Raw genomic sequence first — 111,446 nt, 5'->3', positions numbered from 1 at the left:
ACCGTGCCCCGCACCGGACCGGCGTCGGTCCGCACCACCCCGGCGTCCTGACCTTGGGCAGTGGCGGTGTCCACCACGCCCCCGGTGCCCAGTACTGCGGCCGCCGCGATCACCAGTGCCGCGATGCGCTTGCCCATGTCGACCTCCGCCTGCTCGTCCTTGCTGACGAGCAGAGCGTCACACCGACAAGAAAATTTGTCAAGGATGATTCAGTTGTCCGAGTGTGACGGGCGCACCAGCGGCGTCGCGTACTTCTCCCCCCAGGTGCGCAGGTGACCCAGGATCGGCAGCAGCCCCTCACCGGCCTCGGTCAGCACGTACTCGTCGCGCGGCGGGTGCTCGCGGTAGCGGCGGCGCTCGATCAGGCCACTGCGCTCCAGGTCGCGCAGCCGCGTGGTCAGGCTCGCCTTCGGCGCGCCGGTGCGCGCCCGGATCTCACCGAAGCGGTTGACGCCGAAGCCGAGCTCACGCAGGGCGAGCAGCGCCCACCGGTCCCCCACCAGCTCCAGCGCGTCGGCGATCCCGCACACCCGGACCCCAGTTGGTTCGATTTCTGAACTCACTGTGCTAGCGTAGCGCACGGGAGTGAGTTCAACTTTTGAACCTAGGAGATGAGTCATGGCATCCGTGCTGATCACCGGAGCGTCGAAGGGCATCGGCCGGGCGATCGCGAGCGAGTTCGCGCGCCGCGGGCACCGCGTGGTCGCCACCGCCCGCAAGCCGGAGACGCTCGCCGACCTGGACGCCGACCAGCGGCTCGCGCTCGACGTCACGGATCCCGCGAGCATCGAAGCCGCGGTGGAGCAGGCCGGGGAGATCGACGTCCTGGTCTCGAACGCCGGCGAGATCTTCTACGCCGCCGTCGAAGCGACTCCGCCCGCCGAGCTCATGCGGCTGTTCGACCTCAACACGGTCGGCGCGCTGCGCGTCGCGCAGGCGGTGCTGCCGGGAATGCGGGCGCGCGGCCGCGGGCGGCTGCTGTTCGTCTCCAGCGTCGTCGGGCGGATCGTGAACCCGCCGGGCGCCGGGTACGACGCCACGAAGTGGGCACTGGAGGCGCTGGTCGAGTCCCTGGCGATCGAGATCGCCCCGCTCGGCCTCGAAACGGCGCTGCTGGAGCCCGGCGCGGTCAGCTCGGGCGCGCTCGACGACGTCACGACGTACCGGCTGCCGGACGACCCCTACGCCGCCTTGCTCGGCGGCGATCCCGCACAGCGGCAGTGGATCACGCCGGAAGAGGTCGCCGCGGGTGTGGCCGACGCCGCCGAGATTTCGGCGCTGCCACTGCGGATCCCGATCGGCGCGCCGGCCGCCGCGGTCCTCGCGGCCCGTCACGCCGCTCCCGACGACCGCCCGTTCGTCCCTGGGGCATGAGGAAACGGCGGCGGCTTGGCGCCGCCGCCGTTCCCCATCGGGTCAGCCGATGTGCGAGCTGATGTCCGCGTAGTCGTTGCCCACGTTGGTGTACACGCCCGGGAAGTCCTTGCGCGCACAGCCCTGGCCCCACGACACGATGCCGGCGAGCTTGCCGTCGACGTAGGCCGGGCCGCCTGAGTCGCCCTGGCAGGAGTCCTTGCCGCCCTCGGGCACGCCCGCGCAGAACATGGACGCCTTGTCGTAGCTGTTGCCGCCCGTGCTGTAGGCCGTGGCGCAGGAGTCGTTGTCCACCACCGGAACGTTCACCTTCAGCAGGGTGTCGGAGACGTCGCCCCCTTCGGACGTCGTGCCCCAGCCGACGACGGTGACGTCGGCGCCCGCCTGGTAGGCCGCGTCGTCCGCCGACTGCACCAGCGTCGCCGGCGTGTAGGGCAGCTCCTTGTCCAGCGTCAGCACGGAGTTGTCGTGCTGCATGCCGGACATGTCGAAGCCCGGGTTCTGCCAGACGTCGCTCACGCCGGCCTTCTCCCCGGAGGTGTCGCTGAACTTGGTCTGGCCGCCGATGATCTCCATCTGCGACGCCTCGACGCCGTCGGTGCAGTGCGCGGCGGTCAGCACCTTGTCCGGCGCGACCAGGGTGCCCGCGCAGTGCTGCGCACCGTTGACGTTGAAGATGACGGTGGCCGGGAACTCGTCGATGGTGGTCGGCGACCCGCCGACGATCCGCGGATCGGCACCGGAAGCACCCTGGGCGGCGGCGACGGCGAAAGCCCCGGCCGCAACGAGGGCCACCGCGGCCCGCCGGACCGTCGAACGTCCGTCTACCTGCATGAACATCTCCTTCGGGGACCGGGAAGGTGGTGATCACGAGCAGACCAGACCGGCTCGGGTCTCGGTTAGCTACGAAAGTAGCAATCTGAAAGTTTGCGAATATAGTTGGTTTTTGTCCGACGACAGTTCCCTCTTGGCCAGGGCTTCCGGACCGGGAAAGTTCAGGATCGATTCAGTAACTTCTGCTAGTCTCCCGATGTTTCGCGGCTCACCGTGGCGCCGCGCCCGCAACCGTTGCGCCGTAACCGGTGTCGCGGCACCAGAACTCATCGAGGAGCGAAATGACAGCCATCGTCCGGGTCCACGGCCGCCAGGTGCTCGACAGCCGGGGCAACCCGACCGTCGAGGTCGACGTCGAGCTGGCGGACGGCTCGCTCGGCCGGGCCGCCGTGCCTTCGGGCGCCTCCACCGGCACGAAGGAAGCGGTGGAGCTGCGCGACGGCGACAAGGCGCGGTTCCACGGCAAGGGCGTGCGCAAGGCCGTCGACGCGGTCAACTCCGAGATCGCCGAGGCGATCATCGGGCTCGACGCCGAGGCGCAGGCCGAGGTCGACCGCACGCTGATCACCCTCGACGGCACCCCGAACAAGGCCCGGCTCGGCGCGAACGCCACGCTCGGCGTCTCGCTCGCGGTGGTCAAGGCCGCCGCGGCCGCCAGCAGGCTGCCGCTCTACCGCTACGTCGGCGGCGTGTTCGCGCATCTGCTGCCGATGCCGATGATGAACATCATCAACGGCGGCGCGCACGCGGACAACCCGATCGACTTCCAGGAGTTCATGATCGGCCCGATCGGCGCGGAGACCTTCGCCGACGCCGTCCGGATGGGCTCCGAGGTCTTCCACACGCTGCGCAAGTCGCTCCACGAAGCCGGGCACGGCACCAACGTCGGCGACGAAGGCGGCTTCGCGCCGAACCTCAGCTCCGCCGACGAAGCGCTCGAGTTCGTCCTCCGCGCCATCGAGCAGTCCGGCTACCAGCCCGGCGAGGACATCGCGCTGCTGCTCGACCCGGCCGCGTCCGAGTTCTACACCGGCGAGGTCTACGACTACACCGGCGAAGGCCGCAAGCGCAGCGTCGAGGAGCACGTCGCCTACCTCGCGGACCTGACTGCCCGCTACCCGATCGTCTCGATCGAGGACGGCCTGGCCCAGGACGACTTCGCCGGCTGGAAGCAGCTGACCGACCAGATCGGCGAGCGCGTCCAGCTCGTCGGCGACGACCTGTTCTGCACCAACGTGAACCTGCTCAACGACGGCATCGAGCGCGGCATCGGCAACTCGATCCTGATCAAGGTCAACCAGATCGGCACGCTCACCGAGACGCTCGACGCCGTCGAGACCGCGCACAAGGCGGGCTACTCGGCCGTCATGTCGCACCGCTCCGGCGAAACCGAGGACACCACGATCGCCGACCTCGCCGTGGCCACCAACTGCGGCCAGATCAAGACCGGCTCGCTGTCGCGGTCGGACCGCACCGCCAAGTACAACCAGCTCATCCGCATCGAAGAGGAGCTCGGCGCCGAGGCCCGCTACGCCGGCGCGTCCACCATCAGCGGCCGCCGCTGACGCGCTCCGGTCCGGGATCGCCACCGCGCTCCCGGACCGGTTCGTCGCCGACGGTCAGCAGCTCACCGTTGTCCCTGCGGCAGCACCGAACTCCGGGCCCAGCAACGACACCCGGCCCCGAGCAATCAACCCCCCACGATCACTCCGGACGACTGCTCATCGCCGACCGTCAGCAACCGCAACCAGGCTAAACCGAGGACTTACCGGCTCGCCCGCTGATCACTCGGCATCGGCCAGCAGTTCGCCGTTGTACCCGCGACAGCACCGAACTCCGGGCCCAGCAACAACACCCGGCCCCGAGCAATCAACTCCCCGCGATCACTCCAGACGACTGCTCGTCGCCGACCGTCAGCAACCGCAGCCGCGCCAGGCCGCGCACGTACCGGCTTGCCCGCTGGTCGCTCGGCATCACCAGCGTCGGGCGGGCCAGCAACTCGCCGTTGTAGCGGGTCGCCAGCAATGCCGCGCAGGCGCCGAACTCCGGGTCCAGCTCGGCCAGCGACAGCGCGACCTGGAAGCCGTCCTCGGCCACCGCCAGTACGACCACCGTCAGGCTCGCCATCTTGTGCCGGGTGTCCACCGGCAGCGGGCCCTCCCGGAGCACGTCGTAGAGGTGCACGCCGTGCACCTCGTGCCGCTCGTGCCTGCGGCGTGTCACGTACTCCACGTCGAGCCGGATCCGCGAGCGCTCCCGCAGCTCGCCGATCCCGATCACCCGCGACGCGCACCCGGTCCCGGTGACCAGGAGCCCGCCTACCGACGGTTCCATCCCTCCACGCTAAGTCACCGCCGCCGCGGCGTACAGGCACGGTACGGCCGCAAATACGGAACTTTCCGCCTCGGCAAGCCGCGTCAGCGGATACGCGGGCCCGCGGCCGTGGTGAACCGGAACTCGACGGCCACCGGCACGTCGTCGAGGTCCAGCGCCTGGCGCAGCCGCGGCAGGCCCTCGGTCTCCAGTCGCTCGCGGATCTCCGTGGGGTCACCGTCCTGCTCCACCGAGACGACCAGCGCCAGCGTCGGGTCCTCGCGCGTCCCCGCCAGGGTCGCCCGCGCCTGGTGCACCCCCGGGTACGTCCGGAGCTCCTCGGTGAAGGGTGCGACCGCGGCGTCGGCCGCCAGCTCGGTCCGGCCGCGGTCCGGGTCGGCCTCGAACCGCCACGTCTGCGTCCGCGGCCGCCGCGCCAGCTGGGCCAGCAGCCAGCGCAGCGCCAGCAGCCCGAGCACCACGGCCGCCGCCGCGGCGACGTACAGCACCCACGTCGGCGGGGTGGTCGTGCCCGGGACCAGCGGAGATCCCGGATCGACGACCGTCAGGCGACGGAAGTGGGTGGCGACCGCGAAGCCGCCCGCGGCCAGCAGCACCAGGCCCAAGAGCCCGAGCAGGACGCGGTTGAGGCGGGCCGGGCGGTTCAGGTTCGTCATGACTTCCTCCGGGGAGCGCGGACCCGCACCGACACGGCCGGGCGGGTGGCCGGGCCGACCTGGTCGAGCCGGTGGCCGACCGCCTCGCGGACGGCGTCGGCGAGGCCGTCCGGCCGGGTCCGGGCCGTCTCGACCCGGACCTTCACCCGCCGCGCGCCGAGCTTGACCGCGGCGCCGGACACGCCGTCGACGTCCGCGGCCGCCGCGCGCAGCGTCGAGCGGTACCCGCCGCGGGCGGCTCCCGCGTCGAAGGAACCGCCCAGCGGCAGCACGGTCGTGGCCCCCGGCAGGATCGCCGCGAGCACCAGGACCAGGCCGAGCAGCGCGACGACACCCCCGGCGACGGCCGGCACGACGTCCGTCCACCGCAGGTCGTGCAGGGCGGACGCCACCGAGTCGAAGCTGATCCACGGGCGTTCGCCGAGGATCATCTGGATCGCCACCACGGCGACGAGCACGCACGCGGCCAGCACCACCACCGCGGTCAGGACGGCCGGGACGCTCCGGCGAGGACGGCGTTTCATTCGACCCTCCGTACTTGGCCCGCGGTGGTGTGCAGCGCGGTGACGGTGAGGTCGACGCGGGTCACCGTCAACCCGGTCAGCGCCTCCACCCGCTCCACCAGGTGCTCGCGGGCCTTCTCGGTGGTGCGCGCGACCGACGCCGGGTAGACGATCGAGATCCGCACGTCGAGCGTCACGGTCTCGTCGCCGACGCGGGCACTCACCTTCGCGGAGTGCTCGAGGTCCTCACCGCTCAGGCTGACGCCGAGGACGCGGCCGGCCGCGCCGCCGACGTCGTCGACCTCCAGCACGGCGCAGGCGGCCAGGCGTTCGACCGCCTGCTCCGAGATGGTCAGAACCCCGCGCTCGGCGACCGGCGCGGGCAGGGTGGCGGTCACGGCTCAGCCCCGATCGCGGCCGGTGAGCTGCGACAGGTCGAGCTTGCCGTCGAGGTAGCGGCCGACCAGGAGGCCGATCGCCCCCAGCACGGCGACCGCGGCGAACGCGCCGAAGCCGCCGATCGCGACGGCCAGCCCCAGGACGAGGCCGGTGATCAGGCCGAGCTGCGTGGCTTTCACGAGACCCTCTCCTTCACTTGGTGCGCTTCGGTGGCCGGCTCGGCCAGGTCCGCGATCACGACGTGCACCGGCCGCCCGGCGACCGCGGCGGCGGTGCGCACGGCGGCGGCGACGTCCGCGGCCACCAGCGGGTAGCCCGTGGTGACCGCGATCGTGACGTCCTCGTCGCGGACGCGGACACCCGCGATCCGCCGCGGCGGGTCGAGCGTGGCGATCTCGCCGAACCGCCCGCCGTACAGCCCGGTCACGCCGGGCGCGATCCGGACCGCGGCGGCGATCCGGGCCGCGTCGGGCTCGGGATTCACTGCACCCGGCCGGTTTCGGTGGTCTCGCCCTCGTCCTCGTCCTCGGACGGCAGGTGCAGGTCGCCGACGTTGATGTTGACCTCGACCACCTCGAGCCCGGTCATCTGCTCGACGGCGGTGATCACGTTGCGGCGCACCGAGCGCGACAGGTCCGCGATGGACACGCCGTACTCGACGACGATCTGCAGGTCGACGGCCGCCTGCTTCTCGCCGACCTCGACCGAGACACCCTGCCCGGCCGAAGCGGTCGCGCCCGGGATGCGCTCGCGGATCGCGGAGAACGCCCGCGCCGCGCCGCCGCCGAGGGCGTGCACGCCGGGGATCTCCCGGGTGGCCAGGCCGGCGATCTTCTGGACGACGACGTCGGCGATCGACGTGGCGCCCTCGGTCGTCACCAGCGCGCCGTCGCCGCCCTTCTTGGCGGGGTCGGCGGGCGCCTGCTGGGCGGGCACCTTGGTGGCGGTGGCGTTCGTCATGACGTCTCCTTCGCACATCGGAATGCGTTGTCTTGTCGGTGGAAGCCCCTTGATTGTTCTTCCACACTGGACAGACAACGCGGTGGGAAGATCGTCACGACCCGATCGTGTGAACCACGTCTCGCCTCGCCGCGGCGCTCAAAGCGGCGATCACGGCCGCCCCGGCGACCGACAATCCGATCCCCACCAGCACGGCGACGTTCCAGCCGTCGACCAGGCTCGCCGCCGGGGTGGCCGAAGGGTGCACGGCGAGCACCGTCACGACCGTGACGCCCAGCGCGGCCCCGACGTAGCGGCTCGTGTTGTTGATCCCGCTGCCCATCCCGGCCCGGTTCGGCGGCACGCTCGCCACCGCCTCGCGGCCCAGCGACGCGTTCACCACCCCGGTGCCGATCCCGGCCAGCAGCAGGCCGCCGACCAGCGGGCCCGCGCCGGAGCCCGGGGTCACGAACGCGAGCGGCACCAGCCCGGCGGCCACCACCAGCAGGCCCGCGCTCATCCGCGCGCCGCCGGAGAACGCGGCGGGCAGGCGCCGGGTCAGCAGGGCCGAGGCCACGCTGGCCGCCGACCAGGCCAGCACCACCAGGGACGCCGTGACCGGGGTGAACGCCAGGCCGTTCTCGAGCATGGTGCAGAGGAACGACATCAGCGCCGTGACCCCGGCGCCGGCCGTGAACGCGCCGGTCGTCGCCGCGACCAGCGCCGGACGGCGGAACAGCGTCAGGTCGAGCATCCCGCCCTCGGTCCGCCCCTGGTGCGCGAAGAACGCGGCGAGCAGGACGGCCGCGGCGGCGATCAGGCCCAGCTCCAGCGGGCTCGTCCAGCTCTGGCGGCCTTCGGTGAGCGCGGCGAGCAGCGCCGCGAGCCCGCCGCCGAGCAGCAGCGAGCCGGTGACGTCGACCTTCCGCGCCCGGCCCGAGACGGACTCCTCGAGCAGCACCCGGCCGAGCACGGCGACGCCGAGGGACAGCACGGTGGCGACGACGTAGAGCGTGCGCCAGCCGGCGGCGGTGTCGAGGACGGCGCCCGCCACCGGGCCGATGGCGATGCCGGCACCGAGGCAGGCGCCCCACACGCCGGTGGCGCGGGCGCGGCCGGCGGGGTCGGGGAAGGCGTGCCCGAGCACGCCGAGCCCGCAGGCGATCAGCGCGGCCGCCCCGAGCCCTTCGACGACCCGGCCGGCGATGAAGGTCAGCGGGCCTGGCGCGACCGCGCCCAGCAGCGATCCGGCGGCGAGCACTCCCCCGCCGGCGGCGAACACGCGCCGCCGTCCGAAGTCGTCGCCGATCGCGCCGGCCGGCAGCAGTGCGACCGCCAGGCCGAGGCTCATCGAGCTGAGGATCCACGACGTCGCGATCGCGCCGGCGCCGAGCCCGCGCGCCACCGACGGGACGATCGACAGCGGCGCGGTGAACACGAACATGGCGAGCAGCGTGCCGCCGCCCGAAGCGACGAGCACAGCGGCCGGGCGGCGGTCCATGCGGACTCCAGGTGATTCGGTGACCGAACTCTTCGCCGGAGGCTAGCACGGTTTGTTCGTTCACCGAACTCTTCTGTGACACACTGGGCCCATGGCACTCCCCCGCGAGTACACCGGCCAGGCCTGCTCGATCGTCCGCGCCCTGGAGATCGTCGGCGAGCGCTGGACGCTGCTGATCGTGCGCGACGCGGTCTTCGGCGTCCGGCGGTTCAGCGACTTCCTGGACCACCTCGGCATCCCCCGCGCGGTGCTGACCGAACGGCTGGAGTTCCTGGTCGGCGAGGACGTGCTGGCCCGGGTTCCCGGGCCGGGCAAGCGAAGCGAGTACGAGCTGACGGCGAAAGGCCTCGCGCTGTGGCCGGTCGTCCGCTCGCTGTCGGCGTGGGGCGACGAGTACTACGCACCCGAAGGCCGCCGCCGCGTCTTCGTGCACGACTCCTGCGGCGGCGAGGTGTCGCCGGCCGGCGAGTGCGCCGGCTGCGGCGAGCGCGTGCCGGTCGCCGACACGGTGATGACACCAGGCCCGGGCCTGCCCCCGCCGTCACCGCGGGACAGCGCGATCACGACGGCGCTGGCCCGGGCCCGGCCGCTACTGCAGCCGCTGCACTGAGGGCTCGGCGGCGAAGTGCCGCGCCACCGCGTCGGCGGCGGTCTTGACCGGGCCGGGCTGGTCGTAGAAGTCGTACTGCGCCACATCGTCCAGCCAGATCTGCTCGACCGGTCCGGGCACCAGGGCGACGAACTCGCGGACGCTCTCCGGGCTCGCCGCCGCGTCGCTGTGGACCACGAGCAGCGGCGCGGTCAGCCGGGAAGCCGAAGCCTGCGCGTCGAAGTCGAGCCACTGGTCCCACGACGCGGGGTTGAACGTGTTGTCCCACTGGGGAATCGCGCCGCGCGCGGGGTCGGCGAAGTACTCGTCCGTGCTCGGCACGGCCGGTTCGAGCCTCTCCTCGCCCGTCCGCTCATACCACTCCCTCGCCTCCCGGCCCGCGTCGCGGAGGGCCGCGACCCCTTGCGGGCCACCGAGGGTGGCCACCACCGTGTCGCGGCTGGGCAGCGCGGGAGCGACGAGCGCGACCGACGAGAAGAGCGACGTCCTGGTCGCCGCCGTCGCGAGGTACGCGCCGCTCGCGCAGATGCCCAGGCCCGCGACGCGGTCGACGTCCGGCCGCGAGGACAGGTACTCCGCGGCCGCGACGAGGTCGTCGGCCTTGGCGAGCGGGTCCTCCATGGACCGCGGGCGGCCACCACTCGCTCCCCAGGAGCGGAAGTCGAACGCCAGCGCGGAAAACCCGCGGGCGGCCAGCTCCCGGGCGTAGGCCGCGGGCATCTGTTCTTTGACCGTGCGCCACGCGCCGGCCACGACCACGGCGGTCCGCGGACCGTCCACATCGGAGGCCGGGCGGTAGAGGTCGCCGGCCAGGTCCACGCCGGCCGACGCGAACACCACGCGTTCGACCGTGATTTGACTGTTCATGACTTGAACCGTACCAGCGCTCAACCGTTGAGTTCAAGCGCTGTACCGTGCCAGCGTTGTATGATCCACGCCATGCGGCTCCCCCACCGGTCACCCCTCGAAGCCCTGTACGAGATCGTCACGACGACGACCCGGGGCGCGGAGCCGGCACTGGAGGAGCTGGGCCTGACGATGCCGACGGTCTACGTCCTGTGGGCCATCGACCCGGACGAGCCGCCGCCGACCATGAAGGCGATCTCGGAGCGGATCGACAGCACGAAGTCCAACCTCACGTTCACCACCGAACGCCTGGTGGAGCTGGGTTACCTGACGCGCACGGAAGACCCGTCGAACCGCCGGTTCCGGGTGCTCGCCCTCACCTCGGAGGGCCGCAAGGCGCGCGAAGCGGCCCTCGCGGCGCTGGACGCCGCGTGCCCGCTGCGCAAGCTCGGCCGCAAGCAACTCGACCAGCTCTTCGCCCTGCTCGACCACACCCTCGACGACTGAGGGGTCACCCCTCGATGTGGCGCCGCCGGACCAGCACGAGCACCGCGAGCGCGATCAGCGCGACCACACTCGCGATCGGGCCGGCGTACGCCCGCCCGGGGACGACCGCGGACGAGATGAGCGAGAAGTCCCAGAGCCCGTGCAGCAGGCCGGGCACGAGCAACCCGCCGGTGCGGCGCCGGACGAGGTAGAAGAAGTAACCCGCCACCGCGACCACCAGCACCTGGATCAGCGCCTTCGGGCCGGTGGAGAACAGGTTCGCGGCGTGCGCGACCCCGAAGACGATCGACGACCACAGCGCGACCTTGCCCTCGGAGAAGCCGCGGTTGCGGAAGACCGTCACGCCGATCCCGCGGAAGAGCGCCTCCTCGGCGTAACCGACGAACAGCGCACTCAGCAGGAGCAGCAGCGTGAAGCCGAGGCCGCGGTCGGCGAGACCGGCGTAGTCGGTGGCCAGCAGGATCGCCACCACCATGATCACCGGGACGGCGATCACCCACCGCCGGACCGGCCGGTCGTCGGTCAGCACCGGGCGCCACCACCGCAGCGCGGAGATCGTCACGGCGACCAGCACCAGGCCGATGCCGACCGGGAGCGTGAGACTGCGCCAGACCTCGTCGAGCGAAGTCGGGCTGGCGTAGGCGACGTCGATCCCGATGGTCGCCGCCCAGCCGATCAGGCCGGTCACCACCACGTACCCGACGACCAGCACGAGGAACGCCCACACGGGCAGCACACGGCTCCCGGTTCCGGTCTGCTGCGACGACATGCGGCTCCGCTCGGCCCGGGAGCCCGTGACGGTTCACGGCCTCGGATCCCGATCATCACCGCGCGCCGCGGACCCCGCAATCGGACATCCGACACCCCCGGGGCGGCGAGGTGAACTCTTGACAAGCAACCCCGTCACCCTGTCTGCTTACTAGTGCGCGAATGAACGCAGTATCGAGCAGTTTCTCGCACTTCTGGAGGCTCGGGTGCAGTTACGGACTTCCCGGACGGCGGCCTGCGCGGCCGTCGGGCTGGTACTCACCGGCGTCCTCGCGGCGCCCGCGGCGGCGGACCCGCTCTCGGCGGCGGCCTTCTCGGTCCCGCGCAGTGGTGCCGCCCCGGGTTACCAGGTGCGCGTCGACACGGCCCGCCTCGGCGTCACCGTGTCGCGGGGTGGCGAAACCCTGCTGCGCACCGCGCCGGACGCGTTCACCTTCGGCACTTCGGTGGCGACCCGCGTGCGGTCCGTCTCGAAGCAGGGTGACACCGTGGTCGCCGAGGCCGACAGCAGCTCAGGCAAGGGCGTGACCCTGCGGCTGACCCCGCACGCGGACCGCTTCGACCTGCGCTGGTCGGTGGCCGGCGAACCGGCCGGCGACCGGGCGACGCACTTCGACCTGGCCACGTCCGGGCACTGGTACGGCGGCGGTGAGACGAGCGAGGGGAAGCCCCAGCCCTACCCGCTGTCGGCGGGCGTGGTGGACGAACCGGAGTTCTCCCCCGCCAGCTACATGATGCAGGAGCCGTACTTCACGACGTCGAAGTCGGTCGGGGTGTACGTCCGCACCGCGCAGCCGATGAAGGTCGCGCTGGCGAACGGCCGCGCCGACCTCACGGTCACCGGGGCGGCCGAGTACTCCGGCACGGTGTTCGTCGAGTCGAGCCGCCGCGCGGTGTACGACGACTACATCGGCGAGGTCGGCAAGCCGGAGAAGAGCGACGCGACCGACGCCGAGTACGCCAGTCCACTGTGGAACTCGTGGGCGCAGTACTACCGGAACATCGACCAGGACAAGGTCGTCGCCTGGGCGCGCGACCTCAAGGCCGCGAACGTCGCCGGGCACACCGTGCAGCTCGACGACAAGTGGGAGTCGAACTACGGCAACCTGACCTTCGACGCGAAGACGTTCCCGGACCCGAAGAAGCTGGTCGCCGACATCCACGGCATGGGCCAGAAGTTCGGGCTGTGGACGACGTTCTGGATCAACCTCGACTCGGCGAACTACGGTTACGCCCGCGACCACGGTTACCTGCTGCACGCGAAGGCGGACCCCGCGCAGCCGTGCACGGTGACGTGGTGGAACGGCACGGCGGGGATCATCGACCTCGGCAACCCGCAGGCGCGCGACTGGTACACCGGGAACCTGCGCAAGCTGATGGCCGACTACGGCGTCGACGGTTTCAAGTTCGACACCCGGTTCTTCGACGACAGCTGCGCCACGTCGAACGGCCTGACCCCGCAGGACTACCAGAAGCTCGGCGCGGACATGACCGACCAGTTCGACCAGCAGGGCGCCGGCATCCGCACGCACTGGGGCAACCAGCGCTACGGCTTCGTGATCCGCGCGGTAGACGCGGACACCACGTGGGACGGCCTGCGCACGTCCCTGCGCCGGGCGTCGGCGATCTCCACCGACGGCTACCCGTTCGTCGAGACCGACATGATCGGCGGCTCCGAGAGCATGCCGCCGCCGTCGCGTGAGATCCTCGTGCGCTGGGCGCAGGCGGCGTCGCTGATGCCGCTGATGTACGCCTCGACGTCGCCGGTGTCGACGATCGACACCACCACGGGCCAGCCGGTGACCTACCCGGCCGACACCGCGCGGCTCTACGCCGACGCCGTGCGCACGCACTCGAAGCTGGCGGGGTACATCCAGACCCAGGTGAAGCAGGCGGTCGCGGACGGTTCGCCGATCATGCGGCCGGTGTTCTTCGACTTCCCCGCCGACCACCGCTTCGACACGATCGACGACGAGTGGCTGCTCGGCCCGGCCCTCCTGGCCGCACCGGTGATCACTTCCGGCACCTCACGAGACGTGGTTCTACCGGCAGGGTTGTGGTTCGACCCGCACACGCGCCGCGTCGAGGTCGGCGGCCGGACCCTGCACGGCTATGCGGCACCGCTCGACACCACGCCGATGTTCGTCCGCCTCGGGGCGCCGGGGTCCGCTGGGCTGATCGCCGCTCTGAGCCACTGAGCCGAGCCGCGCTCACGCGGGGATCACCCGCGGGAGCGCGTCGGGCGACATCTCGCCAGGTGAAACAATGGGTCAGCGTCAGGCCGGGTCGGCGAAACCGCAGTGGACGCCGCCCCGAGCGGCGAACACGACTGGCGCACCACTGACCGAGCCCGGCAACGCTCATGCGAGAGCACCCGCGTAGGCGCATCAGCCGGCAACGTCTCGCCAGGCGTCCGCCACGCCAGGGGCAGGCCCGGACCGGCGAAGTGGATGCCGCCGCTCCGAGCCGAGGACCGGGCCGCGCTCACGCGGGGATCACCCGCGTGAGCGCTGTCGGGCGGCGATGTCTCGCCAGGCGAACAATGGTCAGCGTCAGGCCGAGTCGGAGAATCCACAGTGGACGCCGCCGCGCACACGGTCGGCGCCCCGCAGCCGCCGAGTGCCACGCGAGCACCAGGCCCGGAGCCACGAATCCACGGTGGATGCCGCGGGCCGCGGACCCGGACCGCGCTCACGCAGGATCACCCGCGTGAGCGCGTCAGCGGCTCTCGAGCAGCCGGGTCAGGAGCGGGCGGAAGTGGTCGAACCCGGGCGTCCTGGCCTCGGGGTCCTTGGCTTCGTCGTCCCAGCGGCGCAGCGCCACCGCCTCCGCGTGGTGCGGGTTCCCCTCGAACTCGCGGGCCTCGGGCTCCGTCATCGGTCCACCTTGGACACCCAAGGTGTGGACCGACGCTGGGGACAGGCGGGCGTGGTAACCAGGATCGACCGCGCACAGGTAGCGCTTCGCGGCGACGTGCAGGCGGACGGGCTCGGTGACCGCCGGGCCGAACCACTGGCCGAGCCAGGCGGAACCGCTGTCGCCGTGGCGGTTGTCGTTACCCGCCATGAGGTCGTGGCCGCTCAGGGCGCCGTGGAAGTGGCCGACGTCGTGCAGCAGCGCGGCGGCGACGAGCTCGTCGGGCGCGCCGGCGGCCTCGGCGAGGGCGCCGGCCTGGCGCATGTGCTCGGCCTGGGTGACGGCTTCGCCGAGGTAGTCCTCGGTGCCGGGGCCGTCGAAGAGCGCGGCCAGCTGGTCGATCGGGTTCACGCGGACTCCTCCAGGATGCGCAGGGTGCTCGTCAGGGCGTCGAGGTCGGCGTAACAACCCTGCAGGTGGCGGGCACCGGACTCGGCGAACGCGGTGCGGGCGTGCAGCAGCCGGGTGTTGTCGAACACGACGCAGTCGCCGGGGTCGAGGCGGAAGGTCAGCAGCAGCTCGGGCCGGGCGATGATCTCCGCGAAGCGCCGGTAGGCGGTGTAGAACGCCGTGGTGGCGTCCGGCGGCAGCCGCAGGGCCTGCATCGACCGGTTGTTGAACCGGACCTCGCGGACGTGGCCTTCGGCGTCGACGTCGATCAGCGGACGGTCGGCCCGCAGGCTGGTGGTCGCGTCGGACCAGGCGAACGGCACCAGGGTCGTGGTGAGGATCCGGAACGCCGCTTCGTCCTCCTCGCGCAGCAGGGCCGCGGCGGCGAACCCGTCGAGCAGGCCCGAATCGCCGCCCTCGGCCGCGTTGGTCAGGCAGTGCAGCAGCTGCAGCGTCGGCACCGGATCGCGGTAGGGGTTGTCGGTGTGCGGCGCGATGCGCATCCCGGTGAAGGCGAGGTTGCTGGGGTTCGGCTCGACCCGGACGTCGAAGAGCGTGCCGTAGTTCGTCTCGCGCGGGAACCCGAAGGTCCGGGCGATGGCCAGCACGGTCTCCTCTTCGGTCGGCGTGCCGTGCAGGACGGCGAACCCGAGGTCGCGCACGGCCCGCAGGACACGGGAGCGCTCACCGTCGTCGGCCAGGTAGGCGTCCCACTCGGCGACGGGCAGCCCGCCGTCGAAGTCGGCGGCCCGCCACAGCTGCTTGGCCGTTTCGGTCCGGCCGTCCCCGGCCGAGCGGGACGTCTGCGCGTCCAGCCAGGCGCGAGAGAAGACGCCCTGGTGACCGTCCGGGCCGAAGGTGACGGTGACCGCGTCGGCCACGGTGCTCGTGTCGCGGACGGTGAGATCCGCCGGGAGATCGGTGATGCCGAAGAGTTTCTGGCCGTTGCGCGGGTCGCGGCACCGCTCGCAGGGGCAGTTGTCCCGGAGCCAGACCGGCGGGAACGCGGTCGCGGTAGTCACGTCATGTGTCCTTCCAAGTGGCAACTTGGCTGTACATGTTGAGACTAGCGCGGGCAGCACGAAGCTGTCTCCCCCGTGTGACGAGGTCGCCTTAGGGCGCGGAGTGCCAGCGTGACAACGTGTTGCGGTCGGCCGAGTTGCGCACGGTGAACGCCACCTGGTCACCCAGGTAGCGGTCTTCGGACCACTCGAGCGGGACACCGGACGGATCGGTGGCCCGGCGGCGCTCCCGCAGCAGCGGCACCCCGGCCCGGACGCCGAGCAGCCGGGCGTCGTCGGCCGTGGCGCGCACGGCGTCGATGGTGTGCTCCGCGTCGGCGAAGGCCGTGCCGAGTTCCGCGAGCCGCTCGGTGACCGACTCGCGGTCGAGGTCCATCCCGGCGACCAGCGCACCGATCCGGTCCGGGTAGGCGGTGCGTTCGATCATGACGGGGACGTCGTCGAGCAGCCGGACCCGGGTCAGGTGGTAGACGCCGGCCCCGTCGGGCAGGTCCAGGTGCGCGCGCTCGGCGTCGGTGGCCTCACGGCGGTCCAGCCGGACCACGCGGCCGCTCGGTTCCTCGCCGATCGCGCGTCCCCAGCGGGAGAAGCTCAGCAACGTGGCGAAGTCCTGCAACCGCGGCCCGCCCTGGACGAGGCGGCGCGCACCGCGCCGCGAGGAGATGATCCCGTCGGTCCGCAACGCGGCGAACGCCTGCCGGATCGTGCCGCGCGACGCGTCGTAGCGCTGCGCGAGCTCGCTTTCCGAGGGCAGCGGGTCCCCCGCCGAGTAGGTCCCCTCGCCGATCGCCGTCTTGAGGTCGTCGGCGATCCGCCGGTACAACGACGGCGGCCCCTGGTCGTCCTTGATGGCCATACGGCCAGGCTATAGCCGGGGCTCGACGCTCAGAGGCAGGGCGGCTGGTACCCGTCCACACGCAGGCCGCGGAAGTCGAGCCGGTTCGGGGTCTTGCCGACGAACACCAGGCCGCGCGCCTCGGTCAGCGCCGAGGCGAAGGAGTACGTCGGCGTGCCCAGCTCGGGCAGCGACGTCCAGGCGCGGGGCGCGAAGCTGAACCAGCGCGTCACGAGCTTCCCGTGCGTCGAGGGCACGAGCGTCAGCCACTTGTCGCCGCCGCTCCAGTGCGAGGCCGGGCGCAACTGGACGTAGAGGTCGTCGGTCGCGCTGTAGGTCAGCCGGAAGCCCGCCGACTTCGAGAGGTCGGCCTGCGCCTCGAACTGGTTGCCGAGCCAGAGGACGGCCACGTGCCACTCGGCGTTGAGGAACGTCACCTTGGCCGCGTACTGCCGGCCTTCGCGCACGAGCAGGCTGCCGGTCGCCGGCACCGTCGTGCCCTCGCCGCTGGCGAGCCACTGCTGGTAGCGGTCGATCGACGGGGTCGCGCACTCGCAGGAAGGGGCCGGGGACGCACTCGCCGTTCCCGCGCCGACCAGCGACATCACCAGCACCAGGACAAGAGCGGCGAACGGGACCCGGGTACGCATTCCGGGGAAGTTAGCAAAGACCGGTGACCGCCGCGATCACGTGTTTCGCTGAGCGGGACCGTGTGGCGCGCGTCACGGAATGCCTGTCGATCTTCGGCGCTGAACAGGAGGAGAGAGCATTCCGATCCGAGGGAGAGACATGTCCGCCACCACCACGCCGCAGGAGGCGTCCACCGCGCCGGTCGTGCCCGTGCTCGACGACTTCGACTTCCCGCTGACCGACGGTGCGGCCTGCCGCATCGACGACCCGGACTGCGAAGCCTGCCAGTGAGCAGCTGGTGCGCGGGCCGCCCACTCCGGTGAGCGGCCCGCGCACCCGGTCAGGCCGCAGGACGTTCGACGACCACCGTGGCCATCAGGGAGTGACCGACCCCCAGGCCCTGCTGGGACTGCTGTTCACACGCGAACAGCGCCTGCGCGAGCCGTTTCGCCTGCTCCGGTGAGCGCGGCTCCCCCGCCGACGCGAGGACGCCGTTCCAGCGTTCGGCGAACGTTGCGAAGAACGCCTCGACCCGCGCCGGCGCCTCGGCTGTGGGCGGCTCGAACCGCAGCTGCGCCGCGCTGACGCCGGTGTCCCCGCGCGCGAGGTCGTTGAGCAGCGTGCGGTACGGCGGGATCCCCTGGTTGAACGCGCGGGTGGCGGTGTGGCGCCCGACGAGCACCGAGCGGTCGGTGAACGTCACCCCGCTCAGGCGGGCGCCGGCGGCCGTCGCGGCCTCGACGAGGGTGTCGTCGAGCGAGCGTCGGTCGTAGAAGCTCATCCGGTCCTCGACGGTCTCGCTCGCCCCCTCGAAGAAGCTCATGTTGTACGCCCAGCGCGTCTCCCCCCAGCGTGGTGTCCACTCGACCGAATAACGCCCGAGCACGTCGACGACCAGGACCGCGCGGTCGCGGGTCTCGACGATCCGCCGCATCAGGCCGGTGAGCACCTCGGCCGTGTCGTCGTGCGGCAGGTGGGAGTACGGCACCCCGCAGGAGAGGTAGAGGTCGAAGTCACCCGGCGGGAGCCCGTCGCGCATGTCGGCGACCTCGAACCGCGCGGACCGCCCCGCGTGCAGCGAGCGCGCGGTGTCGACCATGCCGGGGTCGAGGTCGACGCCGAGGTAGTCGAGGCGGCCGTCGTCGACCACCGGGGCGAGGTCGCCGTGCCGCTCGGTGAGGAGCGCGAGCCCGTCCCCCGTCCCGGCGCCGACGTCGAGCACGCGCAGGGGCCGGTCCGGGATCCGGTCGACGGCGTCGCGCAGGACGCGGTGGGAGACCACCTCTTCGAGCATGGTCTTGACCGGGTCCCGGCGCTTGGGCGAGGTGTAGTGGGCTTTCGCGTCGCGGTAGGGCGTGGCGGCCGTCGTGTTCACGCCGCCTCCCGGACGCGGGCACCGTCGATCAGTACGTATGACGCGTTGCTGGTCGTGGTCTGCATAACCGGATTCTGGCAAGGATCGACGGCACCGGCGGGTGACTTTCTCCGATCATGCCGACTAGTCGCGGCCGGGAGCGCGTTTCTGTCGGTGGCCACCGGTAACGTCTTCGCCGTGAACGCTCGGGAACGCATCCAGGAACTCGCCGATCGGATCGTCGTGCTGCGCGACGCCTACTACCGGGGCTCGCCCACGGTGGCGGACGCGGAGTACGACGCGGTCGAGGACGAGCTGCGCGGCCTGGTCGAGGCGAACCCGGAGCTGGCGCCGGACCCGAACCCGCTGGAGCAGGTGGGCGCGCCCGCGGTGCTCCACGCGCCGATCCGCCACTCGCGCCCGATGCTGTCGCTGGAGAAGGCCACCAAGCCCGAGCAGGTCGCGGCCTTCTTCGAGCGGTTCCCCGGCCAGCCGGTGGTCGTCATGCCGAAGCTGGACGGCCTGTCGCTGGCCGTGGTCTACGAGAACGGGCGGCTGGCCCGGGCCGTCACCCGCGGCGACGGGACGACGGGTGACGACGTCACGAAGCTCGTGCGGGCGCTGACCGACGGGATCCCGGGCCGTGTCGAGGCGCCGGGGCGCGTCGAGGTCCGTGGCGAGGCCGTGATGCTGCGGTCGACCTTCGCCGCGTACAACACCGCGCACCCGGACAAGCCGCTGATCAACCCGCGCAACGCCGCCGCGGGCACGCTGCGGGCCAAGGACCCGGCCACCGTCGCCGGGCGGAACCTGCGGTTCTTCGCCTTCGACCTCTACACCGAACCGGACAGCGCGGAAACCGACCTCGGCAGCGCGTTGCAGACGCTCGGGTTCACCGCCGCCGACATGCGGCGCTGCACGGACGCCGAGGCCGCGCAGGCCGTGATCACCACGATCGAGCAGCAGCGCAACGAACTGGACTACGACCTCGACGGCGCGGTGCTGCGGCTGGCCGACCGTGACGCGTACGCCGCCGCCGGCACCCGGTCGAGCTCCCCGCGCGGCGCGCTGGCGTTCAAGTTCGCCGCCGAGGAAAAGACCACCGTGCTGGCCGATGTGGTCTGGGACGTCGGCAAGACGGGCAAGATCGCCCCGGTCGCCTGGCTGGAGCCGGTGTTCGTGGGCGGGACCACGGTCACCCGCGCGACGCTGGCCAACCAGGAGGTGATCCGCGCCCGCGGCATCAAGATCGGCGACACCGTGCTGGTGCGCCGCGCCGGGGACGTCATCCCGTTCGTCGCCGGGGTGCTGGACGCCTCGAAGCGCACCGGCGCGGAGCAGGAGATCGTGCCGCCCACGGTGTGCCCGTCGTGCGGGCACCCGCTGACCGAGCAGGGCAACAGCCGGGAACTGTTCTGCACCAACGTCTCCTGCCCGGCCCAGACCGTGCGGCGGCTGATCCACTGGGCTTCCCGCGCGGCGGCGGACATCGACGCCATCGGCGGCGTCTGGATCGAACGGCTGGCCGAAACGGGGATCCTGGAGCACCCGTCGGACTTCTACGGGCTGACCAAGGAAACCCTGCTGGAGTACGACCGCATCGGCGAGGTCTCGGCCGCGCGCATGATCGAGTCGATCGACGCGAGCCGCCAGGTCGGCCTGCGCCGCGCGCTGATCGGCCTCGCGATCCCGATGGCGTCGGAAGGCACCGCCGCGCGGCTCTGCCGAGCGGGCTTCGGATCGCTGGAGGACGTCGTGGACGCGGGCGTCGACGGACTCGTCGCCGTGGAGGACATCGGCCCGAAGGTCGCCACTTCGCTGATCGAGCACCTGACCCGGCTGCGCCCGGAACTCGAGCGGCTGCGCGAAGCCGGTGTCTCGCTGGACGTGCGCGAGGAGGACCTCCCCCCGGTCGTCGCGGCGGGCGCGCCCCTGGCGGGCAAGACGGTGGTGATCACGGGTTCGATCAGCGACCCGCGCTCCGGCGAGAAGGTCCCCCGCCCCACGTTCCAGCGCCTGTGCGAGAAGGCCGGCGCGGCGATCGCGTCATCGGTCTCGGCGTCGACGGACATGCTCATCACGGGCGCCGACGTCGGAGCCGCCAAGCTCACGAAGGCGGAGAAGTTCGAAGTCGAGGTAGTCGACCAGGGCGAAATCTGGCCCCAGCTGATCGCGGCCGGCATCGTCTAGCGCTCGGCGGCCTTCGGCGGGCAGTCGGACTGGCCTGCAGTGAGGGGCACCTTCAGGGACACAAAGACCATGAGGGTGCCCCTCACGACTTCGACCTGCACAGCCAGCCACCCCGTGCAATGGCAAGCTTTGCCGCTCCGGCCTGCAAGTCGGCCGGCCCCAGCAGCGTGTTGCCCGCTCCCGGCAACCTGTTGGCCGCCCCCAGCAGGCATGTTGGCCGCCCCCAGCAGGCATGTTCGCCGCCCAGGCCGCGGGGCTGTCCCGACCTTCCGGCTATTGAGGTCTGCCGCGGCTGGTCGTGAGTGTTCAGAAGTGTTCTGACCCTTCTGAACACTCACGACCGCAAGCCGGAAGGTCACTCCTCCCGCAGGGCCTTGAGTTCCTCGTCGATCAGCAGGCCCGGGTCGAACTTCATGCCGGCGAAGTGGCCCGCCAGCTCGAGTGACAGCACGCCGTGCAGGCGGGTCCAGAAGGACAGCGCCCGGTGCAGCGTCGCCGCGTCGGCCGGGTGGTCGAACGCCCACTCGCGGTGGTCCTCCAGGTGCTCGTCGAACGGGGTCGGGCCAACGGCCGGTCGCGCTCCGGCCGCGTCGAGCAGCACCGTCATCACCTCGAACGAGATCGCCGTGATGTCGTCCGGTGCGTGGTAGCCCGGGACCGGGGTGCCGTAGATGAGGAAGTACCGCTGCGGGTCACTGCGACCCCAGTCCCGCACCACGTGGGCCAGTTCCGCCATCCCGGCGCCCGACGAGCGAGCCGCGCGGACCGTGTCGGCGAGGCTTCGGTAGGCGTCGCGGATCAACGCCGTGATCAGGTCGTCGCGGCTGGCGAAGTACCGGTACAGCGCCGGGCCGCTCATGCCGACCTGCTTCGCGATCGCGTTGAGCGACAGCGCGGGCACCCCCGCCTCGGCGATCTGCTCCCACGCGTGCTGCTTGATCTCCGCGCGCACCTGCGCCCGGTAGCGCTCGCGGGGGCTCTGACCAGCTGACTCCGTCATGAGTTAGAGGCTATCACCTTTCCTATTGACACTCACGCGAGTGAAGTTATAGCTTCTAACCAACGCAACGACCACTAACAAGGAGCATTCGATGAGCTTCCGTTCCGCCCTGATCGCGATCCCGCTGGCCGCCGCCGGTGTCTTCGGCGTCACCGCCGCCACCCCGGCCGAAGCCGCGACGAGCCTGACCTGCCACGGCGTGGGCATCGACCCCGCCGCCCAGCTCCACTACCGGACCGAAACCCTGATCAAGGCCCCGCTGAGCACCGTCTGGCGGCTGCACACCGCCGTCGAGGGCTGGCCGTCCTGGCAGAGCGCGGTCGCCACGATGAAGCGGCTCGACCCCGGTCCGCTGCGGCCCGGCTCGCGGTTCCGGTGGACCACGCCGGTGCCGCCGACGCCGACGACCCCCGCGACCACCCTGGTCATCACCTCGACCGTCCAGCAGGTCACGCCGGGCCGGTGCATCCGCTGGACCGGGCCGGCGATCGGCGACGGCCTGCGCATCGACCGCGGCGTCCACGTCTGGAACTTCACCCCGGTCCGCGGCGGCGTGCTCGTCAGCACCGAGGAGAGCTGGACCGGCGAGCAGATCGAGACCGACCCGGCCACCGCGATCAAGTACCTCGCCCCGGGCCTCGACGCCTGGCTGGCCGCGCTCAAGGCCACCGCCGAAAACTGCTGAAACCCTGCCACCGCAAGGAGAAACCGATGACCACCACCGCCACCGCCCGCAAGACCTCGCTGGCCGTCCTGATCGCGGCCTGGGCCGTCCCGGTCTTCGTCGCCGGACAGTTCGCCCTGCTCTCGGGGATCCCCGTCATCGTCGTGCTGGTCGGCACGCTGCGCGAACCCCGCCTGCGCGCTGTCCGCTGGTGGACCGCCGCGATCACCGCGGTCTACGCCGGGTCGCTCGCGTTCTGGCTGCTCGGCCCAAGTGACGCGCCCAGCCTGTCGAAGTTTCTCAGCCCGGTCGCCACGGGCGTCTTCACCGCGGTCGGCGTCGCGGCCGCCGTCGCCCACCACATCGCCCGCCGCCGCTCGGCCAAGTGACAGAAGCCGGGCTCAGGCCGTGAACCGCGGAAGGGCCTTGAGCCCGGCTTCGACGAGTCCCGCCGCGCGGCCGACGTCGGCCGCGACCGCCTCTTCGACCGCCTCCGGCGTGCGGGTGACGTCCAGGTGCTTGGCCATCGAGCGGAACTGGATCTGCCAGAGCGCGACGAGCGCGGTCGCCAGCACCCGCGGTTCCGGGTCGTCCGGCGTGGTTCCGGACCGCTCGGCCAGGGCTTCGGCCGCGACGACGACGAGCTGTTCGGTCATCTCCAGCCGGTGCGCGCGCAGCGCCGGCGTGGTCGCGATCAGCAGGCCGAACCGCCGGGACTTCGTGATCGCGTCGGCCGGGTCGTCCTGCTCGGCGAGCCAGGACAGGACGGCGGCGCGCTCCTCCGCGAGGATCCGCAGCACCGCCTCGACCGGGGACACCCCGGGCTCGGCCAGGTCGGCCCGCAGCGCGGCCAGCGCCGTGTCCGGGTGGTCGAGGATCAACGACTCCTTCGTCGGGAAGTAGTTGAAGACGGTCTTCTCCGACACCCCGCACGCCTCGGCGATCTCCGCCACCCGCACGGCGTCGAAGCCCCGCTCGACGAACATCTCCGTCGCGGTGTCCGACAGCTGCTGGCGCATCAGCCGTTTCTTGCGCTCGCGCAGCCCTTCGACCTCGCCGGGCTCGCCGTCGCGCCGGGCGCGCAAGGCCCCCCAGTTCACCGTTCGCGGACTCATGCCCCCAGCTTAGTGCACCGGCCTGATATTTTCTGCTACAGTAATTTTTCAGTGACCGAAGGCTGGTTGCTTCCTCCCGAAGTCCCCCCGGAGAAACGAGTCTTGTGATGGACCCTGTCCGCAACCCGATCAGCCGCGGCGCACTCGTGCTGCTCCGGGCAGGCGCCGTCGTGGCGGCCGCCCTCGCCTGCCTGCAGCCGGTGCTGGCCGGCGCCTTCCTGCAGGGGCACTACTCGATGCTGGCCGCGCACCGGATGTCCGGCATGCTCTTCGCGCTGGCCCTGCTGCCGACGCTGCTGGCGGCCCTGGTCCTGTGGCGCGGAGGCCGTGGCCCCGGACGGCCCGCGCTGTTCGCCGCACTCGCGCTCGTGCTCTGCGCCGCGCAGATCGTCCTGGGCTTCACCCGCGACCTGGCCGTCCACGTGCCGCTCGGTGCCGTGCTGCTCTACCTCGTGGTCCGGATCGTCATGCTCTCCTGGGCGAAGCAGCCGGTGGCGCGCTACGCCGGGGTCCCGGCGTGAGCCCCGCGATGAGCCGCCGCCGGTTCCTCGGTGTCGGCACCGTGGCCCTGGCCGGCGCCGGTGCGCTCGCCGTCGCCGGGACGCCGTTCCTGCGTGAGCTGTTCGCCGACGGCCAGCCCGGTCTGCTGCTGACCAGCCGCGCACCGGTGCCGGCGGCGTTCCGCGCCGAGCTCCCGATCCCGCCGGTGCTCGCGCCCGTGCGCAGCGACGCGACGACGGACTTCTACGAGATCGTCCAGCGGCCGGCGAAGCTGGGCATCCTGCCCGGGCTGACCACCGAGGCGTGGACCTACCACGGCAGTTTTCCCGGGCCCACCCTGAAAACGCCCGCCGGGCGCAAGGCCGTCGTGAAGCACACCAACCAGCTGCCGCACCCGACCGTGGTGCACCTGCACGGCGGGCACACCCCCGCCGAGAGCGACGGCTACCCCACCGACCTGATCCATCCCGTCGGCGGTGAGCAGCAGCAGAGTTCTTTGACGGGCATGGCGGCGATGTCCGGGATGGCCGGCATGGCGAAGCTCGACTCCGGCGGCGGGCAGACCAGCCGGTCCTACACCTATCCCCTGGACCAGCGCGCCGCGACGCTCTGGTACCACGACCACCGGATGGGTTTCACCGCCGCCAACGTCTGGCAGGGCCTGGCCGGGTTCCACCTCGTGACGGACGACGAAGAGGCGGCTTTGCCGCTACCGCAAGGAAAACGGGACATCCCGCTGATGATCTGCGACCGGTCGTTCGGCGCGGACGGCTCGTTCACCTACCCCGCGCTCGCCGGCGGCCAGCAGCTGCCCGGCGTCTCGGCGGCCTACATGGACGGCGTGCTCGGTGACGTCATCCTCGTCAACGGCGCGCCGTGGCCGGTGCTGCGCGCCGACCGCGCCCGCTACCGCTTCCGGATCCTCAACGGCTCCAACGCCCGGCAGTACTCACTCGCGCTCGACCCGCAGCCGCCGGGCGGGGGCGCCCTCGTCCAGATCGGCAGCGACGGCGGACTGCTGGCGAGCCCGCTGACCCACGACAGCATCGACGTCTCCCCCGCCGAGCGCTTCGACGTCGTCATCGATTTCGCCCGTTACGCGCCGGGCACGCGCGTCCGCCTCGTCAACAAGCTCGGTACGGGCGGGACGGCGGAAGTGATGTGCTTCGACGTCGGCACCGACGGCCGCGTCGCGGACGACAGCCACGTCCCGGCGAAGCTGTCGGAGATCGCGCCCCTGACCCGGTCGAGCGCGACGACGACGCGGGACTTCCTGTTCCAGAAGTCGTCCGGCGCCTGGACGATCAACGGCGCGCCCTACACCCCGGGCCAGGATCTGGCCCGCGCCCGCCTGGGCACGACGGAGGTGTGGCGCTTCACCAGCGACGTCCACCACCCGGTGCACCTGCACCTGAACCACTTCCAGGTGCTCAGCCGCAACGGCCACGCGCCGGGCCCGTACGACGCGGGCTGGAAGGACACCGTGGACGTCCGCCCGTCGGAAGCGGTGGAGGTCGCGGTGAAGTTCACCGACTACGCGGGCCGATACATGCTGCACTGCCACAACCTGGAGCACGAGGACATGGCGATGATGGCGGACTTCTCGACGGAGTAACGCACACGACAGCGCACATGACGACGGCCCACCCGGGGTTTCCGGGTGGGCCGTTCCGTCATTCCGGCGAGCCGGAATGTCCGTTGTGGACGGTCAGCCGCCGAGGATGGCGATGATCTGGTTCAGCAGGTTGACCAGCGCCTGCAGGTTGCTCAAGGGGCCCGGGTCGAGCAGGCCCGCGATCGCGCACAGGAGGTTGCCCAGCAGGTTGCCGGGACCGGCGTCGGCCGTGATGTTCAGGTGGACCTGGTTCAGGTGCACCACGAGGCCGAGCAGGTCGAGATCGAGCGGCCCGAGCACCAGGTCGAGGATCTGGCACGACGCGGCGGCGACGCCGACCGGAACGGTGACGGCCTGGGAGACGGTGCCGACCTGCTGGCCGGCGGAGTCGACCATGGTCAGGTCCGCGACACCGTTGGCGAAGGTGCTGGTGCCGTCAGTGGTGAAGTCGCTCGGGGTGAAAGTCCCGGTGGCCGTACCGGTTCCGCCCGACGCGTCGGTGAACGTGCCGGCGACCGGCGCGGTCAACGCGGGAACGGCGGGAGCGGCCGGCGCCGCGGAAGCCGTGCCGGCACCGGCGAAGAAAGCTACGAGACCGGTGACGAGCAGGGCGACGACCGCGGAGCGGCCGAGCTTTCCGATTCTCACTGTGTGCTCCTTTCGGAAGGGTTTGTTCGACCTCCGAGGAATGCACCGAAAGCGGCTGGGGAAAACGGCCGATCGAGAACTATCCGCAGTGAGCAATCTCAACTGATCGACACCGCCGCGGACCGTAACCAATCCGGCGGCCGGTCGTCTACACCAGTTTTTTCCCTTGCCCGGCGGGTTTGCGGAGGCAGAGCGCCTGCCCACCGTCCCCAAAGGACACTGTAACACGAGCCGCGCCCGGTGCCCCCGGAAATCGCGCTCGACCGAACGGGCTTTTCCACTCGACCGGATGCCGCACCCGTCCTTCTGGGACATTCCGGGGCGCCGTGTATCACTGTAACGTCCGAAGTGGACATGTCACCGCGGATGGGGGTCCAGGGGCACGTCGACGAGGCGGTACGGCCGCAGCGCCACCGGGCCCAGCAGACCCGACGCGAGCACGTCACCACGCACATTGGCGCCGGTGTTGGTGACGCGCACCCGCACCCGGTTCCGCCCTGGTCGCAGGGCCGCGGTCACGTCAACCCGGTACGGCGCCCACAGCCGCGACCCGATCCGGCGGCCGTTGACCTCGACCTCGGCCGCCTCGTGGACCTCGCCGAGGTCGAGGGTCCACCGGCGACCGGACGCCGCCGGCACGTCGAAATCCGTTTCGTACCAGGCAGATCCCGAGAAGGCCGGTTCCAGGCCGGTCCACGAGCCGAGCGGACGTGTGCTCACCGGCGCGTCCGGACGATCGAAGTGAAACGCCCAGTCCGCACCGGACGGAATGGCCGTCAAGGGATCGGAAACCGTTGTCGCACCGGAAAGTGTCCGGCCACCGGAATTCACAGTAACGCTGACCGGGCCCGGCGCGATCACGCGCAAGGTCGCGGCCCGGCCGTCGACGCGTTCCACCGGCGCCGACGCCGCCACGGCATGCGCGGGTTCCCGTCCGGCGCCGAACACCACCAGCAGCGTCGCCTTCGGATCGAGCCGCAGCACCACCGCCGTGGTGCCGGACGACGCGCGCCGCCACACACCCGCCGGTGTCGCGGTGCCGGTGTCGGGGTCCCACACCTCGGGCACGCCGGTCGCCGGGAACGTCGCGGTGAGGTCGACGGCCTCGGCGCGTTCGTTCACCACCACGAACGCGGGACGGCCGTCGGGTTCCAGGCGCAGCACGCGGACGTCGTCGTGCCTTGGTTCCAGCGACGCCGCCGCGCCGCCGGCGGTCACCGCGGCGGCCGCGGCCGCCACCGGGTCGACCGCCCGGACCGCCGAGCGCGCGGTGAACAACTCGTTCAGCGCGGCCCGCAGGCTCGCGTCGTCTCCCCCGGCTTCGCGGGCCGGCGGTTCGCCGACGACGACCACCGTGCCCCCGCCGCGGACGAACCGGATGAGCGTCCGCACCGACCCGACCGCGAGCACCGGCGTCCGGGGCACCACGACGATGCCGTACGCCTGCTGCCCCACGACCAGCTTCTGCCCGGTCGGCCGAGCGTGCGCCACCAGCGCGGGGTCGGCGTCGAGCGCGCCTTCGTCGAGGAAGTCGAAGTCGACCTGGACGTCCTCCAGCGCGTGGGCGGTGGTGAGGAACGCCGTGTCGAGCTCGGCCATCGCCGGAGTGTCCTGTGTGGACTCGGCCGCGCGTTGCGGCTGGAGCAGCGCGGTGCGGGCGCGGGCGGGCGCGCGGCACGCCTCCATCAGCCGGCCGATCCAGTCGTTCAGCGGCGCGGACACCGCCCACCACGGGTTGGCCGGCTGGAACGGCGGCGGGTAGACGATTTGGTTCTCGTCGCTGAACCGCGCGTGCAGCAGCGTGTGGTTCACCCCGCGCACGGCGAACGCCCCCACCACCTCGCGGACGAACGACGGCGTGACCTGCCAGCCGGTGCCGCCCATCGCCTCCAGGTAGACGCGCTCCAGCCCGAGCTGGTGCGCGGTGCTGGCCGGCCAGCGCGACAGCGTGCGGTGGTAACCGCGCTGGTAGTGGTCGAAGATCAGGTCGGTGCCCGGCACCTGCGCCCACTGGTTGTTCGTGTTCAGGTTGCCGGAGCTGCGCAGCTGCTCGCCCGGGCCGTACTCGTCCCACAGCGGGTTGGAGATCAGCTTCAGGCCGCGCGCGGCCAGCCACTTGCCCTGGGTCTTGTAGTACGCGGCGGCGAACCGGTTGCTCACCGCGCGCCAGAACACCCCGCGCAGGCGCAGGCCGGCGTTGCCGAGGCCGTCGTCGTGCACCGCCGTCAGCGCGATGCCCGGCGACGTCCCGAGCGTGTGCAGCTCCGCGTCCAGGGTGGGCGACCACGGGACCGTGTTGAACGGCCCGTCGGCCGAGGCGAGGTACGGCTCGTCGTCGGCGAACCCGCGCAGGACCGCGCCCGGCGCCCACGGGAACCGGCGCACGTACTCCCCCGGCACGGCGTCGACGAACAGCCGCACCGCCTCGTCGTCGAGCAGGTCCAGGTAGGCACGGCCGGTGCCGGTGGGCGTGCTCAGGTCGCGGACGGTGAACAGGTCCAGCCGCCAGCTGCCGGCCGGCGGGGTCCACGTGCCGCCCGCGCGGGCCTGCGCGGTCAGGTCCACCAGCGTGGCCGGGTCCGCCGAGGAGGCCGGCCGCGCGGCCGCGGCGACCAGTGGCACCCCGGTCGCGGGCAGGTCGAAGCCGTCGAGCGCGGCGACGCCGTCGAACGTCTCCGCGTACAGCACGGCACCGGCCGGATCCGTCACGGTCAGGCTGTCCCACGACGAGCGCTGGCTCGCCACCGCACGCACCCCGACCCGCCCGGTCGCGTACTTCAGGCCGTCGACCACGGGCTGCGTGACGCCGTCCAGCGTCACGGTCAGGCTCGTCCCGCGGACCCGCACCGCCAGCTCGTGGTCCGCGGCCGGGTCGAACCCCGGGACCGGCGTACCGGCGCGGGTCTGGGTGAACGCGCCGCCGGTCTGCTGCCAAATGTCGACGGCGCCGTCACTGCGCAGGTCGGCCAGGACGCCGTCGCCCTCGTCGGCGCTGCGCACCATGAGCCCGGCGGTGGCACTCTCGACCCGGACCTTCGCCACGACGTCGTAGTCCTGCCACCCGGCGCCGTCGCGCAGCAACGTGACGCCGTCGCGGGCCGCGGCGTCGACCAGGAGCCGGCCGCCCGACACGGACAGGCCCCGGCTGAGCAGCGGCACCGGCACCCCACCGGGAACGGTCAGGACCTGGTGGCCCACGCCCTTGAGCCGCAGGTCGGGCCGCGGCTGGTAGACGCGGTTGCCGACCTTGCCGCCGTCGACGACCAGGCCGCCGGCGCGGCCGCTCGGGAAGTAGTCGTCGTTGAACAGCCACAGGTGCATCCCGTGCCGCTGCGCCTCGCGCAGGGTGAACTCGATGATCGCGAACCAGTCTTCGGTGAAGAACGCCGGTTTCAGCGCGGCCGTGTCGAACGGGAACACGAGGACTTCGTGGACGCCCTTGTCCCGCAGGTCGGCCAGCCCGTCGGCGACCAGCGCCGTGGTGACGGTGCCGTTCCAGAACCACAGCACCGTGGGCCGCGAATCCGGGCGTGGGTCGGCGAACCGGCCCGCCGCGGCACTGGTTTCCGGACCGGCGTAGGCGAACTCCCATCCACCGGCCGTCCCGGCGACGGCGGCCGCCGAAGCGAGCGCGAGCATCCGCCGCCGGGAAAGCCTGAAGTCACCGCTGATCGCTGCAGTGGGTACCGGGTCGTTCTCGATCACCGTTGATCCCCCGACCGTGGATTGAAACGATTCAAGACACGGCGGAAGTTACGTGACGCCGGTCATACCCGTCAAGGCATGACCGGCATCCTGTCCGACGGGACAGCCCTATCGGCTCACTTGGTGAGGATCGCCGGGTCGCTGGTGCTGGGGCGGCCGTTCTCGACGTGCCCGGCCAGGCGGCGCAGGAACTTCGGGTCCTTGTCCGACGTCACGGAGACGTCGTACCAGTTGTTGCTCCGCCCGGTGTCGACCTTCTCGACGGTCCGCGCGCCCGGCCGCAGCTGCCGGGACGCCGACCGCCGCCCGTAGGCGTCGGTGACCGTCAGCCGCACGGTGGCGGACCCGGTGTTGGTCAGGGTCAGCTCGACGCACCCGCCGTCCTCGCGCAGGCTCACCTCGGGCCCGGCGGTGGTGCCCCGGAACTGCCGCAGGAAGCTGTTCGGCCCGTGGGCGGTGAGGTCGTACCCGCCGGCCGCGGGCACCGCGCCGGACAGCGAACGGCCCGCGCCGACGGTGTAGGTCCGCGGGTCGGCCGACGGCGACGTCACGACGAACGCCGCGCCCGCCCGGCCGTGGTTGGCGAAGGTCAGCGTCAGCTGGTCACCGTGCAGACGCGCGTCGGCGGCCAGGTCGTACGGCAGGGCCCGCGCCGGGCGCAGCCCGTGTTCCTGCTTCGGCAGCACGCCCTTCGCGGGCACCGCGGGCACGTAGTCCGGGTGCCGCTCGCGGTCCGGCGGCTGGTAGGCGGCCGTGTCCGGCAGCCGCGGCACGTGGGCGTCGGTGCGCGAGAAGTCGAACGCCGAGGTCAGGTCACCGCAGACCGACCGCCGCCACGGCGTGATGTTCGGTTCCTTGACCCCGAAGCGCCGTTCGATGAACCGGATGATCGACGTGTGGTCGAACGTCTCCGAGCACACCCAGCCGCCCTTGCTCCACGGCGACACCACCGTCATCGGCACGCGCTGGCCGAGGCCGTACGGGCCGGCCGGGTTCGACGCCGAGCCCGCGAAGATCTCCCCCGTCGTGTCCACAGTGGACTGCCCGGCCGTCGCGTACGGCGGGAGCACGTGGTCGAAGAAGCCGTCGTTCTCGTCGTAGGTGACGAACAGGGCGGTCTTGCTCCAGACCTCCGGGTTCGCGGTCAGCGCGTCGAGCACCTGCGCGAGGTACCAGGCGCCGTAGTTCACCGGCCAGTTCGGGTGTTCGCAGAACGCTTCCGGGGCCGTGATCCACGAGACCTGCGGCAGCTTCCCGGCCTTGACGTCGGCGCGCAGCAGGTCGAAGTAACCGTCGCCGGCCTTGGCGTTCGTGCCGGTGCGGGCCTTGTCGTACAGCGGGTCGCCGGGCTTCGCGTTGCGGTAGGAGTTGAAGTACAGCAACGAGTTGTCACCGTAGTTGCCGCGGTAGGCGTCGTCGATCCAGCCCCAGCCGCCGGCGGCGTCGAGGCCGTCCCCGACGTCCTGGTAGATCTTCCACGACACCCCGGCCTTCTCCAGCCGCTCGGGGTAGGTCGTCCAGGAGTAGCCCTTTTCGTCGTTGCCCAGGACGGGCCCGCCGCCGGTGCCGTCGTTGCCGGTGAAGCCCGTCCACATGTAGTAGCGGTTCGGGTCGGTGGATCCCATGAACGAGCAGTGGTAGCTGTCGCAGATGGTGAACGCGTCGGCCAGCGCGTAGTGGAACGGGATGTCGTCACGCGTCAGGTACGCCATGGTGGTCGAGCCCTTGGCGGGCACCCACTTGTCGTACTTGCCCTGGTTCCACGCGCTGTGCGTGTCGTTCCAGCTGTGCGGGAGGTCCTGGATGAACTGCAGGCCCAGGTTGTCCGCATCCGGGTGGAAGGGCAGGATGTCGCGGGTCCCGTCCGGCTGCGCCCAGACGGGCTTGCCGGATTGCAGCGTCGCCGGCCTAGGGTCACCGAAGCCGCGGACACCGCGCATCGTGCCGAAGTAGTGGTCGAACGACCGGTTCTCCTGCATCAGGACCACGATGTGCTCGACGTCGCGCAGGCTGCTGGTGCGGTGGTTCGCGGGGATCTCCGCCGCGCGGGCGATGCTGCCCGAAAGGACCGAAAGGGCAGCGGTGCCCCCGGTCAGCTGCAAGAACCGCCTGCGGTTGACGTCCGTCATGTGAGCTCCGGTGGTGTGGTGGTCGGCAACCGCGCCAGTATCGCCCGCCCGCCGGGGCAATCACTACCGCCGCGGGAGAACTCCGGGTGAAGCCCAGGTCAACGGCTCGTCAGACGAGCGTCTGCGTGCCGAGCACGATCGCGAGGCCGAGGCGCTCGGCGTCGTCGGTGCCCGGTTCGGCGGTATAGACCATGATGCGCAGATCGTCGGCGGCCACGATGAGCGTGTCGCAGTCGAGGGTGATGCGGCCGACCAGCGGGTGGTCGACGATCTTGTGCCTCGACGTCTCCTGCGCCGGCTCCGGTGCGCCGGCCTCCCAGAGCTCCACGAACCGCGGGGTCCGCGACAGCTGCTCGACGAGCCGGGTGACACTCCGGTCGGCGGGGTACCGGGTCACGTTCAGCCGCAGGTCGGCGACCAGTTGCGCGACGAAGTCGGCGTGCTCCTCCGGGGTGTGGACGGCGCGTGTGCCGGGGCCGGCGAGGTGGCGCCAGACGGCGTTGCGCTCGATCCCGTGCCAGGTCGTCGTGTCCCCCATCAGCGCGTCGTAGGGCGCGTTGGCGACGATGAGCGTCCAGGTGGCGTCGTAGACCGCGACCGGCGTGTTGGCCAGCCGGTCGAGCAGGCGCTGGACGCTCGGGCTGATCCGCGACGGGACGAGGTCGAGCCCGGGTGCGGCGTGCCCGGCCAGGCGGAACAGCAGGTCACGCTCCCCGTCGGCCAGGCGCAGGGCGCGGGCCAGCGCCTCCACGACCTGCACGGACGGCGAGGTCGCCCGCCCCTGCTCGAGCCGGGTCAGGTAGTCGGCGGAGATCCCCGCGAGGCCGGCCAGCTCTTCGCGGCGCAGGCCGGTCGCGCGGCGGCGACGGCCCACCGGCACCCCGGCCGTCCCGGGCGCGACGCGGTCGCGGCACCGCCGCACCATCCGGCCGAACTCCCAGGTCTCCACGTCTCCAGTGTGCGCGCCCGCTGGTCCGTTGTCCTGGCCCTGGCGGTCCTACGAAAACGGCACGACTGCCTATCCCTCGGGTGGCGGCGGACGCTCGGGGCATGACCACGACACTGATCACCGGGGCCAACCGAGGCCTCGGCAAGGAAGCCGCCCGCCAGCTCGTCGCCGCCGGGCACACCGTCTACCTCGGCGCCCGTGACGCCGACCGCGGTCGCGCGGCCGCGGACGAGGTCGGCGCCCGGTTCGTCCAGCTGGACGTCACCGACGACGCGTCCGTCGCCGCGGCCTTCGACCAGCTCGAAGGTGGGCTCGACGTGCTCGTCAACAACGCGGGCATCGCCCTGCTCGCCCTCAACGGCCCGGAGGCGCTGGCGGTGTTCGACACGAACGCGGTCGGGATCGTCCGCGTCACCGAGGCGGCGCTGCCGCTGCTGCGGAAGTCCGCCAACCCGGTCGTCGTCAACATCTCCAGCGCGCTCGGCTCGTTCGCGGCCAACCACGACCCCTCGCGGCCCGCGTCCCAGGTCTCGGCGATCGTCTACGGCGCGAGCAAGGCGGCCGTCTCGATGCTGACCGTCCAGTACGCGCGGGCGGTGCCCGAGGTGAAGTTCAACGCCGTCGAGCCGGGTTACACCGCGACCCTGCTCGGCGGCATCGAGAACAGCCACGGCCGCCCGGTCGAGGTCAGCGCCCGGACCATCGTCCGGATGGCCGTCATCGGCGAGGACGGCCCGACGGGCACCTTCCAGGAGGACGACACCGAGCTGGGCTGGTGACTCAGGTGATCGCGAGGTGCTGGGTGAGCGTGTTCCCCGCGTAACCGTTCACCCCGAACCGCCCCGACGGGTAGGTGCTGTCCGTGGCGTCGATGATCGGCGCGGCGCCGTGGTCGAGCCAGACCTGGATGCGAGTGCCCGTCGTCCGGACGGTCAGGTGGTAGGTGCGGCCCTCGACGATCGGTGTCGCGTACGTCGCGATGTCGCGACCCGGCCGCCAGAGCTTGACCAGCCCGTTGCTGTCGACGTTCGCGGTGTAGCCGGTGCCGTCGGCGGCCACGCGGAAGGTCAGGCCGGCCGCCGTGCCGTTGGTGACCGAGACGTCGCCGTCGTAGGTGAAGTCCGTGCCGGTGCGGTCGCTGAGGTAGAAGCCGTTGTCGGGTGAGCGGCCGCGCAGGCCGTCCGGGGTGGTGGTCCACGTGCCGCCCCGGGCGGTCCAGGCGCCGGAGGTGAACGCGTCCCAGCCGCCGGGGCCGGTGTTCAGGTACTGCACGGTCGCGGTCCCGTGGTAGGCGTTCGCGCCGAACCGGCCGGACGGGTAGACGTCGTCGGTCGCGTCGATGACCGGCGTGGTGCCGTGGTCGAGCAGGACCTGGATGCGCGAGCCGGTCGTGCGCACCTCCAGGTGGTGGGTGCTGCCGGCGGCGATCGGCGTGGCGTAGGTCGCGATGTCGCGGCCGGGGCGCCACAGCTTGACCACCCCGCTGGTGTCGATGTTCGCGGTGTAACCGGCACCGTCGTCGGTCGCCCGGAAGGTCAGCCCGGCCGCCTGCGCGGTGTCCAGCCGGACGTCGCCCTGGTAGACGGCGTCACCCGCGGTGCTCGCGCCGAGGTAGAAGGCGTCGCCGGTCGATTGGGCCTGCTTGCCGCCGCTGGTGTCGGTCCACGAGCCGCCGGCCGCGTGCCACGGGCCGGCGAGGTTGCTCTCCAGCGTCGACTGCGCCGTGCCCCAGCTCGTGCTGAGCCGGGTGAACTTCGCGTTCTTCAGCCGCACCTGGCCGCCGGTCGCGAAGAGCCGGATGCCCTGGCTGACCGCCGCGGAGTCGAAGTTCACGTTGTCGGCGACGGAGAACCGCCCGTCGCCGCCGAAGACCTCGAGCTGGCCGCGGTCGACCAGCAGGCGCAGGGTGATCTCGCCGTTCGTTGGCGCCAGCGGCTTCCCGTAGAGCGTGCCCGCCGCGCGGTCGTAGACGACGGTCCGGTCGGCGCTGCCGTCGGAACGGCTGTGCAGCGCGAAACCGAACTGCGTGGCGGTCGCGCTCGCGACGTCGAACGTCGCGGTGATTTCGTAGGTGTCGGCGAGGATCCCGCCGAAGAGGTTGCTCCCGGGGCTCACCGTCTGGTTCTGCCAGCTCCGGCTGTCGGCGCGCAGCGAGTCCAGCTCGGCGACCGGCGTCCGCGTGATCTGGGGCCCGTCGGGCGAGTCGGCGAGCCGCAGCTCCGCCGGGAAGGTGGCGTTGCCGGTCCAGCTGCTGCCGCGATTGCCGCCCTGCCAGGCCATCTGCACCACGCGGCCGCTGGGCGCGTTCGAGAACGTCTCGGCGGCGTAGAACGTCCCGCCGGCGAAAGTGGTGCCCTGGTTCATCTTCTTCGGCTGCGGCCGGTCGGTGCGGAACGTCTTGCCGTCGAACGAACCGACGACGTACTCGCTCGTCGCCGACGTCAGCACCCACTGCTGCGTGCCGTTCAGCGTCATCGGGAACAGGTCGGGACATTCGAAGAGCCAGTCCGCCGCGTACCGGCTGGCGAACGTCCAGTGCAGCACGTCGGGCGAGGTGTAGAGGTCGACGCCCCGGCCGCCGCGATCGGACCACACGACCATGACCCACTGGTGCCGCGCGGCGTCCCAGACGACCTTCGGGTCCCGGCTCTCCTCCGGGATCTCGATCTGCTTGCGCCCCTTGTCGTAGGGCTGGAAGCTGCGGCCGTTGTCGTTGCTGTAGTAGATGCTCACGCCGTCGGTGTTGGTGAACACGATGATCGGGTCGAGCGGGCCGGTCTTCAGGCCCGACGTGTTGTCCCGGTCGACGACCCCGCCCCCGGAGAACAGGGTGCCGGGGTGCACGTCCGGCTCCAGCGCGATCGGTTTCTGCGTCCAGTGCACCAGGTCCGGGCTGGTGGCGTGGCCCCAGTGCATCGTGTCCCACTCGAGCCCGTGCGGGTTGTGCTGGTAGAAGAAGTGGTAGAGGCCGTTGGCGTAGACGAGCCCGTTCGGATCGTTCATCCACCCGGCCTGCGAGCTGAAGTGGAACTGCCCCCGGAACGGCTCCTGGTAGGTGGTCGCCGGGTAGGGGAACTCCGGGTAGCCCGAGACGGTGCCCGCGGTCGCGGGCGACACCGGCACGAAGACGGCCAAGGCGGCGAGGAGAACGACGAGCGACACGCGGGCGATGCGGACCACGGCTCGGTCCCCTTCCCGGAGACAACGTTGTCAGCCTCGACCGTGGCACAGGCGCCGTGCTGCCCACAACGGCGGATCGGAGGGTCTACGGCCGGCCGGGAACGTATTCACCCAGCTGCCGGGCCAGCACCTGACGGGTGACGCCGGACGGCGGCGGGCTCTTCGGCTCCGCGTGCCTGCCGGACGCGGCGTCGTCGACGAACCGCGTCACCTCCCGAGGTGGGGGCACGAGCTCGTCGCCCGCCCACCGCGCGATGACGACCGGGTCCTCGTCGGGCGCGGTCTCCACCGCGACCGTCCAGCCGCGCTTCTCACTCCACAACAGCATCACGTCGTGGCGTGGCCGGCCCGGCCACGGGCGTGACAGGGCGAGGTAGGCCGTGGCCGTGTCGCTGATCTCGACCGTCGTGCCTTCCGCGGGAACTCCGACGGCGGTGGCGACGGCCCGCACGTATGCACCGAGCCCACGCTCCAAGGCCCGGGTCGGGTCCTGCTCCGAGGACTCCATGAGCGTCACGGTAGCCGCCCGCTCCCGATCACGCCGTCCGGTGGCGCGTGGAACGGCCGGGGCCGGGGTATCCGGCGAGCCTGCGCAACGAACGGAGCACACCATGGCCGAGGTCAGCCGAGTGGTCGACGCGTCACCGGAGGCCGTCTTCGCGGTCCTCGCCGACGGCTGGTCCTACGGCGGGTGGGTGGTGGGCAGTTCGCACATCCGCGCCGTCGACGAGGGCTGGCCCGCGCCCGGGTGCCGGATCCACCACAGCGTCGGCTCCTGGCCGCTGCAGCTCGAGGACGAGACCAAGGTGACCGCGGTGGAACCCCGCCGGTCGCTGTCGCTGGAGGCGAAGGCGTGGCCGACCGGCGTCGCCGCGGTCGGGCTCACCCTCGACCCGCGCGACGGCGGCGCGCGGACGCTGGTCACGATGACCGAGCACGTCGTCCGGGGCCCGGGCCGGCTGCTGCCGGAGGCCGTGCAAAGCTTGCTGCTGGTTCCCCGCAACAAGGAGTCGCTGGCCCGGCTGGCCGACATGGCGACCGGCAAGCAGCAGTGACCTTTGCCGTCCACAGTGGACTCTTACCGCGCGCATCGGTTGTGCATCGATTTCTTGCGCTTCTGCCCGGCCTGACCCGGCAGCTGTAACGGTCGCGCAGCGAATCGCGTCTTACCTTCAGACGGAGGCCCCAGGCGCGGTCGTCGTCGACCACCGGTGCCGGTGTCCGCGGCCCGGGACGGCTTCCCCCCGACCGTCCCGAGCAGTGCGGGCGCCGGCACCGGTTCCACGTCGGGCGAGCGACCGTTCACCGGTTTGCCAGGTTTCGCCCCCTGCCCGCGGCGGGAATGCCTGAACCACGGCCCGCCCGGCACTCCCCCCTCGCGGACGGGCCGGATCCCCGGTTCCGCCGCGCTCCCCTCCCTCGGTGCGGCGGAGCCGGGACCCCCTCTCCCGAAGCCGGCTGGGCATCCGCACTGTGGCGCAGCGCACTCCACTGAGTCCTATTTCAGGACTTAGCATGTCGAAGTCATCTTTCGACGGACGGAGCACGATGAGCGGAACGATCCTCGTCACCGGTGCGGGCGGGCGGCACGGGAGCACCGGGACCCATCTGGCCCAGCGGCTGCTGGAGGACGGCGTCCCCGTGCGGATCCTCGTCCGCCGCGAATCGGACGCCAGCCGCGCGCTGCAGACGCTCGGTGCCGAGGTCGCCGTCGGGGATCTGCACGATCGGCGGACCCTCGAGCCGGCCCTGGAGGGCGTCGAGCAGGCCTACTTCGCCTATCCGGTCGCCGGCGGGGTCGTCTCGGCCGCGGCGAACTGGGCCGAGGCGGTCCGGCGGGCCGGCCGCCCGATCCGGACCGTCGTGCTGTCCATGGCGCCCGCGCACCCCGAGCACCCGAGCGCCCTCGGCCGCGAGCAGTGGCTGGCCGAGGAAGTCCTGCGCTGGGCCGGGATCGACGTGTTCGTGCTGCGCGTCATGGCGCTGTTCCACGAAAACCTCCCCCTCCTGCACGGCCGGTCCCTCGCCGACGACGACGTCATCCGCAACGCGTTCGGCGCTTCGACGCTGTCCTGGATCAACGGCAAGGACGCCGCGGAGCTGGCCGTCCGCGCCCTGACCCGGCCCGAGCTGTTCGACGGTCCCCTCGCCGAGATCCCCGGCACCGAACTGCTGACCCACCAGGAAGTCGCCGACGTGCTGACCGGCGTCCTCGGCAAGCCCGTGCGGTTCGAGCCGATCGGCGTGGACGAGTGGAAGGCCGAACTGGCCGGCGTCGTGAACGCGGACATGGCGTCGCACATCCCCAACGTGGCGGCCGCGGTACTCCGGCGCGGGACCAGCATGGCACCGGACTCGAGCCGCTACACCCAGCTGACCGGACGCCAGCCGGTCGCGCTGTCGAGCTACCTCGGCTCGATCAAGGACACCCTCGTCGACGGCCGGGCCTGACCCCGCGCACGACCGCGACGAGCGGGGCCCGTCACGTTCCGGGCGCCGGGCGGGCTACCGCCCGGTAGCATGCGGCCGGTGACGGACAGCCACGACGGACAGCCGGACCGGACGCGGAAAGCGTCCCGGTTCGTCGACCTGCTGCGGGCGGCCGACCGGCGGCCGGGCCTGATCCGGTCCGCCCGCGCGGTGCGGCGGCTGGTGCCCGGCGACCGCGACCTCGGCGACGCGCTGTCGACCACCGCGGGCCACCCGTCCGACCGGGTGGCGCGGCTGCTGGCCGAGGCGAAAGCCGAACAGCCCAGCGCGATGCGCGAGCTGGGCCTGGCCGCGGTGCAGGTGTGGCAGGCCGTCGCCCAGGGCCGCGAAAGCGACACCGGCGAGACGACGATCGTGTTCACCGACCTGGTCGGCTTCTCGAGCTGGGCCCTCGACGTCGGCGACGCGCGGGCCCTCGAACTCCTGCGCGCGGTGTCGACCGCGAGCGAGGCGACGATCGCCCGGCACCGCGGCCGGGTCGTGAAGGGACTGGGCGACGGCTTGATGGCCGCCTTCGCCGATCCCGCGGCCGCGGTCGAAGCGGCGTACGAGACGTGCGGCGCGGTCAGCGCGATCGATCTCGGCGGCTATCGCCCCCAGCTGCGGGCGGGCCTGCACACCGGCCGCCCGCGCCGGGTCGGCCGCGACTACTTCGGCGTCGACGTCAACATCGCGGCCCGGATCATGGACGCCGCCGGCGGCGGCGAGGTCCTCATCACCGGGGACGTGCTGGCGAACCTCGACCGCGACCGGTTCACCGTCCGGCGGCGGCGCAAGTTCCGCGCGAAGGGCGCGCCGAGCGACCTCGAAGTGTTCTCGGTGGTCCCCACTTACGCGTGAAGCCGGGGCGGCTCTCACCCGCCCCGGCACCAGCGTTACCTCGTCTCGCGGCGGCCCGAAGAAACCACCGCCGGGATCGGCGCCCCGTTGATCACGAACTGCGAACCCGGCTCGACGACCACGTTGCCGGTCGACGAGTTCGTGATCGACACGTTCGTCAGGGTCGCGCTGCCGCGGGCGCCGCTCATCGCGAGGATGCCCGCGCCGTTGTTCGACTTGTCGATCTTGACGTTCGTGACCGCCGCGGTCACCACGCCGCCGCCCGTCTTGAACTGGATGCCGTCGTAGGTCGAGTCGTGGATCTCGGTGTCCCGCAACGTCACCCCCGGGATGTCCTTGCTCTGCGCGAAGAACGTGATCGCGCCGAACTTCTGCTGCTCGCCCCAGAACACGCCGCCGCAGCGGTACAGGGCGTTGTTGGCGATCAGCGTCTGCCCGGAGAAGGGCAGCGGGTCGTGGTCGGTCGCCAGCATGATGCCCGGGTAGTTCATCGTGTCGTAGACGAGGTTGTTCTCGATCTTGTTCCCGTACCCGCCGTAGATCGCGATCCCGTTGGCGCGCCACGGAAGCTGGATCGTGTTGTTGGTGAACGCGTTGTCGTGCCCGATGTCCACCGACGTGTCCTTCACGTACTGGCTCGCCCACACCGCGAGCGAGTCGTCACCGGTGGTGCGGAACGACGAGTTGAACACCCGCGAGTTCCTGGTGCCGTTGGTGAAGTTGATGCCGTCGGCGTAGGTGTCGCGGATCCGCATGCCGCTGAACTCCAGGCCGTCACCCGGACCCCACAGCGCCGGGATGTTGGTGTAGTCCCGGCCGACCCACACGGCCACGTTCGCGTGCTCGATCCAGACGTTCGAGATCTTCGTGCCGGTGCCGAACCGGCCGTTGAGGCCCACGCCGCCTTCCGCGTTGCCGTCGCCGCCGCGGATCCGGCCGGAGCCGAAGATGGCGATGTCGGAGATCTGGACGTTCTTGTCGATGTCGAACCCGAAGTTGCCCTCGTGCGGGTGGTTGATCGTGCCCGCGTCCTGCGGCTGGATCAGCGAGTACAGCTGCGAGCGCCACATGCCGGCGCCCTTGACCGTCACGTTGGAGATGCCGATCTGGTTGTACTGGCCGCCGCCGTTGGGCACGTTCGGGTCGTCGGTCAGGATCTTCTTCTCCTGCCGCCACTGGCCTTCGGGGATCCAGACGCAGGCGATGACGCCGTTCTGGTCGTCGGTGACCGCGCGCTGGATCGCCGTCGAGTCGTCGACGCCGTCGTTCGGTACCGCGCCGTACTCGGTGATCGACGTGCACTCGGCCGGCTTGGCCGTCGCCGGCGCGACCTGCTCCAGGTCGACCAGGTCGATGACGTAGAACGACGCGTTGTCGCCACTGTCCCGCTGCAGCTTGAACTTCGTGCCCGGCGGGTACGACTGCGCCAGCAGCGCGTGCGACTCGTCGAACAGCCGCCGCGCGTCTCCCCCGGGCCGGTTGGTGAGGCCTTCGGGGTCGTCGGTGGTGCCGTAGAGCCAGCTGTGCGTCGAGGACAGCGTCAGCTTCTGGGCGAACGCGCCGTTGACGTACAGGCTGAGCGTGTAGTCCTGCCCACCGCCGGCCGCGGCGTCGGGCACCGAGTTGCGCACCACGATCGAGTTCGACTGGTTCGTGGACGTGACCTCCACGTACTGGCCCTGGCTCGCCAGCCGCACGGACTGTCGGCCCGACGACTCGGTCGCGAAGTTCGTGTGCCCGAACGTGCGCAGCGGGTCGGCCGTGAGCAGCTGGCCCTGGTATTGCGCGGCTTCCGCCTCGTACTCGGTGTACGGCACCGCCGCGCCGCGGCCGACGACGATCGCCCGTGAGAGCCCGTTGTTGGACTCGTTGGTCTCCGCGACGGTGTTCGTCGCGTCGGCCGTCGCGGTGAGCGTCGCGCCGCCGTTGGTCGCGGTCCACGTGCCCGGCACCGCGACGTTCGCCGTCGCGCCGGCCGCGATCGCGCCGGTGGTGGCGTCCAGCGTGGTGCCGCCGACGGTCAGCCGGGTGACGGAGCTGCCCGAGCTGCTCGTGCCGCGGTTGTGCACCGCGACGGTGAACGACACCGCCGCGCCGACCGCCGGGTTCGGCGGGTTCGACGTGATCCCGGTGACCTCGAGGTCGGGCCCCGGCGCCTGCGCGATGACGAGCTGCGTCGGGGACGTGAAGGTGTTGTTGCTGTCGTTCTGTTCCACGACGGTGTTGGCCGGGTCGACGGTCGCGGACACGCTGTAGGTGCCCTGCGGCCGGGTGCCGGCGTTCACCGTGACCGTGGCGGACGCGCCCGCGGCGAGCGCGGCGACGGCCCCGTTGCCGACGACGGTGCCGCCGAGGCTGACGTTGACCGTCGTGGCGCTCGCGTTCGCGGTACCCGCGTTCTTCACGGTCGCCGAGACCGCGAGCTGGCTGGTCTCGGTCGGGTTCGCCGGGGTCCAGGTCGTGCCGGTGACGACCAGGTCCGGGTTCGGCGCCGGGGCGCCGAGCACCTGGAACTCGGCGACCTGGCCGCCGGGGGCGCCGGAGTTGGCGGAGAACTGCAGCCGCACGTCCGCGACCCGCCCGCTGACCGGGATCGTCACCGAGTTCTGGTTGGCCGCCGGGTCGAAGCGGTAGTCGGCACGGGCCTTCAGCGAGGTGAACGCGGTCGAGCCCTGGTCACGGCCGAGGACCTCGAAGTTCTGCGTCCGCGCGCCCCAGGCCGCGTCCGGGTTGAGCTTCACGACGACCGAGTCGAGGTCGGCGTTGGCGCCGAGCTTGACCGTCAGCGTGTTCGGGTAGCCCGAGGCGGACTCCCAGTAGGTGGTGGTGTTGCCGTCGTTGGCGTTGGCGGCGACGAAGTCGTTGACCGTCGAGGACGCCTCGATCGGCTTGCCCGCGGCCAGGTTCTGGCCGACCTGGGTGCCTTGGCGCACCACGTGGTTGCTGTCGGCGGACTCGTTGCCGGCGGCGTCCTTGGCCCGCACGAAGTACTCGACGCGGGTGCCCGCGGGCCGCGTCTCGGTGAACGTGGTGCCGGTGATCGTCGTGACGAGCGCGTTGTCGCGGTAGACGGTGTAGCCGGTGACGCCGACGTTGTCCGTCGAAGCCGACCAGCCCAGCCGGATCTGGCCGGAGCCGGGCTCGGTCAGCGCGAGGTTCGCGGGCGCGGACGGCGCCTGCGTGTCCCCGGTGTCCGCGCCGTAGAGCTCGAACTCCGACAGCTGCGCGGCCGGCCACTGGGTGTTGGCGGTGACGTTCAGCCGCACGTACCGGGTCGAAGCCGTCACCGGGATCGTCACGGTGTTGCCGCCGGGGGCGAACGCGTACCCGCTCGATGCGATGAGGTCGGTGAACGAGGTGCCGTCGGTGCTGCCGCGCACGGCGAGGGTCTGGGTGCGGGATTCCCAGGCCGCGGGCAGTTTCAGCACGATCCGCGAGAGTGTCTTCGCCGAGCCGAGGTCGGCCTGGATCCACTGCGGGAACGCGTTGTTCGCGGACTCCCAGTAGGTGTCCTGGTTCCCGTCGACGGCGTTGGCGACGGGGAAGCCAGGCAGCGAGCTGCTGGCCGAGACGGTGCGGGTCAGGGGCACGTCCGCGAGCGCGGCGGGCCGGGACTGGGCGGTTTCCGGTGGTGACAGTGGCAACGATGGTGACGGCGGTGCCGCACCGGCCGCGGAGGCGAGCCCGGTGAGGGTGAGCCCCGCAGCGAGGAGACCTGCGACGAGCCGGGACAGGCGCATACGTGTCATGGCGTCTTCTCTTCTTCGAGAACAGCAGGAGGGGAGCCAGAGTCGTACGAGCATGCAACAACCGGGAGACGATCTGCAAGAACTTGACATGGATGAGTAAATTTACGACTAAGCGGCGTTGCTCCGTCAGGAGGACGCCACTTGGTCGCGCGATCGGACGGCGTCAGCCGCCCGCGAAGTCCTGGGTCAGCCACACCGTTCCGCGGGCGTCGCGGGTGACGGAGATGCCGACCCGGGTGAACGACGTGCTGAGGATGTTGCGGCGGTGGCCGTCGTCCGGCGGCTTCTCGTCGTGCATGCTCTGGGTCAGCCCGAGAGCCATCCGCGCGATCGGATCGGCCGCGTCGGCGACCGGGCCACCGGTCCCGACGTTCTCACCGGCCGAGGTCCACTGCGCACCGGCGGCGTGCTCCCGGTCGCCGAACGGCGCCTCGCCGGGGCACTGGTGCGACAGCCCGCACCCGCCGGCCATCGCCCGGTTGTGTCCGGCGGCGCTGGTGACCAGCGCGGGATCCATCCGCAGGGCAGGAAGTCCGGCCGCGGCACGCTGGCCGTTGATCATCGCGAGGACGCGTTCCGCGGGCGTGGCGACGTGCGGCGTCGTGCTGGTCTGTGGGGGTTTCGGTTGTGGCGCAGTGGATTGCGGTGTGGTGGATGTTGCCGCTTCGGTACTCGCCACCGGCGGAGCTGTCGGGGCGGTGTCCGGCTCGGTGACCGGCTTCGGTGCAGGCTGGGAGGTACCCCCGGCCAGCGCGGCGGGCGGCTGGATCGGTTGGTCGGGTTGGGAAAGGCCCACGATCCCGGCCACGCCGAGGGCGCAGACGATCGCCGCGCCGGCGGCCGCGAGGAAGGGCTTGGCGGTGAGGAGCCGGGCGAGGAAACCGGTCGCTACGGCACCACCGGCGGCAAGGGCACCCGCACCCGCGATGGCGGCTGGACTTGCTGTGGCGGCTGCACTCGCGGCCGCACCGCTTCCAGCGCCAGCAGCCATGCTTCCTCCTGCGGCGGCAGCACTTCCGGCGCCACCCGCACCAGCAGCCATACCTGCTCCAGCGGCCGCACCGCTCCCGGCGGCGGCGGTCCCAGCGGCACCAAAGGCGCCACTCGCCGCCGGGCCGGAAAGCATGTCGCTCAGATTGGTCAGCAGCTGCGGCAGGTACCCGAACGGAATAACCAGCAACGCCGCACCAGTGAGAATCCGCTCCACCGGCACCGCGTCATCGGCTTCGAGGCGGCAGCGCGCGCACTCCTCCACGTGCCGGAGGAACCGCTTGCGCCACAACGGACCCGGGCGGCCCGACCATCCCGCCGAGGCCTGCTCCAGCGCGACACAACCCGGCTCCGCGGCCAGCGCCCGCACCAACGGCCGGACCGCTTCCAGGCGGGTCTTCAGCCTGCTCACCCGGACCGTCACCAGGTGGGCGTCCAGGCGCAGGGCCTCGGCCACCTCCGTGCGCGTGAGGTGACCCGCGCGCTCGAGGGTCCACAGGGCCAGCAGCTCGCGGTCCGCCGGGTCGAGCCAGCGGGCGGCCTCGTCGACCTCTCGGCGCTGCTCGGCGATGTGCAGCCTCGCCAGGGCGATGTCGGTGAACTCGGCGTCGGGGTCCGGGCGCTCGTCGTACTCCGCCAGCGGGGCCGGGGCCGCGCTCCGGCGGCGGTGGTGCTCGCGGATCTGGTTGATCGTCACCGCGACCAGCCACGACCGGAACCGGGCGGGCTCGCGCAGGGTCTCGATGCCCCGGAGGACGCGCAGCATGGTCTCCTGCACCACGTCGTCGACGTCGGCGTCCGAGGTGAGCGCGCGGCCGGCGATGCTGTAGACCAGCGGCAGGTAGGCCGCGACCAGGGCGTCGAGCGCCGTGCGATCGCCGGCCCGCGCGGCGGTCACCTGCGCCACGTCTGCCTGCGCCAGCCGCTTCTGACCGATCACGTCCCCACCCTCACTCCGCCGACGACTTTCCCGTACGTCCAGGAGACCGGGCCCGCCCATCCTGGATCACAGAAACTGCGCCTGCGAGTGACCCGGGTCACAACGGATCCGTGTTACAGTCATGACTGTAATGACTGAAGACACGAACATGACCGACGAGGAAGCCTGGATAGAGCAGGTTTCGGCCTTCTTCGCGCGCCAAGAAGGGCTGCCGCCGATCACCGGGCGCATCCTGGGCTGGCTGATGATCTGCGAGCCCCCGGAGCAGTCCGCGGCCGACATCGCCGCCGGGATCAAGGCGAGCCGCGCGTCGATGACGGCGAACATCCGCTCCCTCACCGCCACCGGGCTGGTCCGCCGCTACACCCGGGCCGGCGACCGCACCGCCTACTACCGCCTCGACGACCAGGGCTGGGAAACCGCCGTCCGCCGGCGCATCGAAGGCATGAGCGCGTTCGAGGGCGTCCTCGAACGCGGCCTCGACCTCGTCGGCCCCGACGCCGAACGCGCGTCCCGGCTGCGCGCCGCCCGGTCCGTCTACCACTGGGTCGGCTCGCTCCTGCGACCGGAGAACGGAGACCCCCGATGACCGAACAGGTCCGCCTGAGCCAGGAGAAGGAAACCTTGCTGATGGCGCTGTACCTGCGCGCCCTCGACAACCGCCGCCGGACGCCGATCCTGGGCGACCGGTTCGCGCAGGACGTCGTCGACCGGATCGACTACGACTTCGGCCGCCTCGGCAACCTCAAGGGCAACGCGCCGCTGATCGCGACCCGCGCCCGGCAGTTCGACGCCTGGACCCGCGACTTCCTCACCGGCCACCCCGACGGCCTCGTGCTGCACCTGGCCTGCGGCCTCGACAGCCGCCCGCTGCGCATCACCCGCCCGGCGACGGCCCAGTGGATCGACGTCGACTACCCCGACGTCATCGAACTCCGCGAACGCCTCTACGGGTCGATCGAGGGCGTCCGCACGGTGGGCTCGTCGGTCACCGAGGCCGCGTGGTGGGACGAGATCCCGGCCGACCGGCCCGCGCTGGTGCTGGCCGAGGGCCTGCTGATGTACCTCGCCCCGGACGACGTGGACCACCTGGTCGACCGGGCGCTTCAGCACTTCCCCACCGGCCGTCTCGTTTTCGACGGCGTGGCGCCGTGGGTCAAGACGGTCGCCGGGATGCAGCCGTCGATGCGCCGGGCCGACACCGGCTTCCGCTGGGCGATGCCCGCGCCGGAAGCCTTCGCGGCCCAGCACCCGCCGCTGCGGCTGCTCGACGAACGGTCCGCCGTCGACCTCATCGGCGGGCACCAGACCGGCGCCGCGGCCCGGGCGGCGACGCGGGCCTTCGCCCACGTGCCCCCGTTCCGCGACGCCATGCGGTTCCTGCGCTACGGCTTCACGCGGTGAACGCCGTCGCGAAGACGTGCAGCTGCTTGTTCGCCGGCAGAGTCAGGTACGCGACCTGTTTCGACGCCGTCAGCGGCACGGAAGCCGCGTAGAGACTCACCTTCTGGTCGTGCGGGTACGTACTCCCCGCGGGCCGGTTCCAGTACGGCGTCGTCGCCACGAGCACACAACCCGGGACGGCCTGGTTGGCGTACCAGTCCGCGACGGTGAGCGTCGAGGTCGACGTCGTGCCGTCGGTGTACGTCACGGTGACCGGGCCGCTCTGGGTGCCGTTCGTGCCGGTGGTCAGCAGGTTCAGCGCCGTCCCCGAGCCGGCCAGCGTGACGCTCTGGCCGGCCGTGGTCACCGTGTCCGGCTGCCCGGCCGGGACGTCCGGCCAGGTGAACGTCGCCGCGCCGCTCGTCACCGAGCCGCCGGGGTGGACACCCACCGAGTCCAGGGCCTGGGCGGAGAAGCTGAAGCCCGCGCCGTCGAGGTTGCCCGGCGCCGGGTTCGCGTCGTCGGTGACGCCGACGTCCGTGTACGCCGCGGCCAGGTTCGGGTAGGCGACCTGCGTGCTCACCGTTCCCCGGACCGAGCCACCCGCGTACCGGGTGACGGCGGACAACGACACCGGGCCGGGCGCCGCCGACGCGCCGACCGTCACCGACCAGGTGGTCGCCACCGACTCCCCCGGCCGGACCGTCCGGGCGACGGCCGGGGTCCGCGGGGTCACCTTCCAGCCCGCCGGGACGGCCAGGCTGGTCGAAGCGTCGTGCACGGCTTCGGTGGCGCCGTTGGTGAAGGTGGTCGTCACCGACAGGGTCTTGCCGGGCGCCGCGATCGCGGGCGCGGCCACCTTGGTGAACCGCGGGCCGGTGGTGTGGTCGACGCGGAAACCGCCCGACAGCGGGAGGTTACGGGACGAGTCGCCGACCCGGACGGTGTACTTGCCGACGCCGAGTTCCCACGCGTGCGCGTCGGTGCTCCAGTACGACGCGTCCTGCGCGGTCAGCTCGAACCGGACCCGCTGCGTCTGGCGCGGCTGGAGATCAACCTTCTGGAAGCCCTTGAGCTGGTTGACCGGCTCCCCGGTGGACGCGGGATCGCTCAGGTACAGCTGGGCGACCTCGGCGCCGCGCCGCGAACCCGTGTTCGTGACGTCGGCGCTGACCGAGATCCGGCCGTTCTCACGCAGGGTGTCACCGTCCACCTTCAGGTTCGAGAACCGGAAGTTCGTGTACGAGAGCCCGAACCCGAAGGGGTACAACGGAGTCAGGTTCTTCCGGTCGTACCAGCGGTAGCCGACGTCGAGGCCCTCGGAGTACTGGACCTTGCCGTCGACACCGGGCCACTGCTCCGGAGTGGACGCCGGAACCTGGTCCAGCGACGTCGGGAACGTCACCGGCAGCTTGCCCGACGGCGCGACGTCGCCGAAGAGCAGCGACGCGATCGCGTTGCCCGCCTCCTGGCCCGGGTACCAGGCCTCGAAGACGCCCTTGACCTTCGCCAGCCACGGCATCGTCACGGCGGAGCCGGTGTTGAGCACGACGACGGTGTTCGGGTTGGCCGCCGCGACCGCGTCGATCAGCTTGTTCTGGTCCGCGGGCAGATCGATGTTGTCGAGGTCGCCACCCTCGGACTCGTAGTCGTTGGCGTAGACGACCGCGACGTCGGACTTCGCGGCGAGCGCGGCCGCCTGCCCGACGAGGTCCTCCCCCGGCGGCAGCCAGCCGAGGCTGACCGAGGCGTCGCCGCCACCCTGGTAGTAGTCGACCTCGACCTGGACCGCCTGGCTCGCGGTCAGCGGGACCTGCGCGGTCTTGGTCTGCGCGCCGTGGTCACCCCAGTTGTCGATCACCTGCTGCCCGTTGACGAGCAGCCGGCTGCCGTCGTCGCTGGTCAGGCCGAGGGTGTAGGTGCCGGTCGCGGGGGCGGTGAGCGTGCCGGTCCACTTGGCCGAGAAGTTCGTCGCGGGCACGCCGGGCGCGGGCGCCCCGCTGAAGGTGAACGCGACCTGCGGATCGGTGCGGGTCACCACCGGCGTCCCGGACGAGTCGGTGTTCGCGTAGTAGTCGCCCTGCAGCCCGCTGCCGGTGCCCGACGGCGGCTTGAGCGCACTGCTCTCGATCGGGGGCAGCGCGCTGCCGGTGCCGAGGTTGCCCTGCGCGTACTCGACGTTGATGCCGGAGCCCGCGCGCGCCTTGATGCCGTCGAACGGCGTGACCGTGCCGGTGCCGGCGATGTGCGCGCTGCCGCCGCCGGAGCTGAGCGTGTTCTTGCCCGCGCCGTCCCCGATCACCGCGACCGAGTGCAGCTTGTGCGCGTCCAGCGGCAGCAAGCCGTTGTTCTTCAACAGGACGGTGCCGTCCTCGGCGGCCTTCTTCGCCACGGCCAGGTGCCCCGCGGTGGACGCGGCGGCGTCCGGGGTGTCGGCCGACGGGTGGTCGAACAGCCCGAAGCGGAACTCCTCACGCAGGATGCGGGTGACCATGTCGTCCACCCGGGACTGCGGCACCTGTCCACTTTGGACGGCTGCCTTCAGCGTGGCGCCGAAGAAGTCCTGGCCGGGCATCTCCATGTCCATCCCGGCGTTCGCCGACGGCGCCGCGCTGTGCGTGGCACCCCAGTCCGACGTGATGAAGCCGTCGAACCCGAAGTCCTGCTTCAGGATGTCGTTGAGGTACGGGTTCTCGCAGGCGTAGGTGCCGTTGATCGAGGAGTACGAGCACATCGCCGACGACGGCTTGGCCTTCGCGACGACGTTCCCGAACGCGCTGGTGTAGATCTCGTGCACGGTCCGGTCGTCGATCACCGCGTTGTCGGCGGTGGTGTTGCGGTTTTCCTCCTGGTTGTAGACGGCCCAGTGCTTCACCTGCGCCATCACGCCCTGGGACTGGACGCCGTTGATGTCGGCCGCGCCCATCTGCCCGGCCAGGTACGGGTCCTCGCTGTAGGACTCGAACGCCCGGCCCCAGCGCGGGTCACGCACGATGTTGATCGTCGGGCCGAGGTCGACGTCGACACCCTTCGTCTTGTCCTCGGCGCCGATCACCGACCCGTAGGTCTTGGCGAGCGATGAGTCGAACGACGCGGCGACGGCGGACGCGGCGGGCAGCTGGGTGGTGTTGCCCAGGTTCACCCCCAGCGGGCCGTCCTCCATCTTCAGCGACGGGATGCACAGCCGGTCGTCGCCCGCGACGCGGCCGGTGTAGCCGCCGGCGGCGGTGCCGTGCACCATCGTGATCTTCTCGTCGAGCGTCATCTGCCCGAGGACCTGCGCGACCCGCTTGTCCACGGGTGCGTGGGACCCCACCCACGGGCACGCGGCGTTCGGTGGTGCGGGTGCGGCCTCCGCGGCCGCGGGGACGGTCGTGCCGGTGATCAGCACGGCCGCGATCAGGGCTGCTCCACGCCGTATCACGGCGTCACCTCCGCGATCCTCGAGAAACTGTTCTGTGCGGCCGCGACGGCGATCCGCACCTGGGTCGTGGTCACCGGCGCCGGGAACGGGATCCACCGGTAGACGGCGGTGTTGCCGGTGACGTGGACCTGGTCGGCCCACTGGGCGCCGTCCCAGGTCTGCACGGTGAAGTCGGTCGGGACACCGTCCGGGTTGGACGCGAAGCCGACGCCGGTCAGCGCGGTCGCGGCGGGCGCCGTGACGGTCAGGGTGTCCGGGTACTGGCTGTCGGTGTCGTCGTTCCAGAACGTCGCGAGGTCGTGGTCGATCGCGTTCGACGCGAGGTATGTGCGAGTGGCGCCGTTGACGACGTTCGGCGCGTGCTCGCTCGACGCCGACGCCGTGGTGCCGCTCGCCCAGCTGCCGAACACGGGCACGTTCACGGTCGTCTTCGCCTCTCCCCCGCGAGGTGCCTTCACGGTCACCGTCACCGGGTACACACCGCTCTTGGCCCCGGCGGGCACGGTGATCCGCACGCTGGCGGGCGTCTCGGAGGTGGCCGGGGTCAACGGGATCCCGGCCGGGGTCGCCGTCACGGTCCAGCCCGACGGCACCTGCGCGCCGAGCGTCGCCTGACCGGACACAGTGGACCGTCCTTCGACGACCACCGGGATGTCACCGCTGCCGCCCGCGGTGATGGCGGCGGGGGTGCCCGTGGTGAGCGCGAGCCGGGTGAACGGCGTGCGCGGCGGCGTCACGGTGAACGTGTAGTCGCCCGAACCGGCGGTCAGGGTGAGCGTCTCGTCGTCGGCCCGGCCGACGCTCAGCCCGGGGTCGGACTGGGCGGCGTGGCTGTCGACGAAGATCGTCCGCCCGTTCTCCCGCACCGACGACTGCTTGCCGCCGAGCAGCGGCAGCCGGATCGTCGCCTTCGCACCGACCGGAATCGTTGCGTGGTAAGTGATCGTGCTGCCGTCGCGCTGCCACGAACTCACCACGTTCCCCCGCACGGTCTGCTGCTGCGCCGTCACGTGGGTGAGGTTCCCGGCGACGGCGGGCGCGAGGGTGAACTCGCGCCAGCCGGGGGTGCCCGGCTGGATCCCGGCGAGCTGCTGCTGGAACCACTGGCCGATCGCGCCGCCGAGTCCGATGTGGTCCTTCGACGACGTGCCGTCCGGTGCCGAAGAGTTGTCCCATTTCTCCCAGATGGTTCCCGGGCCCTGGTTCACCATGTACCCGAAGCTCGGGTAGTCGGTGCGCTGCGCGATCGCGAGCGCGACGTCGTTGCGCTGGTACTTGCCGAGCGCCTGGAACACCAGGGTGGTGCCGACGAAGCCGGTCGTGACGTGGTTCTGGTGCGCCGCGATGTCGGCGACCAGGTGGTCCACTGTGGACTGCTCACGGCCCGCCGGGACGAGGCCGAACGCGAGCGGCAGGGCGTAGGACAGCTGCGTCCCGGTGCCGAAGACGCCGGTGTCGGCGGAGTAGAACCGCTTGAGGAAGCCCGTCGCGATCTGCCCGGCCAGTGCGTTGTACCTCGTGGCGTCGGCCTGCTTGCCCAGCGCTCCGGCCATCTTCGCGAGGAGCTGCGCGTCGAGGTAGGAGAAGCCAGTCTGGAAGTAGCCGTGCGGGGTGCTGACCGTCGAAAGCCAGTCGTCACCCCAGGACGTCGGCGGGTTGACGACGACGTGGTCGGCGTCGCTGATCGTGCCGAGGTAGCCGACCCACGCCTTGACGTCGTCGTAGTGCGTGGCGAGCAGCTGCGAATTCCCGTACTGCGTGTAGGAGTCCCAGATGATCTGCGGGTACGCGGTCCCCCACGCGGGGTCGGTGGCCCAGTCGGTGCGGCCGTTGACCGGCGCGACCGAGGGCAGGCTGCCGTCGGCGTTCCGGCTGGTCACCATGTCACCGAGCCACTTCGTGTAGAACGCCTGCATGTCGAAGTTGGCCATCGCCTCCTGGTCGGAGTCGGCGGCGTCGCCGAGCCAGCCGTGGCGTTCCCGGGTCGGGCAGTCCATCTGGATCGACTCGAGGTTGTTCAGCTGGGTCTGCGTGACGGCGGCCTGGATCTTGTCGAGGCCCGGGTCCGAGGTGCCGAACCGGCCCGTCGAGGCGACATCGGTGTGGATCTCCTGCGCGGTCACGGTGACGGCGGCGTCGTCGGGGACGCCGGTCAGCTCGGCGTAGCGGAAGCCGGCGTAGTTGAAGTGCGGCAGGTACGTCTCGGTGCCGGTGCCGCGGAAGGTGTAGTGGTCGGTCTGCCGCGGCGGCTCGGAGCCGTTGAAGCTGATGTTCGCGGTCGAGACGCGGCCGTTCGCGTCGAGGATCTCGCCCTTCTTCAGCGACGCCGTCGTGCCGGCCGGCTGTGCGGCCCGCAGCGTCGCCTGCCCGGTGCGGTTCTGGCCGAAGTCGTAGACGCGCACCCCCGGCGCGGGCCGGGTTTCCTTGACCGCCTGGTGGTTCGCGACGATCCGGGACGGCGGGGTCGTGTCGGGCAGCAGCTGCGTGACGCCGCTGTCGACCACCGCGGGATGCGGGCCGTAAACGCCGATCTCGGCCAGCCGGAAGGTGCAGCTCGTGCCGGCGCAGGCGAGCTTCGTCGCGGTCACCCGGACGTACCGGCCGGTGACGTCGGCGGGCAGGGTGACGGCCGCGGTGCCCGGGTTGGGCTGGTCGGCGTCCGTGCGGTCGGCGACGGTGGTCGCGGTGGCGAACGCCGGGTCGTCACTGACCTGGACCCGGTAGCGCACCGGGAAGCCGGCCCCGACGAAGTCACCGGCGGGGTCGTTGGTCGGGCGCGCCGGGAACAGCGCCACCGAGCCGATCTTCTGCGCCGAGCCGAGGTCGACCTGCGCCCACTTCGTGCTGTCGGCGGTGGTTTCGACGGCGGAGTGGTAGCCCTCCGACGCGTCGCTCGAGCCGTCGATCCCGTCGGTCGCTGCGGCCGGGGACCAGCCGCAGCAGGTGGTCGTGTCGAGTGCGGTGACCGGCTTGCCCTGCGCCAGGCTCTGGCGGTGCGACGCCGGGGCGATGGCGCGCGCGGCGGGCCAGGCGCTCGCGTCGAACCCGGCGGTGTCCCAGCCCGCGATCTCCTTGCGGGCGTCGTAGGTCTCGCCGTAGTAGAAGTCGTCACCGGTGACCGGACCCGCCTGGGTCTTCCAGCCGAGGTCGGTGCCGAAGCGCGCGGTCGAGCCGTCGGCGTAGGTGACGTTCAGCTGCGCGACGACGGACGGGCGGCCGGTGTACTGGCCCTTCCCGGTCATGAACGCAAGGGCGTTGCGGCCGGGCTTGACCAGGTTCGTGACGTCGAGGTCGCGGTAGAGCACGCGGGCGGCGTAGTCGGTCACCGCGGAGTCGAGCGCCCGGTCGGGCTGGACGCGGGCGCCGTTGAGGTGCGGCTCGGCGACCCCCTGCGCGCCGAGGTACAGCCGGGCGCGGGCGACGGGCTTGGTGACGTCGAAGGTGCCGCGGACGAGCGCGCCGTCGTCGGCCTGCAGCCACCAGGCGGTCCAGTCGGCGGGCCGGAGCAGGCCCGTGTCGAACTTCGCCGGCGCCGACCACGACGACGTCCGGCCCTCGCTGTTCCAAGTGCGCACCGACCACTGGTAGGTGCGGTCGCTGTCCAGGGCGGGCCCGGTATAGGCGACGTCGACCGAATTGCCCGACACGACCCGCCCGGAGTCCCAGTGGGACCGGGGGCCGTCGACGCGGATTTCGTACGCCGTCTGGGTTTCCGCGCGTCCGGTGTCGTTCACCGTCCACGCGAACGTCGGCTGTGGACCGGCGGCCACGACGTTCGACGTCTGGCCGTCGGCCCGCAGCGACGTCGGCGACTGCGGGCCGCCGTGCGCGGGATCGGCGCTCGCGGTCGCGGGCACGACCGCCGCGGCGAGCGCGAGCGCGACGACCGCGGCCCGTCTCTTCGTTGAGGTTCCCAGCCGGCGCATGAACGTCTCCTGACGCCATAAAAACGTTTCAATCAGCCGAGGGACTGTCTACAACCATCCCGGCGGAGAAACAAGAAACGGCGTCGTTCCTGTCCGGATCACGGCGAAGAAGACACTCGATCAGCTCAGCGCGCCTTGTTCGCGCAGCCGATGCAGATCCGCGTCGCCGGGAGGGCGGCGAGCCGCTCTTCCGCGATCGGCCCGCCGCAGCGTTCGCAGGTTCCGTAGGTACCGGCGCGCACCCGCTCGGCGGCGCGGCCGAGATCCGCGAGGTCGTCCTGGGCCTGCCGGAGAAGGGCCTGGACCTGCGCCCGCTCGAACGCGATCGTGACGCCTTCCGGATCGTGCTCGTCGTCGTTGCTGGTGAACTCCGACGCCTCGACGATGCCGTCGCGCTGCCGCGCCAGCGACGCGGCCAGCCGCGCGGTCTCCTCCCGGGCCTGCGCGATCAGCGCCATTGCCGCAGGCTCGTCCATGCCCCCAGCCAACCACGGATGCGGCCGGTCCGTCAGCCGAACGCGGCCTGGGCCAGCGGCTCCCACTCGCGCCAGGTCGCCAGCCGCTCCTGGTACTCGGCTTCGACCGCGGCGAACGACTTGCCGAAGAACACCCGGTTCGGCGGCCTGTCGGTGTCGGCCAGCTCCAGCAGCGGCCCGCGGGTCGCGCGGGGATCGCCCATGTCCCACTCGATCTGGCCTGCTTCGCGGACGTCGTCGTAGTCCGGGTTCGGGGCGCTGGTCCGGTTGCTGCCGGCGCCGAAGTCCGTCCGGTACGGCCCGGGCTCGAGGCAGATGACGTCGATCCCGAACGCCGCGACCTCCTGCCGCAGGGACTCCGAAAGCCCTTCGACCGCCCACTTCGACGCGTGGTAGGCGCCGATGCCGGGGTACGCACGGACGCCGCCCTCGCTGGTGACCTGGATGATCCGGCCGTGGCCCTGCCGGCGCATGACCGGCAGGGCGGCCTGGGTCAGCCAGAGCGTGCCGAAGAAGTTCGTGTCGAGCTCCGCGCGGATCTCCGCCTCGGTGAGCTCCTCGACCATGCCGAAGTGCCCGTAACCGGCGTTGTTGACGAGGACGTCCAGTCCCCCGAACTTCGCCACCGTGGCTTCGACGGCGTCGGCCGCCGCGGCGCGGTCGGTGATGTCCAACTGCAGGGGCAGCACGGCGTCGCCGTAACGCTCGACGAGCGGGCGCAGGCTTTCGACGTCCCGCGCGGTGGCCGCGACCCGATCGCCCCGCTCGAGGGCAGCTTCGGCCCACTCGCGGCCGAAGCCCTTCGACGTTCCCGTGATCAGCCAGCTCTTGCTCTCGTTTCGCTGCATCATGACGCAACAGTAGCATGGACTGCATTAATATGGCGAGTGGTAGTGTTCCGGTCATGATCGCCGGAGACAGCCGCCGTGAGCGCAAGAAGGCCCAGACCCGCGCCGCCATCCAGGAAGCGGCCTTGGAGCTGTTCGTGAGCCAGGGCTACCGGGAGACGACGATCGCGCAGATCGCGGCGCGCGCGGACGTGGCGACCCGCACGGTCACGCTCCACTTCCCGGCGAAGGAGGACCTCCTCTTCGCCGACGACCCGTTCGCCCCGGAGTCACTCGGCCCGCACCTGCGCGACCGGAAGCCCGCAAGCACGTTCGACGCGCTCCGGAACTGGATGCACACGACGATGCGCGAACTCGACGCGAGCGACCTGGAGCAGGAGCCGGACCCCGCCCAGTTGTGGCGACGGCGAGCCCTGCGCGCCCAGCTCCTCATGGAGGATGACGACCTGCGCGGCCGGGCACGGGCCGGGTATCGCGACCTCGAGCTTCTGGTGGCGACCGGGATCGGCGAGGACATCGGGTTGCCGGCGGACGCGCTGGTCCCCCGGCTCGCGGCGGTCACGGTGGTCGCGGGTCTGCGCGAGATCTACGTGACACGGGAGGGCAAGGCGAAGGCGCAGTCGGCGACGAGTGAGCTTTCCGGGTTGGTCAACGAGGTGCTCGCCTTTGCCGAGGCCGGGGTCCGCAACGCAGGAAAGTGAGCGCTGACAGCTGCTCGGAGTTGCCGCGCTACGCGTCTTCCTTGCGAGCCAAGCCGTTGCGATACAGGTCAACCGTGGCAACGTTCCAGCGGTCCAGCTGCGCGGGCGCGTAGAACGGCTCCGGCAGCTGCCGGCTGATCGCCGGTTCCAGGAGGACGCTGGCCAGGTTGAACACCGCCGCGTGGATCGCCGCCCAGTCCCGGTCCGCCTCCGGCCGCAGCGCTCCCGCGCGGTCCAGCGGGGCCAGCCAGCTCGTGCGGGCGATGCCGACCAGGGCGTCGAAGGCCCTCGCCGCCGCGGGGTCGCCGTCGATCATGGCTCTGGCCAGGTAGCGCAGGGCCAGTGCGTTGTCGCGGACCCACGCCGTGGTGGCGTCGCCCAGGCCTGGCCAGGCCTCGTCGCCCTCGCTTCGCGAAGCCAGCTCGCGGGAGAACTCCGCCATGACGTCGAGGATGTACTCGTCGACCGCCTCGCGCAGGTGGGCCTTGGTGCCGAAGTGGTGCTGCACCAGACCCGGGGACACGCCCGCGGCCGCGGCCACGTCGCGGATCGACGTCGAGGCGACGCCTCGGGCCGCGAAGCCCTCCAGGGCGGCGTTGCGGATTCGGGCGTACGTGCTCAGGTCGGACTGCCTGGCCGGGATCCGCGCGTCAAACTCGGGCATCTTCGTACGGTAAACCATACGTTGCACCTGACTGCCGATACATATGTATTGTTCTTGATACTTACGTATTGGAGGCACCCCATGGGGATCACCAGGCTCGCCGCGGCCCTCGCCATCTCGCCGGCCATCACCCGTCAGGCCCGGCGCGACGCCGCGTTCGCCCGCGGCGACTTCCGCGTCTGCCAGCCCTGGTACGACGGGCCCGCCGAGAGCACCGGACGCGTGCTGATCAGCGTCAACGAGTACCGGCCGCACAGCATCAAGGACGTCGTGGGGATCGGCCGCGCGGCCGAAGCGCTCATCCGGGACGAGGTGCTCGCCAACCCCGGCGCGGCCGGCATCATGAGCGCCTTCGGGCCTCGACGCCGGATCCTGTACTCACTGTCGGTCTGGCGCGGCGAGGACGCGCTCAAGGAGTTCACGATCGCCCCGGCGCACCGCGAGATCATGCGCCTCTACCGGGCGCGCGGGTACCTGCGCCACATCCACTGGTGGGACGCGCACCGGTCGATCGGCGCGTCGATGCTGGAGGCGACCCGGCGCCTCGATCTGGGTGAGGGACGCCGCGTCGGCGACGCCCGTGACCCGTGGGCCCGGGCGGACCAGGGCCGCCTTGCCGAGCTCGGCACCACCCCGGCCGCGCCGATCTGGCGGGCCGGCTGAGCGCGTCACTCCTCCACGGGGATGAGGACCGGGCTCAGCAGGTACTGCGCCCGGCCGGGCGCCGGTTCGTTGGTCAGCTTGGGGTAGATCACGCGCCGCAGCTCGCCGATCAGCTCCTCCAGCTCGTCGCGGCTGAGCCACACGGCGTGCTGGCGGTAGCTGACGAGATCCGCCACCGGGTCGGCGTTTTCGCGGTCGAGGTACGCGCCGAACTCGGCGATCAGGACGGCCATCGACGTGGCGAACACCCGGCGATGATCCTCCGGCGAGAGGGCAGCGACCTCCTCGACGTCGACGGTCGCCCGGCCCTGGTGCAGCCGGTAGCGGCGCTCCACCGCGCCGCGCACCCGGCGTTCACCGGCGACCTCCAGCACGCCGTGCGCCGCGAGCAGCTCGACGTGCCGGTAGACCATGGCCTTCGACGCGTCGGGGATCCGGGCGCACAGCTGCGCGGTGGTGAGTTCCCGCCCGCGCACCGCGTGCACGATCCGCAGCCGCACCGGATGGGCCAGCAGTTCCAAGGTGTCCACTCCCCAACGTTCTCATGTCGTGCTACCGTTCGCAAAACATGAGAACGTTGGGGGAAGCCATGACACCACTGGAGTGGCTGGTGGCCGCGTCCGTTCGCGCGCCACTGCCGGACGACGAGATCCGGGCGCACATCGCACCGTCCCTTGTGGACGGCAGCGGCGGCCCGGCCGGGATCAACGCGGCACTGGCCGCGGTCGGACCGCTCACGATCCACGCGCAAAGCACGGACGGGAACCAGGTGCCGGTCCGCGGCCCGGCCGGCGACTTCCGGCTGACCGTGCAGGTGGACGCCGCCGGACTCGTCCGCGACCTGCAGCTGACGCCGGACGAACCCAAGCCCATGTCGTGGGCCGAGATCGACACCCGGCTGACGGCCCTGGGCAAGCGCGTGTCCTTCGCCGCGGCGGAAATCGACGGCGAATGCCGGATCGTGCACGGCCTCGACGCCGACACACAACGGCCGATCGGCTCGGCGTTCAAGCTGTACGTCCTGGGCGCGCTCGGTCAAGCCGTCGCCGAGGGACGAGCGTCGTGGGACGAACCCCTCGCGATCCGCGACGAGTGGAAGAGCCTGCCGTCCGGCACCATGCAGAACCACCCGGCGGGCACGGAGTTCCCGCTGTCCGAGTTCGCCGACCTGATGATTTCGATCAGCGACAACACGGCGACCGACCATCTCATCCAGCGGCTCGGCCGGGACGCGGTGGAGCGCCAGCTGTCGCTGTTCGGCCACCGGGAGCCCGAGGCGAACATCCCGTTCCGCACCACGAAGGAGTTCTTCCGGATCAAGGCCCCGACCGGACAGCTCTGGCCGGCCCCGATCGACATCGACGAGATCGAGTGGTTCGCGTCCCCGTCGGACATCTGCCGCGCTTACGCGGGACTGCTCCGGCTCGGCCAGCCCGAGATCGGGAACGCCCTGTCACGCAACGACGACGGGCTCGATCTGGACGCCGCCGCGTTCCCGTCCGTCTGGTACAAGGGCGGCAGCGAGCCCGGCGTGGTGACGCTGCACTACCTCGTGCGGACCGCCGACGGGCGCGCGAAAGCCGTCAGCCTGATGGTGTCCGACCCGGAGTCCACACTGGACACCCTCCCGCTGACGACCGAAGCGCAGTCGGTCATCCGAGGGGCGTTCCACCTGCTGGCGTGACCGGCCAGGGACCGGCGCCGGTCATCAGGCCGATCATGCCCGCGACGAGCCGCATCTGGTCCACCGTCCGGATGTCGGCCTCGACGAGCCGCGGTGAGCACACCAGGATCGCCAGCGCCTGGGCCCGTGAAAGCGCGACGTTGAGCCGGTTGCGGGAGAGCAGGAAGTCGAGCCCGCGGGGCAGGTCGACCGCCGACGACGACGTCATCGTCGTGATCACCACCGGCGCTTCCTGGCCCTGGAACCGGTCGACCGTGCCGACCCGGACACCGGGGAACCCGGCCTCCTCCAGCGCTCGTGTCACCGTGCGCGCCTGCAGGTTGTACGGCGCCACCACGACGATGTCGGCGTCACCGAGCGGCCGGGACGTGCCGCGGTCCGTCCACAAACGACCGTGCAAATCGGCCACGATCGCCGTGACGGCCGCGGCTTCCTCGACCGAGCGGGTGGTGTTGCCGTGGTGGTCGACCTCGGCCAGGTACAGGCCCGCGTCGACACCATCGATGGCGCGCTCCGCGGCCGAGGGGTGTGCGTGCAGCCGGCCGGCGTAGGACAGGTTCGACACCGGCTCGCACACGGCCGGGTGCATCCGCCGGGTCTCGTCGAGGAAGTAGCCCAGCGACGGCGGCATGATGTCGGCCTCGCCGATCAGGTGCCCCAGCGCCGACGCCTCCGCGCCCGCCGGGTGCGTGCCCTGCACGACCTGCGGCAGCTGCTGCGGATCACCCAGCAGCAGGACGTTCTTGGCGCACATCGACACCGCGAGCGCGTCGGCGAGGGCGAACTGGCCGGCCTCGTCGATGATCAGCAGGTCGAAGGGCTCCTCGCGGATCGCGGCGTTGGCGAACGTCCACGCCGTCCCGCCGACCAGGTGCCCGTGGTCGTTTTCCAGGCGCCAGTTCACCAGTGCCGGGTTGCTCTTCGGCTGCTCCCACGGCGCGGCCGGGTCCGGCGTCCGCTTCGCGCGCTTGGCGCACGGCAGTTCCGGCGCGCTCTTCATCGCCGCGCCGAGCACGTTTTCCACGGCCTTGTGGCTGTTCGAGGTGACCGCGACGGTCCGCCCGGCGCGCACGAGGTGGGCGATCAGCTTCCCGGCGAGGTAGGTCTTGCCCGCGCCCGGCGGCCCCTGCACCGCGAGCGCGGACCCGTCGAGCTCGTCGACGGCCTCGATCACGGTGCGGACCAGGTCGTCTCCGGGCTCCGGCAGCGTGGCGCCGCCGAGCAGCCGCGGCGACGTCCGGCGCAGCAGGTCGACACCGGGGTGCCGCGGCAGCACCGGGAGCGCGTCGACGACCAGGCGGGCGAGATCGGCGACGGCCTCGTCCTTGGGTGACGGCCGCACCGGGCTGCCGGGCAGCACGGCGGCCGGGCGGTCGCCGGTGGTGGCGTCCGGCGCGCAGCTCTCCTCCAGGGTCAGCTCCACGGCCGACGCGGCGACGACCTTGGCGTCGCGGGCGATGTCGCCGTAGCGCAGCCGCACCTCGTCACCCGGGGCGAACGGGTGCGGCCGGTCCGGGTCGCACGTGAGCTGCAGCGTCCGCTTCGCCTTGCGGACGCGCCCCGCGGGCGGCACCCACTCCCCCGCCTCCAGCGAAACCGGCACCGCGCAGGCGGTGTCGACCTCGAGGTCGCCGAGCGGGGCGGCCAGCTGGCGGAAGTACTCCCACCAGGCGGGGTTGGTCTCACGGCGGTGGTAGCCGACCGACGCCGCCAGCAGCGCGCGGGCCCGCTCGTCGGGGGTGAAGTCGCCCGGGTCGTCCGGCAGCCCGTCGAGCAGCGGGTCGACCAGGGCGGCCAGCTGCGCGGCGCGCTCGGCCCGCCGCTCGGCGGCGACGTCCTCCTCGGCCTGGCGGATCAGCGCGTCCTCGGCGGACTCCTCGGCCGGCTCCGGGAGGTCGATCCCGGCCTCGCCGCGGACCTGGTGGAGGAACTCGAACAACCGCAGTGTCGAGACGCAGTCGTACTCGGTCGTGTCGGCGATCCCGCGCAGCACCTCGTCGGCGCGTTCCGGCTCGCCGGCCAGCGTCAGGTACTCCTCGTACGCCTCGACGTCCGAGACGGCGGTCTTCCCGCCCTCGCGCGCGCCGGGCATGTAGAGCGCCTCGAGGTAGCGGATCGAGTACGACCGCTGCGACACGCGCAACGCCTTGCGCACCACCGCGTGCAGGTCGACGACCGCCCCGCCGCGCAGCAGCTGGTCGACGGCCTCTTCGCGGGTGCCGTGCACCGCCGCGAGGCGTTTGATCGCGGTGACCTCGTACGGCGCGTAGTGGTAGACGTGCGAACCGGGGTGCCCGGCGACGCGGGCCGCGGCGAAGTCGACGAACTCCTCGAAAGCCCGCTTCTCCTGGGCGCGGCTGTGCGCCCAGAACGGCGTGAACTCCTGGCCGCCGTCGGTGGTGACCGCGCCGAAGAGGTACTCCAGCCCCTCGCCCGACAGCGCGTGCGGATCGCCCGCGAGGTCGAGGAAGACGTCGCCGGGCGCCGGTGCCGGCAGGTCGGCCAGCGCATCGGGGTCGACGATCTCGTAGGAGATGTCGCCGGTGGTGTCCTGCCGGACCTGGAGCGCGGCCTGGGCGCGCAGGGCCGCGAACGCCGTGACGGACAGGTCCCGCGGCCGGTCGGCCGGCCCGGCCGCGGCGAGCGCGTCGATCGAGCCGAGCCCGGCGGCGGTGAGCTTGCGGCGCTGGTCGCCGCGCATCCCGGCGACGAGCGAGAGGTCGCGGTCGGCCTCCCGGGCCGTCGTGCAGTGCTGGGCGAACCCGCAGCCGGCGCAGGCCGGGCGTTCGTCCGCCCAGAGCTGCACGGGCAGGGCCGGTGCCCGTCCGCGCAACCGGGCCCGCAGGCGGTCGACCAGCGGCAGGAAGTCCGCGACCCGCAACGTCCGGGTGCCGCCGTCGGCCAGTCTCAGGTGCAGGTGCGGCCCGGCAGGCCACCCGGCCCGGCGCAGGGCGTCGGCGTACGCGGTCAGCTGCACCACGGCCGCGGGCTTCGCGAGCCGGGCCGGTTTCGCGTCGTAGACCTCGTAGCGGCCTTCGCCGTCCCGCACCAGGAAGTCCGCGCGCCCCGAGAACTCGCCGTCGTCGAGGACGGCCCGGTGGATCACCGGGGCACCCGAGCGCAACGCCTCTTCCGTCGCCCTCGCGGCGGCGGCCGGGTCCCGGACGTCGATCTCGACCACCGCGCGGCCCTCTGCGCGGAACCGGGCGAGCATCGCCGCGGTGGCAGCGCGAGCGAGCCGGTCCGGCTGCCCGGGCGCGGCTCCAGGCCGTGGTGCCCCCGGCAGGTTCGCGGCCAGTGCCTGGTTCAGGACGCTGCGGTGCTCGCACTCGAGCAGGTCGGCGAGATCGGCTGGGGTGTACATCGCTGGGCAGTCTGACACGCGCCGTTCGCCCGGTTGGAGCACACCGCCGCGACACGCCCGGCAGGTCTGCCCGGGAGTGCGCCTTCTGTACCCGCCTGACCGTATACAGCGGATCGGAACGCCGGTTAGCCTCCGCGCGTGAGGATCATGGGTGCGCTGCTCGCCGTGCTGCTGACCGCCGGTCTGGTCGTCCCGGTTTCCCTGCTGGCACCGGATCCGGCCCGGGCGGACCCGGCACCGTGGGCCGGCCCGCTCAGCACCCGCGGGCGCTACATCGTCGACGCGGCCGGCAACCGCTTCAAGCTCAAGGCCGCCAACTGGCACGGCGCGAGCGGCACGTGGACCGGATCGGGAGACGTCACCGACCCGGCGAACCATCACGCGGGCGAGATCGCCTACCAGACCCCGCTGGGCCTGGACCGCGCGCCGATCGACACGATCATCGACGGGCTCGCCCAGCTGGGCCTCAACAGCGTCCGGCTGCAGTTCTCCAACGCGATGATCCACGACCCGGCGCCGGTGCCCGATCTGCCGGCCAACCCGGACCTGCACGGGATGACACCGCTGCAGGTCTACGACCGGGTCGTCGAACGGCTGACCGCGCGCGGGTTCGCCGTGATCCTCAACAACCACACCACGACGTCGCGCTGGTGCTGCGGTCTCGACGGCAACGAGCGCTGGAACACCGCGCAGACCGAGCAGCAGTGGCAGGACGACTGGCTGTTCATGGCCCGCCGGTACGCCGCGAACAAGCGGGTGGTCGGCGCCGACCTGTACAACGAGGTCCGCCGGAACACCTTCGACGACCCGAACTGGGGCTGGGGCAACGACAAGGACTGGCAGCGCGCGAGCCAGCAGGTGGCCGACCGCATCCTGACCGAGGCCAACCGGGATCTGCTGATCATCGTCGAGGGCATCAACTGGACCGGCCTGCCCATCGACGGCTTCGCGCACGGCCGGCCCACGCTGGAGCCCGCCCGCACGCTGTCGCACACGCTCGTGGACTCGGGGAAACTGGTCTACGCCGCGCACTTCTACGGTTACACCGGCCCGAATCATTCGGGCGCGACCGGGGTCGGCGAGACCCACGACCCGCGGTACCGCGACCTCTCGCCGCAGGAGCTGCGCGACACCCTGTACCGGCAGGCGTTCTTCGTCGAGCAGGACACCGGCAAGCACTACACCGCGCCGCTGTGGATCAGCGAGTTCGGTGAGGGCCGCAACACGACCGACCCGGCGTCGCGGGCGTGGTTCGAGAACTTCGTGAACTACCTCGCCGAGACCGACACCGACTTCGCCTACTGGCCCGCCGTCGGCTTTCAAACCAACGGCGTCGGGGACGGCTGGTCGCTGCTGGCCTACGACAGCGCGGGCCGCCGCATCGACGTCCTCGACGGCACGGACTGGCGTGGTCCCGCGTGGCAGCGGCTGGTGAACGCGCCGTCGCAGACCGGGCCGGTCCCGGCGTCCGAGCACTGGTCGATGCTGAACCTCGACTACGGCGACTTCCAGGAGTCCCGCGCGGTCCGGGCGAAGCCGGACTGGGACTCGGGCGCGCGCAAGGGGGCCTGCCCCGACGGCCAGCGCCTCACCGGGCTCGCGCACACCGGCGGCGGCGGCCTGTGCACCGGCGCGCTCCCCGCTCCCACCGGCTACACCGTCGTCCGCGATGAGTCCTATGTGGACACCGACTGGGCGTCCGGGTACACGAAAGTGCAGTGCCCGCCCGATTCCGCCGTCGTCGGCTACAGCGTGCGCGGCGCCGCGGTCTCCGCCGTGTTGTGCGGGAAGTCCGCCACCCCGCTCGGCCGCACCGGCCGCACGGTCTGGTTCGACCGCGGGGACAACCGGCCGTCCGGCGATCTCGGTGGCGACTTCGCTTCGGGCAACTACAAGGGCCAGTGTGCGCCGGGCGAGTACGTCGCGGGCGTCGCCTACACCGGCCGCATCGGCTCGAGCCGGACCCCGGACGCGCTGCTCTGCCGCTCCTGAGCGACCTCGGCACACAGCTCGATCGCGCGTTCGGCCAGTGGCGAGAGCGTGCGGTCGGCCGGCCACGCGAGCCAGATCTCGCGCGGGGCCAACGCGGGTTCGAGCGGGTGGGTGGTCAGCTGGTCGTCCAGGGCGTCCAAGGCCAGTAGCGGGAGCACGGCCACGCCGAGCCCGGCACGCACCATCGAAAGCACACCCTGGTTGTCCGCCGTGCGGAAGACGATCAGCGGCGCGACGCCGGCCTCGGCGTACACCCGCTCGACCCGGGCCTGGTCGCAGATCGGCGGCTGGGCGACCATCGCCGCGCCGTGCAGCGCCGTCAGCGGGACGGGCCCCGGCGCGAACTCCCCGCGCCGCGCAACCAGGGCGTACGGATCGGCCAGCACCCTGGTCTGCTCGACGGCGCCGCCGACCCGGCCGTCGAAGAACAGCAGGTCCAGCTCGCCGATCCGCGGCTGGTCGGTCTCCTCCTCGAACAGCCGGACGTCGGCCGCCGGGTGCTCGTCGCGCAGGCGCCGCACCAGCGTGGGCAGCAGGACGTTGGTGACGCTCTGGAACGTGCCCATGTCCACCCGGCCCGCCCCGGCCTTGAACCGCTCGACCGCGTCTTCGGTGGCCGCGGCGCGCGCGAGCAGGTCCCGCCCGTGGGCCAGCACCACCTCGCCGAGCGGCGTCAGGCGCACCGCCTTCGGCCCGCCCGGCCGGTCGAACACCGCGCCGCCCACGGACCTCTCCAGCGCGGCGATCTGCTGGCTGACGGCGGACTGCGTGTAGCCGAGGCGGTCCGCCGCCCGGCCGAACGTGCCTTCGGACGCCACGGCGTCGAGGGTGAGCAGGTGACGCAGGTCCAACATCAGCCGAGCTTATCGAATGAGGCAGATTTCATCGCTTTTGCCGATCACCCTGGCGACCTAGCGTTCGTCCCATGACCCCACGGCACGCACTCTGGCTCCCGTTGTTCGACGCCCTGGCCGACCCGGCCCTGATCGCCCGCCTCGCCGCCGAAGCCGAGGAAGCGGGCTGGGACGGGCTGTTCGCCTGGGACCACGTCCGCTGGCGCGAGCCGGTGACCGCCGTGGCCGACCCGTGGATCACCCTCGCGGCGGTCGCCACCGCCACCTCGAAGCTGCGGTTCGGCCCGATGGTCAGCGCGATCACGCGCCGCCGCCCGGTCAAGCTCGCCCGCGAGACCGCGACCCTCGACCGGCTCGGCGGCGGACGGCTCGTGCTCGGTGTCGGCCTCGGCAGCGACCGGTTCGGCGAGGAGTTCTCCCGCACCGGCGAGGAGTGCGACGACCGGGTGCGCGGCCGCATGCTCGACGAGGCTCTGGACGTCCTGTCCGCCGCATGGTCCGGCGAAGTCGTCCACCATCGCGGCGAGCACTACACCGTGGACGGCATCCGGTTCCTGCCGACGCCGACGCGGCGGATTCCGGTGTGGGCCGCGGGTTTCCCGGCCAACGTGCGCCCGATGCGCCGGGCCGCGGGCCTCGACGGCTACTTCCCGGTGAACCTCACCTCGCCCGGCCAGTTCGCGGACGTCGTCGCCCAGGTCAGCGCGCTGCGCACCGGGAGCGGGCCGTTCGACTACGTCGCCGAGGTCGAACCCGGCACGGACAGCGACCCCTACGTGCGCGCGGGCGCGACCTGGCTGCTGACCGCCTTCGCGCCGGAATCGCTGTCGGTCGACCACGTACGCGGGGTGCTGCGTGACGGGCCCGGCTAGTGGCGCGCGTTCGTTGTGGGCAGAGCGCCCCAAGGCGGGAATCATCCGGTAGAGACGCGGCCGCGAGGTGTCGATGGAGGATTTGGGACGCTGGGCGGCCAGAATCCTCCATCGACGAACGCTGAGCCCCTGCCATGGGTGCGGGAGACCCGGATTCGCCGGCCGCGAACCGGGACCGGTGTGGCTGCGGGGCTCCTGAGGTTGCTGTGGCGAAGTGCGATGCACCCAATGTGGCCTAACGGATGCGGAACCTGCGCATCATCTTGAGCCCGGAAAGCATGCCCTCGACGTACTTTTCGTAGGTCTGGCCGGGCCGCGGGCCCATGACCTGCTTCTTGAGCAGGGCCATGTTCTGCACGTCGGTGTACTTGAGCAGCCCCTGGTCACCGTGGCGAGCGCCGACCCCGGAGCTCTTGACCCCGCCCGAGGGCGTGCCCTTCGCCGCGTACGCGGTCGCGAGGATGTCGTTGATGTTGACGTTACCGGATTCGAGGCGGGCGGCCACGGCGCGCGCGGCGTCGAGGTCGCGGCCCCAGACCGAGGCGTTGAGGCCGTAGTCCGTGTCGTTGGCCAGCGCCACGGCCTCGTCGACGGTGCCGTACTTGTGCAGCGCGACAACCGGTCCGAAGGTTTCGGTGACGCCGCAGAGCATGTCCTTCGTGACGCCTTCGAGGATGGTCGGCTCGAAGAACGCCGGGCCCAGGTCGGGCCGCGGCTTGCCGCCGCAGAGCACCGTGGCGCCCTTCGCGACGGCGTCGTCGACGTGCGCCTTGACCCGGTGCATGTGGTCGACGGAGACGAGGGAGCCCATGTCGGGGCCGAAGTCGTAGGCCGCGCGCACATCCAGGGCGAGTGCCTTGGCCACGAACGCCTTCGCGAACTCGTCGTAGCGGGACTCGGGCAGGTAGATCCGCTCGATGTGCATGCAGATCTGGCCGGTGTTGCCGAACGCGCCGAACACCGCGCCCTGCGCGGCTTCCGCGAGGTCGGCGTCCTGCAGCACGATCATCGGGTTCTTGCCGCCGAGTTCGAGGCAGCAGCCGATGAGGTTGCGCCCGGCCCGTTCGCCGATCACCCGGCCGGTGGCCGTGGAGCCGGTGAACATCACGTAGTCGGCGTGGTCGATGAGCGTGGGGCCGACGTCCGGGCCCTCGCCGCACACCACCTGGAACAGGCCCTTCGGCAGCCCGGCCTCCTCCAGCAGTTCGATGCCATAGAGCGGCGAGAGCGCCGTCTTGTTGTCCGGCTTCAGCACCACCGCGTTGCCGGCCATCAGCGCCGGGATCGCGTCGGAGATGCCGGTGGCGAACGGGAAGTTCCACGGCGCGATGATGCCGACGACGCCCTTGGGCTGCCGGATCTCGGTCGAGGTGGTCAGCAGCGGCACCGGCCCGCCGCGCCGGGTGGGCGCCAGCAGCTTCGCGGCCCGCCGGAGGTAGTGGCTCATCACCATCGCCGGGTCGCAGGTCTCCTCGATGGCCATCCGGCGGTTCTTGCCGCTCTCGGCCTGGATGAGGTCGGCGACGGCCCGCGCGCGGTCGACGAACAGCGTGTGCGCGCGCTTGAACACGGCCAGCCGCTGCTTGAGCGGGGTCGTGGCCCACGTGCGCTGCGCCTCACGGGCGACGGCGAACGCCTGCTCGATGTCGGCCGGCGTCGACTGCGGCAGCTCGGCGAGCGTGTCTCCGGTGTAGACCTCGGTGAGCTTCCAGGTCGTGCCGGACGAGCCCGGCACCCTGGCGACGAGCCGCCGCAGGAACGCGTCGGTGACCGACGCCGGGCGGGTGAGCTCGAGCGGGGTGAGGGTCATGGTCCGCTCCCGGTCAGTGGCCTGAAAGGACGAGTCGCGCGCCCATCTCGCCGATCATGATGGCGGGCGCGTTGGTGTTGCCGCCGGTGATCGACGGCATGATCGAGGCGTCGCAGACCCGCAGGCCCTCGACCCCGCGGACCTTGAGGTCGGGGCTCACCACCGAGAGCTCGTCGACACCCATCCGGCAGGTGCCGACGCCGTGGTAGACCGACGTCGCGCGGTTGAGGATCGCGTCGCGCAGCGGCTGGCCCTTCAGGTCCTTGCCCGGGTGGATCTCCTCCTTGACCGCGCCGTTGAACGCTCCCGAGGCGAAGATCTCGCGCGCCATTTCCGAGCCCTCGCCGAGGACTTCGAGATCGGCCGGGTCGGCCAGGTACTGGAAGTCGATGAGCGGAGCGGCCTTCGGGTCCCCCGAGGCGAGCCGCAGCGTGCCGCGGCTCTTGGGGTAGATCAACGTCGTCAGCACGGTGAGCGCGGTGCGCGTGTCGACGTCGTGGCGGATCGGCGCGTCCTGGTTGGGCGAGACGTACGCCCACGGCAGCAGGTGCAGCTGCAGGTCGGGGATCCGGCCGGCCTGGGACGTCTTGAGGAACGCGACCGCCTCGAAGACCGAGTTCGCCAGGAAGGTGGTGCCGGGGCGGAGCAGCTCCTTGACGAGCCCGCGCGCGAAGTACGACGGCCGGCCGGTGTTCTTGCTCGACGTCACGTGGAAGGTCAGCGCGTGGAACATGTGGTCGTGCAGGTTGTCGCCGACCGGCAGGTCCGCGAGGACGTCGATGCCGTGCTCGCGCAGGTGCTCGGCGTGGCCGACCCCGGACAGCATGAGCAGCTGCGCGGAGCCGACGAACCCGGCGGAGAGGATGACCTCCTTGCCCGCGCGGACGGTGCGCTGCGTGCCGTCGGCGTCGACGACCTCGACCCCGGTCGCGCGGCCGTTCTCGATGACGACCTTCTTGGCCAGCACCCCGGTCTGCAGCTGCAGCGTCGGGGGTGCGAGGTGGTGGAGGTAGCCGCGCGAGGCGCTGTAGCGGAGGCCGTCGGCGGCGTTCTGCTGCATCCGGCTGACCCCCTCCTGCGACTCGGCGTTGTAGTCGTCGAGGATCTTGCAGCCGATGGTGTCGGCGGTGGCCTGGAGGAACTGCAGCGCGCCTTCCTGCGGGATCTTGTTGCGGGTGACCCGGATCGGCCCGCCCGCGCCCCGGAACGCGTTCTCGCCGTCCTCGAAGTCCTCCATCCGCTTGTACGCGGTGTTCACGCTGTCGGCGTCCCAGCCCGTGTTGCCCTCGGCGGCCCAGGAGTCGAAGTTGGCGCGGTTGCCGCGGACGTAGACCATGCCGTTGATCGAGCTGGAGCCGCCGACGACCTTGCCGCGCGGCACCGGCATCCGGCGATCGAGAACGTGTTTCTGCGGCACCGAGTACAGGCCCCAGTCAAACGGCTTCTTGAGCTGGGGCACCGCGTGCATGGGCCCGACCAGCCCCGGCTTCTTGATCATGAGCTTCTCGTCGGTCTTGCCCGCTTCGAGCACGATCACGCTGGCGCCCGATTCCGCCAGCCTGCCCGCGATCGCGGCCCCCGAACTGCCCGACCCGACGACCACGTAGTCGGCTTCGTCGCCGCGCGGCGCCTTGTTCGCCATTTCCGCTCCTCGGTCCGGCCCGCCACCCAGAAACTGTAACCTGTTCTAGTTCTCGGGCAACCGTATAGCGTTCGCTTCCCGACCGCAACGACCTCGTCGTCTCAGCGGGGCAGCAGGCCGCGCACGAGGCTGCGCACGGTCCCCGCGACGACCTCGTCCGGCGACCGGTCGGCGATCATGCCGCCGGTGATGATCGACGCGAGCCCCTGCAGGGTGGCGAGCACGGCCATGGCGACCCGGTCGGGGTCGTCACCGACGATCTCGCCGCGTTCCCGGGCCCCGTCGATCAGCGCAACCGGCGCCGCGAAGGTCCGCTCGTTGGCCTCGAGCAGCTCGGGTCGCGCCGGATTGTCCTTGTGCGCGAACACCAGGGCGAGCAGCGCCGGGCATCGGGTGGCGAAGCCGACGTAGACGTCCGCGAACGCGGTCAGCCGCTCCTCGAAGCCGCCACTGGCCTGGCCGAGCCCGGCGTCGAGCTCGTCACCGAGACGCCGCAGCCCGCGCAGCGCGAGGGCGTCCAGCAGGGCCTGCTTGTCGGCGAAGTGCTGACGCGGCGCGCTGTGGCTGACCCCCAGCTCCCGCGCGAGACCCCGCAGCGAGAGCCCGGCCACGCCGGACTCCTCGAGGGTGCGTTCGGCCAGGTCCAGCAGCTCGGAGCGCAGGTTGCCGTGGTGGTACGGGGTGTCGGCCATGGAACGGAGTGTAGTCACCGCCCACAATGTAGTCGTTGACAACATTGTGGGCACTGCCTACTTTGGAGGAGAACCACGACCCTCAGGAGCCCGTCATGTCCTTCCCCGTCCGCTTCCACCACGTCAGCCTGTCGGTCGCCGACCTCGACGCGCAGCGGCGCTGGTACGCCGGCGCGCTCGGGTTCACCGAGGTCGTCGAGGAGTTCGAGGTCCCCGAAGCCGGTGTCCGCACGGCCGTTCTGCAGACACCGGACGGCACCCGGGTCGAACTGATCGAACGCGCGGGTTCCGCGCGCACGCAGACGTTCACCGACCCGATGGACGTCCTGCGCGCCCAGGGTTACGGCCACTGGGCCCTCGAAGTCGGCGACCTCGACGACGCGTTCGCCCGCCTGACCGGCGCGGGCGCCCAGCCGGTGTGGCCGCCGGCCGACGCCGTCCAGCTGGGTGCCCGGTTCGGCTACGTCAAGGACCCGGAGGGCAATCTGATCGAGCTGATCCAGCCCGCCGTCAGCCGGGAGCCGGGCCGGTGAGGATCTCGCGGATCACCGGGGCCGCCCAGCCCGCGAGCCGTTCGGGTGGCATCGTGGCGATGCCCGGGGTCGCCAGCACGTAGCGCGTCGTCGCGAGGCCCAGCAGGAACGAGCCCAGCAGGGCCGCGCGCTCGTGCGCATGGTCCGGGGTGACCTTGGCGAACGCCGGCGCGACCTGGGCGGCGAACAGTTCGCGCAGCTTGTCCGCGGCCTCGGGACTCGTCATGGCCACGCGCAGCAGGGCGAGGAACGTGCTGTCGTGGTCCCAGACCGCCAGGAACTTCGGCAGGATCTCGGCGCCGAGGTCGTCCGGCGCGACGCCGTCGAGGTCGGGCAGGTCCAGCGAGAAGTCGGCGGCGGCGGTGAACAGGCCCTGCTTGCTGCCGAAGTAGCGGATCACCATGGCCGGGTCGACGCCGACGTCCGCGGCGACCATGCGCAGCGTGGTGCGCTCGTACCCGTCCGCCGCGAACCGGTCCCGCGCCGCGGACAGGATCGCGGCCCGCGTCGCGTCGGCGTCGCGGCTTCTTCCTGGTGCCATGAGCCGAGCATAAGTCACCCGCCGTTGACTTGCTCGCCGGGCGGTCTTACCCTCGATAAGTCAACGCTCGGTGACTTGAGGAGAGGGATCACCATGGACCAGGAACGTCCCGTGCTCGTCGTCGGCGCCGGCCCGACCGGCCTGACGGCGGCGATGGAACTCGCGCGCCACGGCGTGCCCGTCCGGATCGTCGACAAGGCGCCGGCACCGTCGACGACCTCGAAGGCGCTGGCCATCCAGGCGCGGACCCTCGAACTGCTGCGCCCCCGCGGCGTCGGCGACGAGATGCTCCGCCGGGGGCAGCGGGCGACCGGCACCGCGATCTACGGGCGCGGCCGGAAGCTGGCCACCGTCGAGCTGAACCGCGTCCCCGGCCGGTTCAACCACATCCTGCTGCTCCCCCAGGCCGAGACCGAAGAACTGCTGGCGCGGCAGGTCCAGGCGTACGGCGTGGACGTCGAACGGGGCGTCGAACTGCTGTCCTTCGACCACGACGCCCACGGCGTCCGCGCGGTGCTGAAGGACCGCGACGGCGGCCACGAGACGGTGCACGCCGCCTACCTGATCGGCGCCGACGGCGCGCACAGCGGCGTCCGGCACGGCCTCGACCTGCCGTTCATGGGCCGCGCGCTGGCGCAGCGGTACCTGCTCGCCGACCTGCACATCGACGGCGACGTCCCGGAGGACCAGCTCTCGATCTTCCTCGCCAGGGACGGGTTCGTGGCCGTCTTCCCGATGACCGGGGGCCGGTTCCGGTTCATGGCCACCGATCCCGGTCCCGGCGCCGATGACGACGTCCCGGAACTGGCCGCGCTGCAGGACATCTGGGACCACGTCACGCCCCTGCCCGCGCGGCTGCACGACCCGCACTGGCGGTCCCGGTTCCGGATCAACAGCCGGCACGTCCCGGCGCTGCGGGCGGGCCGGGTGTTCCTCGGCGGCGACGCCGCGCACGTCCACAGCCCCGCGGGCGGGCAGGGGATGAACACCGGCATCCAGGACATGATCAACCTGGCGTGGAAGCTCGCCCTGGTGCGGCGGGGCCTGGCCGCGCCGGCGCTGCTCGACACCTACCAGGCCGACCGCGTCCCGGTGATCACCAAGCTGGTCCGCGCGACCGAGACCGCCACGAGGGTGTGGAACTCCACGAATCCCGTGGTGCACCGGATGGTCACGACGATGGCCCCGCTCGCGCTCGGCCGGGATTTCGTGCAGGACAAGGCAACCGCCGTCCTCGGGGAGACCACGGCGAACTACCGCAAGAGCCCGATCGCCTTGGGGGCCGGACGGCTGGGTGCACTGCGCGCCGGCGACCGGGTGCCGGACGTCGACGTCGTCATCGACGGCGAGACCCGGCGCCTCTACGACCTGCTCGACCTGACCAAGCTGACCGTGCTCACGACACAGCCGGATGTTCTCCCTACCTGGCAACGGGTTTTCACCTTGCACCACGGCCGGGTCGCGACGGCGCAACCCGGCCTGCTCGGCGGTGACGCACGGATCGCGGCGGACCTCGCCGCCAAGCCCGGCGTCCTGGTGATCCGGCCGGACGGTTATCTCGCCGCCGCCGGTACCGATCCGGCGTCCCTCGTTTCCTGGTTCGGCCAGTGGTTCCCCGTGAACGGAGAAAGCCGATGACCGTGCTGCCCGAGCCGGACGCCGACGAGACCGGCCCCTACACCCACCTGGGGTTCGCCACCGCCAAACCGGGGTGCGCGGACCGGGTCGAAGCGCTGATCCTCGCGCTGGTCGAGCCGCTGCGGGCGGAGGAGGGCGCGCTCGAATTCCACGTCCACCGGGACCGGGCCGACCGGGACACCTTCGTGATCTACGAGATGTTCCGCTCGAAGGCCGATCTGGAGAAGCACCTGGCGCAGCCGCACACCCAGGAGTTCATCGGGGCGATCGGGCCGTACGTCACCGGCCCGCTGCGGCAGCAGTTCCTCCGGATGTCCAGTCCGCTGCCTACAACAGGCGCCGCTGGACGACGTCCGCGATGACCGTGGCCACCAGCCGGTCGACCTCCTCGGCGGGCGGCGGGCCGCCGCGCCGTCCCGCGAACAGCAGGTGCCCGGCCCCGATCAGCGAAAGGGCGACGTTGTCGACGTCGGCGTCGGCGGCGATCCGGCCGAGCGCGCGCTCCTCCGCGAGGTAGGCGGTGAGCATCTCCCGCGCCTCGGCGAGCACCGGCACGCCGGTCCCCCGGAGCCGGGCGCGGACCTCGTCGCGGAAGAAGACGAGGCTGACCATCGCCAGCGCGGTCGGGTCGAGCACGTCGGTCAGGGCGGAGGCGAGGTTGGCCTGGACCGTGCCCGTCCCGGCCGCGGCGCGCAGGGTGGCGGCCAGGTCGCCGACCCCGGCGATGCGTTCCTGCACCAGCTCGGCGAGGAACTCGTCGAAGTCGGCGAAGTGCCGGTGCAGCACGCCTTTCGCGCAGTCGGCCTCGGTGGTGACCGAACGGCTGGTCAGCGCGCTCGGCCCGTCCCGGAGCAGGACGCGCTCGGCGGCCTCGAACAGCTGCCGCCGCGCGTCGCGGATGTGCACCCCGGTCGGCACGCGGCTTTCCTCCTTGCCCGTGTGGGCGCTTGCCCACTATGGTGGGCACATGCCCACTTCCCCTTCGGAACAGCACCATTCTGCCGGAACCGCGCCGCATCAGGCCCGGCGGATCGCGGAGTCGTTCGGGGTCGATCCCGGACGCTACGACCGGGCCCGGCTCCCCTACCCCGCCGCGCTGGTCGAGCGGATCCTCGCCGCGAGCCCCGGCCGTGACGTCCTGGACGTCGGCTGCGGCACCGGCATCGAGGCCCGGCAGTTCCAGGCGGCGGGTTGTGAGGTGCTCGGCGTCGACCCCGACGCGCGCATGGCCGGGTTCGCCCGCGAGACCGGCGTCGACGTCGAGGTCGCGACCTTCGAGGACTGGGACCCCGCCGGGCGGACGTTCGACGCGGTCGTCGCCGGCCAGGCGTGGCACTGGGTCGACCCCGCGCGAGGCCCCGCGAAGGCCGCGGAAGTCCTGCGCCCTGGCGGCCTCCTGGCGGTGTTCGGGCACGTGTACGACACGCCGCCCGGCATCGCGGAGGCGTACGCGGCGGCCTTCCGGCGGGTGCTGCCCGACTCGCCGATGAGCCCCCCGACCGCGGAGCGGACCGCACTGGACATCTACCGGACGATGTTCGCCGCGGCGGCCGACGGCATGCGCCGGGCGGACGGGCTCGGCGAGCCGGAGCAGTGGCGGTTCGACTGGGAGCACACGTTCACGCGCGACGCCTGGCTCGACCTGCTCCCCACCACCGGCGGCCTGACCCGGCTCCCCGCGGACAAGCTGGCCGAGCTGCTGGCCGACGTCGGCGCGGCCATCGACCGCATCGGCGGCGAGTTCACGATGCAGTACACAACCTTGGCGGCGGTCGCCGCGCGCGTTTCCTGAGTCGGACTTCGCGGCCTCGGGTGGGTTTCCCCGCGAGGTGTCGATGGAGGATTCGGGACGCTGGATGGCCAGAATCCTCCATCGACGAGCGCCGCGACGCGACTGCCGAGGCCGACACCGCCGCACAGCCACCAACCCCGTGAGCGACTTCCGACCGGAAACCTGGCCGCGCGCGTTTCCTGAGCCGGACTTCGCCGCCGCCCCCGCCCGGGTGGGTTTCCGCGAGGTATCGATGGAGGATTCGGGACGCTGGGTGGCCAGAATCCTCCATCGACGAGCGCCGCGAACCCCCGCCGCGACGCGACTACCCGGGCTCGCACGCCCGAACAAGCCGAGTCACCCGCGCAGCCGGCTCAGGCCGCGCGCGTTTCCTGAGGCGGACTTCGCTGCCGCCCCCGCCCGGGTGGGTTTCCCCGCGAGGTGTCGATGGAGGATTCGGGACGCTAGGTGGCCAGAATCCTCCATCGACGAGCGCCGCGAACCCCACCGAGGCCCGAACAGGCCGAGTCACCCGCGCAGCCGGCTCAGGCCGCGATCCAACCGCACCACGGCGACCACCCCCGCCACCACCGCGAGCCCGCCGAGCACCGCCGCCCCGCGGAAGACGTCGCCGGACTGCCCTTCGACGGCGCCGCGCAACATCGTCATCGCCCAGTACCCCGGCGAAACCGGGGCGATCGCATGGGCCCAGCCCGGCAGCATCTCAGCCGGGATCAGCGCGCCGCCGAGTGAGGAGACCACCAGCGAGCCGACGTCGCAGACCGCCGACAGCTCACCGTGGCTGCGCACGAGCGTCGCCGCCGCGGTGCCCACGGCCAGCAGCGTCAGGCTCCAGACGAGCACCGCGAACCCGAGCAGCACCGGGGACACCGGCGCGGGCATGCCCACGACGTAGTGCCCGAACACCAGCAGCACGGCCTGCTGCAGCACCAGCACGGCGAACACCGGGACCGCCTTGCCCGCCAGCAGTTCCGCCGCCGTCGCCGGGGTGGCGCGCAGCCGGTCCCACGTGTTCCAGGTCCGTTCCGACAGCATCGAAGTGCCCACAATGGACAGTGCGAGCACGGTGAACATCACGAGCAGGCCGAGCACGGCCTGGGTCGGACCGTCGGCGACCGACGCGGCGAAGAGCGGCTTGAACACCAGCATCAGCACCATCGGCATGACCGCGTAGCTGATCAGGTGGCCGGGATCGCGCAGCCGCAGCACCGCGTTGTGGCGCACCAGCACCGCGAACCTAGTCATGCGCCACCGCCCGGTAGAGGTCGTCGAGGGTCGGCCGGCGCAGCTCGACGTCGCGGACGTGCGCGGACGTCGTCGCCAGCACGCCCGCCAGCTCCGCACCGGGATCGGCGGCGGGGATGCGGATCTCACCGTCGTCGGTGCTGAGCAGGATCTCGCCGGGCAGGCCGCCGAGCAGGTCCGCCGCGGTGCCGCGGGCGATCACCCGGCCGCCCTTCGCGACGGCGAGCGTCGCGCCCAGCTCGGTGAGCTCGGGCAGGTAGTGGGTGGTGTAGACGACCGCCGCGCCATCGTCGGCCGCGGCCCGGACGGCGGTCAGCAGCGCGACCCGGGTTTGCGGGTCGACCCCCGCGGTGGGTTCGTCGAGCAGCAGCAGGCGCGGCCGGTGCAGCATCGCCGTCGCGGCCTGCGTCCGCCGTTGCTGACCGCCGGACAGCACGCCGACACGCCGGTCGAGGAACGTCGTGAGCAGCAACGCGCCGGCGATCCGGTCGATCGCTTCGGCCAGGGCGCGGCGGCGCAGCCCGGCCAGGCCCCCGAACAGCCGGAGCGTCTCGGCGACGGTGGCGCTCGGGTACAGCGCCGGTTCCTGCGGCGCGAAGCCGAGCAAGGCCCGGGCCGCTTTCGGGGTGCGCCCGGCGATCCGCACCTCGCCGGCGTCCGGCGCGGCCAGGCCGGCCACCAGCCGGGCGAACGTCGACTTGCCGGCGCCGTTGTGGCCGACCAGGCCGACCACCTCGCCGGGCTCGGCGCGCAGCGTGAACCCCGACAGTGCGCGGATCTCGCCGTAGCGCTTCACCAGATCGGTCGCTTCCAGCATCCCCAGCCTCCAGTCTACGGTGTAGACCGGCAATCTACACCGTAGACTGCCCCGGTGCGCAAGATGAAGACCGCCCGGCGCGACGAGATCGTGGACGCGGCGATGGCCCTGGCCCGGGAGAAGGGGCTCGACGCCGTGTCCATGCGCGCTCTCGCCGCTCGGCTCGAACTCACGCCGATGGCGCTCTACGGGTACTTCCGCGGCAAGGACGACCTGCTCGACGCCATCGTCGGCCGTCTGCTCGGGCTGCTCCCGGAACCCGATCCGGCCGCACCGCCGCTCGAACGGCTCGGGGTGCTCGCCGGCGGCGTGCGCGTCCTCGCCAAGGAGCACCCCGCGGTGGTGACGCTGCTGTTCACCCGGCCGTCCGTCACCGAGGACGCCGTCGTCGCCGTCGACCGGATCTACCAGGCCCTGCTGGACGCGGGCGTGCCCGACGCCCAGGTCGGCCGCCTCGAGCGGCTGCTGACCACGTTCGTGCTCGGGTTCGTCATCTCCGAGACCCAGGGCCGGTTCTCCGAAGGCAACCGGGACATGCGCTCACGCCGCGCGCTGCTCGGGCCGGACGAGCTGCCCGCCCACCACCGCCTCGGCACTCTGCTCGACCCCCAGGTCGACTGGGACGCCGAGTTCGACGCCGATCTCGCCGACCTCGTCACGGTGATCGAACGGGCGGCCCGGACCTAGCCGTCGGCAAGTCGACTCGGCACACCAAGCTGGTCGGCCAGATCGTCGAGACCTTCGGCGTACAGGTCGAACCCGTCCGACGGCACAGGCGGGTCCCCCTCCGGCCGGGCGACGTAGGCGGTGCGCAGGCCGACTTCCCGCGCACCACGCAGATCCCACGCGTGTGCCGCGACCATCAGCAACCGCTCCGGCGGCCCGCCGGACGCGGCGACGGCGAGGCCGTACACCGACGGGTCCGGTTTGTAGGCCCGCGCGTCCGCCGCGGAAAGTGCCTGGTGCCAGCGCAGTCCGGCGTGGGCGTTGAGCCGCAGCAACCCGGTCCGGCTCGCGTTGGAAAGCCCGATCAAGGGGAACCGTCCGGCGAGCCGGTCCAGTCCGGCGACGGTGTCGGGCCACGCGGGCGGGCGGCGGCCCGCCACCGCGAGCGCGGCGGGGTCACCGGTTCCGGCGGCGTCGGCGACTCGCCGCGCGGCCTCGAGGTCGAGCACGTCGCCGTCGGCGTAGGGCCGGTCGCCGTCGGCGATGCGGCGTTGCTCGTGCTCGACGTGGTCCAGCCAGAGCCGGACCAGGTCGTCGGCGAGCGACGGCGCGAGGTCACCGACACCGGCCCGGATCCCGGCGGGTTCGTCGACGAGGGTGCCGAGCACGTCGAACACCAGGGCGTCGATCTCGAAGGCGGCCATCGTCCCACCCTAGCGAGATCGTCCGGTACGCTTCGAATACTCAATTAGTTGACTATGCGAGGTGGGACATGACCAACTTCCGGAAGGCCGTCGAGGCACGCGACCCCGAGGCCATGGCGGCCGCGCTGGCGGAGAACGTGGTGTTCCGGAGCCCGGTGGCGTTCCGGCCGTACCCCGGCAAGGCCATCACGTCCGCGATCCTGCGCGGCGTGCTGCGGGTGTTCGAGGACTTCCGGTACGTCCGGGAACTCGACGGCGGTGGCGGGCGGGACCACGCGCTCGTCTTCGAGGCGCGGATCGGCGACACCAGCGTCGAGGGCTGCGACTTCCTGCACCTGGACGACAACGGCCTGATCGACGAGTTCACGGTGATGGTCCGCCCGCTGTCGGCCGCCCAGGCGCTGTCCGCCGCGATGGCCGCGCAGTTCGAGCAGATCCAGCGCGAGGCCCTGGAAGCCTAAAGTACTCAACTTGTTGAGTATAGGAAGGAGCGAACGTGGCGCTGCGCAACGCGCTGATGGCGGCGCTGCTCGAGGGTGAAGCGTCGGGTTACGACCTCGCGAAGGTGTTCGACGCGTCCGTCGCGAACTTCTGGATGGCCACCCCGCAGCAGCTCTACCGGGAGCTGGACCGGATGGCGGCCGAGGGCCTGGTGCGCGCCCGGCTCGTCCACCAGGAACGGCGGCCGGACAAGCGGCTCTTCTCACTCACCGACGCCGGTCTCCAGGCGCTGCACGCGTTCACGGCCGGACCGCCCCGCCCCGGCACGATCCGCGACGAACTCCTCGTGCAGGTCCAGGCCGTGGACGCGGGCGACCAGGCCGCCGTCCGGGCCGCGCTCGAGGAGCGGGCGACCGCCGCCGAGGCGAAGGTCGCCCGCTACGAAAAGCTCCGAGCGCGCCTGCTGGACGGCCGGTTCGAAGACGACTACCTGGCCGAAGCCGAGCGGGTCGGGCCGTACCTGACGCTGATGCGCGGCCTGTCGTTCGAGCGGGAGAACGTCCGCTGGTGCCGGCAGGCCCTGAAGGTGCTCGACCTCCGCGTCGCCGCCCCGCACTGAAGCCTCTTGCTCACTGTACCTACTAGTATGTACAGTCCCGTTCATGGGAACCAGGGAGCAGCTCGTCGACAGCACCCGTGAGCTGTTGTGGGAGCGGGGGTACGTCGGCACGAGCCCCAAGGCCATCCAGCAGCGGGCGGGGGCCGGGCAGGGCAGCATGTACCACCACTTCGCCGGGAAGCGGGAGCTGGCGCTGGCCGCCATCGAGCGCAGCGCGGACGAACTGCTGGCCGCGGCCGACGCCCAGCTGCGCACCCCCGGTACCGCCCTCGAGCGGATCACCGCCTACCTGCGCCGCGAGCGCGAGGTGCTCAAGGGCTGCCCCATCGGCCGGCTCACCCAGGACCCCGACATCGTCGCCGACCCGCAGCTGCGCGCGCCGGTCGACGAGACGCTCACCCGGCTGCGGGCGCGCCTGACCGAAGTCCTCGACGAAGGCCGGGCCGCGGGGGAACTGCCCGCCGCGCTGGACACCGCCGCGCTCGCCGCCGCCGTCGTCGCAGTCCTGCAGGGCGGTTATGTGCTGGCTCGCGCCGCCGACGCGCCCGAACCCTTCGACCAGGCCGTCTCCGGCGTGCTCGCGATGCTCGCCGCCCACACCCACTGAACCCGGGAGAATCCGTGCACGTCCACCACGTCCCGTCCGCCAGCACCGCCGCGCCCGCCGACGTGATCACCGGCAGCGCGTGGGTCACCTCGCTCGCCGTGCCCAAAGAGCCGTCGCGCACCCAGGTCGACCGCGTGCAGTTCGCCCCCGGCGCCCGCACCCGCTGGCACCGGCACCCGCTCGGCCAGGTCCTCGTCGTCACCGAAGGCACCGGTTACGTGCAACGCCGCGGTGGGCCGGCCCAGCTGATCCGGACCGGCGACACGGTCCGCGTCGCCGCCGGCGAGTGGCACTGGCACGGCGCCACCGACACCACCTCCATGACCCACCTGGCCATCGAAGAGCGATCCGACGACGGGACGCCGTCCGAGTTCGCCGAACCGGTGGGCGCGCTTGAACCCGGTGCGGTCCCCGCCACGCCCGTCACCCGGACTCTCGTGCTGGAGCAGGATCTTCCGGCGCCCCGCGTGGTCGACCACGTCCAGATCCGCCGCATCACCATCGCCCCCGGGTTCAGCACCGGCCTGCACGTCCACAATGGACCCGTCTTCGGCAGTATCGAGACCGGCTCCGCCGTCTACCAGATCGACGGCGAGCCGGCGTCGGTGCTCGCACCCGGCGACGTCTTCTACGAGCCGGAAGCGACCCGCATCGCCCGGTTCGACGCGCAGGACGACGGCGTCACGTTCCTCGCCCACTTCCCCGCCGGGCCGGGCGAGACCCCTGAGCTGATCCCTCTCGATTCCTGATGTCGCCGTTTCCGGGGCCACCACCGGCGTTTGCGCAAATCGTTGTCTTCGCCCGGCACGCGGGGGCATCCTGGCCCCGGCCGGATCCCGCGGGGTGATCCCGGCGACGGGAGGCTCGATGAAGCGCCGTGATCTGCTCCGCCACAGCGTCGCCACCGGAATGGGTGTCGCGTTGTCTTCGGCGACGACGTCCCCCGCCGACGCTCAGCCCGAAACCGTTGCCACCGAAGACATCGTCGTCGCCGACTTCGAGGGCACCGACTGGTCGGGCTGGACCGTGCAGGGCGACGCCTTCGGCCCCGGGCCGGTGCGGGGCTACGCACGACTGGCCTCAATGGACATCGCGGCGTTCCACGGCGACGGCGTGGCCAGCAGCGAATCCGGCGGCGACGGCCCGACCGGCACGATCACCTCACTCGAGTTCACCCTCCGGCGCCGCTACCTGGCCTACGGGATCGGCGGCGGCGACTACGAGTACGTCACCTGCCTGAACCTGCTGGTGGACGGCGAAGTCGTGCGCAGCGCCACCGGCCGCACCAGCGACACGCTCGTGCCCGGCAGCTGGGACGTCGCGGAGTTCGCCGGGCGCCGGGCGCGGATCCAGCTCGTCGACACCGCCACCGGCGACTGGGGACACGTCAACGCCGACCACGTGGTCCAGACCGACCATCCCGACGTGCTGCCGGCGAACACTCAGCCGCGGTACGGCGAAACCTGGCGCCCGCGCGCGCATTTCACCGCGCGGCAGTGGGCCATGAACCGGCTCGGACCCGGTCAGCGGCAGGAAGGCTGGCTCAACGACCTCAACGGGCTCGTGTTCTACGACGGCGAGTACCACCTGTTCGCCCAGCGCTGGAACAAGTGCTGGATCCACGCCGTGAGCCGGGATCTGGTGCACTGGACCGAACTGCGCCCGGCGTTCTTCGAGGAGTCGCTGGGCACCGGCGTCCAGTCGGGCTCGGTCGTCGTCGACTACGGCAACACCTCCGGGCTCTCCCCCGACCCGGCCACGCCGCCGATGGTCGCGTTCTGGTCGCGCAATGACAACCGCAGCCAGTGCCTGTCCTACAGCCTCGACCACGGCCGGACCTGGCGCCACCACCCGGGAAACCCGGTGCTGAGCATGCCGGAGCGCGACCCGAAGGTGTTCTGGTACCGGCCCGGCGGCCACTGGGTGATGATGCTCTACGGCGGCGGCCAGTACCACATCCTGACGTCACCGGACCTGCTGCACTGGACCGACACCGGCAACCCCGTGCCCGACAGCTACGAATGCCCTGACTTCTTCGAGCTGCCCGTCGACGCCGGACCGGCGACCAAGTGGGTTCTGGTTCGGGGCAACGGTTTCTACTCCGTCGGCACCTTCGACGGCGTCCGGTTCACCGAGGAGACCGCGCAGCTGCCCGCCGACCTCGGCCCCCACTTCTACGCCACCCAGACCTGGAACAACACCGAAACCGGCGACGGACGGCGCGTCCAGGCCGCGTGGATGCGCGGCGGGTCGTACCCCGCCATGCCGTTCAACCAGCAGGTCACCTTCCCCTGCGAACTCAAGCTCAGCGCACTGCGGCTGACCCGCCGTCCGGTCGCCGAGATCTCGATGTTGCACGCGGGCACCACGACGTGGTCCGGTGCCGTACGGCCGGGCACGCCCCTGACCCTGGCGCGGGACGGCGGCGCGTTCCACCTCCTGCTCACCCTGGACGTCCCGGCCGGCGCCACCCTGACCGTCTCGCTCTTCGGCGTGCCCGTCACGGCCACCGCGCAGACCATCGACGGCGGCACCGGGCCTCTTCCGCTCACGGAGCCGTTGCGCAGCCTGGAGATCATCGTCGACCGCACCTCGATCGAGATCTTCGCCAACGACGGGACGTTCTCGTTCTCCCGGTGTTTCCTGCCGAACGCCGGAGGCATCACCCTCGCCGCGGCGGGCCGGGCGGTCAACGTTCACCCCGCGGTGGTCCATCCGTTGCGCTCGCTCTGGGAGAAGTGACTACCGCCGGACGTACGCCCGTTCAATCCCGTGCCGAACTCGGCCGCCTCGCCGGCGGGCAGGACCAGGTAGCCGCCGCGGGTCTGCGGGGTCGGCTCGGCCGGTTCGGCGCGGCCCGGGATGAGCATGCGGACGAGGTGATCGACGGCTGGGATGACCTCGGCGCGCCGGGGCCGCGCCGCGCGTCCCGGCTCACCGACGGCACCACCGGACGCTGACGCTTGTGGTCTGGACCGCGTCCCCCCTACGGTCGGAAAGTCACCGGCGATACGGGGAGGGACGTTGCGGGTCTTCGGAGCGGTCGTCGTGAGCGGGCTCCTGCTGACCGGCGCCACACCCGCCGTCGCGGACGCGGGCTGGGCGCCGTCCCCGATCACGTGGGCAGCCTGCCCCGACGACCCGGACAGCCCCGCTCCCCCGGACGGCGAGTGCGGCACGCTGCGGGTGCCGCTGGACTGGGACCGGCCGCACGGGCCGTCGATCGGCCTCGCGGTGGCCCGGCACCGGGCGACCGACCCGACGCACCGCCTCGGCGTGCTGCTGGCCGACGCCGGTGGTCCCGGCTCGTCGGGCGCGGAGTTCGCCCTGGCCACCGGCTACTTCAGCCCGGAGATCCGGGCCCGGTTCGACGTCGTGGGCCTCGACCTGCGCGGCACCGGCCGCAGCGCGTTCATCCGCTGTGAGGACCCGCCCGGTGCGCCGGGCGACGAGCCCGCCGACCAGGCGGAGTTTGACACCCTCCTGCAGCACACCAAGCAGGCGAACGCGGACTGCCGCGCGCGCAACCTGCCGGTGTTCGACCACGCCGACACCGGCGTCAACGCGCAGGACCTGGACGCGGTCCGCCGCGCGCTCGGCGAGCGGAAGATCAGCTTCCACGGCATCTCCTACGGCACCCTGCTCGGCCAGGAGTACGCCGAGAAGTTCGGCGACCACGTCCGCGCGATGGTGCTGGACAGCTCGATCGACCACAGCGTCGGCATCACAAGGTTCGTGGGCGATCGGGCGGCCGCGGCCGACGAGCTGTTCGGGCAGTTCACCGCGTGGTGCGACGCGACGGCGTCGTGCGCGCTGCACGGCCAGGACGTCCGCGCGGCCTGGGAGCGGGCCCTCACCGCCGCCGACGGGATGCCGTTGCCGCACAACTGGTTGCGTGACTGGGTGTTCTCGGACATGTACGGCCCGGCCTGGGAAGACGCTGCGCAGGTGATCGCCGACACCGCGGCCGGGCAGTCCCCGATGCGGGCCCAGTTCGAGGCGAACTACGACTCGATCCGCCGCGCCGTCGTCTGCCAGGACTTCGACCTGCGGCTCCGGAGTTTCGCGCAGTATTCGGCGATGCGGGCCGAGGAGCTGCGCCGCGGACCGATCATGCGAGGCAGCCCCCTCGGCCACGGCGAAGCGACCGCGTGCCTGGGCATCCCCGGCCCGCCCGCGAACCCACCGCACCGGCTGGACATCTCGGCCGCGCCGCGGATCCTGCTGGTGAACGCCCGCTACGACCCGGCGACCCCGTACGCCTGGGCGCAGGACATCCACCACCAAGCCCCGGCGAACACGACGCTCCTGACGTACGAGGGCTCGGGCCACGGCGTCTACCAGCGCACGGCCTGCACCCGCTCGGCGGTGGACGCCTACCTGCTGACGGCCACCGCTCCGCGGCGCGACTTCGGCTGCCCCGCCTGAGAGTCAGCGCCAGCCCAGCTCCGGGGCAACGTGGGTGAGGATGCTCTCCAGCACGTGGGCGTTGTAGTCGACGCCCAGCTGGTTCGGGACGGTCAGCAGCAGGGTGTCCGCGGCCTGGATCGCCTCGTCCTCCTTGAGCTCCCGCACCAGTTCGTCCGGTTCGGCGGCGTACGAGCGGCCGAAGATCGCGCGGGTGTTCTCGTCGATCATGCCGACCTGGTCGCGGGAGTTGCGGTCGCGGCCGAAGTAGGCGCGGTCCAGGTCGTTGGTCAGCGCGAAGATGCTGCGGCTGACCGACACGCGCGGCTCCCGCTCGTGGCCGGCCTCCTTCCACGCCTCGCGGTAGGCCTCGATCTGCTTGCGCTGCTGGACGTGCAGCGGCTCGCCCGTCTCGTCGTCCTTGAGCGTGGAGCTCTGCAGGTTCATGCCCAGCTTCGCGGCCCAGACGGCCGTCGCGTTCGAGCTCGAACCCCACCAGATGCGGTCGCGCAGGCCCTCGGAGTGCGGCTCGAGGCGCAGCAGCCCCGGCGGGTTGGCGAACATCGGCCGCGGGTTCGGCTGGGCGAAGCCCTCGCCTTCGAGGAGCTTGAGGAAGACCTCGACGCGCTCCCGGGCCATGTCCGCTTCGGTCTCGCCGTCGGCGGGGGCGTAGCCGAAGTAGCGCCAGCCCTCGATCACCTGCTCGGGGGACCCCCGGCTGACGCCGAGCTGGAGCCGGCCCCGCGAGATGAGGTCGGCGGCGCCCGCGTCCTCGACCATGTACAGCGGGTTCTCGTAGCGCATGTCGATCACTCCGGTGCCGATCTCAATCTTCGACGTCCGGGCGCCGATCGCCGAGAGCAGCGGGAACGGGCTGCCCGCCTGCCGCGCGAAGTGGTGCACGCGGAAGTAGGCGCCGTCCACGCCGAGCTCCTCGGCCGCGACCGCCAGGTCGATCGACTGGTGCAGGAAGTCCGCGGCGGTCCGCGTCTCGGAGTGCGCGCTCGCCGACCAGTGGCCGAACGAGAGGAAGCCAATCTTCTTCACGCTCGGTCCAACGTCCGGACGCCGGATTGATTCCCCCGGCGAGGTGCACTGTGATCAGGCCATCGCGTACCCGGCGTCGAGCTCCCGGTGCAGCGTCTCCCGGTCGATCGCCTTCTCCCACTTGCCCACGACCAGGGTCGCGACGCAGTTGCCGGCGATGTTGGTGAAGACGAACGCGGCCGACAGGACGCTGTGCACGCCGAGCACCAGCGCGATGCTGCTGACCGGGATCGTGTGGGTCGCGGCGAGGGTGAGCGCCAGCACGGCGATCGCCGAGCCGGAGACCCCGGCGCCGCCCTTCGAGGTCAGCAGCAGCACCAGCAGCAGGCCCAGCTGCGCCTGCCAGCCCAGGTCGGTCCCGGTGGCCTGGGCCAGGAAGACGCTGACCGCGGCGAAGTAGAGGCAGGTGCCGTCGTGGTTGAAGCTGTAGGCGGTGGGCAGCACCAGGCCGACCACCGGCTCGTCGACGCCGAGCTTCTTCAGCTTCACGGTCAGCTGGGGGAACACACTCTCCGACGAGCTGGTGCCCAGCACCAGGACCAGCTCCGCGCGGAAGTAGCGAAGCAGCTTCAGCAGGCTGAAGCCCGCGTAGTGCGAGACCGGCCACAGCACCAGGACGAAGAACAGCACGCAGATCAGGTAGAACACCCCGATCAGCTTGCCGAGCGGCAGCAGCGTGCCCAGGCCGTACTTGGAGACGGTGAACGCGAGCGCGCCGAACGCGGCGAACGGCGCGATCCGCATGACCTTGCGGATGATCCAGAACAGCGCCTGCTGGACGTTGCCGACGATGTCCAGCACCGGCTGCGCCTTCTCCCCCAGCGACGCCACGCCGCACGCGAAGAGCACCGAGAACACCAGCACCTGCAGGATCTCGCCCTCGGCGAAGGCCTGCACGGCCGACGTCGGCACCAGGCTGACGAGGAAGGCGTCGAACCCCTCCGACTTGGCCGGCGCGGTCGCCGCGCCGGAGGCGTGCAGCGACGAGGGGTCGATGTGCATCCCGGCACCCGGGCGCAGCACGTTCACCACGACCAGGCCGATGACCAGCGCGATGGTGGTAATCACCTCGAAGTAGATCAGCGACTTGACCGCGATGCGGCCGACCTTGCCGAGGTCGCGGACGCTGGTGATGCCGTGGGTGACCGTGCAGAAGATGATCAGGCCGACCACCATCTGGATCAGGTGGATGAAGATGTCGCCCAGGAAGTGGACGTGGTGGCCGACCGAGGGCGCGAGCGCCCCGACGAGCACCCCCGCGACGACACCGGCGAGGACCTGGACCGTGAGGTCCTTGTAGAAGGGCTTGCGGGCGGGCGCGGGCGCGTCGGCCGTCGTGGTTTCGCTCATGGTCTTCCGGTTTCTCCGTTGAATTTCCGGTTCGGGTGCGCGGGGACTCAGTCCGCGTCGGGGCCCAGGACGGCCGCGGCGGGGGCGAACACCTCGCCGACGTCGAGCTTGCGGGGCAGCAGCCCCTGCTCCAGGCAGGCGTCGACGACGATCTCGAGGGGACGGCGCAGCCGTTCGAACCCGAACATCGTCGGGCTCGGTTCGCCGTCGGGCCGGGTCACCGCGGCGTCGGCTCGGCGAAGCAAGTGGTAGGCCTCGCGGACCGCGCCGGGGGCACGCCGGACCGCCGACTCCCCCGCGACCACCATGTGGTTGACCGGCATGAACCCGGTGTGCCGCCACCATTCCGCGTCGCGGGCGGCGGCGTCCGGGATCACCGGGACGAACTCCTCGCCTTCGGGCAGGTCGTTGCCCAGGACGACCGCGTCGAGCCGGCCCTCGCGCAGCAGGTCGGCCAGCGTGGCCTCGCCGATCCCGTGCTCGACGTAGGCCGGGTCCTCGTACTCGCGCACGTGCGCGCCGTCGCGGGTGATCCAGCGCAGGTCCTGCGGCGCCAGCCCGTAGTCCTCGCTCAGGTGCGCGCGGACCCACATGCCCGTGGTCTGGGTGAAAGCGCGCACGCCGACGCGCTTGCCGGGCAGCTCCGCCGGGGTGACCGGGCGGGCGGAGTGCGCGATCAGGCAGCCGCGCTGGAAGCGCGAGGCCACCACGGCCGGCAGCAGGACGACCGGGCGGCCGTAGGCGATCGCCTGCAGCGCGGTGACGATCGCGAGCTCGGACAGGTCGTACGCCTCGTCGCGGACCATCGGCGCGAACGCCTTGTGCACCGGTGAAACGGCGTGGAAGTCGAGCCGCACCGCCGGGCTGGTGACCTCGCCGTTCTTCAGCGGCAGGGTGTGCGGGTAGTCGGCGAGCACGGTGCGAAGCACGGGCTGGTCAGGCACGAGCGCCTCCCGTGACGGCGACGGCCGGGTAGAACTTCGCGGCGGTACCGCCGAAGATCTCCTCTTGGTCCACTTCGGACAGACTGGCCACCGCTTCGCGCGCCTCCGCCAGGATGCTCGCCGGAGTTCCTTCCGCGGCGGGGAAGTTGGACCCCCAGACGATGCGGCCGGCGCCGTACGCACCGACCAGCTCCGCGAGGAAGTCGGCCGTCGTCGACGCTCCCTTCGCCGAGGCGGCCAGCGCCCGGTGGGTCAGCTTGAGGTGCACCCCGGGGAACTCCGCCATCTCGAACAGCTCCCGCGCCGCGCGGTAGGGCCGCCCGTCGGACAGGTCGGGGCGCGCGCAGTGGTCCAGCAGCACCCGTGCCTTCGGGAAGCGCTGCAGCAGCCGCCGCAGCGCGGGCAGGCCCTGGATCGTCATCTGCAGGCAGACCGGGATGTCGTTCTCCTCGGCGTACGCCCAGGCCGGGAACGAGTCTTCGTGGCCGAGCCAGTCACCCTGGCCGGGCATGGTGGTCCCGGTGGTGAACAGGCGGAAACCGGACAGGCCCTGGCCCTGCCAGTACCGGATCCGCTCCACGGCGTCGGACGCGAGCGCGTCGAGCGAGTAGACCCCGGCGAACCGGTCCGGGTGCGCCCGCACCGCCTCGACCACGTAGCGGTTGTCGTGTCCGTACACAGTGGACGCCTGGACGACCACGGCCTTCGCGATACCGGCCTGGTCGAGCGCGGCCACCAGGCCCTCGATGTCGACGGGGTGGTCACGGGACCAGTCGGACTGGCGTCCGCCGATCGGGTCGACCGGGTACCGCGCGATGTCCGGCGAGATGACGTGGGTGTGCGTGTCGATGAGGTCCATGAGTTCTCCCGTCCGGCTGACGCACGGGAGCCTACACGATCGTTAACAATTTCGTTCTAGATATTCGGGACAATCCTGTCGGCGAAGTGGCGCAGGACCATCTCGGCCAGTTCGGCGACGTCGGCGTCGACCATCGGGACGCCGGTCATGCCCATCCGGTGGAGCAGGGTCCCGACGACGACGTCGATGAAGAACAGGACGCGGCTCTCCGGCTCGCCGAGCGCGTCCTGCAGCGCGAGCCGGTACGGGTCCTGCAGCCGGGCGGCCAGGATCGCGCGCAGGGCCGGGTCGCTGACGGCGTCGCTGAACACCCCCGCGAACGCGTCGCCCACGCCGGGCTCCCCGATCTTCGCCGCGATCCAGCGGATGGCCGACGCCAGGAGCTCGGTGCGGCCGGCGTCCGCCAGCGGCAGCGGGCCGAACGCGTCGAGCAGGCAGTCGACGATCAGTTCGCCCTTCGACGGCCAGCGCCGGTAGATCGTCGTCTTGGCGACGCCGGCCGCGGCGGCGATGCGCTCGACGGTGGCCGCGGCGTACCCGAGCTCGTCGACCGTGCTCAGCGTGGCCGCGAAGACCACGGCGTTGACGCCGATGCGCGGACGTCCGGGCGGCCGCCCGGAGGTGGTCTCGGAAGTCATGGCCACACGATAGCGAGTTTCGCTACGATAGGTATCGATACCTGAGGTAGCGAAACCACCGAGCAAGGAGAAGGACATGAGCGAGACCACCGCCGTGGCGCGTCCACCGGAGCCGGACTGGCTGACGATGACCGCCGAGGAACTCGTCGCCTACCGCGAGGCCGAGAACCGCGCCCGGGCCTCCGCCGCGGCGCGGGTGATCACCGGGGAGCCCGACCCCGGCGCCGAAATCCAGTGGCGGGAGCTTGCGCTGCCCGGCCGTGAGCTGCGAGTCCGGGTGTACCGGCCGTCGGGCACCGGGCTCCCCCTCGTGGTCCACGTGCACGGCGGCGGTTTTGTGGGCACGGCCGTGCAGAGCGACTGGGTCACCAGCCACCTCGCCGCCCGGCTGCCCGCGGTCGTCGTGTCGGTCGAGCACCGTCTCCTGGACCCGAGCACTCCGCTCTCGGCGGCCGCCGACGACGGCTGGGACGTGCTCCAGGAGGTGCTGCGCAACGCGGGCGAGTGGGGTGTCGACCCGTCACGGACCGCCGTGTTCGGCGAGAGCTGCGGGGCGTTGATCAGCGCCCTGACGGCGATCCGGGCCTCCGCGGCCAAGCTGCGGCTGCGGGCGCAGGTGCTGGTCAATCCCGCGGTCGACGTCACTGAGACCTTCCTCGACCACGACTCGGTCACCGAGTACGGCGACAGCCCGACGCTCACCGTGCCGCAGCTGAAGCTGTTCCAGCGGCTGGCGGTTCCCGCAGGGGCCGATGCTCGCGCGGTTTCCCCCCTGTACGCCGACGATCTCAGCGGGCTCGCGCCGGCGCTGGTGGTGGTGCCGACCCACGACCCGGTGGCCGATCACGGCCGCCGGTACGCTTCCCGCCTTCGCGAGGCCGGGACGCCTGTGCAGCTGACCGAGTACCCCGGGGCGGGGCACGCCTTCCTCAGCATGCCGGGCGTGGCTCCGCAGGCCGAGGCCGCGCGGGCGGAGATCCTCTCGTTCCTCCGTACCACTTTGGGAGCGTGAGAGATGACCAAGACCCGTGCCGTCGCGGCGATCTACGCGGGCCTCGCGCTCACCGTCGTCGCGACGATCGTCCCGTTCACCACCCGGCTGCTGGCCGACCACATCCGGGCCGGTTATCCGGCTTACAGCCCGGAGCAGGTCGACGCGGCCGTCTCCACCTACCTGGTCCTGCTGTCGGTGGTCGGCGCGCTGGGTGTCGTCGCCTGGCTCGGGACGGCGTGGGCCGTCAGGGCGGGCAAGCGGTGGGCCCGGGCCGCGACGGCGGTGCTGTTCGTGGTGGGCACGGGCATCGGGCTGACCGGGCTGCTCGTCACGGACACCTCTGGGGATGTCGGCTTGCCCCCGGCGCTGGCTTGGACCGGGTTGGCGCCTTGCCTGGCCGCGCTGGTGGCGGTCGTGCTGCTGGGGAGGCGGCCGCGACCGGCCTGACGACGGCCCGCCCCGGAACCCGCACAGTGCGGCCCGGCAGATCCGCCACCACGCCGACCTGCCGGGCCGCCGCACCGGCATCGCACTGCCGGGGAACTGCGACCGGCGTGACAGGCTCGCCCCCCAATGCGGGGCCGGCGGATCCGCCACCGCGCCGACCTGCCAGCATCCTGCCCGGCCGCCGTACTGCGGGAACACCGCGACCAGCGCGCCGGAACCCACGCAGTGCAGCGCAAGCGGATCCGCCGCCACCCGACATGCTCACTCCCCGGTTGGCCGCCGCACGACGGGGAACACCGCGACCAGCGCCGCGGGCCCCACGTAGTGCGGCACAAGCGGATCCACCACCGCCGCCGACATGCTCGCTCCCAGTTGGCCATCGCGCTGCAGGAAAACCGCGACCCCGTCCCCGGAACCCGCACAGCTCGCGCGGGTCGCCCGACTTGAGCAGGAACCCGCCCGTGCCGAGGCCGAGCGCGCGTTCGATGCAGTCGTCTTCGCCGAGTGCGGCGCAGGCGGCTCCGCCACCGCACCGGCTGCCCGGCCGGAAACGGTGCCCCGCCCCGGAACCGGCACACGGTTCCGGGGCGGGGCACCACGCGCGATCACGGGGGCAGCTCCACCTCGATGCCCATGATCCGCGCGGTGCGGCGCCGGCGGATCCACCGCCGTGCCGAGGTCACGTCGGGCAGGTCGTCGGCGAAGACCTTGCGCTGCGCCTGAGTCACCGCGCGCCAGCGCATGCCGAGTACCGGGCGGACCGGCGGGACCCAGCCCCGCGCCGATTCGTGGGCCTCGGCGACCCGGGTCTCGTAGTCGGCCACCGGGCGGTAGGCCAGCTCCAGGTCGATCAGCGGCTCGGTGCCACCGCCGTAGTGGTGGCACCGGAAGAGCATCCGCCCGACCTCGTCGAGCGCGATCTTCAGCGTCGTGGGCACCTGGTCCTGCCAGCGCCCGAGGTGCGGGGCGTTCACCGCACCGGCCGTCAGCTCGGCCGGCACGACGATCACGGCCCGGACCGCGGTTCCCGCGAGCTCGACGCGGATCCGGCGGCCACCGGCGTCGACGAAGAAGCGGGGCACCCGGCCGGCCACCCCGGTGCCCGACCACCGCCGCACCCACTGGTCGACCCCGCCGGGCGGGTGTTCGGCCAGCACGAACGTGAACTCGAGGTCCTCGCCGGCGAGGCTCATCCGCACCGGGAACAGCGACCCGATGTCGTCCATGAACGCCGAGCCGATGACGAGTGCGGCGCCGGATCCGCCACCGGTCAACGCCGTCTCCTCCCCTGGCGGGTCGTCCGTACCGCGGCGGCCGTCACACCTGCAGGTCGGCTTCTATGCGCTTGAGGTAGTGCCGGGCCAGGGCCAGGTTCGCCCGGTCGCGGTCCAGCACCAGGTACAGGAACAGCTGGTTCCGGGACGACCCCGCGTTCATCAGCCGGATCAGGTGGTACTGGCGGTGCAGCGTGATGAGGATGTCCTCGATGCTGTCGTTGAGCGCCAGCGAGGACATGACGCGCAGTTTCGCCCGCACGACCTCGGTGTTGCCGGCCGCGGCGATCTCCAGGTCCAGCCATTCGCCGCCGCCGCTGGTGCCGAGCGACATCCCGCTTTCGTAGTCGACCAGCGCGACGCCGACCGCGCCGGCGATGGACATGGCTTCCTTCAGTGCGGTGTCGATGTTCATCATGACGTCACTTCCTTCTGTGAAATGGTGGTCGGCGCCTTCGCGTTCCCGATGTGCGCCGGGCATCAGGCGGCCAGGATGGAGCTGATCCGCTCGATGACGGGACGGCACTCGAACAGCAGCCGCCCGACGTTGAGCCCCTTGTCCCCCAGGACGACCATCAGCGCCAGCCGGCCGATGGCGTAGACCGCCATGTAGCCCTCGCTGCTGAACACCACGGTCTGGCTGAGCGTGCCCTGCCCGGTCACGTGCGCGGCCTGGCGCGCTATCCCGAGATCGGCGGCGGCGAGCGCGGAGATCTTCGCCGGGTCGATGCCGTCGGCCGCGTCGGCGATGATCGGTATCCCGTCGACCGCGGCCAGGACGGTATCGGTCACCCCGGCGACACTTTCCCGGAGGTAACGCAGTTCACCGGCCAATGCGTCGAAGTCCAATGTTCTTTCTTTCTGCTCCGGAAAGGCTCGGCGACGGGGTGCGGCGACCAGCTCGAAATGGCCTGAAAATGGGCAGCCGACACAATGATCATCCATTCGGGTTGTTCTCTCGCCGGGAGACCTTACAGCTCCCACTACTTCTCGCCTATCCGCACCAGGCAAGCACTTTTAGGCTTACACGATCGAGTGAACAGCGCCGAGCGGCGTAACAACGATAAATCGATGGTTTCGATCGTCGTCGAGGAATCACGCGGACGACGATTCCGATGTTTTCCATTCCCGGTACGCAACGCGACGGGTGATTGCTTTACTCCATTGAGCCGAATGCTTCCCGGTCAGGAATTCCCCGACGGGCCGCCGTGCCGGAAAAGCGTCCGGTATTCCTGCGGTGACGTGCCGAGGTGCCGGTGGAACGCGGCCCGGACCGAAGACGGCGCGCCCAGCCCGGAAAGCCGGCCGATGCGCTCGACCGACGTCGTGGTCGTCTCGAGCAGTTCGCGCGCGCGGTCGATGCGCGCGTCGGCCAGCCAGGCCATCGGGGACGTGCCGGTCTCGTCGCGGAACCGGCGGATGAGCGTCCGCCGGGACACGTGGGCGCGCCGGGCGAGGACGTCGATGCTGAGGTCCTCCGCGAGGTGGGTCAGCATCCAGCTCCGCAGCGGCGCGAACCGGTCTCCGGTCGCCTCGGCGCGGTGCTGCTCGATGAACTGCGCCTGCCCGCCGGTGCGCCGCGGCGGGGCGACCAGGAACCGGGCGCGGCGGTTGGCGGCCGCGGGTCCCTGGTCGAGGCGGACCAGGTGCAGGCCGAGGTCGACGCCCGCGGTCACGCCGGCGGAGGTGAGGATGTCGCCGTCGTCGATGTAGAAGCGGTCCGCCCGCACCTCGACGCGCGGGTACCGCCGGCGCAGCAGGTCGGCGTACTGCCAGTGTGTGGTCGCCGGGCGCCCGTCGAGCAGGCCGGCCGCGGCGAGGGCGAACGCGCCCGTGCAGATGGACACGAGCCGCGCGCCGCGGGCGTGGGCCGCACGCAGCGCGTCCAGGACAGCGGACGGTGGTGGGATCTCGACGCCCTCGAACCCCGGGACGAGCACGGTGCCGGCGCCGGCCAGCGCTTCGAGGCCGGCCGTGGCGGTGGCGGTGAACCCGTCGCCCGGCACCGGCCCGGGGCCGCCGTCGGTGCACACGGTCATCTCGTAGAAGGGATCCGTCGCGAAGATCTGCGCCGCGATGCCGAATTCGAGCGCCGGCACGCCGGGCAGGACGAGGACCGCCACCTGGTGCCGGCCGGCTGTCGCCATGGCCCGATCATAGCGCCGGTTGGCACTCGGGCCACTTCCGGCGGCCGCGGCCGGCTCCTACGGTCGTCGCATGACCGACACACTCGCCCTGCCCACCGGGCCGCTCGCCGAGGCGAGCCTCCGCCTGGCCCGGGAGTCGGAGAGCGCCGCGATCGCCGACCACAGCGTCCGCAGCTTCCTGTTCGCCCGCCTGCTGGCCGAGCAGGACGGCAGCGTGCACGACGCGGCCTACGACGAGGACCTGCTCTTCGCCGCCTGCGTGCTGCACGACCTGGGCCTGGGCTCCCTCGCCGCGGGCGAGTCCCGGTTCGAGGTGGAGGGCGCGGACCTGGCCGCGGCGGTGCTGACCGAGCACGGTGTCGCGGCCGCCGACGTCGACCGCGTCTGGGAGGCGATCGCCCTGCACTCGTCGCTCGGCATCGCCGACCGCCGGGGTTTGCTGACTTCCTTGACCCACCAGGGAGTCTTCATCGACGCCGGCAGCTTCACCGGGCTCGCCGCAGCACTGCGGGAGCAGGTCTACGCCGGCTACCCCCGGCCCGACGGCGAGCGCTGGATAGAGGACGCGATCGTCGAGCACGCCGCCCGGTCCGCCGCCGCAGCCCCGCCGTACTCCCTCGGCGCCGAACTGCTGCGCCAACGCCGGGGCGGCGCTTGACCTGCTCTATCCGGTGCGCAGGTCGAGGAGCCTGAGGTGTTGCGCACCGGACTGCTCTGCCGCCGCGGCCCCCGCCATACTCGCTCGGCGCCGAACTACTGCGCCAACGCCGGGGCGGCGCCTGACCGGTCAGCGCTGCTCTTGCCCGGTGCGAAAGTTGAGACTTGTGGGCGGCGCACCAGGCTGCTCTGCCGCCGGAGCACCGCCGTACTCGCTCGGCGGCGAGATGCTGCGCCAACACCGGGCGCGCTTGAACCGGTCAGACCTGCTCCTGCCCGGTCAGCAGGTTGAGAAGACTCTGGGGCGTCTTCTCACCGAAGCAAATCTCGAAATCGCGAGCCGCTTCCGCGCCTTCCTCAGCGCTGCGGGCGAAGAGTGCCTCCTCGTACTCCGCAAGCGCCGCCTCGACGTCGCCCTGGTGCGCGGCGAGGATCTTGCCTAGCTCGGCGCCGTCGTACATGGCCAGGTTGGCGCCCTCGCCGTTCGGGGGTGAGAGGTGGGCGGCGTCGCCGAGCAGGGTCACTCCCGGCAGCCGGTCCCAGCGGTGGCCGATCGGCAGCGTGTGGATCGGGCGCAGGACCGGCGGGGTCTCGCCGTCGGTGATCAGGGCCGTCAGCTCCGGGGCCCAGTCCTCGAACTCCCCCGCGATCCGTGCGGCGGCGACGGCCTGATCGGTGAAGTCGATGCCGGCGAACCAGTCGAGCGGCTTCGACAGCACCACGTAGGTGTGCAAGTTCCCGCCGCTCTCGCGATGGGCCTGGATCCCCTTGCCCGGCTCGGCTGACAACAAGGCCCCGCCGCCGACGGCTTTCGCGGCGGCCGGGTGCCGCGTGTCGCTGTCGAACAGGTAGGTCTCGACGAACGACGTGCCGACGTACTCGGGCACGTCGTCCGACAGCAGTGAGCGGACCCGGGACCACGCGCCGTCGGCGCCGACCAGCAGGCTCGCGACGACCGTGACGCCGTTGGCGAAGGTGATCTCGTGGCCGCCGCCGTCGAGGGTGCGGACTCCGCTCACCTTGTGCCCCCAGCGGACGGTGCCTTCCGGGAGTGCGTCGAGCAGGACGCGGCGCAGCTCGCCGCGTTGCACTTCGGGGCGGCTGCCGGTGCCGTCGTCGGGTTCGTCGAGCAGGACGGTCCCGTCCCGGGTCAGGACGCGGGTCGCCTCGCGGCCCTCCAGGATCAGGCCGCGGAACTCGGCGGTCAGGCCCGCGGCCTCGAGGGCGAGCTGCCCGTTGCGCTCGTGGATGTCCAGCATCCCGCCCTGCGTGCGGGCGGCCGGGGACGCCTCGGCTTCGTAGACCGTGGCCGGGATGCCGTGGACGTGCAGGACGCGGGCCAGGGTGAGGCCGCCGAGACCGGCGCCGATGATCGTGACGTGGGTGTTCATGGTGACTCCTCCGGGGTTCGAGGCCGTCCGGCCTCACTGGAACGTCATTCCATCTTGGAACACCGTTCCAGATGTGTCAAACTGGAGGCATGCCATCTCCGACACACCGGGCCCAGCGGCGCACCGACGCGCTCTCCCGCGAGCGCATCGTCGAGGCCGCCGTCGAGCTGCTCGACACGGCGGGCGAGAGCGGGCTGACGTTCCGGGTGCTGACCGAGCGCCTCGCCACCGGCGCCGGGGCGATCTACTGGCACGTGGCGAACAAGGGCGAGCTGCTCGCCGCCGCGACCGACGCCGTCGTCGCGGCGGCGCTGGAGCCCGGCGGGTCCCAGGGCTCCCCGCGGGAGGAGATCCGCGCCGTCGCGCTCGGCCTGTTCGACGCGATCGACGCCCACCCCTGGCTCGCCACCCAGCTCTCGGCGCAGTTCTCCCGCAGTCCCTGGGGCTCGGTGACCCCGCGGATCTTCGAACGCATCGGACGGCAGGTGGGCGCGCTGGACGTACCCCAGGAAAGCTGGTTCACCGCGACGTCCGCGCTGGTGCACTACATCCTCGGCGCCGCCGCCCAGAACGCCGCGAACGCGGTGAGCGCCCGCGAGCTCGACCCCCGCGTGGACCGCGCCGGGTTCCTCGACGCCGCGGCGACGGCCTGGGAGGAGCTCGATCCCGAGGAGTACCCGTTCACCAGGGCGGTCGCGGCCCAGATGCGGGTCCACGACGACCGCGAGCAGTTCCTCGGCGGCGTCGACCTCGTCCTCACCGGCATCACCACGCCGTGAGCCGCGCCGTGTAGGGCGTTATACAACCCTGAGCGTGGCTTCTCTGCGGAACCGGGCGGGCGAGGTGCCCAGCGCCGTGCGGAACGCCTGCCCGAAAGCCGACTCCGAGCGGTAGCCGACGTCGCTCGCGACCCGGCTGACGGAGTGGTCCGACCGGGTCAGCAGGTCGGCGGCCACCATCATCCGGATCGCCGTCACGAGGGTGGCCACCGTGGTGCCCGTGCGGGCGGTGAAGCGGCGCACGAACGTGGCCCGCGACATCGACGCGGCGGCGGCCAGGCGGTCGATCGTCCAGGCCTCGGCGGGGTCCTCGACGATGCCGGCGATCACCCGGCCCAGGACGTCGTCACCCATGGCGGTCCACAGCGCGGGCTCGCCGAGGCGCTGTTCGGGGCGGCTGCGCAGGGTCATCGCGAGCAGCGCGTCGCACAGCGCGGCCACGATGGCGCCGGTGCCGGGGCCGTCGACGCCGGCCTCGCCGCGCAGGACGCCGGCCAGCGTGCACGCGGGAGCGTCCAGCGAGACGTGCACCAGCGGCGGGAGCAGGCGGAACAGCAGCGCGCCCGCGCCCGGCTCGAAGCGGTAGTGGCCGCAGAACAGGTCCAGCTCGGGCTCGGCGCCCACCGTCCGGCGGGTCGGGAACACCGCCCCCGGCTCCTCCGCGAACCGCCGCCGCCGTCCCGAAGCCGCCGACACGGTGTGCGCGCCGCCGTGCGGGAGCAGCACCATGTCCCCCGGCCCCAGCTCGACGCTCGTGGCGCCCGACGTCACCGTGCACCGGCCGTCGAGCACCAGGTGGAACGGCACCTCCCCCGGCGCGGCCGCCGGGTGGTCCAGCGCGAAGCGTCCGGCCAGCAGGCAGCGCACGTCCACGCCACCCTCGAGGCGGGCCAGCCGGACGAGCCGGCTCACGCCGTCCATGAGCCGATTCCGACGAAAGTCGAGCTGTTCATGCGTGGTCGTCTCTCCCGCCGCGGTGGATCCTGAGCTTATGGAGTACTTCGATCTGATCGTCATCGGGTTCGGCAAGGGCGGCAAGACGCTGGCCGCCACGATGGGGCGGCTCGGCAAGCGGGTGGCCATGGTCGAGCAGTCCGCCGAGATGTACGGCGGGACCTGCATCAACATCGGCTGCGTCCCGACGAAGGCGCTCGTCCACCACGCCGAGCACCCCGGTGCCGGCAGCCCCGCCGAGCGCCACCGCAAGGCCGTCGACGACACCCGCGCGCTCACCACCACGTTGCGCGGCAAGAACTTCGCGAACCTCGACACGATCGACTCGGTCACGGTGATCACCGGCCGGGCGACGTTCCTGGACGCCAAGACCGTGCGGGTCACCGCCGGGGACGACGTGCTCGAACTCGGCGCCGAAACGATCGTGATCAACACCGGCGCCGTGCCGACCGTCCCGCCGATCCCGGGCCTGCGCGCAAGCGAGCACCTGCTCACCAGCACCGACCTGATCGACATCGACCACCTGCCGAAGCGGCTGGCGATCCTCGGCGGCGGGTACGTCGGCGTGGAGTTCGCGTCGATCTACGCCCAGTTCGGCAGCGCCGTCACCGTGCTCGACGCGGGCCCGCGGATCATGCCGCGCGAGGACGAGGACGTCGCCGAGGCGGCCACCGCGATCCTGCGCGGGGCCGGGGTCGAGTTCGTCCCCGGGGCCCGGGTGACGGCGGTGCGCGACATCGAGAACGGCGTCGAGATCACCTACGAAGCCGACGGCCGGACGCACACCCTGGCGGCCGACGAGGTGCTCGCGGCGACCGGCCGCAAGCCCGCGACCGACGGGCTCGGCCTCGACCGCGCCGGCGTGCGCACGACGCCGTCCGGCGCCGTCGAGGTGGACGAGTTCCTGCGCACCAGCAGCCCGAACGTCTACGCGGTCGGCGACGTCAACGGCGGCCCGCAGTTCACCTACATCTCCCTCGACGACAGCCGCATCGTCACCGACCAGCTCACCGGCGGTGGGCGGAGGTCCACAGTGGACCGGAAGTTCGTGCCCTACACGGTGTTCATGAGCCCGGCGCTCTCCCGCGTCGGCCTCACCGAGCACGAAGCCGTCGAGCGAGGGCTGCCGGTGAAGGTCGTCGAGAAGGCGGTCGCGGACATCGCCGGGATGCCGCGCGCCAAGATCGTCGGCGAGACGCGCGGGCTGATGAAGTTCGTGATCGACCGCGAGACCGACCTGATCCTCGGCGCGACGCTGCTGAGCGTCGACTCCCAGGAGCTGATCAACCTCGTCACGCTGGCGATGCGCCAGGGCACGACCGCGAGCGAGCTGCGCGACGCGATCTACACGCACCCGTCGTCGACCGAAGCGTTCAACGAGGTCCTCTCCACCGCGCCGCGTGAGACACCTCGGACGGGAAACGCACTCTCCTGATCACGCCGGTAAAATCCGTCCCCGGAATGCGCTGAACGCACCGCCGGGGAGGAATCGGATGTTCGTGCGCACGTCGACGATCGAAACCGTGCCGCAAGCGGAAATGACGGTTTCCGCCTACCGGGACGCCACGCTCGGGCCGATCACCATCGGCGAGGTCGCGTTCCGGGACGAGCTCCGGCTCGAAACCGACGACGTCGGCACCGGGTTCTACGTCCACCTGCCGATCACCGGCCGGTTCGAGTCCCGGCACCGCGGGGTCGACATGATCGTCCACAGCCGGTCGTCGGCGGTGTACCTGCCCGGCGGCGGGGCGTTCACCGGGCGCTGGCCGGCCGGCTACCGCGCCCTGTGCGTGCGGATCGACCTGCCGGCCGTCGAGACCGCGCTGGCCCGTCTCGTCGGCGACCGCACCTCGGGCCGGGTCACCTTCGACCCGGTGATGAACACCCGGGACGGCCACGGCCGCAGCTGGGCCGACCTGCTGTTCTCCGTCAACCGGCAGCTGTCGCGCCCGGGCGGGCTGCTGTCCCAGCCGCTGGTCGCGGCGCCGCTGGCGGAGAGCCTGCTCAACGGTTTCGTGCTCGCGGCGTCGCACTCCCACGCCGACGCGCTCGCCGGGCCGGTCGTCGCCGCGCGGCCGGCGTCGGTCCGTGCCGCCATCGACGTCATCGAGTCGGACCCGCAGGCGCCGCTCACCCTCACGCTGCTGGCGGCGCGGTGCGGGGTCGGCCCGCGCACCCTGCAGAAGGGGTTCCAGCAGCACCTCGGGATGTCGCCGATGGAGTACGTCCGCGACGTCCGGCTGCGGCGGGCGCACGAGGAGCTGCGCGCCGCGGACCCGTCCGCCGCCTCGGTCGCCGACGTCGCCCGCCGCTGGGGCTTCACCCACCTCGGCCGGTTCGCCTCCGCGCACGAGGCCAAATACGGCCAGAAACCGCTGAGTACGCTTCGCGGATAGCCGGATTCGCATCCTGGACAATTCCGTTACCGATCGCTTTTCCCCTGTTAGAAAAGCGATCATGACCAACGAACCACTCGCCGACGTGCGCGACATGTACCTGGCGCACGTCATGTTCCGCCGCGAGATCGGCCTCGCCCCGGCCCTGATCCGCGGCGTCGCCGAGGGAGACGCCGAACGCGCCGCGGTCGTCGCCGACCACGTCCGGCTCGTCGACACCGTCCTGCACCACCACCACGAAGCCGAGGACGAGCACCTGTGGCACCGCCTGCTCGAGCGGGCCGGGGCCGACGCCGAACCCGTCGTGCGGCTGATGGAGGAGCAGCACGGGGCCATCGACAAGCTGCTGGGCGAGGTCCGTGCCGAGCTGACGTCGTGGCGTGAAACCGCCGACCCGGTGCGGGGTGCGGCGCTCGCCGAGACGCTGACCCTGCTGCACGAGCGGCTCGTCGAGCACCTCGCCGTCGAGGAGGAGCAGGCCCTGCCGCTCATCGGGAAGCACATCACCGCCGCGGAATGGGGGCAGATGATCGCCGCCAGTGCCGCGGACGTCGCGCCGGAGCAGATGCCGCTGATCTTCGGGCTGATGACCTACGAGGGTGACCCCGGCACCGTCCGGGACGTCGTCGCGTCGATGCCGCCCGAGGTCAGCTCGGTGATCGGCGACCTGGCCGCGCAGGCCTTCGCGGCGCACGCGGAGCGCGTGCACGGCACCGCCACGCCCGAGCGCTTCGGCGCGGCGCGATGACCGCCGTGCGGTTCGGGGCCCTGCTGGAGCCGTCGGCGGAGCGCCCGCAGGACGTCGTCGGGCTGGCCGAGCTGATGGAGGAGCTCGGGTACGACGTCGTCACCCTGTCCGACCACCCGTACTGGCCCGAGCGGCTGGACACCATCGCGCTGCTGTCGGCGATCGTGGCCCGGACGACGCGGATCACGGTGCTGCCCAACCTGCTCAACCTCCCGCTGCGCCCGCCGGCCGTCATGGCCCGCACGGCGGCGACCCTCGACATCCTCAGCGGCGGCCGCTTCGAGCTCGGCCTCGGCACCGGCGCGCAGCAGATGTGGGACGCCGTCGTCGCGGAGGGCGGCCCGCGCCGCACCGCCGGCCAGTCGATCGAGGCGCTCGAGGAGGCCGTCCACGTCATCCGCGCGCTGTGGACGTCCAAGACCGACGTCGAGTTCCAGGGCGAGCACTACCAGCTCGGCGGGGCCAAGCCCGGCCCCGCGCCGCTGCACGAGATGGGCATCTGGTTCGGCGCCTACCAGCCGCGGCTGCTGCGCCTGACCGGAACCCTGGGCGACGGCTGGATCCCGAGCTCGCCGTACTTCCCGCCCGACGCCCTGCCCGCCGCCAACCGCATCATCGACGAAGCCGCGCTTGCCGCCGGGAGGGCACCGGCGGACATCCGCCGCGGGTACAACATCGAGGGCACCTTCGGCACCGGCACCGGGTTCCTGCAGGGGCCGCCCGCGGTGTGGGCCGAGCAGCTGGCGGAGGTGACGCTGAACCACCGGATCGACACGTACTTCCTCTACCGGGCCGGTTCGGCGGACGTCCTGCGCCGCTTCGCCGCCGAGGTGGCACCGGCGGTCCGGGAGCTGGTGGCCACGGCCTGACCGGAGGTCTGGGGCGTGATCGGTAACCGTGGTGGGATCGACGACGACTCACCAAGGCAGGCGGAAACCGATCCGAGGAGGCCACCATGGCGGAACCGGCCCACGCGCCCGCGGTGGACGCCGACTCGGTGCGCGAGCTGACCGTCGGTTCCCTGCTCCGCAAGGCGGTGGAGCGAGCTCCTGCCGCGCCCGCGCTGGTCGAGGGGGTTCCCGACCCGCGGGCGCGGCGCCGGTGGTCGTACTCGGACCTGCTGACGGAAGCCGAAGAGGCGGCCCGGGCGCTGCTCGGCCGGTTCCAGCCGGGCGAGCGGGTGGCCGTGTGGGCCAACAACATCCCCGAGTGGGTGGTGCTGGAGCTGGCGGCCGCGCTCGCCGGGCTGACCCTCGTCACGGTGAACCCCGCGCTGCGGGAAGACGAGCTCCGGCATGTCCTGAGCCAGTCGCGCGCGACCGGGATCTTCCTGGTGGCGGACTACCGCGGCAACCCGATGGCGGAGACGCTCGACCGGCTGCGTCCCGGCCTCCCGGACCTGCGGGAGACGGTGCTTTTCGGTGACTGGCCGGCGTTTCGCGCGTCCGGCTCCCCCACCGAGGTGCTGCCCGCGGTGCGCCCGGACGACCCGGCGCAGATCCAGTACACCTCCGGCACGACCGGCACACCCAAGGGTGCGGTGCTGCACCACCGCGGCATCACGAACAACGCGTTGCTGTCCTACGTGCGAACCCTGGACATGCGGCCCGGCGAGGCTTTCGTCAACCCGATGCCGCTCTTCCACACCGCCGGCTGCGTGCTGGCCACGCTGGCCCCGATCGCGTCGCTGGGCACCCAGGTCCTGCTGCCGTGGTTCGACCCCGGGCTGCAGCTGGAACTGATCGAAGCCGAACGCGGCGCGGCGTTCGGCGGGGTCCCCACCATGCTGCTGGCGCTGCTGAGCCACCCGCGGTTCGCCGGGACCGACCTCTCGTCCGTCCGCTACGCCCTCGCCGGCGGCGCGACGGTCCCGCCCGATCTGGTCAGGCGCGTCGAGTCCGCGGTGGGGGTGCCGATGAGCATCGTCTACGCGCAGACCGAGGCCTCGCCCGGGATCACCATGACCCGGCTCGACGACAGCCCGTCGCACCGGGCGGAAACGCTCGGGAAGCCGTTGCCCGCCTGCGAAGTCAAGATCGTCGATCCCGCCACCGGCGACGTGCGTGGCCGCGGCGAGGTCGGCGAGCTGTGCACCCGCGGCTACCACGTGATGCACGGTTACTTCGACCGTCCCGACCAGACGGCCGAGGCCATCGACCCGGCGGGCTGGCTGCACACGGGCGACCTCGCCACGATGGACGACGAGGGTTACCTCCGCATCGAGGGCCGCGTGAAGGAGATGATCATCCGCGGCGGCGAGAACATCTACCCCCGCGAGATCGAGTACGCCCTGCTGGCTCACCCGGCCGTGGCCGACGTCGCGGTGGTCGGCGTCCCGGACCCGGAGTGGGGCGAACAGGTGGCGGCCTTCGTCCGGCTGACACCCGGCGAGACCGCGGACGAGACGGCACTCTTCGCCCACGTCCGGGAGAAGCTGGCGCCCCACAAGACACCGCGGATCTGGCGCTTTGTAACGGAGTTCCCGTTGACGGGGTCCGGGAAGATCAAGAAACACGAGCTGCGCGACCAACTGGACAACGACGGGTGACCGCGGCCGCGCACCGCGGTGAAGTGGTCCGTGCGCGTCGACTGGTGCTACGACGGCAAGACCGTCAGCAACATCCGCCACTACTGCTACCTCAAGGAGGACGGCGGCGGCGTCCCCGACTACCAAGGCCTCAGGCGAAGATCGCGCTGTGCGTGTTCAAGATCGGCTGCTACCGCACCTACTACCCGCTCGAACGGTTCGTCCTGGGCAACAACGGCAGCTACCGGATCGAACAGCAGAAGTGACGGGGCTCAGGGCCGCTCGTTCTGGAACTGGAACTGGACCCGCACCGAGCCGTCCAGCGGGACGATGATCGTCGAGTCGCTGGCCGACCAGCGGTCCGGGACCAGGAACATCCGGTCCTTTCCGTGGATCAACAGGCGCAGGTGCCGGTACCGGTAGTGGAACGTCTGCCCCTCGGACGGCGGCAGCTTCGTCTCCTCGAGGCCCGGGCTGCGCAGGAACAGGCTCTCCTTGGTGTCGAGGATGACGCTGGGCAGCTTGTCGAGGCGGGCCGCGTCGGACATCGCCGCGCCGCGGCCCGACCACTGCGCCACCGTGGCCGTCATCCAGAACACGCTCACGGCGATCACCAGGTAGCCGAGGACGACCGCGCCGCGGTGGACCGGCGGCCGCAGCAGGCGGCGGATCGCCGAGCCGTACCGGAACAGGGTGGTGCCCGCCGCGATCAGCAGCGGGGTCACCAGCCCGTACAGCCGCCAGCCGCCCAGGAAGGCGTACCCGAAGAGCAGCACCAGACCGGCGGTCAACGTGCCCAGGCCGATCCCCTGCGCGACCCGGCCCAGCCGGCGCATCGCCGTCGTCCGGATCCGCTTCCGGACGACGGCGTGCACCGCGACCGAGCCGGCACCGGCCGCGGCGAACACCAGCAGTGGAGTGAGCAACGGCTGCGGGCTGCGCATGATGTACTCCTGCGTCCCGAGCCCGATCGTGTCGACGTCGACGCCGAAGTACTCGAACCGCGCGCGGGCGGAGACGTAACCGAAGTAGAACAGCACCGCGCTCAGCAACGTCAACGGCGGGATCGCCGTCTTGCCCGCTTCGAGGAAACGCTCGAGCCGGCCCGGCGTCACCCGGTCGTCGTGGTCGTGGTCTCCGTCGTCGGCGATTCCGGCTGCGTCATCCGGATCGATCCGGGACTCACCCGGCTTCGCAGGTCCTGGCACGAGTTTTCCTTCCCGGGGGCGCACACCGCTTTGCCCTGGACCGTCAGCCACGCGGTGCCGCCGGTGCCGCGCGCGGTGACCGCGACGGAACAGGTGCCGGCGCCCGAGCCGAAGGTGAACCCGGCGCACGCGTCGGGATCCCCGCACTTCCCGCCCACGCTGAAGGCGCCCGGCGGCGTGACCCGGATGGTGGTGACCTTGACCCCGTTGTCCGGCAGCAGGTCCGGCTGCAGCCAGCTGACGGTCACGCACTGCTCCCGGTCGCTCGAGTCGGCATCACCGCCGATCGGCAGCTGGGCGATCGAGATCGCGACCCCGGCGTCATCGGCGGTCCTCGGGGCCTCCGGGCCGGTCGGTTCGGCGCTCGGGGTGCCGGTGGTCAGAGGTGCTTCGGTGGTGGACGCCTCGGGGGTGGACGTCTCGGTGCCGCCGCCGGACGGCGTCGAACAGCCGGCCACCCCGAAGGCGAGCACCGCGGCCAGCACGGGAAAGCTCGTTCGGAACAAGGTCATCGTGGTTCCTCCTCGGCCTTCGGAGTCGGGCTAGAGCCCGGTGATACGCCGGGATTGCGGTATCACGCCGTGGCCCGCGCGCTCTGCGGGGTGTGTCCAGTGACGTCGTGCGGATCGCCGCCGAGCAGCGCCGCCACCGCCGGTGCGCGGCGGGCGCGGGCGAGGCAGCGCGCCCGCGACGGGCCGATCGAGCCGACCGGGATGCCCAGCGTCGCGCTGATCTCCCGGTAGGACCGCGGCGGATCGCACAACAGCATCGAGAGCAGCCGCTGGTCCCGCGGCGGCAGCTGGGTGAACGCGCGGCGGGCCGCGGCGCGGCGCTCCCCGGCGATCAGCGCGGCGTCGAAGTCCGGCTCGGCCGGGTCGCCGATCAGCGCGGCGTCGGTCGGGATCTGCCGGTTCCGGTGGCGCAGCAGCCGCAGGCACTCGTGCCGGGTCGTGGTGCTCAGCCAGCCCGGCAGCGCCTCCGCGTCGCGGATGTGCGCCAGGTGCGTCACCAGGTTCAGCCACACCGCGCCGGCGACGTCCTCGGCGTCCGCGCCGGTGATCCGGTACTGGCGGCAGACGGCCGAAACCAGCGCGGAATAACGGACGACGATATCCCGCCACGCCCATTCCGCACCTCGGGCGGCGTTTTCCAGCAATGGTGCCGGAGAATCGTGGTACATGACCCCTCCTCGAACTGTCTCGTTCCCGGGTTCACGGTTCCGCCACGACCTGGTCGCCGACCTTGCGGGAATCTTGCGGACGGAGCAGTATCGGTTCCGCCATTCGCGACGCGTCGGACACGGGAAGGCCGCCGCATGGAGTTCGTGCTGTTCGGGGAGGTGCAGCTCCGGGTGGCGGGGCAGCCCCTGGACATCGGGACGCCCCGGCAGCAGGCGGTGCTCGCGGTATTGGCGGCCGACGCGGGGCGTCCCGTTTCGCTGGAAACGATCATCAATCGGCTCTGGGGTGACGATCCGCCCGCCGAAGCGCGCAACGTGTTGTATTCCCACATCAGTCGAATACGTCGATTGTTCAAGGAGATCGCCGATTCCTCCGGCGAGACCGCGAAGCTCCCGCGCCGCACCGCCGGTTACGTGCTGGAAATCGACCCGGGCGACGTCGATCTGCTCCGCTTCGAGCGCCTGGTCGAGCGCGGGAACGACCAGCTGGCCACCGACACCGACCGGGCCGCGGCGCTGGCCGAAGCGGTCTTCGGGCGGCCGGGCACCCCCTTGGCCGGTATTCCGGGTGACTGGGCCGATCAGGTACGCGCGACCTGGCACCGGCGTCGGCTGGACGCCGCGGTGCACTGGGGCGAGCTGGAGCTGCGCCTGGGCCACCAGGCCGCGGTGATCGACGCGCTGTCCGGCCTGGCCGGGGAGTACCCGCTCGCGGAACCGCTGGAAGTACTGCTGATGCGCGCCCTGTACGCCGCGGGGCGCCCGGCGGAGGCCCTCGACCGGTACGACGTCGTCCGCAAGCGGCTCGCCGAGGCGCTCGGCACCGATCCCGGCCCCGAGCTGCGCGCGCTGCACCGCGCGATGCTGCGGGACGAGCTGCCGACCGCGCCGCGGGCCGCGCCGGTGACCACCCCGGCCCAGCTGCCGCCCGGCACCCCCGGTTTCGTGGGCCGGGAAACCGCGCTCCGCCACCTCGACTGGGTGAGCGACGAGCAGTTCCCGGCCACCCGGATCGTCGTGCTGTCGGGCACCGCCGGTGTGGGCAAGACCGCGCTGGCCGTCCACTGGGCCCACACCGTCGCCGCCGGGTTCCCCGACGGCCAGCTGTACGTGAACCTGCGCGGGTTCGACCCGACCGGGTCACCGGTGGACCCGGCCGAAGCGCTGCGCGGGTTCCTCGAGGCGCTCGACGTGCCCGGCGGCCGGCTCCCCACCACGCTCGAGGCCCAGGCCGGCCGGTACCGGAGCCTGCTCGCGCACCGGCGCGTCCTGATCGTGCTGGACAACGCCCGCGACGCGGAGCAGGTCCGGCTGCTGCTGCCGGGCGCGCCGGGCAGCGTGGTCGTCGTGACCAGCCGGGACCGCCTCGCCGGCCTGGTCGTCGCGGGCGCGCACCCGCTCACCGTCGACCTGCTCGACGACGCCGAGGCCCGGGTGATGCTGCGCCGGCGGATCGGCGCGGGCCGGGTCGCCGCCGAACCCGAGGCGGTCGACGAGATCATCGGCCTGTGCGCGCGTCTCCCGCTGGCCCTGGCGGTGGCCGCGGCCCGCGCCGCCACCCACCCGGCCTTCAGCCTGGCCGCGCTGGCCGGGCAGCTGCGGGACGCGCGCGGTGTCCTCGACGAACTCTCCGGCACCGACCCGGCGACCGACGCCCGCGCCGTGTTCTCGTGGTCGTACCTGCGGCTGGACCCCGCCGCGGCCCGGCTGTTCCGGCTCTTCGGGCTGCACTCCGGGCCGGACGTCGGCACCCGGGCCGCGGCGAGCCTGGCCGGCGTGCCGGAAGGCAAGGCGCGTCGGCTCCTGTCCGAGCTCGCCCACGCGCACCTGATCACCGAGCACGCCCCCGGCCGGTACACCGTGCACGACCTGTTGCGCGCCTACGCCACCGAGCTCGTCGACGAGACGGAGTCCGCCGCCGACCGTGAAGAAGCCGCCCACCGCGTGCTGGGCCACTACGCCCACACCGCCTACCACGCCGACGGGTTCCTCGACCCGCGGCTCGAGGTCCCGCCCGAGCTGACACCGCTGCCGCCCGGCGCCGAGTCCGAACGGATCACCGACCGCCGGCAGGCCGTCGCCTGGTTCGAGGCCGAACACCGCGTGCTGCTGCTGGCCGCCCACGCCGGCGCCGCGTTCGACACCCGCGTCTGGGACCTGGCCCGGTCGATGCAGCGTTTCCTGGCGATGCAGGGACATTGGCACGACGAGAGCGACGTGCTGACGGTGGCGGCCGCCGCCGCGCGCCGCCTCGGTGACGAGCGCAAGCAGGCGTTCGCCCACCTGCACCTCGCGGGTACGCACGTCCGGTTCGGCCGGCACACCGAGGCCGACGACGACCTCCGGACGGCACTGACCCTTTCCCGCGCGGCCGGCGACGTCGTCGGGCAGGCCTACGCGCACCGCCAGTTCGCCTGGCTGCTCGACCGGCAGGGAGCCGTCACGGACGCCCTCACCCACGCCGAGCAGGCCCTGGAGCTGTTCCGCGCGGCGGAGCACCGGGCCGGGCAGGCGACGGCCCTCAACGCGGTCGGCTGGTTCCGCACGCTGCTCGGCGAGCACACCGTGGCCATCGGCTACTGCCAGCAGGCGCTCGACCTGCAGACGCAGCTCGCCGACCAGATGGGCGCGGCGCAGAGCTGGCACAGCATCGGCTACGCCCACAAGCAGCTGGGTGCCCCGGCTCGGGCCCTCACCTGCTACCGGACGGCGCTGGACCTGGCCCACCGCAACGGAAACCTGATGACGGAAGCCCGGCTGCACATCGAAATCGCCAACCTCCACCACGAACTCGGCGACATCGAGTCGGCCCGGTCCGGCTGGCAGCAGGCCCACGACATCCTCGCGCACCTCGCCCATCCCGACGCGGACGAGGTGCGGACACGACTGTCCGAAGTACACAGTGAGTGATTCACGAGAGGGAGGAACCCATGCCCGACATCACCGACGAGGAAGCCGAGAACTTCTTCGCCAGGCTGGACGAGTTCAAAAAGGATCTGACGGACCCGCAGAGGGACCTCTTGAAGGCGGTCCTGTGGCTCGCCTGGACCGCGACCGAGGAAGAGGGACGGCTCACCGACGATTTCGAGGGGTCCTTCGCGCCGAGCCAAGCCCTGGCGATGGTGCGATACCACACCGGTGCCATCAGCCCGGTGGAGATGATCCCCCGGATCTGCAAGGGTTTCATCCGATCACACATCCACTGACCACCGCCATGAGCAGGGGGTGACCAGACCATGACCGAGCCGGTCGTTCTCGTGTCCATGCCGTTCCTGGAGGCCGACCGGCCGTCCATCCAGCTCGGGCTGCTCAAGGCGATCGCGGAGCAGCACGGGTTCCCGGCGCGGACCCTGCACCTGAACCTCGACTTCGCCGTGCGGATCGGCTTGGACTACTACCAGTCGCTGGCCGAGCACCGGGGACGGCAGATCGGCGACTGGCTGTTCTCGGTCGAAGCGTTCGGCGAGGCCGCGCCGGATCCGGACGGCAAGCTGCTCGAGGAGATCGGGGCCGGACTGTCCTACCTGGACGGTCCGGCCGAGCCCGCGGCGGCGCGGCTACGGGGTACGCGCGAGCGGGACGTTCCCGCGTACCTCGACGCCGTCGCCGGGGAGTTCGCCGGGGTCCGGGTGGCCTGCTTCAGCTCGACGTTCCAGCAGAACGCGGCGTCGTTCGCGCTCGCGCGGCTGCTGAAGGAGCGCCACCCCGGCATCGTCACCGTGTTCGGCGGCGCCAACTTCGACGGCGAGATGGGCCTGGAGCTGGTGCGGACCGTGGACTGCATCGACTTCGCCGTCGTCGGCGAGGGCGACGTCGCGTTCCCGCGCCTGCTGGACGCGCTCGCGAACGATACGGACCCGGGCGGGATTCCCGGTGTCGCCCGGCGCGTGGGAAACGACGTCGTGGCGGCACCTCCGGAGGCGCCGCACAGCCGGCTCGACGACCTGCCCGTGCCGGACTACGGCGAGTACTTCGCCCGTGCCGCGCGGCTCAGGCTGCCTGCCGACGACGTCGCGATCCCGTTCGAGTCGGCCCGGGGCTGCTGGTGGGGAGCCAAGCACCACTGCACGTTCTGCGGGCTCAACGGGACCACCATGCAGTTCCGCGCCAAGTCGCCCGCCAAGGTGCTCGACGAGCTCGACCGGCAGGCGCGGCGGTACGGCGCGTTCCGGTTCGACGCCGTGGACAACATCCTCGAGCCGAGCTACCTGAAGGAGCTGTTCCCGGCGATGACCGAGGGGGCCCGGGACTACCGGATCTTCTACGAGGTCAAGGCGAACCTGACCCGGGCGCAGCTCAAGGTGCTCGCCGGGGCGGGTGTCGACCGGCTGCAGCCCGGCCTCGAGTCGCTGAGCTCGGAGGTGCTCCGGCTGATGGACAAGGGGGTCCGGGCCGCGCAGAACGTCAACCTGCTGCGCTGGGCCGGGTACTACGGGATCTCCGTCGGCTGGAACATCCTCTGGGGTTTCCCGGGCGAGACCGCTGATGCCTACACGGCGCAGGCGGCGGTGGTCCCGGACCTGGTCCACCTCCAGCCGCCGGCCGGCGCGGACCGGGTCTGGCTGGAGCGGTTCAGCCCGCTGTTCACCCAGCCGGCCCGGTTCCCGCTGCGGCGGCGCGAACCCGAACCCAGCTACCGGCACGTCTACCCGTCCACAGTGGACCTCGACCGGGTCGCCTACTTCTTCGACTACGAAACGGAGGCCGCCCTCGACCCGGACGTCTACACCCCGCTGGCCGACGCCGTGTCCACGTGGACGTCGGCGTGGCAGGAGGCCCCGCGGCCGTTCCTCGTCTACCGGTCCGCCCCCGGCTTCCTGCAGATCCACGACGGCCGGCAGCCGGACCGCGCCGGCGTCCACACCTTCCGCGACGCGCTCGCCGGCATCTACCTCGCCTGTGTCGAGCGGCCCCGCACCGCCGCGGCCGTGCACCGCGAACTCGGCCTCACCGCACCGGTCGCCCAGGTCGAGGAGGTCTTCCGCGAGTTCGCGGCGCGCGGGCTGATGTTCCTCGACGAGAACCTGGCGCTGTCACTGGCGCTGCCCGCCACGCGGGGCCGGTGACGCGTATCAAGGCCGGGTTCCGCTCCTCTGTCCGGCTGCGGGGGTGGACGAGCAGAAAGGCCGTGTCATGGATCCGTCGGCCATCATGGTGGCGGCGAACGCCGCCGCGCGGCGTCTCACCGGCTGGACCCCGTGGGAGTTCACCTGGGGGCCGATCAGGAAGGGGAACTGCACGATGGCCGCGGGGGCCAGGTGGACCCTCTTCCCCAACGGGACCGCCACCTTCGACGGCACCGTGTCCAGTGTGGACGACGACGCCGCGTGGGTGATCTGGCACGTCGACCTGCTGGACGCCGGGTGGGCCGTGCTGGGCTCGCTGGCCACCGAACACCCCGTCGGGGGTGACTGGCGCAAGTTCGTGCGGACCATGCCGAGCGGCGCGGAACCCTACCGGTTCCGCGCCTGGGCGAGTTTCGAGCCGGATCTGTGGGACGACATCGCCCACCTGAAGATGTACTCGAGCTGCTGAACCGTGGTTCAGGCTCGCGGCAGCTCGTAGGCCGCGGTGAAACCGGTCATCAGCTCGGTGCCGAAGGTGCGGTCGCACCGGTGCACGTCCGCGGCGAAGGCGGTTCCCTTCCCCGTGGACGGTGGTACCGGGGCGGATCCGCAACCGCCGGAGAAATACACCGCGTGTCGCCCGCCCGCCTCCGGGCGCCGGGCTGGCACGATCGGGCCATGGAACGCGTGCTCGGCATCGGTGGTTACTTCA

At 71.8% G+C, this 111,446-nt stretch carries 106 protein-coding genes and 1 pseudogene (2 of these 107 cut by a window edge); 48 read left to right on the top strand and 59 right to left on the bottom strand.

Translation table 11 applies throughout. The features are described from left to right. Both ACIOD2_RS45430 and ACIOD2_RS45425 read right to left on the bottom strand, forming a co-directional pair. Positions 1-137 carry the beginning of a carboxylesterase/lipase family protein gene (locus ACIOD2_RS45430; protein WP_400551845.1) on the bottom strand. Its footprint begins 1,426 nt before the window's first position, so the window shows 137 of its 1,563 coding nt (coding positions 1-137); the start codon lies at positions 135-137; its stop codon lies off the left edge, out of view. Positions 138-209: 72 nt separating this feature from the next. Further along, the gene (locus ACIOD2_RS45425) at positions 210-563 is read right to left on the bottom strand and encodes a winged helix-turn-helix transcriptional regulator (protein WP_400551843.1); all 354 of its coding nucleotides are present in this window, start codon (positions 561-563) and stop codon (positions 210-212) included. Positions 564-618: 55 nt separating this feature from the next. Between ACIOD2_RS45425 and ACIOD2_RS45420 the strand changes: the two genes are divergently transcribed. Then, entirely contained in the window at positions 619-1,374 is a 756-nt protein-coding gene (locus ACIOD2_RS45420; protein ID WP_400551841.1) for an SDR family oxidoreductase, read from the top strand. Positions 1,375-1,416: 42 nt separating this feature from the next. On the opposite strand, the gene ACIOD2_RS45415 is transcribed toward ACIOD2_RS45420, so the two are convergent. Then, a complete protein-coding gene (locus ACIOD2_RS45415; protein WP_400551839.1) occupies positions 1,417-2,208 on the bottom strand; it encodes a S1 family peptidase in 792 nt (263 codons plus the stop codon). A gap of 281 nt (positions 2,209-2,489) precedes the next feature. Here ACIOD2_RS45415 and eno point away from each other — a divergent pair, with 281 nt between their 5' ends. Next, the gene (gene eno / locus ACIOD2_RS45410; RefSeq protein WP_400551837.1) at positions 2,490-3,773 is read left to right on the top strand and encodes a phosphopyruvate hydratase; all 1,284 of its coding nucleotides are present in this window, start codon (positions 2,490-2,492) and stop codon (positions 3,771-3,773) included. Between the two features lie 304 nt (positions 3,774-4,077). Here the strand turns inward: eno and ACIOD2_RS45405 are convergent, their stop codons facing one another. From ACIOD2_RS45405 to ACIOD2_RS45370, 8 genes are all read right to left on the bottom strand, one after another. Further along, complete coding sequence (locus ACIOD2_RS45405) at positions 4,078-4,542, bottom strand: molybdopterin-binding protein (protein ID WP_400551835.1); 465 nt, start codon at positions 4,540-4,542, stop codon at positions 4,078-4,080. Between the two features lie 83 nt (positions 4,543-4,625). Continuing rightward, positions 4,626-5,198: an alkaline shock response membrane anchor protein AmaP gene (gene amaP, locus ACIOD2_RS45400; RefSeq protein WP_400551833.1), complete on the bottom strand. Its 573-nt coding sequence runs from the start codon at positions 5,196-5,198 to the stop codon at positions 4,626-4,628. Further along, positions 5,195-5,722, bottom strand: coding sequence for a DUF6286 domain-containing protein (locus ACIOD2_RS45395; RefSeq protein WP_400551831.1), 528 nt, complete (start codon positions 5,720-5,722; stop codon positions 5,195-5,197). Before ACIOD2_RS45395 ends, amaP begins: the two co-directional genes overlap by 4 nt. Beyond that, the gene (locus ACIOD2_RS45390) at positions 5,719-6,099 is read right to left on the bottom strand and encodes an Asp23/Gls24 family envelope stress response protein (RefSeq protein ID WP_400551829.1); all 381 of its coding nucleotides are present in this window, start codon (positions 6,097-6,099) and stop codon (positions 5,719-5,721) included. Before ACIOD2_RS45390 ends, ACIOD2_RS45395 begins: the two co-directional genes overlap by 4 nt. Positions 6,100-6,102: 3 nt before the next feature. Further along, positions 6,103-6,279, bottom strand: a complete 177-nt coding sequence (locus ACIOD2_RS45385; protein ID WP_323326915.1) for a hypothetical protein — start codon at positions 6,277-6,279, stop codon at positions 6,103-6,105. Further along, entirely contained in the window at positions 6,276-6,584 is a 309-nt protein-coding gene (locus ACIOD2_RS45380; protein WP_400551826.1) for a hypothetical protein, read from the bottom strand. The genes ACIOD2_RS45385 and ACIOD2_RS45380 overlap by 4 nt, the downstream gene beginning before the upstream one ends. Continuing rightward, the gene (locus tag ACIOD2_RS45375) at positions 6,581-7,060 is read right to left on the bottom strand and encodes an Asp23/Gls24 family envelope stress response protein (RefSeq protein ID WP_400551825.1); all 480 of its coding nucleotides are present in this window, start codon (positions 7,058-7,060) and stop codon (positions 6,581-6,583) included. Before ACIOD2_RS45375 ends, ACIOD2_RS45380 begins: the two co-directional genes overlap by 4 nt. Before the next feature lie 94 nt (positions 7,061-7,154). After that, positions 7,155-8,540 (bottom strand): MFS transporter, encoded by a 1,386-nt coding sequence (locus ACIOD2_RS45370; RefSeq protein WP_400551822.1) that lies wholly within the window; start codon positions 8,538-8,540, stop codon positions 7,155-7,157. A 91-nt stretch (positions 8,541-8,631) separates the two neighbouring features. Between ACIOD2_RS45370 and ACIOD2_RS45365 the strand changes: the two genes are divergently transcribed. Beyond that, entirely contained in the window at positions 8,632-9,150 is a 519-nt protein-coding gene (locus ACIOD2_RS45365; RefSeq protein WP_400551820.1) for a winged helix-turn-helix transcriptional regulator, read from the top strand. Here the strand turns inward: ACIOD2_RS45365 and ACIOD2_RS45360 are convergent. Then, positions 9,130-10,017: an alpha/beta hydrolase gene (locus ACIOD2_RS45360; protein WP_400551818.1), complete on the bottom strand. Its 888-nt coding sequence runs from the start codon at positions 10,015-10,017 to the stop codon at positions 9,130-9,132. The genes ACIOD2_RS45365 and ACIOD2_RS45360 overlap by 21 nt on opposite strands. Before the next feature lie 72 nt (positions 10,018-10,089). Here ACIOD2_RS45360 and ACIOD2_RS45355 point away from each other — a divergent pair, with 72 nt between their 5' ends. Beyond that, positions 10,090-10,503 (top strand): MarR family winged helix-turn-helix transcriptional regulator, encoded by a 414-nt coding sequence (locus tag ACIOD2_RS45355; protein ID WP_400551816.1) that lies wholly within the window; start codon positions 10,090-10,092, stop codon positions 10,501-10,503. Positions 10,504-10,507: 4 nt separating this feature from the next. Here the strand turns inward: ACIOD2_RS45355 and ACIOD2_RS45350 are convergent, their stop codons facing one another. Further along, complete coding sequence (locus ACIOD2_RS45350; RefSeq protein ID WP_400551814.1) at positions 10,508-11,272, bottom strand: lysostaphin resistance A-like protein; 765 nt, start codon at positions 11,270-11,272, stop codon at positions 10,508-10,510. Positions 11,273-11,477: 205 nt separating this feature from the next. On the opposite strand from ACIOD2_RS45350, the gene ACIOD2_RS45345 reads away from it, so the two are divergent. Further along, on the top strand, positions 11,478-13,469 hold the full coding sequence (locus tag ACIOD2_RS45345) for a glycoside hydrolase family 31 protein (protein WP_400551812.1): 1,992 nt from the start codon (positions 11,478-11,480) through the stop codon (positions 13,467-13,469). Between the two features lie 520 nt (positions 13,470-13,989). Here ACIOD2_RS45345 and ACIOD2_RS45340 read toward each other — a convergent pair. The 4 genes from ACIOD2_RS45340 to ACIOD2_RS45325 all read right to left on the bottom strand — a co-directional run bounded on the left by ACIOD2_RS45340 (position 13,990) and on the right by ACIOD2_RS45325 (position 17,084). Next, positions 13,990-14,538, bottom strand: coding sequence for a phosphonate degradation HD-domain oxygenase (locus ACIOD2_RS45340; protein ID WP_400551810.1), 549 nt, complete (start codon positions 14,536-14,538; stop codon positions 13,990-13,992). After that, a complete protein-coding gene (locus ACIOD2_RS45335) occupies positions 14,535-15,599 on the bottom strand; it encodes a TauD/TfdA family dioxygenase (protein WP_400551809.1) in 1,065 nt (354 codons plus the stop codon). The genes ACIOD2_RS45340 and ACIOD2_RS45335 overlap by 4 nt, the downstream gene beginning before the upstream one ends. A 91-nt stretch (positions 15,600-15,690) precedes the next feature. Further along, positions 15,691-16,455 carry a GntR family transcriptional regulator gene (locus tag ACIOD2_RS45330; RefSeq protein WP_400551807.1) on the bottom strand — a complete coding sequence of 255 codons (765 nt, stop codon included), beginning with the start codon at positions 16,453-16,455 and terminating at the stop codon, positions 15,691-15,693. Between the two features lie 29 nt (positions 16,456-16,484). Next, the gene (locus ACIOD2_RS45325) at positions 16,485-17,084 is read right to left on the bottom strand and encodes a hypothetical protein (RefSeq protein WP_400551805.1); all 600 of its coding nucleotides are present in this window, start codon (positions 17,082-17,084) and stop codon (positions 16,485-16,487) included. Between the two features lie 139 nt (positions 17,085-17,223). Here ACIOD2_RS45325 and ACIOD2_RS45320 point away from each other — a divergent pair, with 139 nt between their 5' ends. Continuing rightward, positions 17,224-17,355 (top strand): hypothetical protein, encoded by a 132-nt coding sequence (locus ACIOD2_RS45320; RefSeq protein WP_328453699.1) that lies wholly within the window; start codon positions 17,224-17,226, stop codon positions 17,353-17,355. A 49-nt stretch (positions 17,356-17,404) separates the two neighbouring features. On the opposite strand, the gene ACIOD2_RS45315 is transcribed toward ACIOD2_RS45320, so the two are convergent. Continuing rightward, positions 17,405-18,439: a class I SAM-dependent methyltransferase gene (locus ACIOD2_RS45315; RefSeq protein ID WP_400551803.1), complete on the bottom strand. Its 1,035-nt coding sequence runs from the start codon at positions 18,437-18,439 to the stop codon at positions 17,405-17,407. 177 nt (positions 18,440-18,616) lie between these two features. On the opposite strand from ACIOD2_RS45315, the gene ligA reads away from it, so the two are divergent. Beyond that, the gene (ligA, locus tag ACIOD2_RS45310; protein WP_400551801.1) at positions 18,617-20,608 is read left to right on the top strand and encodes an NAD-dependent DNA ligase LigA; all 1,992 of its coding nucleotides are present in this window, start codon (positions 18,617-18,619) and stop codon (positions 20,606-20,608) included. A gap of 355 nt (positions 20,609-20,963) precedes the next feature. On the opposite strand, the gene ACIOD2_RS45305 is transcribed toward ligA, so the two are convergent. Then, positions 20,964-21,608 (bottom strand): TetR/AcrR family transcriptional regulator, encoded by a 645-nt coding sequence (locus tag ACIOD2_RS45305; RefSeq protein WP_400551799.1) that lies wholly within the window; start codon positions 21,606-21,608, stop codon positions 20,964-20,966. A 91-nt stretch (positions 21,609-21,699) separates the two neighbouring features. Here ACIOD2_RS45305 and ACIOD2_RS45300 point away from each other — a divergent pair, with 91 nt between their 5' ends. Continuing rightward, positions 21,700-22,293 (top strand): SRPBCC family protein, encoded by a 594-nt coding sequence (locus ACIOD2_RS45300; protein WP_400551797.1) that lies wholly within the window; start codon positions 21,700-21,702, stop codon positions 22,291-22,293. 26 nt (positions 22,294-22,319) lie between these two features. After that, a complete protein-coding gene (locus tag ACIOD2_RS45295) occupies positions 22,320-22,661 on the top strand; it encodes a hypothetical protein (protein ID WP_400551795.1) in 342 nt (113 codons plus the stop codon). A 12-nt stretch (positions 22,662-22,673) separates the two neighbouring features. Here ACIOD2_RS45295 and ACIOD2_RS45290 read toward each other — a convergent pair whose 3' ends face one another. Continuing rightward, a complete protein-coding gene (locus ACIOD2_RS45290) occupies positions 22,674-23,387 on the bottom strand; it encodes a TetR family transcriptional regulator (protein ID WP_400551793.1) in 714 nt (237 codons plus the stop codon). A 107-nt stretch (positions 23,388-23,494) separates the two neighbouring features. Between ACIOD2_RS45290 and ACIOD2_RS45285 the strand changes: the two genes are divergently transcribed. Together ACIOD2_RS45285 and ACIOD2_RS45280 are read left to right on the top strand one after the other, a co-directional pair. Then, positions 23,495-23,908, top strand: coding sequence for a hypothetical protein (locus tag ACIOD2_RS45285; RefSeq protein ID WP_400551791.1), 414 nt, complete (start codon positions 23,495-23,497; stop codon positions 23,906-23,908). Further along, positions 23,905-25,503 (top strand): multicopper oxidase family protein, encoded by a 1,599-nt coding sequence (locus tag ACIOD2_RS45280; protein WP_400551789.1) that lies wholly within the window; start codon positions 23,905-23,907, stop codon positions 25,501-25,503. Before ACIOD2_RS45285 ends, ACIOD2_RS45280 begins: the two co-directional genes overlap by 4 nt. 93 nt (positions 25,504-25,596) lie before the next feature. On the opposite strand, the gene ACIOD2_RS45275 is transcribed toward ACIOD2_RS45280, so the two are convergent. From ACIOD2_RS45275 to ACIOD2_RS45260, 4 genes are all read right to left on the bottom strand, one after another. Continuing rightward, the gene (locus ACIOD2_RS45275) at positions 25,597-26,151 is read right to left on the bottom strand and encodes a hypothetical protein (protein ID WP_400551787.1); all 555 of its coding nucleotides are present in this window, start codon (positions 26,149-26,151) and stop codon (positions 25,597-25,599) included. A gap of 357 nt (positions 26,152-26,508) precedes the next feature. After that, positions 26,509-29,856 carry a glycosylhydrolase-like jelly roll fold domain-containing protein gene (locus tag ACIOD2_RS45270; protein ID WP_400551785.1) on the bottom strand — a complete coding sequence of 1,116 codons (3,348 nt, stop codon included), beginning with the start codon at positions 29,854-29,856 and terminating at the stop codon, positions 26,509-26,511. A gap of 116 nt (positions 29,857-29,972) precedes the next feature. Continuing rightward, positions 29,973-31,985: a phosphocholine-specific phospholipase C gene (locus tag ACIOD2_RS45265; protein WP_400551784.1), complete on the bottom strand. Its 2,013-nt coding sequence runs from the start codon at positions 31,983-31,985 to the stop codon at positions 29,973-29,975. Positions 31,986-32,094: 109 nt separating this feature from the next. Continuing rightward, entirely contained in the window at positions 32,095-32,934 is an 840-nt protein-coding gene (locus ACIOD2_RS45260) for a helix-turn-helix transcriptional regulator (protein WP_400551783.1), read from the bottom strand. A gap of 101 nt (positions 32,935-33,035) precedes the next feature. Between ACIOD2_RS45260 and ACIOD2_RS45255 the strand changes: the two genes are divergently transcribed. Continuing rightward, a complete protein-coding gene (locus ACIOD2_RS45255; protein ID WP_400551782.1) occupies positions 33,036-33,713 on the top strand; it encodes an SDR family NAD(P)-dependent oxidoreductase in 678 nt (225 codons plus the stop codon). A gap of 1 nt (position 33,714) precedes the next feature. Here ACIOD2_RS45255 and ACIOD2_RS45250 read toward each other — a convergent pair whose 3' ends face one another. Beyond that, positions 33,715-36,114, bottom strand: a complete 2,400-nt coding sequence (locus ACIOD2_RS45250) for a glycoside hydrolase family 32 protein (protein ID WP_400551781.1) — start codon at positions 36,112-36,114, stop codon at positions 33,715-33,717. Positions 36,115-36,199: 85 nt separating this feature from the next. Further along, positions 36,200-36,622 (bottom strand): DUF6292 family protein, encoded by a 423-nt coding sequence (locus ACIOD2_RS45245; RefSeq protein WP_400551780.1) that lies wholly within the window; start codon positions 36,620-36,622, stop codon positions 36,200-36,202. A 103-nt stretch (positions 36,623-36,725) separates the two neighbouring features. Here ACIOD2_RS45245 and ACIOD2_RS45240 point away from each other — a divergent pair, with 103 nt between their 5' ends. The 3 genes from ACIOD2_RS45240 to ACIOD2_RS45230 all read left to right on the top strand — a co-directional run bounded on the left by ACIOD2_RS45240 (position 36,726) and on the right by ACIOD2_RS45230 (position 39,444). Then, a complete protein-coding gene (locus ACIOD2_RS45240; protein WP_400551779.1) occupies positions 36,726-37,169 on the top strand; it encodes an SRPBCC family protein in 444 nt (147 codons plus the stop codon). A 493-nt stretch (positions 37,170-37,662) separates the two neighbouring features. Next, on the top strand, positions 37,663-38,565 hold the full coding sequence (locus ACIOD2_RS45235) for an NmrA family NAD(P)-binding protein (protein WP_400551778.1): 903 nt from the start codon (positions 37,663-37,665) through the stop codon (positions 38,563-38,565). Between the two features lie 69 nt (positions 38,566-38,634). Next, on the top strand, positions 38,635-39,444 hold the full coding sequence (locus ACIOD2_RS45230) for an adenylate/guanylate cyclase domain-containing protein (RefSeq protein ID WP_400551777.1): 810 nt from the start codon (positions 38,635-38,637) through the stop codon (positions 39,442-39,444). Positions 39,445-39,479: 35 nt separating this feature from the next. Here the strand turns inward: ACIOD2_RS45230 and ACIOD2_RS45225 are convergent, their stop codons facing one another. Both ACIOD2_RS45225 and ACIOD2_RS45220 read right to left on the bottom strand, forming a co-directional pair. Continuing rightward, a complete protein-coding gene (locus tag ACIOD2_RS45225; protein WP_400551776.1) occupies positions 39,480-43,193 on the bottom strand; it encodes a CARDB domain-containing protein in 3,714 nt (1,237 codons plus the stop codon). Positions 43,194-43,356: 163 nt separating this feature from the next. Continuing rightward, positions 43,357-45,123 carry a sigma-70 family RNA polymerase sigma factor gene (locus tag ACIOD2_RS45220; RefSeq protein WP_400551775.1) on the bottom strand — a complete coding sequence of 589 codons (1,767 nt, stop codon included), beginning with the start codon at positions 45,121-45,123 and terminating at the stop codon, positions 43,357-43,359. Between the two features lie 130 nt (positions 45,124-45,253). Here ACIOD2_RS45220 and ACIOD2_RS45215 point away from each other — a divergent pair, with 130 nt between their 5' ends. Continuing rightward, positions 45,254-45,712 (top strand): GbsR/MarR family transcriptional regulator, encoded by a 459-nt coding sequence (locus tag ACIOD2_RS45215; protein WP_400551774.1) that lies wholly within the window; start codon positions 45,254-45,256, stop codon positions 45,710-45,712. Next, positions 45,709-46,527 carry a class I SAM-dependent methyltransferase gene (locus ACIOD2_RS45210; protein ID WP_400551773.1) on the top strand — a complete coding sequence of 273 codons (819 nt, stop codon included), beginning with the start codon at positions 45,709-45,711 and terminating at the stop codon, positions 46,525-46,527. Before ACIOD2_RS45215 ends, ACIOD2_RS45210 begins: the two co-directional genes overlap by 4 nt. On the opposite strand, the gene ACIOD2_RS45205 is transcribed toward ACIOD2_RS45210, so the two are convergent. The 4 genes from ACIOD2_RS45205 to ACIOD2_RS45190 all read right to left on the bottom strand — a co-directional run bounded on the left by ACIOD2_RS45205 (position 46,517) and on the right by ACIOD2_RS45190 (position 55,180). Then, positions 46,517-49,930: a glycoside hydrolase family 3 C-terminal domain-containing protein gene (locus tag ACIOD2_RS45205; protein ID WP_400551772.1), complete on the bottom strand. Its 3,414-nt coding sequence runs from the start codon at positions 49,928-49,930 to the stop codon at positions 46,517-46,519. The two genes, ACIOD2_RS45210 and ACIOD2_RS45205, sit on opposite strands and share 11 nt — an antisense overlap. Beyond that, positions 49,927-53,856 (bottom strand): family 78 glycoside hydrolase catalytic domain, encoded by a 3,930-nt coding sequence (locus ACIOD2_RS45200; RefSeq protein WP_400551771.1) that lies wholly within the window; start codon positions 53,854-53,856, stop codon positions 49,927-49,929. Before ACIOD2_RS45200 ends, ACIOD2_RS45205 begins: the two co-directional genes overlap by 4 nt. A 125-nt stretch (positions 53,857-53,981) precedes the next feature. After that, positions 53,982-54,332, bottom strand: coding sequence for a TraR/DksA family transcriptional regulator (locus tag ACIOD2_RS45195; protein ID WP_400551770.1), 351 nt, complete (start codon positions 54,330-54,332; stop codon positions 53,982-53,984). Between the two features lie 32 nt (positions 54,333-54,364). Then, a complete protein-coding gene (locus ACIOD2_RS45190; protein WP_400552076.1) occupies positions 54,365-55,180 on the bottom strand; it encodes an SDR family NAD(P)-dependent oxidoreductase in 816 nt (271 codons plus the stop codon). Positions 55,181-55,236: 56 nt separating this feature from the next. Between ACIOD2_RS45190 and ACIOD2_RS45185 the strand changes: the two genes are divergently transcribed. Continuing rightward, the gene (locus ACIOD2_RS45185) at positions 55,237-55,881 is read left to right on the top strand and encodes a TetR/AcrR family transcriptional regulator (RefSeq protein WP_400551769.1); all 645 of its coding nucleotides are present in this window, start codon (positions 55,237-55,239) and stop codon (positions 55,879-55,881) included. A gap of 28 nt (positions 55,882-55,909) precedes the next feature. Here ACIOD2_RS45185 and ACIOD2_RS45180 read toward each other — a convergent pair whose 3' ends face one another. After that, positions 55,910-56,545: a TetR/AcrR family transcriptional regulator gene (locus ACIOD2_RS45180; RefSeq protein ID WP_400551768.1), complete on the bottom strand. Its 636-nt coding sequence runs from the start codon at positions 56,543-56,545 to the stop codon at positions 55,910-55,912. 81 nt (positions 56,546-56,626) lie between these two features. Between ACIOD2_RS45180 and ACIOD2_RS45175 the strand changes: the two genes are divergently transcribed. Next, on the top strand, positions 56,627-57,208 hold the full coding sequence (locus tag ACIOD2_RS45175) for a hypothetical protein (RefSeq protein WP_400551767.1): 582 nt from the start codon (positions 56,627-56,629) through the stop codon (positions 57,206-57,208). A 5-nt stretch (positions 57,209-57,213) separates the two neighbouring features. Here ACIOD2_RS45175 and ACIOD2_RS45170 read toward each other — a convergent pair whose 3' ends face one another. After that, positions 57,214-57,738, bottom strand: a complete 525-nt coding sequence (locus ACIOD2_RS45170; RefSeq protein ID WP_400551766.1) for a helix-turn-helix domain-containing protein — start codon at positions 57,736-57,738, stop codon at positions 57,214-57,216. A gap of 59 nt (positions 57,739-57,797) precedes the next feature. Between ACIOD2_RS45170 and ACIOD2_RS45165 the strand changes: the two genes are divergently transcribed. Then, the gene (locus ACIOD2_RS45165) at positions 57,798-58,892 is read left to right on the top strand and encodes a serine hydrolase (RefSeq protein WP_400551765.1); all 1,095 of its coding nucleotides are present in this window, start codon (positions 57,798-57,800) and stop codon (positions 58,890-58,892) included. Here ACIOD2_RS45165 and ACIOD2_RS45160 read toward each other — a convergent pair. Further along, entirely contained in the window at positions 58,861-62,256 is a 3,396-nt protein-coding gene (locus tag ACIOD2_RS45160; RefSeq protein ID WP_400551764.1) for a TM0106 family RecB-like putative nuclease, read from the bottom strand. The two genes, ACIOD2_RS45165 and ACIOD2_RS45160, sit on opposite strands and share 32 nt — an antisense overlap. 147 nt (positions 62,257-62,403) lie before the next feature. Here ACIOD2_RS45160 and ACIOD2_RS45155 point away from each other — a divergent pair, with 147 nt between their 5' ends. Beyond that, positions 62,404-64,248 (top strand): glycoside hydrolase family 5 protein, encoded by a 1,845-nt coding sequence (locus ACIOD2_RS45155; RefSeq protein ID WP_400552075.1) that lies wholly within the window; start codon positions 62,404-62,406, stop codon positions 64,246-64,248. Here the strand turns inward: ACIOD2_RS45155 and ACIOD2_RS45150 are convergent. After that, positions 64,191-65,102: a LysR family transcriptional regulator gene (locus ACIOD2_RS45150; protein WP_400551763.1), complete on the bottom strand. Its 912-nt coding sequence runs from the start codon at positions 65,100-65,102 to the stop codon at positions 64,191-64,193. The genes ACIOD2_RS45155 and ACIOD2_RS45150 overlap by 58 nt on opposite strands. A 71-nt stretch (positions 65,103-65,173) precedes the next feature. On the opposite strand from ACIOD2_RS45150, the gene ACIOD2_RS45145 reads away from it, so the two are divergent. Continuing rightward, a complete protein-coding gene (locus tag ACIOD2_RS45145; protein WP_400551762.1) occupies positions 65,174-65,974 on the top strand; it encodes an LLM class flavin-dependent oxidoreductase in 801 nt (266 codons plus the stop codon). A 235-nt stretch (positions 65,975-66,209) separates the two neighbouring features. Here ACIOD2_RS45145 and ACIOD2_RS45140 read toward each other — a convergent pair whose 3' ends face one another. From ACIOD2_RS45140 to ACIOD2_RS45130, 3 genes are all read right to left on the bottom strand, one after another. Continuing rightward, a complete protein-coding gene (locus tag ACIOD2_RS45140; RefSeq protein WP_400551761.1) occupies positions 66,210-67,784 on the bottom strand; it encodes a succinic semialdehyde dehydrogenase in 1,575 nt (524 codons plus the stop codon). A gap of 13 nt (positions 67,785-67,797) precedes the next feature. Beyond that, a complete protein-coding gene (locus ACIOD2_RS45135; RefSeq protein WP_400551760.1) occupies positions 67,798-69,426 on the bottom strand; it encodes a GMC family oxidoreductase in 1,629 nt (542 codons plus the stop codon). A gap of 101 nt (positions 69,427-69,527) precedes the next feature. Next, complete coding sequence (locus ACIOD2_RS45130) at positions 69,528-70,118, bottom strand: TetR/AcrR family transcriptional regulator (protein WP_400551759.1); 591 nt, start codon at positions 70,116-70,118, stop codon at positions 69,528-69,530. A 95-nt stretch (positions 70,119-70,213) separates the two neighbouring features. On the opposite strand from ACIOD2_RS45130, the gene ACIOD2_RS45125 reads away from it, so the two are divergent. Beyond that, positions 70,214-70,651 carry a VOC family protein gene (locus ACIOD2_RS45125; RefSeq protein WP_400551758.1) on the top strand — a complete coding sequence of 146 codons (438 nt, stop codon included), beginning with the start codon at positions 70,214-70,216 and terminating at the stop codon, positions 70,649-70,651. Here ACIOD2_RS45125 and ACIOD2_RS45120 read toward each other — a convergent pair. Further along, on the bottom strand, positions 70,629-71,192 hold the full coding sequence (locus ACIOD2_RS45120; RefSeq protein ID WP_400551757.1) for a TetR/AcrR family transcriptional regulator: 564 nt from the start codon (positions 71,190-71,192) through the stop codon (positions 70,629-70,631). The genes ACIOD2_RS45125 and ACIOD2_RS45120 overlap by 23 nt on opposite strands. Positions 71,193-71,285: 93 nt before the next feature. Between ACIOD2_RS45120 and ACIOD2_RS45115 the strand changes: the two genes are divergently transcribed. Beyond that, entirely contained in the window at positions 71,286-72,830 is a 1,545-nt protein-coding gene (locus tag ACIOD2_RS45115; RefSeq protein ID WP_400551756.1) for an FAD-dependent oxidoreductase, read from the top strand. Continuing rightward, the gene (locus ACIOD2_RS45110) at positions 72,827-73,192 is read left to right on the top strand and encodes a putative quinol monooxygenase (protein WP_400551754.1); all 366 of its coding nucleotides are present in this window, start codon (positions 72,827-72,829) and stop codon (positions 73,190-73,192) included. The genes ACIOD2_RS45115 and ACIOD2_RS45110 overlap by 4 nt, the downstream gene beginning before the upstream one ends. On the opposite strand, the gene ACIOD2_RS45105 is transcribed toward ACIOD2_RS45110, so the two are convergent. After that, positions 73,158-73,748 (bottom strand): TetR/AcrR family transcriptional regulator, encoded by a 591-nt coding sequence (locus ACIOD2_RS45105; RefSeq protein ID WP_400551753.1) that lies wholly within the window; start codon positions 73,746-73,748, stop codon positions 73,158-73,160. The two genes, ACIOD2_RS45110 and ACIOD2_RS45105, sit on opposite strands and share 35 nt — an antisense overlap. Before the next feature lie 112 nt (positions 73,749-73,860). Here ACIOD2_RS45105 and ACIOD2_RS45100 point away from each other — a divergent pair, with 112 nt between their 5' ends. Beyond that, complete coding sequence (locus ACIOD2_RS45100) at positions 73,861-74,622, top strand: class I SAM-dependent methyltransferase (RefSeq protein WP_400552074.1); 762 nt, start codon at positions 73,861-73,863, stop codon at positions 74,620-74,622. Positions 74,623-75,129: 507 nt separating this feature from the next. Here ACIOD2_RS45100 and ACIOD2_RS45095 read toward each other — a convergent pair. Both ACIOD2_RS45095 and ACIOD2_RS45090 read right to left on the bottom strand, forming a co-directional pair. Continuing rightward, positions 75,130-75,867, bottom strand: a complete 738-nt coding sequence (locus ACIOD2_RS45095; RefSeq protein ID WP_400551752.1) for an ABC transporter permease — start codon at positions 75,865-75,867, stop codon at positions 75,130-75,132. Further along, positions 75,860-76,684: an ABC transporter ATP-binding protein gene (locus ACIOD2_RS45090; RefSeq protein ID WP_400551751.1), complete on the bottom strand. Its 825-nt coding sequence runs from the start codon at positions 76,682-76,684 to the stop codon at positions 75,860-75,862. The genes ACIOD2_RS45095 and ACIOD2_RS45090 overlap by 8 nt, the downstream gene beginning before the upstream one ends. Positions 76,685-76,747: 63 nt before the next feature. Between ACIOD2_RS45090 and ACIOD2_RS45085 the strand changes: the two genes are divergently transcribed. After that, a complete protein-coding gene (locus ACIOD2_RS45085) occupies positions 76,748-77,371 on the top strand; it encodes a TetR/AcrR family transcriptional regulator (RefSeq protein ID WP_400552073.1) in 624 nt (207 codons plus the stop codon). On the opposite strand, the gene ACIOD2_RS45080 is transcribed toward ACIOD2_RS45085, so the two are convergent. Next, positions 77,368-78,054, bottom strand: coding sequence for a haloacid dehalogenase type II (locus tag ACIOD2_RS45080; protein WP_400551750.1), 687 nt, complete (start codon positions 78,052-78,054; stop codon positions 77,368-77,370). The genes ACIOD2_RS45085 and ACIOD2_RS45080 overlap by 4 nt on opposite strands. A gap of 68 nt (positions 78,055-78,122) precedes the next feature. Here ACIOD2_RS45080 and ACIOD2_RS45075 point away from each other — a divergent pair, with 68 nt between their 5' ends. The 7 genes from ACIOD2_RS45075 (at position 78,123) to ACIOD2_RS45045 (ending at position 84,149) form a co-directional block, all read left to right on the top strand. Next, entirely contained in the window at positions 78,123-78,515 is a 393-nt protein-coding gene (locus ACIOD2_RS45075) for a nuclear transport factor 2 family protein (RefSeq protein WP_400551749.1), read from the top strand. A gap of 35 nt (positions 78,516-78,550) precedes the next feature. Beyond that, a complete protein-coding gene (locus ACIOD2_RS45070; RefSeq protein ID WP_400551748.1) occupies positions 78,551-79,114 on the top strand; it encodes a PadR family transcriptional regulator in 564 nt (187 codons plus the stop codon). Positions 79,115-79,157: 43 nt separating this feature from the next. After that, on the top strand, positions 79,158-79,721 hold the full coding sequence (locus ACIOD2_RS45065; protein WP_400551747.1) for a TetR/AcrR family transcriptional regulator: 564 nt from the start codon (positions 79,158-79,160) through the stop codon (positions 79,719-79,721). 14 nt (positions 79,722-79,735) lie between these two features. Continuing rightward, on the top strand, positions 79,736-80,470 hold the full coding sequence (locus ACIOD2_RS45060; RefSeq protein WP_400551746.1) for a cupin domain-containing protein: 735 nt from the start codon (positions 79,736-79,738) through the stop codon (positions 80,468-80,470). A gap of 118 nt (positions 80,471-80,588) precedes the next feature. Next, positions 80,589-82,463 (top strand): GH32 C-terminal domain-containing protein, encoded by a 1,875-nt coding sequence (locus ACIOD2_RS45055; RefSeq protein ID WP_400551745.1) that lies wholly within the window; start codon positions 80,589-80,591, stop codon positions 82,461-82,463. Then, positions 82,460-82,681 carry a hypothetical protein gene (locus ACIOD2_RS45050; protein ID WP_400551744.1) on the top strand — a complete coding sequence of 74 codons (222 nt, stop codon included), beginning with the start codon at positions 82,460-82,462 and terminating at the stop codon, positions 82,679-82,681. Before ACIOD2_RS45055 ends, ACIOD2_RS45050 begins: the two co-directional genes overlap by 4 nt. Before the next feature lie 64 nt (positions 82,682-82,745). Then, positions 82,746-84,149 carry an alpha/beta hydrolase gene (locus ACIOD2_RS45045; RefSeq protein WP_400551743.1) on the top strand — a complete coding sequence of 468 codons (1,404 nt, stop codon included), beginning with the start codon at positions 82,746-82,748 and terminating at the stop codon, positions 84,147-84,149. Between the two features lie 3 nt (positions 84,150-84,152). Here the strand turns inward: ACIOD2_RS45045 and ACIOD2_RS45040 are convergent, their stop codons facing one another. The 5 genes from ACIOD2_RS45040 to ACIOD2_RS45020 are packed head-to-tail and all read right to left on the bottom strand — an operon-like array spanning position 84,153 to position 88,966. After that, complete coding sequence (locus ACIOD2_RS45040) at positions 84,153-85,175, bottom strand: LLM class flavin-dependent oxidoreductase (protein ID WP_400551742.1); 1,023 nt, start codon at positions 85,173-85,175, stop codon at positions 84,153-84,155. Between the two features lie 54 nt (positions 85,176-85,229). Then, entirely contained in the window at positions 85,230-86,525 is a 1,296-nt protein-coding gene (dctA, locus tag ACIOD2_RS45035; RefSeq protein ID WP_400551741.1) for a C4-dicarboxylate transporter DctA, read from the bottom strand. A 47-nt stretch (positions 86,526-86,572) separates the two neighbouring features. Further along, a complete protein-coding gene (locus ACIOD2_RS45030) occupies positions 86,573-87,469 on the bottom strand; it encodes a hypothetical protein (RefSeq protein WP_400551740.1) in 897 nt (298 codons plus the stop codon). Further along, positions 87,462-88,328, bottom strand: coding sequence for an amidohydrolase family protein (locus ACIOD2_RS45025; protein ID WP_400551738.1), 867 nt, complete (start codon positions 88,326-88,328; stop codon positions 87,462-87,464). Before ACIOD2_RS45025 ends, ACIOD2_RS45030 begins: the two co-directional genes overlap by 8 nt. A 56-nt stretch (positions 88,329-88,384) precedes the next feature. Continuing rightward, positions 88,385-88,966 carry a TetR/AcrR family transcriptional regulator gene (locus ACIOD2_RS45020; protein ID WP_400551737.1) on the bottom strand — a complete coding sequence of 194 codons (582 nt, stop codon included), beginning with the start codon at positions 88,964-88,966 and terminating at the stop codon, positions 88,385-88,387. Between the two features lie 76 nt (positions 88,967-89,042). Here ACIOD2_RS45020 and ACIOD2_RS45015 point away from each other — a divergent pair, with 76 nt between their 5' ends. Continuing rightward, the gene (locus tag ACIOD2_RS45015) at positions 89,043-89,978 is read left to right on the top strand and encodes an alpha/beta hydrolase (protein WP_400551736.1); all 936 of its coding nucleotides are present in this window, start codon (positions 89,043-89,045) and stop codon (positions 89,976-89,978) included. Between the two features lie 3 nt (positions 89,979-89,981). Beyond that, a complete protein-coding gene (locus ACIOD2_RS45010) occupies positions 89,982-90,407 on the top strand; it encodes a hypothetical protein (RefSeq protein WP_400551734.1) in 426 nt (141 codons plus the stop codon). 421 nt (positions 90,408-90,828) lie between these two features. Here the strand turns inward: ACIOD2_RS45010 and ACIOD2_RS45005 are convergent. The 5 genes and pseudogenes from ACIOD2_RS45005 to ACIOD2_RS44985 all read right to left on the bottom strand — a co-directional run. Further along, a pseudogene (locus tag ACIOD2_RS45005) lies at positions 90,829-90,909 on the bottom strand (DNA-binding response regulator); the annotation flags it as partial. Positions 90,910-91,012: 103 nt separating this feature from the next. Continuing rightward, the gene (locus tag ACIOD2_RS45000; RefSeq protein ID WP_400551733.1) at positions 91,013-91,681 is read right to left on the bottom strand and encodes a hypothetical protein; all 669 of its coding nucleotides are present in this window, start codon (positions 91,679-91,681) and stop codon (positions 91,013-91,015) included. 43 nt (positions 91,682-91,724) lie between these two features. Beyond that, on the bottom strand, positions 91,725-92,096 hold the full coding sequence (locus ACIOD2_RS44995; RefSeq protein WP_400552071.1) for a hypothetical protein: 372 nt from the start codon (positions 92,094-92,096) through the stop codon (positions 91,725-91,727). Between the two features lie 65 nt (positions 92,097-92,161). Further along, entirely contained in the window at positions 92,162-92,530 is a 369-nt protein-coding gene (locus tag ACIOD2_RS44990) for a roadblock/LC7 domain-containing protein (RefSeq protein WP_392766767.1), read from the bottom strand. Between the two features lie 335 nt (positions 92,531-92,865). Further along, a complete protein-coding gene (locus tag ACIOD2_RS44985) occupies positions 92,866-93,828 on the bottom strand; it encodes a GlxA family transcriptional regulator (RefSeq protein ID WP_400551731.1) in 963 nt (320 codons plus the stop codon). Positions 93,829-93,898: 70 nt separating this feature from the next. Here ACIOD2_RS44985 and ACIOD2_RS44980 point away from each other — a divergent pair, with 70 nt between their 5' ends. Further along, the gene (locus tag ACIOD2_RS44980) at positions 93,899-94,486 is read left to right on the top strand and encodes an HD domain-containing protein (RefSeq protein WP_400551730.1); all 588 of its coding nucleotides are present in this window, start codon (positions 93,899-93,901) and stop codon (positions 94,484-94,486) included. Between the two features lie 259 nt (positions 94,487-94,745). On the opposite strand, the gene ACIOD2_RS44975 is transcribed toward ACIOD2_RS44980, so the two are convergent. Then, positions 94,746-95,876, bottom strand: coding sequence for an FAD-dependent oxidoreductase (locus ACIOD2_RS44975; protein ID WP_400551729.1), 1,131 nt, complete (start codon positions 95,874-95,876; stop codon positions 94,746-94,748). An 89-nt stretch (positions 95,877-95,965) separates the two neighbouring features. Here ACIOD2_RS44975 and ACIOD2_RS44970 point away from each other — a divergent pair, with 89 nt between their 5' ends. After that, positions 95,966-96,655 carry a TetR/AcrR family transcriptional regulator gene (locus ACIOD2_RS44970; RefSeq protein WP_400551728.1) on the top strand — a complete coding sequence of 230 codons (690 nt, stop codon included), beginning with the start codon at positions 95,966-95,968 and terminating at the stop codon, positions 96,653-96,655. 18 nt (positions 96,656-96,673) lie between these two features. On the opposite strand, the gene ACIOD2_RS44965 is transcribed toward ACIOD2_RS44970, so the two are convergent. Next, positions 96,674-97,576, bottom strand: coding sequence for a cupin domain-containing protein (locus ACIOD2_RS44965; protein ID WP_400551727.1), 903 nt, complete (start codon positions 97,574-97,576; stop codon positions 96,674-96,676). A gap of 70 nt (positions 97,577-97,646) precedes the next feature. Here ACIOD2_RS44965 and ACIOD2_RS44960 point away from each other — a divergent pair, with 70 nt between their 5' ends. From ACIOD2_RS44960 to ACIOD2_RS44940, 5 genes are all read left to right on the top strand, one after another. Beyond that, positions 97,647-99,044 carry an FAD-dependent oxidoreductase gene (locus ACIOD2_RS44960; protein WP_400551726.1) on the top strand — a complete coding sequence of 466 codons (1,398 nt, stop codon included), beginning with the start codon at positions 97,647-97,649 and terminating at the stop codon, positions 99,042-99,044. A gap of 58 nt (positions 99,045-99,102) precedes the next feature. Then, the gene (locus ACIOD2_RS44955) at positions 99,103-100,005 is read left to right on the top strand and encodes an AraC family transcriptional regulator (RefSeq protein WP_400551725.1); all 903 of its coding nucleotides are present in this window, start codon (positions 99,103-99,105) and stop codon (positions 100,003-100,005) included. Positions 100,006-100,066: 61 nt separating this feature from the next. Continuing rightward, positions 100,067-100,753, top strand: a complete 687-nt coding sequence (locus tag ACIOD2_RS44950; protein WP_400551724.1) for a hemerythrin domain-containing protein — start codon at positions 100,067-100,069, stop codon at positions 100,751-100,753. Further along, positions 100,750-101,622 (top strand): LLM class flavin-dependent oxidoreductase, encoded by an 873-nt coding sequence (locus ACIOD2_RS44945; protein ID WP_400551723.1) that lies wholly within the window; start codon positions 100,750-100,752, stop codon positions 101,620-101,622. Before ACIOD2_RS44950 ends, ACIOD2_RS44945 begins: the two co-directional genes overlap by 4 nt. 86 nt (positions 101,623-101,708) lie before the next feature. Beyond that, entirely contained in the window at positions 101,709-103,301 is a 1,593-nt protein-coding gene (locus tag ACIOD2_RS44940) for an AMP-binding protein (protein ID WP_400551722.1), read from the top strand. 251 nt (positions 103,302-103,552) lie between these two features. Here ACIOD2_RS44940 and ACIOD2_RS44935 read toward each other — a convergent pair whose 3' ends face one another. The 3 genes from ACIOD2_RS44935 to ACIOD2_RS44925 form a co-directional block, all read right to left on the bottom strand. Next, a complete protein-coding gene (locus ACIOD2_RS44935) occupies positions 103,553-104,488 on the bottom strand; it encodes a hypothetical protein (RefSeq protein WP_400551721.1) in 936 nt (311 codons plus the stop codon). Further along, a complete protein-coding gene (locus ACIOD2_RS44930; protein WP_400551720.1) occupies positions 104,392-105,000 on the bottom strand; it encodes a hypothetical protein in 609 nt (202 codons plus the stop codon). Before ACIOD2_RS44930 ends, ACIOD2_RS44935 begins: the two co-directional genes overlap by 97 nt. A gap of 62 nt (positions 105,001-105,062) precedes the next feature. Next, the gene (locus ACIOD2_RS44925; protein WP_400551719.1) at positions 105,063-105,668 is read right to left on the bottom strand and encodes an RNA polymerase sigma factor; all 606 of its coding nucleotides are present in this window, start codon (positions 105,666-105,668) and stop codon (positions 105,063-105,065) included. A gap of 135 nt (positions 105,669-105,803) precedes the next feature. Between ACIOD2_RS44925 and ACIOD2_RS44920 the strand changes: the two genes are divergently transcribed. The 5 genes from ACIOD2_RS44920 to ACIOD2_RS44900 all read left to right on the top strand — a co-directional run. Further along, positions 105,804-108,578, top strand: a complete 2,775-nt coding sequence (locus ACIOD2_RS44920) for a BTAD domain-containing putative transcriptional regulator (protein WP_400551718.1) — start codon at positions 105,804-105,806, stop codon at positions 108,576-108,578. Positions 108,579-108,598: 20 nt separating this feature from the next. Then, a complete protein-coding gene (locus ACIOD2_RS44915) occupies positions 108,599-108,874 on the top strand; it encodes a hypothetical protein (protein ID WP_400551717.1) in 276 nt (91 codons plus the stop codon). A 30-nt stretch (positions 108,875-108,904) separates the two neighbouring features. Continuing rightward, a complete protein-coding gene (locus ACIOD2_RS44910; protein WP_400551716.1) occupies positions 108,905-110,734 on the top strand; it encodes a RiPP maturation radical SAM C-methyltransferase in 1,830 nt (609 codons plus the stop codon). A 67-nt stretch (positions 110,735-110,801) separates the two neighbouring features. Next, positions 110,802-111,203, top strand: coding sequence for a DUF6294 family protein (locus ACIOD2_RS44905; protein ID WP_400551714.1), 402 nt, complete (start codon positions 110,802-110,804; stop codon positions 111,201-111,203). Positions 111,204-111,412: 209 nt separating this feature from the next. Next, positions 111,413-111,446, top strand: the beginning of a protein-coding gene (locus ACIOD2_RS44900; RefSeq protein ID WP_400551713.1) for a VOC family protein. It continues 320 nt past the right edge of the window; the window shows 34 of its 354 coding nt (coding positions 1-34); the start codon lies at positions 111,413-111,415; its stop codon lies off the right edge, out of view.

Source organism: Amycolatopsis sp. NPDC088138 (assembly GCF_044741685.1).
Classification (GTDB): domain Bacteria; phylum Actinomycetota; class Actinomycetes; order Mycobacteriales; family Pseudonocardiaceae; genus Amycolatopsis.
Note: the sequence above shows the minus strand (reverse complement) of the source record. Positions and strands in the feature narration are given on the sequence as shown.

Coding starts and splice junctions, on each gene's coding strand:
- ACIOD2_RS45420 (WP_400551841.1), top strand. CDS start 619: ATGGCATCCGTGCTGATCACCGGAGCGTCGAAGGGCATCGGCCGGGCG.
- ACIOD2_RS45415 (WP_400551839.1), bottom strand. CDS start 2,208: ATGCAGGTAGACGGACGTTCGACGGTCCGGCGGGCCGCGGTGGCCCTC.
- eno (WP_400551837.1), top strand. CDS start 2,490: ATGACAGCCATCGTCCGGGTCCACGGCCGCCAGGTGCTCGACAGCCGG.
- ACIOD2_RS45405 (WP_400551835.1), bottom strand. CDS start 4,542: ATGGAACCGTCGGTAGGCGGGCTCCTGGTCACCGGGACCGGGTGCGCG.
- amaP (WP_400551833.1), bottom strand. CDS start 5,198: ATGACGAACCTGAACCGCCCGGCCCGCCTCAACCGCGTCCTGCTCGGG.
- ACIOD2_RS45395 (WP_400551831.1), bottom strand. CDS start 5,722: ATGAAACGCCGTCCTCGCCGGAGCGTCCCGGCCGTCCTGACCGCGGTG.
- ACIOD2_RS45375 (WP_400551825.1), bottom strand. CDS start 7,060: ATGACGAACGCCACCGCCACCAAGGTGCCCGCCCAGCAGGCGCCCGCC.
- ACIOD2_RS45370 (WP_400551822.1), bottom strand. CDS start 8,540: ATGGACCGCCGCCCGGCCGCTGTGCTCGTCGCTTCGGGCGGCGGCACG.
- ACIOD2_RS45365 (WP_400551820.1), top strand. CDS start 8,632: ATGGCACTCCCCCGCGAGTACACCGGCCAGGCCTGCTCGATCGTCCGC.
- ACIOD2_RS45360 (WP_400551818.1), bottom strand. CDS start 10,017: ATGAACAGTCAAATCACGGTCGAACGCGTGGTGTTCGCGTCGGCCGGC.
- ACIOD2_RS45355 (WP_400551816.1), top strand. CDS start 10,090: ATGCGGCTCCCCCACCGGTCACCCCTCGAAGCCCTGTACGAGATCGTC.
- ACIOD2_RS45350 (WP_400551814.1), bottom strand. CDS start 11,272: ATGTCGTCGCAGCAGACCGGAACCGGGAGCCGTGTGCTGCCCGTGTGG.
- ACIOD2_RS45330 (WP_400551807.1), bottom strand. CDS start 16,455: ATGGCCATCAAGGACGACCAGGGGCCGCCGTCGTTGTACCGGCGGATC.
- ACIOD2_RS45325 (WP_400551805.1), bottom strand. CDS start 17,084: ATGCGTACCCGGGTCCCGTTCGCCGCTCTTGTCCTGGTGCTGGTGATG.
- ACIOD2_RS45320 (WP_328453699.1), top strand. CDS start 17,224: ATGTCCGCCACCACCACGCCGCAGGAGGCGTCCACCGCGCCGGTCGTG.
- ACIOD2_RS45305 (WP_400551799.1), bottom strand. CDS start 21,608: ATGACGGAGTCAGCTGGTCAGAGCCCCCGCGAGCGCTACCGGGCGCAG.
- ACIOD2_RS45300 (WP_400551797.1), top strand. CDS start 21,700: ATGAGCTTCCGTTCCGCCCTGATCGCGATCCCGCTGGCCGCCGCCGGT.
- ACIOD2_RS45295 (WP_400551795.1), top strand. CDS start 22,320: ATGACCACCACCGCCACCGCCCGCAAGACCTCGCTGGCCGTCCTGATC.
- ACIOD2_RS45290 (WP_400551793.1), bottom strand. CDS start 23,387: ATGAGTCCGCGAACGGTGAACTGGGGGGCCTTGCGCGCCCGGCGCGAC.
- ACIOD2_RS45285 (WP_400551791.1), top strand. CDS start 23,495: ATGGACCCTGTCCGCAACCCGATCAGCCGCGGCGCACTCGTGCTGCTC.
- ACIOD2_RS45265 (WP_400551784.1), bottom strand. CDS start 31,985: ATGACGGACGTCAACCGCAGGCGGTTCTTGCAGCTGACCGGGGGCACC.
- ACIOD2_RS45255 (WP_400551782.1), top strand. CDS start 33,036: ATGACCACGACACTGATCACCGGGGCCAACCGAGGCCTCGGCAAGGAA.
- ACIOD2_RS45245 (WP_400551780.1), bottom strand. CDS start 36,622: ATGGAGTCCTCGGAGCAGGACCCGACCCGGGCCTTGGAGCGTGGGCTC.
- ACIOD2_RS45240 (WP_400551779.1), top strand. CDS start 36,726: ATGGCCGAGGTCAGCCGAGTGGTCGACGCGTCACCGGAGGCCGTCTTC.
- ACIOD2_RS45235 (WP_400551778.1), top strand. CDS start 37,663: ATGAGCGGAACGATCCTCGTCACCGGTGCGGGCGGGCGGCACGGGAGC.
- ACIOD2_RS45230 (WP_400551777.1), top strand. CDS start 38,635: ATGCGGCCGGTGACGGACAGCCACGACGGACAGCCGGACCGGACGCGG.
- ACIOD2_RS45225 (WP_400551776.1), bottom strand. CDS start 43,193: ATGACACGTATGCGCCTGTCCCGGCTCGTCGCAGGTCTCCTCGCTGCG.
- ACIOD2_RS45215 (WP_400551774.1), top strand. CDS start 45,254: ATGACTGAAGACACGAACATGACCGACGAGGAAGCCTGGATAGAGCAG.
- ACIOD2_RS45210 (WP_400551773.1), top strand. CDS start 45,709: ATGACCGAACAGGTCCGCCTGAGCCAGGAGAAGGAAACCTTGCTGATG.
- ACIOD2_RS45200 (WP_400551771.1), bottom strand. CDS start 53,856: ATGCGCCGGCTGGGAACCTCAACGAAGAGACGGGCCGCGGTCGTCGCG.
- ACIOD2_RS45195 (WP_400551770.1), bottom strand. CDS start 54,332: ATGGACGAGCCTGCGGCAATGGCGCTGATCGCGCAGGCCCGGGAGGAG.
- ACIOD2_RS45190 (WP_400552076.1), bottom strand. CDS start 55,180: ATGCAGCGAAACGAGAGCAAGAGCTGGCTGATCACGGGAACGTCGAAG.
- ACIOD2_RS45185 (WP_400551769.1), top strand. CDS start 55,237: ATGATCGCCGGAGACAGCCGCCGTGAGCGCAAGAAGGCCCAGACCCGC.
- ACIOD2_RS45180 (WP_400551768.1), bottom strand. CDS start 56,545: ATGCCCGAGTTTGACGCGCGGATCCCGGCCAGGCAGTCCGACCTGAGC.
- ACIOD2_RS45175 (WP_400551767.1), top strand. CDS start 56,627: ATGGGGATCACCAGGCTCGCCGCGGCCCTCGCCATCTCGCCGGCCATC.
- ACIOD2_RS45165 (WP_400551765.1), top strand. CDS start 57,798: ATGACACCACTGGAGTGGCTGGTGGCCGCGTCCGTTCGCGCGCCACTG.
- ACIOD2_RS45160 (WP_400551764.1), bottom strand. CDS start 62,256: ATGTACACCCCAGCCGATCTCGCCGACCTGCTCGAGTGCGAGCACCGC.
- ACIOD2_RS45155 (WP_400552075.1), top strand. CDS start 62,404: ATGGGTGCGCTGCTCGCCGTGCTGCTGACCGCCGGTCTGGTCGTCCCG.
- ACIOD2_RS45150 (WP_400551763.1), bottom strand. CDS start 65,102: ATGTTGGACCTGCGTCACCTGCTCACCCTCGACGCCGTGGCGTCCGAA.
- ACIOD2_RS45145 (WP_400551762.1), top strand. CDS start 65,174: ATGACCCCACGGCACGCACTCTGGCTCCCGTTGTTCGACGCCCTGGCC.
- ACIOD2_RS45140 (WP_400551761.1), bottom strand. CDS start 67,784: ATGACCCTCACCCCGCTCGAGCTCACCCGCCCGGCGTCGGTCACCGAC.
- ACIOD2_RS45135 (WP_400551760.1), bottom strand. CDS start 69,426: ATGGCGAACAAGGCGCCGCGCGGCGACGAAGCCGACTACGTGGTCGTC.
- ACIOD2_RS45130 (WP_400551759.1), bottom strand. CDS start 70,118: ATGGCCGACACCCCGTACCACCACGGCAACCTGCGCTCCGAGCTGCTG.
- ACIOD2_RS45125 (WP_400551758.1), top strand. CDS start 70,214: ATGTCCTTCCCCGTCCGCTTCCACCACGTCAGCCTGTCGGTCGCCGAC.
- ACIOD2_RS45120 (WP_400551757.1), bottom strand. CDS start 71,192: ATGGCACCAGGAAGAAGCCGCGACGCCGACGCGACGCGGGCCGCGATC.
- ACIOD2_RS45115 (WP_400551756.1), top strand. CDS start 71,286: ATGGACCAGGAACGTCCCGTGCTCGTCGTCGGCGCCGGCCCGACCGGC.
- ACIOD2_RS45110 (WP_400551754.1), top strand. CDS start 72,827: ATGACCGTGCTGCCCGAGCCGGACGCCGACGAGACCGGCCCCTACACC.
- ACIOD2_RS45095 (WP_400551752.1), bottom strand. CDS start 75,867: ATGACTAGGTTCGCGGTGCTGGTGCGCCACAACGCGGTGCTGCGGCTG.
- ACIOD2_RS45090 (WP_400551751.1), bottom strand. CDS start 76,684: ATGCTGGAAGCGACCGATCTGGTGAAGCGCTACGGCGAGATCCGCGCA.
- ACIOD2_RS45085 (WP_400552073.1), top strand. CDS start 76,748: ATGAAGACCGCCCGGCGCGACGAGATCGTGGACGCGGCGATGGCCCTG.
- ACIOD2_RS45080 (WP_400551750.1), bottom strand. CDS start 78,054: ATGGCCGCCTTCGAGATCGACGCCCTGGTGTTCGACGTGCTCGGCACC.
- ACIOD2_RS45075 (WP_400551749.1), top strand. CDS start 78,123: ATGACCAACTTCCGGAAGGCCGTCGAGGCACGCGACCCCGAGGCCATG.
- ACIOD2_RS45065 (WP_400551747.1), top strand. CDS start 79,158: ATGGGAACCAGGGAGCAGCTCGTCGACAGCACCCGTGAGCTGTTGTGG.
- ACIOD2_RS45055 (WP_400551745.1), top strand. CDS start 80,589: ATGAAGCGCCGTGATCTGCTCCGCCACAGCGTCGCCACCGGAATGGGT.
- dctA (WP_400551741.1), bottom strand. CDS start 86,525: ATGAGCGAAACCACGACGGCCGACGCGCCCGCGCCCGCCCGCAAGCCC.
- ACIOD2_RS45025 (WP_400551738.1), bottom strand. CDS start 88,328: ATGGACCTCATCGACACGCACACCCACGTCATCTCGCCGGACATCGCG.
- ACIOD2_RS45020 (WP_400551737.1), bottom strand. CDS start 88,966: ATGACTTCCGAGACCACCTCCGGGCGGCCGCCCGGACGTCCGCGCATC.
- ACIOD2_RS45015 (WP_400551736.1), top strand. CDS start 89,043: ATGAGCGAGACCACCGCCGTGGCGCGTCCACCGGAGCCGGACTGGCTG.
- ACIOD2_RS45010 (WP_400551734.1), top strand. CDS start 89,982: ATGACCAAGACCCGTGCCGTCGCGGCGATCTACGCGGGCCTCGCGCTC.
- ACIOD2_RS44995 (WP_400552071.1), bottom strand. CDS start 92,096: ATGAACATCGACACCGCACTGAAGGAAGCCATGTCCATCGCCGGCGCG.
- ACIOD2_RS44985 (WP_400551731.1), bottom strand. CDS start 93,828: ATGGCGACAGCCGGCCGGCACCAGGTGGCGGTCCTCGTCCTGCCCGGC.
- ACIOD2_RS44980 (WP_400551730.1), top strand. CDS start 93,899: ATGACCGACACACTCGCCCTGCCCACCGGGCCGCTCGCCGAGGCGAGC.
- ACIOD2_RS44975 (WP_400551729.1), bottom strand. CDS start 95,876: ATGAACACCCACGTCACGATCATCGGCGCCGGTCTCGGCGGCCTCACC.
- ACIOD2_RS44970 (WP_400551728.1), top strand. CDS start 95,966: ATGCCATCTCCGACACACCGGGCCCAGCGGCGCACCGACGCGCTCTCC.
- ACIOD2_RS44965 (WP_400551727.1), bottom strand. CDS start 97,576: ATGGACGGCGTGAGCCGGCTCGTCCGGCTGGCCCGCCTCGAGGGTGGC.
- ACIOD2_RS44960 (WP_400551726.1), top strand. CDS start 97,647: ATGGAGTACTTCGATCTGATCGTCATCGGGTTCGGCAAGGGCGGCAAG.
- ACIOD2_RS44955 (WP_400551725.1), top strand. CDS start 99,103: ATGTTCGTGCGCACGTCGACGATCGAAACCGTGCCGCAAGCGGAAATG.
- ACIOD2_RS44950 (WP_400551724.1), top strand. CDS start 100,067: ATGACCAACGAACCACTCGCCGACGTGCGCGACATGTACCTGGCGCAC.
- ACIOD2_RS44945 (WP_400551723.1), top strand. CDS start 100,750: ATGACCGCCGTGCGGTTCGGGGCCCTGCTGGAGCCGTCGGCGGAGCGC.
- ACIOD2_RS44940 (WP_400551722.1), top strand. CDS start 101,709: ATGGCGGAACCGGCCCACGCGCCCGCGGTGGACGCCGACTCGGTGCGC.
- ACIOD2_RS44930 (WP_400551720.1), bottom strand. CDS start 105,000: ATGACCTTGTTCCGAACGAGCTTTCCCGTGCTGGCCGCGGTGCTCGCC.
- ACIOD2_RS44925 (WP_400551719.1), bottom strand. CDS start 105,668: ATGTACCACGATTCTCCGGCACCATTGCTGGAAAACGCCGCCCGAGGT.
- ACIOD2_RS44920 (WP_400551718.1), top strand. CDS start 105,804: ATGGAGTTCGTGCTGTTCGGGGAGGTGCAGCTCCGGGTGGCGGGGCAG.
- ACIOD2_RS44915 (WP_400551717.1), top strand. CDS start 108,599: ATGCCCGACATCACCGACGAGGAAGCCGAGAACTTCTTCGCCAGGCTG.
- ACIOD2_RS44910 (WP_400551716.1), top strand. CDS start 108,905: ATGACCGAGCCGGTCGTTCTCGTGTCCATGCCGTTCCTGGAGGCCGAC.
- ACIOD2_RS44905 (WP_400551714.1), top strand. CDS start 110,802: ATGGATCCGTCGGCCATCATGGTGGCGGCGAACGCCGCCGCGCGGCGT.